Origin of the sequence: Peteryoungia aggregata LMG 23059 (assembly GCF_030814435.1) — a bacterium.
Taxonomy (GTDB): Bacteria; Pseudomonadota; Alphaproteobacteria; order Rhizobiales; family Rhizobiaceae; genus Allorhizobium; species Allorhizobium aggregatum.
Map to the genome: position 1 here is coordinate 56,091 of NZ_JAUSUW010000008.1, position 115,343 is coordinate 171,433.

Consider the following 115,343-nt stretch of genomic DNA (forward strand, 5'->3'; position numbering starts at 1 on the left):
TGCGCCATCCGGTTACGCATGCCACGGATCGTCACCCAATCGATTTCAGGATGCTCTGCAACGAAGTCCGGCGAAAACGCTTCGAGTTGGACAACGCTCTCGCTTGCCATCAAAAGGCTCATGCCGACGCCGCGCTGAACGAGAAGATTTGCGCGGAAATCTTTCAGATCTAATGGACCCAACAGGTCGTGGGCATCCAGGGATGCGCTTCGGATCCGTTCAAGAAGCGAGCGGATACGATGTTCGCGTTTCATATTGGCAGCGCTTCCGCGAGGATACGTCCGCGATGCTTCTGCGGTATCTCGCTCGTCGTCACGAGATGCACCGGCACTCCCTCTGCAAGATCTTCGAGGGCCGACTGCAGACCGCCAAGCGTCATGAGGGAAGAACCGGGAAGGGCATCCACCAGAATATCGAGATCACTGTTTGAGCGGTCCTCTCCACGAGCGACGGAACCGAAGACGCGAGGATTAGTCGCGTTGTGACGTGCTGTCACCTCGCGGATTTCAGCTCTCTTTCGCTCCAGCACATCTGACGGTCGCATTACCAGTCTCCTTGACAGCAATATATGTCAGAGCCCGCGCAAACGAAAGATACTCAACCACATCGAGAAGCGCCCTAAAACGAAAACAGCGCCGGTGTTTCCACCGGCGCTGCAATCTTTGTCGCTCAACCTGAAATCAGGCAGCGGACTTGGCGTAGTCAGCCGTCGGCACTTCGGCGATCGTCTGCAGGACGATGGAAGCGATCTGGTAGGGGCAGCCCTGAGAGTTCGGGCGGCGATCTTCCAGGTAACCCTTGTAGCCGTTGTTGACGAAGGAGTGCGGAACGCGGATCGAGGCGCCACGGTCGGCAACGCCGTAGGAGAACTTGTTCCACGGAGCCGTCTCGTGCTTGCCGGTCAGGCGCAGATGGTTGTCCGGACCGTAAACGTTGATGTGCTCCTGCCAGTTCTTGGAAAAGGCCGCCATGAGGGCTTCGAAATATTCCTTGCCGCCCACTTCGCGCATGAAGGTGGTCGAGAAGTTGCAGTGCATGCCCGAGCCGTTCCAGTCGGTGTCGCCGAGCGGCTTGCAATGGAATTCGACGTCGATGCCGTAGGTTTCGCAAAGACGCAGCAGCAGGTAGCGGGCGATCCAGATCTGGTCGGCGGCCTTCTTGGAGCCCTTGCCGAATACCTGGAATTCCCACTGGCCCTTGGCCACTTCGGCATTGATGCCTTCGTGGTTGATGCCGGCTTCGAGGCAGAGGTCGAGATGCTCTTCGACGATTTCACGAGCGATCGAGCCTACGTTCTTGTAGCCGACGCCGGTGTAGTACGGGCCCTGCGGAGCCGGGTAGCCCTGCTCCGGGAAGCCGAGCGGACGGCCGTTCTCGTAGAAGAAGTATTCCTGTTCGAAACCGAACCAGGCGCCTTCGTCGTCAAGGATCGTGGCGCGGCTGTTGGACGGATGCGGAGTGACGCCATCGGGCATCATGACTTCGCACATGACGAGAGCGCCGTTGGTGCGAGCCGGGTCGGGATAGATGGCGACCGGCTTCAGCACGCAATCCGACGAGTGGCCTTCGGCCTGCATCGTGGAGGAGCCGTCAAAGCCCCAGAGCGGCAGCTGTTCCAGGGTCGGGAAGCTGTCGAATTCCTTGATCTGCGTCTTGCCACGCAGGTTCGCTACCGGCTTGTAGCCATCGAGCCAGATATACTCGAGCTTAAACTTGGTCATGGTGCTCTCTCTTCAGTCTCGCGCCATTCATGCGCAACAGAGGGGTGATTCTCCGGTTCGCCCGGGAGTCGTACAAAGAAAAGCAGGATCCGTGCCAATTCGCAGCCTCCGTCATCGGCCCGTCACGAAAGTCGGCGGAAAGCCGGTGAAAACCCCGTGACGAAAGCGAAATCTTAAACAGAAAGACCTTATTCTACCGGAACAGAATGCCGGCGAACGGCGTTTTCAGCCTGAACGGCACAAGAAAGCGCTGTGATGATTTTAAATTCATCACTTTTTCTGTCGCAATATTGCCCATAAAATAGTCAATTTGCACTTTTCATGTGCATTTCAGTTTTAGACGTGCTAAGCATGGACCATCGAGACAACACTCGGTGAAACGAGAGGTAGTAGCATGACAACGAACATGGTTCGGGAATCGGCGAAGATCTACGAATTCCCGGTGCGTGACCTGGCCCGGCTGAAAGCCATGCGTGAGCGCCAGACGCCGAAACCCGTGATTTATGAGAGCGGTTCGGCAAGCTGGTATCACGAGGAAGCGATCCGCGAAGCCGAACGGGCGCCGAAACAGTAAACGCCATCAAGGCGATAAAAAAGCCGCCCGCATTGCGGACGGCGAAAAGCATGCGACGAGCGGGCCTTTGCCCGCTCTTTTCGTATCTACCCTACATTCAGGCCTTGGTGCCGAACAGGCGCAGGCGCATGACGCCGCCGTCCGGATGCACGCCGATCCGCACATGCGTGACCGGACCGATCTTCTGGAGCTGGTCGCCTTCATAGAAATGCTCGGCATCCATCTGCATCTTCTGCCGCGTCAGAATCGGCTTCCACTGTTCGGATGCGGCAATCTCCGCGTCGCTGAAAGTGTCGCCTGCGTCAGGCAGATAGGCACCCAGCAGCTCGCAGGTATCCGGATAATTGCCCTTGTAGAAATGCGTGTCGATCAGCACCCGGTTGATCACACCAGCATGGCCGAGCCGAATGATCGCCCAGTCATGGCCGGGACCACGGCGGCGCTTGGTTTCCCAGCCATCCCCCATATTGGTGCCACGGCCGGGCGACAGAATCTTGTCGGGATGGCCGTAATGGGCATCCGACCAGGCGAGCGATTTTGCACCATGGAAGATGTAGGCGAGATCGATCTCTTCCGTCGCGTCGACCTTCGACCAGTCAAAATGGGCAGCGCCATAAACGCGCAGACGCGCCACGCCACCATCGGGATAAATGTGCAGGCGCAGATGCGTCCAGACTTTCGACGTATCGGAATTGGCAAAGAAATGCTGGGCAGACGCCCCGAGCGGCGACTTGGCCACGAGTTCGGTCCAGACCGTCGCATCGGTCGGATCGCCGCTTTCAACGAAAGCCGCCTCAATCGAGCCATGCGGCGGGTAGTTGCCGGTAAAGAAGCGCGTATCGACATCAAAGCCGAAGATGCGCCCCGGCATGGCAAGCCGGATGACGGCATAGTCATGGCCCGGCACACGTTTGCGACGGCTTTCCCAGCCATCCATGTATTTGCCGTTGTCGTCGTAAAGGTCCGGATCGAAGGTTGCGGGATCATCGTTCAGCATGCGCGAGAGCGGCGCGAAGAACTCGTCGGTCGAGAAGATGCCTACGGCACCAAGGCGGGCCGAGGCGAGATTGACGGCACCGGCAGCGAAATCCGGCAGAACGACGGTCGAGGTCTCAAGCATATCAGTGTGTCTCCGGAAGCAGGCTTTCGAGTCGAAGCCTGGCGATTTTTTCCACCTGCTGGCAGGCGGTGTCGAATTCCTCATCGCGGCTATTGGCGATGCGCGTCTCGAAGGCGGCGAGAATGTCGTCCTTCGTCAATCCCTTGACCGCGATGATGAAGGGAAAGCCGAATTTTTCGACATAGGCCGTGTTCAGCGCCGTAAAGCGGGCGTGCTCTTCGGCACTCAGCCGATCAAGCCCGGCGCCAGCCTGTTCGCGCTTGCTGTCTTCGGTCAGTTCGCCCGCAATTGCGAGCTTTCCCGCGAGATCCGGGTGTGCGCGCAAGACGCCCAGCCGCTCATCCTGGCTTGCCGTGCGAAACATCGCGGCCATGGCATCATGCACGTCGAGCGCCGTCAGCGGCTCTTCGATCATGCCGGCATCGAAGGCCCGTTCCGCAATGAAGGGCGAATGTTCGAACACCCCGCCGAAACGCTGAACGAAGTCCGCTCTGTCCATGCCGTCAATCCAGTATCGTATGAGGCCGCAGCGGTCAGAGCGGCGGCAAGGAGGGCCCGCCTGCGCATGTCGCGAAGCAGTTGATGACAAGGATTAGCCGAGCCCCCTGGTCTTGTCGAGTTTCCGAAGACGACAGGCACTTTCAACACAAACGCCATGGTCCTTCGCTTGCAGCAGACCCGGATCGACCTATCTACAGCTCGCTTCTCCCATGACTTTTGAAAGGATACCCCATGCCGATTGCCAAAGGCTATGCCGCAACGGACGCCTCCAAGCCATTGGTTCCCTTCACCTTCGAGCGTCGCGAACCGAACGCGGACGACGTGGTGATCGAGATCAAGTTCTCCGGCATCTGCCATTCCGACATCCACCAGGCCCGCAACGAATGGGGCAACTCGACATTCCCCATGGTCCCCGGCCACGAGATCGCCGGCGTGGTCACCGCAGTCGGCTCCAAGGTCTCGAAGTACAAGCTCGGCGACCGCGTCGGCGTTGGCTGCTTCGTCAATTCCTGCCTGCATTGCGAACGCGACCTTTACCGCGAACAGTATATGCCGGGTCTCGTCGGCACCTATAACTCGGTGGAAGTCGACGGCGTGACCCCGACGCAAGGTGGCTATGCCGATTCCATCGTCGTGCAGGAAGACTATGTTCTCTCCATCCCGGACAACATCCCGCTCGACAAGGCAGCCCCGCTGCTTTGCGCCGGCATCACGCTCTATTCGCCGCTCAGCCACTGGAAGGCCGGTCCCGGCAAGAAAGTCGCCGTCATCGGCATGGGCGGCCTTGGCCATATGGGTGTCAAGATCGGCGCGGCCATGGGCGCTGACGTCACCGTGCTCAGCCAGAGCCTGTCGAAGAAGGACGACGGCATCGCCTTCGGCGCCAAGGATTACTACGCCACCTCGGACGCCGAGACGTTCAAAAAGCTCGCCGGCTCCTTCGACCTGATCCTCTGCACCGTCAGCGCCGAGATCGACTGGAACGCCTACCTGAACCTTCTCAAGGTCGACGGCACCATGGTCCTGCTCGGCGTGCCGGAAAACCCGGTCCCCGTGCATGCCTTCGCGCTGATCGGCGGCCGTCGTTCGCTCGCCGGCTCGATGATCGGCTCGATCAAGGAAACCCAGGAAATGCTGGACTTCTGCGGCAAGCACAACATCACGCCTGAGATCGAGATCATCGACATCCAGGATGTCAACGAAGCCTATGAGCGCGTCATCAAGAGCGACGTCCGCTACCGCTTCGTCATCGACATCGCGAGCCTCGCCAAGGACTGAGGCTGGTCAAACCGACGAGAGGGAGAGGGCTCGGCTCCGTTGGGTCCTCGGCTTTTTGAAGGGCTTAAGACACCCGCCACGTCATCCTCGGCCTTGTGCCGAGGATCTACCAATGTCGAATACAATCAAAGCCTTGCAGATGCTCGGGACAAGCCCGAGCATGACGACCAAAGGGCCAACGACGCTCAATCCTGCAACTGATACCCGTTCCGCTCCGGAAACGGCCAATCCGCAAGCAAGGCCATATCCGGCCGGTAGATTTCCACCTTCAACGGATAACACTTCGCCACATCGCTCGAATGGCTGGCGCTGCAATCCCCGCCCGGGCAGGCCGAAAGCGCGCCCAAGAGATCGATCTCCGCGAACATCTCCAGGAAATCACCGGGGCGAACCGGGCTAGCCTTCATGAAATACTGCTGCGTATCGCGGGTGAAACCGGTGCACATGAAGACGTTCAAGACGTCATGCACATGCGGCTCGGCCACCTTGATGTCGGATCCGGTATGATGCGCCAGCGCCCGGCAGAGGTTGGAATGGCAGCAGTGATGATAGTCGCCGCCTGATAGCAGCCGGTTGGTATAGGGATCGCAGCGGGTGCCGATGACATCATGCACGCCGCCACCGAATTCGTCGAAGCCGTACCAGCCGAGTGTATCATGGCTGATGGTCGCCATGGGTCTGAGCGACGGCAAGTTGCTCCAGAGGCGGTTGCCGGTGGTGACATGGGTGGCATGCAGCGCTCGCGTCTTACCAGAAAAGAAGCGCTCGGAAAGATCGTTGGCATTCCAGAGGTTGAGGTCCCCGACCTGCGGCCCCTCGATGCTGACAATGCGGAAGAAATGTCCCTTGGGAACCTCGAAGGTATTGCCCTCGCGCGGCGGCACGATCACCTCGCCGACCTTCTCCATCACCGCCCGTGCCCGCTCCAGGATGCCCATGTCGGGTGCTTTCAACGACTCGACCGGATAGCAGACGACGGGTTTTACAGCCCGGCGGGCAGCCGCATCGGCGGGAACGGGGATGTTTGCGTTGAAGGGGGACATGGGAGGCTCCGGAACGGCATCAGGATGAAGCCCACAACGTGCCCCAGGGCCAGTCTTATGACAACAGCCTCCCTTCTTGCCCCATGAGCAAGTCTGGCTTAGTCATGAATGGATGAAACTGCCACCGCTCCCGACACTCCGCGCCTTCGAGGCCGCCGCCCGCCGCGAAAGCTTCCTGCAGGCCGCAACCGAACTCGGCATGACGGCAGCGGCCGTCAGCCAGCATGTGAAGGCGCTGGAGGAGTGGCTGGGCCTTGCCCTCTTCGAACGTCGGCCGCGTGGCGTGCGCCTCACCGCCGACGGACGCGAACTCGGCGCCGCTTGCTCGGAAGGCCTCGGCCACATCGCCCGCGCCGTCGAGCGGCTGTCTTCGAGAAAGACGGTCGTCCGGGCGAGCCTTGCCTGCATGCCCTCGGTCGTCACCCACTGGCTCGGCCCCCGCCTGCCCCGTTTCCGCGCAGCACATCCCGATATCCAGGTGTCGATCGTCTATCCGCTCGGCGCACTGACCCCGGATGAAGCCGGCGCAGACCTGCTGATCGGACACGGCACCCGCCCGCCGGGTCGGGCGGACCGCATCCTGGATGCCGCCACCCGGCCCACCTGTGCGCCCGCCTATCTGGAGCGGCACGGGCCGATCACCACGCCCGCCGACCTCCTGAAACAGGACCTGTTGCACGACGCAACCGAGGCCGCCTGGCAATCCTGGCTGGCGGCACGCGGGATCGAGGGCCCGACACCGGCAGGACCGCTCTATGCCGATTTCAACCTGCTCGTCAGTTCGGTCCTCTCGGGCCTCGGCATCGGCCTCTGCCCCACAGCCCTGATCACCGACCACCTGGAAACAGGCACGCTGACCGTGCTGTTCGATGAAGCTGCGGACGAGGACAAGGCCTATTGGCTGCTGTCAGGCACGAACCTGTCCGACCCAGCCGCGATCTTGCGGGACTGGTTGCTGCAAGAGGCCGCAAGCTCGGCTTCCAGCGCCTGATACTCGACGCAGGCTTTCTCATACTCGGCTCGGAATGCCGGGTTTTTCATGAGCTTCTTTTTCAAGGCCACAAGCTTTGCCATTCTGCACCTCAGTTGATCTCGCCCACGCAAACTCCAGCGCCCCAACGGGGTTTTCTGCATTTGTTGACCAAAACAAAAAGCACACCTAAGCGATGTCAAACGGAGTGCGCACCAGGCTATGGACAGTCTCACCCTTAAGCAGAAAGAGCTTCAAGCGCTCTGTCAAGGATACCCGTGTTAACCGCAGAGTTGGGGCGATTGTAATCAATAAACGCCTTGAGATCACCGACAGTAATGTCGCCTATGATCAATCTTGGCTGACCATCCGAAAATGTCCCATAATTCCGCATGTCAAAAAGAGAATTGACGAGATCGGCATCCGCCTGGTCGGAGTTGACGTTGCCGTCCTTGTCGTAAATGACGCCATCCTTGATCGTGCCGCCGGTCGCCTGCTCATACAGACTGATATCTGACGGCAAAAGCCAGTCAGCGGGATTAACGACACCGCTCGAAAGAGCCGCCGCTAGAGCCGGGCTTGCCATTCCTGCCGTTGTCAGAATGCGGCTCAGCGGGGCACCATGCGTGTTCAAGGCATTGGCGGAGAGCGTCATGTTGAGATTCTGATGTGCAGTGCTTCCGGAGACCCCTGGAACAGCGGCATTCGGCGCATCCGTGCCTGTGATATCTTGCCAAGCCTCGCCAGCCTCTTTGGACAAGGCTGAATACTGCGACGGGATTGGCATGTTGTATCGGTTGGAAATTTCCATGACTGACCTCGACCTCCAAGTGGCTTCAACCAGCAGCGCTATCGCTCAACACTTGCGCGAGACTGTCAAATCAAACAACCTATCGGATGGATTTAGAGCTCACCACGTCGGCTTGTGATACTTGTGCCAGTGCTCGGCAATCTCGATCCGCTTGGGCACCCAGACCTTCTCATGAGCAGTCACATAATCGATAAACCGCGCCAGCGCCGCAGCCCTTCCCGGTCGCCCGACGAGGCGGCAGTGCAAACCGACGGACATCATCTTCGGGCTGCCGTTTTTCCCCTCCTCATAGAGCACATCGAAGGCGTCCTTGAGATAGGTGAAGAACTGGTCGCCGGAGTTGAAGCCCTGCGGCGTGGCAAAGCGCATGTCGTTGGTCTCGAGCGTATAGGGGATGATCAGGAAAGGTTTGCCGTGGAGATCCGGCACCCAGAACGGCAGGTCGTCGGAATAATTGTCGGAGGAATATAGGAAACCGCCCTCCTCCATCACGAGGCGCAGCGTGTTCATGGATGGCTTGCCCTGATACATGCCGAGTGGGTGCGAGCCGGTCAGTTCCTTGTGCAGCCGCACGGCCTCTTGAATGTGCTGACGCTCGACCTCTTCGGGAAAATCCTTGTATTCGAGCCAGCGATAGCCATGGCTGGCGATTTCCCAGTCCGCTTCCTTCATCGCGGCAACGGCCTCGGGATTGCGCGCCATGGCAAGCGTCACGCCATAGACGGTGACCGGCACCTTGCGCTCGGTGAACATCCGCCAGAGCCGCCAAAAGCCGGCGCGCGAGCCGTATTCGTAGATCGATTCCATGTTGAGGTTGCGCTGGCCGGGCCAAGGCTGGGCACCGACGATTTCCGACAGCAGGTTCTCCGAGGCCGGGTCGCCATCGAGAATGTTGCTCTCGCCGCCCTCCTCGTAGTTCACCACGAACTGCACCGCGATCCGCGCATCCCCGGGCCATTTCGGATCGGGAATGTCACGGCCATAGCCTATGAGGTCGCGGGGATAGGGGGCAGTCGTCATAGGTTCACCTCTCGTGTTTTGACGCGAGGCTATTGTCGGCGACCGCACCTGTCGAGATGGAAAAAGCGGAATTTGCTGCAGCGCAAACAGGTCAGGCAATCTTCCGGCTGGAAACCCGCCCCAGCGGATGCAGCGAATGCACGGTAAACGGTGCACCCCGCTCAGCTTCGACAAACAGCGCGAGATTGGTCACCACGACAGGCTCGGCGAGAGCAGGATCAAAATGGGCTTTCAACCCCTGCTCAATCCGCGGAAAATCCCGCGCCAGAAGCGGCCCGGTCAGCGTCATGTGAAAGCGAAACTCGTCCATCACATAAGGATGTCCCCAGCGGCTGAGATTGCTGAACTGCGGCGCCGAAAGCCGCTCGGGATTGCGCCGCTCGATCTCGGTTTCGGACAGCGGCGCCCGAAAGCCGTCAAAAGCCTGAACGACCGAGGCCGCGAGGTAGTCCACAGAGGGACACGGGCGTTCGAGAATCAGACCGTAGACATCCCCGATGCGGCCGACGGTCAGGCCGTCGAGCGCCACCGGCTCCATGCGCCCGGAGAAATGCATGAGTTCGCGCAGCAGCGACGCTTCCGTCGATCCGTCGCTCAAGCGAAAGGGCGCCTTGAACGTCGCGTGAAAACCGAACCGTCGCGGCAGAGCCGTATGGAAGGCAATCTCATGCACGCCGAGCCCCTTGAGGCCCGGATGTTCAGCCGCTTCGCCGGAAAAGACGTTTCGCCCCAGCCAGCTCGCAGCAGCAAGTGCCAGCGGATCGCCGGAGGGTGGTGTAAAACAGATGGCATAGCGCATGTCGAGCACCTCGCACTGGCTCGCTCCGGCACTTTAGCGGATGCCGTTTCAACCCTGTGGATAGGTGATTTGCATGACAGTATCACGAAACGGGCGGCGTCATTTGCCGCGAGCCCACAATATAAAACCCCGCAAATTCAGGGTATTTCGGTAAATTCCTCATCATCTGCACGACGAGCAGCCACCGAAATGTGATGGGCGAGCGAGAAGCTGTGAGGCAGCGGCAATGCTGCGCCTCCAACCGAATCGAGGACAGCATCGGCGAGCAGATGGGCAATGCCGAAACTGACCTTGAAGCCCCCTGTCAGCGCGTGGATATGCGAATGCCCCGGATGCGGACCAACCATCGGGTCGCGATCGACCGCCTTGGGTCGCAGACCCGCCCAGCGCTCGACAACCTCGGCCTCTTGCAGCATCGGCGCCAGCCGCCGCGCCCCGGAGATCAAGGTGTCGAGTTGGGCATCCGTCGAGAAGGCTTGGTCGAAACTGTTCTCGCTCGTGCTGCCGATCGCGACATGACCGCCGTCATGCGGCACGACATAGAGACCGTCGAGGTAGAGGAGCGGCAACTCGGCGACAAGATCGACCCTCAGCAGCGCCGCCTGCCCTTTCACGCCTCGGCCCAATGGCTTGGCAAGTGCAGGCCCGAGCGTTTCGAGGAGAGGGAACGACGAGACACCCGCCGCAACAAGCAGATCGCCGAAACCGAGCGTTACACCATCCGCCAGCCGGATCTGCCTTGCATCGGCATCGATGGCGGTCACGGTGGTCCCCTCGAACATTCGCACCCGCCCGGCACGCTCCAGCCTCGCCCGGATCGCAGCCGTAAATCCGCGCGGTGAGACACGTCCCGCAAAGCCGTCATGGACGAGCCCTGCCTCGCAGAATTCCTTCGCCGGCCAGTCGGCAAACGGGCTTTCGTCGATCACCGACCAATCGAAGATACGCCCTTGCTGGCACCAGTTGGTTTCGGCCTCAAGTGAATGACGCTCGGCGATCGCCCGCAGATGCGCCTTGGGCAGCGGGATGAGCCGCCCGCAACGCCGATAGCCGGCGGACAGACCTGTCTCGGCCTCCAGCGTGGTGATCTCGGCCTCCAGCGACAGAAGCCCATCGAACTGCAGCTGCTTCTTCTCGTTCCATCGATCCGGCATATGCGCCATCAGCGCGCCGAGCAGGCCACCGCTCGCGCCGCTCCCGGTTCTCTCTGCCTCGATCAGGATGGTATCGATACCCCGGCGCTCGGCTTTCAGCGCCGCCCAGAGGCCCATGATGCCACCACCGACGATGACGAGGTCTGCCCGCAATTGACCTGACATCACTGTCGATTTATCGGACATGGCCATGACCCATTCAAACTATCCACCGGGGACCGGCGACACCCAGGCACCGCTTACCTGGCATGACGGCGATATGCCCTTTTCCACCGCCTTTGGCGATCATTTTTATTGCCAGACCGACGGCCGGCTGGAATGCGGCCATGTCTTCCTCGCCGGCAATGGCCTGCCGGATCGCTGGCGGCAGGCAGAGACCTTCACCATCGGCGAACTCGGCTTCGGCACCGGCCTCAATGCCTGTGAGACGTGGCGGCAGTGGAAGGAACACCGCCGCCCCGGCACCCGTCTCGACTTCGTCTCCTTTGAACTTTTCCCGATGCAGGCCGAGGAGATCGACCGCGCGCTGTCCCGCTGGCCGGAGATTGAAGCCGAACGCCGGTCACTGGTTGCCCGCTGGCCGGCGGCACCAAACGGCATCGTCGATATCGACCTCGACGACCAGACCCGTTTACGCGTGGTCTGCGGCGATGCGCTCGAAAGCCTGGAAGCGATCGACCTGACATTCGACGCCTGGTTCCTCGACGGTTTCGCCCCCTCGCGCAACAGTGCCATGTGGTCGGCAGAACTGATGCAGCGGGTCTACGACAAGACACGCGAAGGCGGCAGCTTCGCCACCTATGCCGCAGCCGGCTTCGTGCGCCGCAATCTCATTGCCTCGGGCTTTGACGTGGAGCGACGTCCGGGCTTTGCCGGAAAGCGGGAAATGCTCTGCGGTGTCAGGCGCCGCGCCTGATCAACGCTCCACACGGGCCGTGGCCGCGACGCGCTTGCCGCCCCATTGCTCGATCTTGCGCAGGAGCAGCTCCGGCGAGATCGGCTTCGACAGGTAATCGTCCATCCCGGCAGCAAGGCAGGCTTCCCGGTCGCTGTCGAGTGCGTGCGCCGTGACGCCGATGATGGGTATATGTCGCCCCGTCCCCTGCTCGCCCTTGCGGATCGCGCCGGTCGCCTGGTGCCCGTTCATCACCGGCATGGAAACATCCATCAGGATCAGGTCAGGCGGCTCACTCTGCCAGGCTGCGACCGCCTCTTCGCCATTGTCGACGATTCGGTAGGCGATGCCGCTGCCGGTGAGGATCTGCCGGAAAACGATCTGGTTGACCGGATTGTCTTCCGCAATCAGCACCTTGAGACCACCTTCGTCAGTGAAGCTGGAAGGCGTGTCCGGAACGGCTGCCGCGACCTGCGTCGCCATGGCCGGAAGCGGAGCCGGCGAAGCCAAAGGCCATGAGCGGGCCGAATTGACGCCCTGCACCCGCGCCGTGCGCACCACGTCGATGATTGCGCCGCGCAGAACGTTCGCACGCGCCGGCTTCATCAGGTGCGCCTGCACCCTGAGGGTCTCGAACAGTCTGTCGTCGCCGACCATGTCCATGGAGGTGAGGAAGACGAGCGCGATGTCATCGAAACGCCTGTCAGCCCGGATGGCCCGTGCCACGTCGACACCATTCATGTCGGGCATCTGGTAGTCGATGACCACGACATCGATCGCCAGCTGCTCCCGATGTGCTTCGGCGAGAATTTCAAGGCCGGTGTCCCCATCCGCGACCGCCAGTCCGTCAAAGCCCCACATCGCCAACTGCTCGGTAATGATCCGGCGATTGACCGCATTGTCGTCGATGACGAGGACCCGGGCATCCTTGACCGTCGCCGGCAAGTCCTTCTGGCGGCGGCGTTCAGCAACGATCGTGAGCGGCAGCTCGACGGTGAAGATCGACCCTTGTCCAACCTCCGACGAGACGTGCAGCTTGCCACCGAAGAGCCTGACAAGGCCCGCAGTGATGGCGAGCCCGAGGCCGGTACCCTCGTGCCGCCGCGTCGACGACGTGTCGACCTGCGAGAACTTCTCGAAGATCTTTGCCTGCATGTCGGGCGCAATGCCGATGCCCGTGTCCTCGATACGAAGCTTCAGGACGGCCTGCCCTGCTGTCTCGTTTTCGGTCGACACCGCGACATGAACATGCCCCTTCTCGGTGAACTTGATCGCATTGCCGAGCAGGTTGGTGACGATCTGCCGGAAGCGCCCGGGATCGCCCAGGAAGGTGTGTTCCACGGATTGATCACCGGAGACCAAAAGTTCGATATCCTTCTCTGCGGCGGCGGCCGAGAGAAGGGTCGCGACGTCCTCGATCGCCTCAACCGGATCGAACGGAGATTTCCGCAACCGCAACTGCCCGGCATCGATCTTCGAGAAATCGAGGACATCGTTGATGATCGTCAGAAGCGCGTTGCCCGACTTGACCATGATGTCGACGAAAGTCTTCTGGCGGCTGTCCAGTTCCGATTTCGACAACAGTTCCGCCATGCCGAGAACACCATTCATCGGCGTGCGGATCTCGTGGCTCATATTGGCGAGGAAGTCGGACTTCGCCTTGTCGGCCGCTTCGGCACGGGCAAGCAGGACTTCCAGTTCCGCCTCGCGCGCCTTGAGTTCCGTGACATCCGTGAGCACGACGACGCAACTGCCGTCGCCGCCGAATGTGGCTTCAAGCTTGACCCAGGTCCTTCCGCCCGCGAGGAAGGTGGTCGAGACGCCGGTCGACCGCTGAAGCGCGCCTTCCCACTGGTCGAGAAGCGTGGTGGCTTCGTCGCCGAAATCGCCGCGCTCGGCACAGAAATTGAACAGCGACCGCCAGCTCTCGCCGGGAAGCACCAGCCCTTCCGGCACATCGAGTATCCGGCCGAAGGACGGATTGACTTCAGCGATGCGTCCCTGCTCGATCATCAGCAGGCCCTGCGACATCATCCGCATGGACTCCTGCAGAAAACGGCCCAGCCGTTCCAGCTGCTGCTGTGCCTCGCCGATTTCCCGCTCCCGCTTCCGCATTTCGGTGAGATCGGAATAGGTCAGCAGGATCTTGCGATCCTGCAGTCGCGTGATCGTGGCGAGCACCAACTTGCCGTCAGCATAGTCCAGTTCGGTGACACGCGAACCTTCGAGCGCGTCAAATTGGGCGATGCGCTGGCGATACCCCTCCTCGAAATCGACGCCGGGCCAGCTCCAGCCGCGCTTGTGATTTTCCAGGCAATAGTGCCGGAACTGCACGCCGGTAAGCGGAAGCTCGGCCGGCCACTCCCAGATCTCGCGGCACTTCTCGTTGGCGAATTCCACGGTGTAGGCACGGTCGAGGATCACAACGCCAACAGGCATGACCTGCAACATCGCCACCATGTCGCTATAGAGCGCTTCGCTGCGGGCCTGTGCGGCGAGCAAGGCCTCCTGCCCCCTCTTGATCACCGAAACGTCGTTGACGGAGCCGACGAGATAGTGCTTGCGCTCAGCGGTCGTGATCCGGTTGAGACGCGTGATGACCGGGATCACCTCCCCATGGCGCGTCACCGTGTCGACATCCCTGTCGATGCGCACACCCTGTTCGAGGATCCGGATGTTCTCCTCCTTCATCCGTCCGCCGGTGTCGGGCCACATTTCCTCTTCGGTCATCCCGTAAATGTCTTCGCGGCGCTGGCCGTGAAGCTCTTCATAGGCGGCATTGACGTAGATGAGCCGACGATTGATGTCGCGGATGAACACAGGCACCGGCATCTGTTCGAGCGTTGCTCGATAGAGCAGCGTCTCCTCCTCCCGGTGCACCATCTCAGTGACATCAGAGAAGGTCACGAGAATGCGCCCGCCGGCAAGCTTGCGGCTTCCAGCCGACAAGGCGCGACCGGACGGCGTCTTGGCATCGATCAGCGGGCCCTCGTCAAGTGTCACCATCTGCTCGATGCGAAAATCGACACGGGCCCGGATTTCCGCATCGGTGAGATGCGGCAGCATGCGGCGCGCAACACGGTCGAGGAATGTCGAATAGGGCATGCCGATAAGATCGACCGGTTCATTAAACTCGCACATGTCGAGAAAAGCGGCATTGGCATACTCGATATCAAGCCCGGGGCCGATGAGAAGAATGCCGACCGGCAAGGAAAGCAGCAGCGTCTCGAAATAGGCACGCTGGCTGTCGGCCTCGCGTCGAGCCGCTGCAAGTCTCTCTTCGCTCTGTCGCAACTGTGAAAGATCGGTAAGCGAGCCGACGATGTAGGCGGCCCCATCCGGGGCCTTGATGCTTGCAGTCCGCGATAGGATATGGATGCGTCCACCATCCGGGCGGACGAGAATTTCATGGTCTTCATCCGTCACACCGGTGGCGAGGATCTTGGTGTTCTTCGCCAGATATTCCGCCCCTGCGACAGGAAAAATCTCGGTTTCCGTCTTGCCGATCAGTTCCGCCATGGGTTGGCCAACGATGGTGGCATAGGCGGCATTGGCGAAGACGAGCCGATGATCGGAATCACGCACATAGGTGGCAATCGGATACTGCTCCAGAACTGCCTGGAACACGTCCATCGACGGCATGACGGGTACCGGCGCAACATCCACAGCCGTCGCGCCGGCGACATGATGCTCTATGAAACCGAACAGGTAGATCCGGTCGTCATCGTCGAAGAAGCGCTCGATCCGCAGGATATGCACCGGCCCGCCCGGTTCCGGCCTCAGGCGCACCTCTTCTTCTTCGCCGAAGACGAGCACACGACGCTCACGGTCATCGCGATAGCCGTCCATGTCGTCGCCGAGGATGTCGCGATCGGCACGACCGATGAAACTCTCGACACTCAGATTGTGCAGCCGGGCGAAGGCATCGTTGACCACGACATAGCGCAGCTCGCTGTCCTTGACATACGAGGGCAGGTCAAGCGCGGCGATCTTCTCGCGAACTAGGTCGAGCAAGTCGCTTCCCCGGATCAATTCGGTTTCTCCCAACTCATATAAATGGCTTGGAATGGTAAACAGCCGGTAACCATCGCGAATCCGTCGGTCATCGTGGGACTGAAATCGGCGCCGGTCTTGCGCTTCCCGGAACCGGCCAATGTTCCAGATGAGCCGGTTTTCCGTCGCAAACGGCAATGCCTTTTGCAGCGCGAACCTGCGAGACTTCATGTCGAGATTGACACAATGGATCGACCATGAGCGACATGACCAGTACCGCCTTGTCCGAGACTGAAACCCAATCCGCAGGAGGCGAGCGCCGCAGGCGCACGGGCGGGCGCGGTGGTGATCGCAGCCGCGCCACCGGCTCGACAAAGTATCGCAACCTCGTGAACCAGCTGGCCAGGACCGAGCTGCTCGACCCGCAGGCGCTCGACGATATTCACGACGCCTCGCTGACCGTGTTGGAAGAAATCGGCATCGACGTCATGCTGCCGGAGGCCCGCGCCATCATGAAGGCGCATGGCGCGGAGGTCACCGAAGGCGCCGATCGCGTGCGCTTCGACCGTGGCCTGATCCTCGACATGATCGCGTCCGCCCCGTCGGAATTCACCATGCATGCCCGCAATCCCGAGCGGCATGTGAAGATCGGCGGCAACAACCTCGTCTTTGCCCAGATCGCCTCCGCACCCTTCGTCGCCGATCGCGAAGGAGGCCGCCGCGCCGGCAATCAGGAAGACTTCCGCAAGCTGGTCAAGCTCGCCCAGTGTTACGACGTCATCCACACGACAGGCGGCTATCCGGTCGAGCCTGTCGACATCCATGCCTCTGTGCGGCATCTCGACTGCCTCTCCGACATGGTGAAGCTGACCGACAAGGTCTTCCACTGCTACTCGCTTGGCAAGCAGCGCAATCTCGACGGCATCGAGATCGCCCGGATCGGGCGCGGCATCTCCATGGAGCAGATGGAAAGCGAGCCCTCGCTCTTCACCATCATCAACTCATCCTCGCCGCTGCGCCTCGACGGCCCCATGCTGCAGGGCATCATCGAGATGTCCTCGCGCGGCCAGGTCGTCGTCATGACGCCCTTCACATTGGCCGGCGCCATGGCGCCCGTCACCGTTGCCGGCGCCCTTGTCCTGCAGAATGCCGAAGCGCTCTGCGGCATCGCCTTCACTCAGATGGTCAAGCGCGGCGCGCCTGTCGTCTATGGCGGCTTCACCTCGAATGTCGACATGAAGACCGGCGCGCCGGCCTTCGGCACGCCCGAATACATGAAGGCGGTCATATCAGGCGGCCAGCTCGCCCGCCGCTACAAGCTGCCCTATCGCACCTCCAATACCAATGCCGCCAATACGCTCGACGCGCAGGCGGCCTATGAGAGCGCCTTCTCGCTCTGGGCGCTGACGCAAGGCGGCGGCAATTTCATCATGCATTCGGCCGGCTGGACCGAAGGCGGCCTCACCGCCTCGTTCGAAAAGTTCATCCTCGACGTCGACATGCTGCAGATGGTCGCCGAATTCCTCACCCCCCTCGATGTCAGCCAGGATGCGCTGGCACTGGATGCCGTCCGCGACGTCGGCCCCGGCGGCCACTTCTTCGGCACCGCCCACACGCTCGCCCGCTACGAGACGGCCTTCTATTCGCCGATCCTGTCGGACTGGCGCAATTTCGAGACCTGGACAGACGCCGGCCGCCCGACCACCTACGACCACGCCAACCGCGTCTTCAAGGAAAAGCTGGCGAGTTACGAACGCCCGCCGATCGATCCGGCCGTCGAGGAAGAGCTCGATGCCTTCGTTGCGAAACGCAAGGAAGAAGGCGGGGTTGCGACGGACTTCTGATCCATCAGGAAAGCTGCTTGAGATACGCCTGATAAGTCTGGTGGGGTGCCGGCTCGAAACGGTCAGGCATCACCTTCCAGTCCTCCACCCTGTCGAGCCTGAAATCGCGAAACCCCTGGCGCATCTCGCACCAGGCGGTCATCACCCAGATCGCCCCGAAGGCGGCCAGGCCAAGCGGCCAGACGACACGCTGGCTACGCTCGCCCGGCAGCGAGTGATAGGCGATCCAGACCTTGCGCTTGTTCGCGAGCGCCGAGCGCACTTCGCCCAGACAATCCGGCACCTCCGGCTGGGCCGATGAACGAAAGGCATAGATCGGCGCCGAGACCAGCCGTTCGGCATGCTCCTTCGGCAACATGCCGAGCATCTTGTCCTTGGCCTCCCGCGCCGCCTGGCCGAGCCTGGGATCCCCCAGCATTTCAACGGCCCGTAGCCCGAAGGCAAGCGCCTCCAGCTGTTCGAAGGTAAAGGTCAGCGGCGGAGCGTCGAATGCCTCGCGCAGCATATAGCCGACGCCGCGCTCCCCCTCGATCGGCGCACCTGAGGCGATCAGGTGATCCATGTCGCGATAGATCGTGCGCGGCGCGACCTCCATCTTCTCCGCGATCTCGGCCGCCGTCATGGCGCGGCCCGTCGCGCGCATCAGCTGGATGATCCGGAACAGGCGGTCGGCGGGGCGCATGCGGGCCTCCATGAAAGCTATGGCCATAAGCCTGTCAGTTGCGTCGTGTTAGGTCAAGCCGTCATCATCAACGGGAGACACCCATGACACCAGGCACCATCCTCGAACTCGCCGTCTGCACCGTCACCGACAGACCGGCTGCCGAAACCGCGCGCCGCGCCGCCATGGCTGCGGTCAAGGCCTATCCCGGCTTCGTCAGCTGGCGCGCCCTGACCGCCCTGGAGCAGGGCGACATGATCGCCGATCTCGTCGAATGGATCGACAAGGCGAGCGCAGATGCAGCTGCTGCGAGGGTCCAGGCAGACCCCGCCTTCGCCCCTTACATGGCGGCGATTTCAGGTGTTACCTTGATGCAGCATTTCGACACGCAAGGGACGCTCTGATCCACCATGGCCGAGCCGCTGAAACATCTGATCGGCCACCAGACCGCCCGCGACACGGCTGATGCCGTTGCGCGGGCCTGGGCACCCTTTGCCCGGGCCGCCTTCCTCGCAGATATCCTGCCGGTCATCGACGGGCTGGACCTGATGCAGCGCGGTCAGTGCATTGCCGACGCACTGCGCCGTCATCTGCCTGACGATTTCGAGCAAGCAGCTGTAATCCTGCACGCCTGCCTGCCGGCAAAAGAGCGGCAAGGCCTTACCGGCTGGGCGCTGCTCTCAGTCAACCAGTATGTCGCCGCCCATGGCCGGGGCAACCTCGAAAGCGGCCTCGGTCTCCTGAAGGCGCTGACATCGCATTTCACCGGCGAATTCGGCATACGTCCCTTCATTGCCGACGAGCCGCAAAAGGCGTTGGCGATCATTTCCGGCTGGGTAACGGACCCCAATCATCATGTCCGCCGGCTCGCCAGCGAAGGCACCCGTCCCCGCCTGCCCTGGGCGATGCGCCTGCCGTCCCTGGTCCACGATCCCGCGCCGATCCTGCCGATCCTGGAAGCGCTTGTTGACGATGAGGAGGAATATGTCCGCCGCTCCGTCGCCAACAGCCTCAACGACATAGCCAAGGATCACCCGGATCTCGTCGCCGATTTCGTCGAGCGACACAGGAAGGGGGCCTCGAAGGAGAGGCTCTGGCTGCTCAGGCACGCCTCTCGGACATTGATCAAGAAGGGGCATGGCAAGGCGCTCGCCAATTTTGGCTTTGAACCGCTCCCTGATGTCCTGGCAACGCTGGACGTGGCGCAGCACCGGATTGCCTTCCCCGGTCAACTCGCCTTCGACATCCGCCTTGCCAATGCAGGCGGTGAAGCGCGCACGGTGCTCCTCGACTATTCCATCCACCACCAGAAGAAGGATGGTTCGCTCTCCCCCAAAGTCTTCAAGGGCAAAAGCCTCGTGTTGCAGGCGGGCGAGAACGTGACCATCCGGAAGCGCCATGCGCTGCGCCCGATCACCACCCGCGTCTATCATCCGGGCCTGCACCGATTGGAAATCCTGCTGAACGGAGTACCCGTCGCAACGGTTGATTTCGACCTCGATATGCCTCAGGCCCCGGGAGCATGAGCACGGGTCGGCGGGAGATCCGCTTCGAGGCCGAAGTGATACGGTTCGACGCCCCTGGCGGCTGGCATGGCGCTTTTCTGACTGAAGAGGCAACGGCCGAGGCACGCTTCTTCGGTCGCGCCAACGCGCTGGGCACAATTGCCGTTGAGGTTCAGATCGGCGCGTCAACGGCACGCACCTGCCTCTTCCCAGACAGCAGACGCAAGAGCTACCTGCTGCCGCTCAAGGCAGCGCTGCGCAAGCGGGAAGCCCTGGTCGCGGGCCGCTGGATTTCGGTGATCCTCACGCTCTGCGACTAGGCCTGGAGACCTCTGCTTTTACGTTGCACTGCAAACATTCCCTTGACTTCCGAAGCGAATTGGCCCATCTGCAGGTCAGCTTTTACCTTCCGGCCGCCGCGTGAGCGTGCCCAGCGACATCTGAGACGCGACGAAGGATAAAGCGCATGACATCCGGGCGGACATTCCGCCGATGCGCTTGGAAAGCTTTTTTCCAACTTACAAGTTCCCAAATCACGCGGGGTTCTTGACGCCAATGCCAACCGGCTCGCGAAGAACGCGTTCCGGTGTTTGTGCATTTGGCGCCCCGAAAGGTATGACTTTGACAACTTTCGATGATCTTGGCCTCTCCAAGAATATCGTCGCGACGCTGACGACGCTCGGCTTCACGACCCCGACCCCGATCCAGGAAAAGGGTATTCCCGTCGTCCTCGGTGGACGTGACCTGATCGGCCTCGCACAGACCGGCACCGGCAAGACCGCTGCCTTCGGCCTGCCGATGATCGAGATGCTTCTCAAGGATGAGAAGCGCCCCGACAACCGCACCACCCGCGCACTCATTCTCGCCCCGACCCGCGAACTGGTAAACCAGATCGGCGACAACCTGCGCAGCTACCTGCGCCGCCTGCCGCTGAAGATCAACCAGGTCGTCGGTGGCGCCTCCATCGGCAAGCAGCAGCTGCAGCTAGAAAAGGGCACCGACATTCTCGTCGCGACGCCTGGCCGCCTGCTCGACCTGATCGCCCGCAACGCGATCTCGCTCCGCGCCGTGCGTTACCTCGTTCTCGACGAAGCCGACCAGATGCTGGACCTCGGCTTCATCCATGACCTGCGCAAGATCTCGAAGATGGTCCCGCCGAAGCGCCAGACCCTGCTCTTCTCGGCAACCATGCCGCCGTCGATCGCCGATCTCGCCGCAAGCTTCCTGACCGACCCGCTCAAGGTCGCCGTGTCCCCTCCGGGCAAGGCCGCCGACAAGGTCGAGCAGCACGTGCATTTCGTCGCCGGCCAGAACGCCAAGACGGAAATGCTCAAGAAGATCCTCAACGACAATCCGGATGGCCGCTCCATCGTCTTCCTGCGCACCAAGCATGGCGCAGAAAAGCTGATGAAGCACCTCGACGCCACCGGTTACTCGGTCGCCTCGATCCACGGCAACAAGAGCCAGGGCCAGCGCGAGCGGGCACTGAAGGGCTTCCGTGACGGCGAGATCAAGACGCTGATCGCAACCGACGTCGCCGCCCGCGGCATTGACATCCCGGCCGTCTCCCACGTTTTCAACTACGACCTGCCGGAAGTTCCGGACGCCTATGTCCACCGCATCGGCCGTACGGCCCGCGCCGGTCGCGACGGCATCGCGATCGCATTCTGCGGTCCCGATGAAGGTCGCCTGCTGCGCGACGTTGAAAAGCTGATGGGCATCGACATCCCGGTCGCCTCTGGCGAACCGCCGGCAAACCTCGCACGTCCGGCCCGTCCGCAGCGTCGCGGCGGCGGCGGTGGTGGTGCAGGTGCTGGCGGTAACAACCGCAATCACCAGGGCCAGGGCCGTGGCAAGTCCGAAGGCGGCGCCAAGGCCGATGGTCGTCCGGCCAAGTCCGGTCACCGCAAGGGTGGCAATGGCGGCGGCAATGGCAATGGCGGCAACCGCTCGGCCAATGGCAATGGCCAGAGCCGTGGCGGCAATAGCCAGGCACGGCCTGCACGTTCCGGCACCGCCGGCGGACGTCGTCGCGAAGCCTGAGCCTCGGGCCAGACCAGCATCTGACAAACGAAATGGCGCGGCTCACACCGCGCCATTTTTCATGGGCTTCGATCAATGCTCTCGGGCTTCAGCCAACATCAGGTTTGGCGACAACCTTTCGATTGGTGAGATAGACCCCTGCCACCACAACGCAGGTGCCCACGATCATCGGTACGGTCAGCTCTTCACCGAAGGCAATCGCCGCCTCGATCGCCGCCAGTGGCGGCACCAGATAGATCAGCGACGCCGCCTTGGACACGTCGCCGCGACGGATTAGATAGAGCAGGAGTGCGATTGCGCCCATCGAGATGCCGACGACCGACCAGGCGAGGGTTACGAAGAAGCCAAGGCTCCAGTCGACATGCAGATCTTCAAGCATGAGCGCCGCCGGGACCGTGACGATGAGCGCCCCGACATATTGCAGCGTGGCAACGGCCCGGAGGTCACCCTCGCGAACGAAACGCTTCTGGTAGATTGTGCCGGCAGTCACGCAGGCCATGGCGAGCACGTTCACCGCCACGGCATAGGCAGGGATGCTTGAGGCATCGAGGATCAGAACCTTGGGCAGCACCGCGATCGCGATCCCGGCAAAGCCGATCAGCAGTCCGGCACGTTGGCTGAAGCTGAGATCCTCACCAATCAGATAGGCCGCGGCAATGCCCGTCATCAGGGGCTGTAGGCCAGCGATAATCCCCGACAGCGCTGCCGGCACACCGTGGCCGATCGCCCACCAGACCATGCCGAGATAGAGACCGTGCAGGAACATGCCAGAAACGATAGCATGCAGCCATCCGGCCCGATCCTTCGGCCAGGAAACACCCCCGATGCGACAGACGATATAGAATAGGACCACGGCGGTGCCATAACGCACGACGAGGAAGGTGAGCGGGTCAGCAAAGAAGGTGGCGAACTTGGCGGACACCCAGCCGGTCGACCAGAGGATGACGAAAAGGATCGGCGCGAGGCGGGCAAGGGTCATGAGTCGGGTTCTTTCCAGGTCCGGACCGCGAACTGCCGGCGCAGGTCTCGATACTGTGCGCCCCGCCTTCGGTCAAAAGAGTTTTCCTGTAGGCAAGGTTGAATTCCGTTCACATCGCCATGGACAAAAAATATTCCGCCAACACATGCACAATGTTTAATCAACGGACGCCGGGGCAGAGCAACTGCATTTCACCATTTGCCAAATCACGCAGGAGTAGAACGGCCCCCTCCCCCAATAGAATACGGGGATCTGCGCAAACTTTGCGCGAATGCCGCATTCGAGGGCAGAGCGAGCGACATCTAATTCTGCGCATGGAGCCTGCGAACCAGCTTGCATTGGCCAAATGGTTGTATTCAAATGACCAAAAAAGGGGATGGCGCCATTGGCATTTGATGAAATGATAGGTGCGGACGGTGCTCCGCGCGGACCTTACCAGAACTATTTCGATTGGTATTCCAGCCAGGACCCGGCAAGGCTGTTGGCCAAGTCGAGAGATGCGGAGAACATATTCCGCAAGACCGGCATCACCTTCGCGGTCTATGGCCATGCCGACAGCGCCGAAAAGCTGATCCCCTTTGACATCATCCCGCGCATCATCTCCGGCCGAGAATGGCGCAAGCTCGCCCAGGGCATCGAACAGCGCGTGCTGGCACTGAACGCTTTCCTCGATGACATCTACCACAAGCAGGAAATCATCAAGGCCGGTCGCATTCCCCGCGAACTGATCGAGAAGAACGTCGCCTTCCTGCCCGAGATGATCGGTTTCCGCCCACCCGGCGGCGTCTATACGCACATTGTCGGCACCGACATCGTACGCACAGGCGAAGACCAGTTCTACGTGCTGGAAGACAATGCCCGCACCCCCTCCGGCGTCTCCTACATGCTGGAGAACCGGGAAACCATGATGCAGATGTTCCCGGAGCTCTTCCAGCTCAACAAGGTACAGCGCGTCGAGGATTATCCCTATCTGCTGCGCCAGTCGCTGGCGTCACTTGCCCCTCCCGGCTGCAAGGGTAAACCGCGCGTGGCGGTCTTGACCCCAGGCATCTACAATTCTGCCTATTACGAACACTCCTTCCTTGCCGACATGATGGGCGTGGAGCTTGTCGAGGGCTCGGACCTGCGCGTCATCGACGGCAAGGTGAAGATGCGTACGACTCGCGGCTACGAGGCGATCGACGTGCTCTACCGCCGCGTCGATGACGACTTCCTCGATCCGCTCACCTTCCGGCCCGATTCGGCGCTGGGCATCCCCGGCATCATGGATGTTTACCGCGCCGGCAACATCACCATCGCCAATGCGCCCGGCACCGGCATTTCCGATGACAAGGCGATCTACAGCTACATGCCCGAGATCGTCGAATTCTATACCGGCCGCAAGGCGCTTCTGGAAAACGTGCCGACCTGGCGCTGTTCGGAAGCCGACAGCCTGAAATACGTGCTCGAACATCTGGAAGAGCTCGTGGTCAAGGAAGTCCACGGCTCCGGCGGCTACGGCATGCTGGTCGGCCCGACCGCCTCGAAAAAGGAGCGCGCCGACTTTGCCGAAAAGCTCAAAGCCCGGCCCTCGAACTACATCGCCCAGCCGACGCTGTCGCTCTCGACGGTGCCGATCCTCGTCAACAAGGGGATCGCACCGCGCCACGTCGACCTTCGTCCCTATGTCCTCGTCTCCGACAAGGTGCAGATCATTCCCGGCGGCCTGACCCGCGTGGCCCTCAAGCAGGGTTCGCTCGTGGTCAATTCCAGCCAGGGCGGCGGCACCAAGGACACCTGGGTACTGGAGGACTGACATGGTCATGCTCGGAAGAACTGCCAACGGCCTCTTTTGGATGTTCCGCTACATCGAGAGAGCCGAAAACATCGCCCGCCTCGTGGATGCTGGCCTTCGCATGTCGCTCACCCGCACAGGCGCCTCGGATGAGGACTGGGACGCGGTGCTGAAGAGCGCAGACGTCCGCCCGCTCTTCGCCCAGCGGCAGGACAAGGTGACCGCTGCGGACGCGATTGACTTCCTGCTGCGCGACACAGCCAACCCGTCAAGCGTGATGTCCTGCATCGAATCGGGCCGCAACAATGCCCGCATGGTGCGCACGGCACTCACCCGCGAAACCTGGGAAGCCACCAACGAATGCTGGATCGAGCTCAAGCAGATGCTTTCCCGCAAGCTGAAATCGGCTGATCTGCCAGAGGTCATCGACACGGTGAAGCGCCGGGCCGGCCTGATCCGCGGCGCTTTCCATGGCTCGATGCTCAGAAACGAGATCTACAATTTCGCCCGCATCGGCACCTTCATCGAGCGTGCCGACAACACCAGCCGCATCCTCGACGTCAAATACTACGTGCTTCTGCCGGCGATTACCCATGTCGGCTCCTCGCTCGACAACATGCAGTGGGAATCCATCCTGCGTTCGGTCTCGGCACATCGCTCCTACCGCTGGGTCTATGACGGCGAGTATCGGGCGAGCAACATTGCCGACTTCCTCATCCTCAACGGCCAGATGCCGCGCTCGCTTGCCTATTGCTACGAGAAGATCGTCTCCAATCTCGGCTATGTCGGGAAGGAATATGGCGAGCGCCTCGCCGCCCACCAGACCGCAGACACAGTGCTTGCCACGCTGAAATCGACCACGGTCGACCAGATCATGGATCAGGGGCTGCATGAGTTCCTCGACAATTTCATCGCCCTCAACAACAAGCTGGGCAATGAGATCACCGAGGGTTACAGGTTCTACAGCTGAGCAGGATTGAGCGCATGCGTCTGCGGATAAGCCATACCACCGAATATCGCTATGACGACCCTGTCCAGTACTCGCTGCAGAGATTGCGGCTTTGCCCGCTGGACGGGCCGGGCCAGAAGGTCGTGTCGTGGAACATCGCCGTCGACGGCGCCACCGTCGAGGCTGGCTTCAACGACCAGTTCGGCAATCACACCCATCTCGTGTCCACAGAAGGTGACAGCCATAGCGTCCACATCGTCGCCTCGGGAGAGATCGAGACAGAGGATCGCGCCGGCGTCTTCGGCCCCCACCAGGGCTATGTCCCACTCTGGCTCTATTTGCGCGAAACGCCCCGCACCAAACCGGGCAAGCTGACTCGCGAGCTCATGCGCAGCCTCTCCGGCGACAACGAGCTGGCGAAGATGCATGACCTGATGGGCAAGCTGCATGCGCAGATCGCCTACGAACCCGGCACGACAGGAACGGAAACCACAGCGGAACAGGCGCTCGAGGCCGGTCATGGCGTCTGCCAGGATCATGCCCATGCCCTCATCGCCACCGCCCGCCTCATGAATCTGCCCGCGCGCTATGTCTCCGGCTATCTGCTGATGGACGATCGTGCCGAGCAGACCGCAACCCATGCCTGGGCTGAGGTTCATCTCCCCGGCCTCGGCTGGGTCGGCTTCGATGCTGCCAACAACCACTGCCCGGATACCCGCTATGTCCGCATTGCCACCGGCCTCTGCTATGCGGATGCGGCTCCGGTTTCCGGCATGCGGATCGGTCTGGCCGGCGAGGATCTGACGGTCAAGCTGGTCGTCGAACCACAGCAAAGCCAGACCCAGTCACAGAGCTGACGCCTGCCAGTACCGTTCTGCCACGGAGATGCCGACTTGGCGCGCAAGCCCCGCGCCAAGTCGGCATGGTCCTCTACGCCGTGAAGCGGCTTGGCCGCAGCGGAGATCAGGGCAGGCATGCTGTTTGGAAAGTCCCTCTTCCAGTCGGTCGTCGACAGGCTCGGCGAAGAGGCAGAAGACGAAGTCCCGGCCAGCGAGCCGGCCTTCCGCATTGGCGGCCTGTCCACGTCCTTCGTGGCGCCGACGGCAGAGCCCTTGGGCAAAGACGCCGTGCTGCCGTCAGACCAGCGCATCGACGCCTATCTGTTCCTGATGCCGGAGGATGGCGATAACCCCGAACCGGAGCCGCCGGCCCCACCACCGCCACCCGCCTGGCTGGAGCGGCTCTCTGTGGAAGAGATCACCGAGGATCTCGGTCTCGATCCCGCAGACGACCGTGAGAAGCTGCAGGAGCGCCGCCGCGGCTTTGCGCGGGAAAACCACCCCGATCGGGTCGCAGTCGATCACCGCGAAGCCGCGACCACGAGGATGAAAATCGCCAATCGCCTGATCGACGAAGCGATCAGGCGTTACGATCTGGGCATCGGTCGATGAAGATCAGTCGTAGAGACGCCTGAGCAGGCGATTGACCGTGTCGCGTTCGGCGACACCCCCGAGCTGGTCGAGCACCCATTGCTCATGATCGGCCCAGATCGGCATCAGCTCCTCGAGATAAGTCTCCCCTGCCGGTGTCATGTAGAGCGACTGCACGCGACGATCCGTCTCCGACTTGCGGCGCTCGATGAAGCCCTTGTTCTCCAAGCCATCGACGATCGCGACAAAATTTGCCCGCTGAATGCCGAGCGCTTCGGCGACTTCGCTCTGCTTTGCCCCCTGATTGTCGGTCAGTAGCAGCAAGACGGCAAAATCCGTCGGGCGCAGACCCTTCGACGAAAAAGCTTCATTGAAATGCTGAAATACCGCGAGCTGCGCACGTCTCAGGCGGTATCCAACAGCGTCTTCCATCCCCGAGAAGTCGAGCTTCGACGTGTTGGGTACCATTTCTTCTAGAGTAAGTTCCGGCATTTCCCCGCCATAGTCATTATTGCCCCTCAGGCGAGCCGCAGTATCCGCCCGCGCCCCACCTGCAACGATACTAACCGTTTGGAGCAATGCCACAAGGGCGGAACCACGGATCGACTGGTACGAAATGACAATTTTGAACAAATGCCGCTCACTTGGCCCAAAATTGAGCTTTCCCCGCCGAGCACGCCCTTCCATTTGAGCAGGTTTCGATCACTGCTCCCAGGCCGAGACACCGCCTGCCGCAGAAACAACGGCCAGTGGTCGTATTTTCGCATTGAAGCCCGCCAGCGACTGCGCTATGACCGCATTCGGAACGGCGAGTCATATCGCTGTCGGAAGCACCCGTAGCTCAGCTGGATAGAGTGTTGGATTCCGATTCCAAAGGTCACAGGTTCGAATCCTGTCGGGTGCGCCATTTCGCTTTTTCTGCCTCGCCACATAAGTGCGGACTGATAACCGCAAAGGGCAGACTCTGACGGCGTAAATGCGGATTCAGCAAGACAGCGCCGCGACCGGCGAGTATTTGCCGCGAGCAGCGATCCCCAAGAACGAATTGTTGACAAAACAGCTTGTGGCTCTGGTCCAAACTGCGGCCATCTTTGTCGCAGAAATTTTTGGTTATTTATGGTTAACAAAATTCTCAAGCTTTGCGCTTGCTTAAAGTCGGCAAAATTGAAGTACCTCCTCGCGGACCAACCTCGCGAACAGATTTGGAAATCGTATACCACGAGAGAAGAGCGAGAATAGGCGCCACGAGTCAAAATATATAAATCAAAATTAGCAGAGGTAACCGATTAATACTTAGAATTGAGCGTACCTGCGCCGCTGATGCCAGGACACAGTCTAGACAAGAAATATCTGGCGCAGGACTGAGTCCCTGAAGGCAGCGCATCGATCATGCGAGGTATGCAGATGCGATGAAAGAAATCACGACATCGCATCGCCAGATTTCCCTAGGGATAAGATTGGAGTCGTGTGTGAATAAGCCATTGGATTGATTGGAGGAAGCTTGATGGCCACCGGAGCACTCCGGACCTTGAAAGACAACGCCACCAGGATATTGTCGGCGTTTGGGTCGCGGATGTCCGTTTCTCGTCTTTTACAAGGAGACTGCCAAATGGCCGGTGAATTATCCCGCCTCATGGATATCTTTCGACGCAGAAAGCCCTCGTTTGCCAAGGCTCTCGCAAAACACGGTTTCCGGCCAGCCGGGGTCAAGCGCATCAAGGTCGGTGAACGACGCACTCGTGAACGGTTACTCCGCCACAGAGGATGATCTTGAAAACGGGAGCTGGACTCGCTGCGGTCAGGAAAGATGCTGTGAACAACCAAGTCGAATGCGCGACCATAGTGTGAAAGGACTTGAGGGGTTGGCGGCAGGCATCAAAACAAAAGCTGGGGTCAGATGTCAGTAGGATTAAAGCGGATAAAAAGACGAGCCGCAGGAACTGAAGGATCAGCTATTCAACCATGCACTTGGAACAACCGATAACGCAAGTTCGTCGTCCGCGCCACCCCCCGAGGAGGCGGCGCGGGATACTAGGTTGGATCTTCGGACGCTGAAGCATTTCAGTCTGGCCATTCTCCCGCTAGCCAGATCTTAGTGACCTCCGCGCAGTTTCAGTCTTGCTGTTCAGTGCAGTCAAGACCTCTTCGCCTGACAGCTCAAACCCGGCAACCAGTCCATCAACAAGTCTCTCGCACGCTTGACGATGCCTTTCGAGGATTGTTGTTGCCCGCTCAAGCTGCTGCTTGAGGATCTTGTCCACCCTAGCGAGGACACTCGAATCCATCCGACTGAAGCTGGACCATTTATAATTCGGCGGGAGCGAATCCCAATCGACAGCCTTCTCCAGGTCCTGAAAGCGCGGGCTTTTTAGGCCCAGATTATGAGCGGCCCAGCCATACGACCCTGCAAAACTCTTACCGAACTCTGCAATTGCTTGCTGATAGCTATCTTCGGCTTCCTTTAGATATCCCTTAAGTTTATCAGGGTCGTATGTTTTTCCCTCGTGGCGATACTCATTCACGATTGAATCGCGCATGCTCACAACATCATGCGCCAAGTACCGAGCTGCAATTTCATCACCAAAACGATCAATCACGAAAGACACTACAGAAATTTCGTATAGCGTTCTCCAACGTGCGTACCGTTTCGATCCGGCCACTATCGATCCCGATGATTTTGACGTAGATATTTACGAAGAGGACTCGATGAAAGCGCTGGCCGAACGTTTCGTAGATGATGGCCTGTTCGGGGAAATCCCCGATCACCTCGCGCATTACATCGACTATGACGCCATCGCCCGCGATCTGTCTATGGACTACACCGAAACCGAAATTGCCGGAGAACGGCTGATTTATCGGTGCCATTGAGGCCGTGGGGATATGGATCAATATCCAGATTGACGCAAAAAGGACATCAATAGATGCCCTTTTGCCTTCCCGCCGCTATCGCTTTTCCGGAAAAAGTCCCGGCATCCAGCGCGAAGCCAGCTTGGCCGGAAACGCCAGCTTGAGCGGCGCGCGCGAGCTTTCCGAGACGATCACCTCATACTCGGCCAAGGCAGACACAATGCGCCGCGCTTGCCGATCCCCCGCGCCCACGATATCGGCAACATCACCGCGCGGAAGGCTGCCACGATAAAGCAGTGCCTCTAAGACATTCGTTGATTTGGCGGGTAGATTGCCGAGCCTGATTTCCTCTTCCGCCCAGAGCAGAATACGGCTGCGCAAGCGCTCCGGCTCGATAAGCTCTTCCATGAAACGCACCTGATCCAGGCACGTTTCCAGGAAGAAACGCGTGAAGTCAGCAAGCGCCGTTTCGCTCAGCGTTCCGCGCCCGTCGAGATCGCCGCGCCGTGGTTCATCACACGCCATCAAATGCGCCTTATAATCCGCTTCGCTGCGCGCCAGACCGCGCGCAACCGACCAGATACCGCCCGTATCCAATAATTCCCGAAGCATGGCGTAAGACATCAAGCGAATGACGCGGCCATTGCCATCCAAAAACGGGTGAATCCAGGCCAGCCGATGGTGAGCCGCCGCGACGGCAAGCAGCTTTTGTGAGCGCCCCAGCATCTTGTAGGCCCCATCAAAACGGCTTAGGAAACGGGGGATAGCGCCGGGGCTGATCGCGATATGACGCCCGACCTTCACATCGCGCGTGCGCAGCGCGCCCGGCACCATGCGAATTTGCTCGCCCGTGTCGGGATTGGTCACGATCAGAAGTTCGTCCGGCAACAATTCGCCAAAACGCCTATGGATTTCCAAAATGGTATCCTGCGCCGTGACGCGACCGGTTATGCCGCCATAATCAATCCAGCGCTGCACCTCGATATGCGCCTTGGCTTCAAGCTGAAGGTTTCTCTTCTGCGGATCGGTGCTATAATCATTCTTAAGCGCCCGCTCGATATCGACCGGGTGTGTATCGTGACCTTCGATCAGGTTGCTGTAATAGCAATTCATCGAACGCACGAGATCGGAAAGCGCCGTGGCGATTTCGGCAGGAAGGCTGCGCTTCAATCCAGCAGAGGCGGCCGTCAGCTCCATCGCCAGATCGAGAAGCGGCCCGGTGTGCTTGCTGCCCTCGGCAATCGTCATAGGCTCCATCAATCCGATAGATTCACCGCGATCTTCTGCCGCTTTTATGTCCGCTTCAATGTCCGGTTTATTGTCACTCATAAACACATGATACCAATATGTTAGATAAATTGACAGCTAAAAAATCCGCGTATGAATGTCCGGTTCATGTGCCGCTTAAAATCTTGTTTGCCAGGAGATCAGACTAACCTCGAAAAATCGAGCAATCGGCATGCGCACGTAATCTGCGAACAGGAGCCGAAGGCAAATTTGCACTCCCATCCCGAAATACGGTAAAATATTAAAAACAATAATGAAACGGGAATGGATGGTGTATTCTCTGGAGTTCAATGCGGTATCTGGCAGTGAGGCGCAAAAGCGCGCTCAGCAGGACTTCGACGATCTCCAGAACGAAACCGCAGGACGCGACGTTGGCCGGATTGAACGCTTCCTGAATGGTGAGAGCAATCACCCCAATTCCGAGAAAGCCCGCCGCAAGGAACGCGAAGCGGAGATGAGCCGCTTCATGGCCCTGATGAGCGATCCGGTTTACGCAAAACTGTACGAAGATTGGGGCAAGAAGCTGAATGAAACCCGCCAGTTTCTGGATGACGCCAGAGACCAGCTTGCCAAATTCCGCGCCAGCATCGAGGCCGAACGATTGGACATCGACGCCCGCGCCATGCGCCTGCCGGATGGCACGCTTGTTTACCGGGGCGATGACGACCGCGCCTATAACCGCGATGGAACATTGTCGGAAAATCCTGACGCGCAGGATATCATCTGGCGCGAGGACAGCGCGCGTCTATCGGAAAGCCAGCGCAACGATGATCGCGCAGGCCGTGCGGATCGTCTGGAACAAAAACTGGATCACGCCGACATCGCAGTCGGCGAGTCCGCCGAGCGCCACGATGATACCGCCAATCCGACTACAAGCGAAGGTATCGAAACTGAAATGCAGGGCCTAGATGACATAAAAGCTGGCATTGCTGACGATCTGGCAGCGCTTAAGTCCGATAGCCTCCCAACATACGAACCTACTTCCACGCAGAGTTTATCGATTACCTTGCCTCAAATTTAGCAATCATCCTCCTCGTGAAGGGAATTTTCCGCAAATTTTCTGAATATGGGCAAGTATTACTGACTCTGGCCAAAAATCTTGATGCTGGCGGATAAGATCAAGGACCACATTTTGCTGAGAGCGCTTTTTCTCTCCCGTTCCATACCAATCAACAATACAGCGCATCAGATTCTTGTCCGTCTCGGAGGCAATAGTCAGTGTCATGCCGACCGAATTGCTTACAAGCGCTCTCTGTGCGGTTTCATCCAGCTTCTGAAAGTAAGCGCCCTTATCTTCGGCAAAAGAAGTCGAGGATGAAATCAGCAAAGCGACATAAATAGTTGAAATAGACTTCGCGAACTCGGATAACAATAACGAAGGTTTTTGTTAAACCATAATTACGAAAAATAATAACGGAAAATATGCTTGTTTCAACCGGGAAGCCTGGCGCTTTCCCTCATCGGATTTTGAAGAAAGGCACGTCATGTGGAGTTCACAAAAACCTTCGTTTTTGTGAAGCAGGAAAATGCATGACAGCCTCAGAAACCGGGCGCTTGATCGGCTATGCCCGTGTATCCACCCGCGACCAGAACCCGAATATGCAGATCGATGCGCTGAAAAACCAGGGCTGCGACCCCATCTTTGTCGAAAGCGCGTCCGGGCGCAATCTGGAGCGGCCCAAGCTGGAGGCCGCGCTGCAAGCACTAAACCCCGGCGATACGTTGGTGGTGTGGCGGTTGTCGCGGCTAGCCCGTTCGGTCAGGCACATCATTGCCGTCAGCGACTTCCTACAGGCTCACCAGATCGGCCTGAAAATTCTTGACCAGGCTATCGACACGACGACCCCGGCGGGCCGCCTGTTCTTTCACATCATCGCCGCCTTCGATGAATTCCAGCGCGAGATCATCGCCGAGAACACCATTGCGGGCCTGAAGGCCGCACAGCAACGCGGCAAAACCCTTGGCCGCCCCCGCAAGCTGGACGAAGCCCAAACCCGCGAAGCCTTCGAAATGCTGCTGCTGGAGGAAATGAGCTTCGAGGAGGTGGCCGCGCATTTCGATGTTTCGCACATGACCCTGCGCCGGGCTTTCGTGGAATATGGCCTTGAATGGCCGGAGACAAACAAACCCGAATAGAGGAGGACATCTATGCACGAAATCGAAATCCCCATCATCAAACTATGGTCGCCCAAATGCTTGGCGCATTTTGGCGGCTATCCGTGCGATGTGTTCAACAGGGCGGCAAGGGGTTACCCACGATCCTTAAATCTTTGTCCGTTGGCAGGCCAATAGACTGAGCGAGGAAGTGGACACTGCCAGGGACGAATGACCGAAATGTCTCAAATTCGCCCAGAGCGTAAGGCTTTCAACCATTCCAGCGTCTTGAGAACGGGAGCGTTCGGCTGGTCCGCTGGAATAAACGGAAGCTCATCCAAATCCAAGACCGAGGCTGTCATATCGTTGGTGGTTATTTCCCAGGCGTTGACGACTGTCAGACTGTGCTTGCCGATAGGCAGGTCGAAAATAGGTTTGGGCTGCGCCAGCTTGTTTGGCAAGTGGGCAGGAAACAGCACATATCGACCGTGCCGCGCATAGTCTGCAAGGAACCGATCAAGGTTCTCCGTCGAACTCGGGTACATGCGATTAATGCGTGACACAAATCCTATAATGTTCCCCTCCGATATGGGAACATTGTCTGGATTTTGGCTCACCATCACGGCATAAGCAGCGGGATTATCACGTGATATGCCGCGAACGATCGTAATTTTGAGATCGTCTTTGACATCGTCATCGCCGTACCGCTTACGCCATGACTTGAAGATGTCTTTTGCAGCCGAAGGATTCTCGTACGCGAGTCCCAGCATGGGAGGCGGCATATCGGGGCCGGGCGGGGACCACATGAATAGTGTGCCGTTCCATCTCGCTTTGTCCCACTTCTGCGTATCGATGGGCGAGATCCAGCGCGTCTTCGAATGCTTGCCTTTGACTGCATCGCGCATTTCTTTGGGCGCAAGGCCTTCGCCGCGCTGTGTGTTGCCAAACGACTTGAACGCCTCCAAAGCTGGCGAGGGGGGCCATTCTTCCGTGCGTTTAACCTCATAGGCGGGGTCGGTAGGATCGATCCAATCAGCGAGCGAAAGCTGCGCGCGATCACCGTGCAGGTTACCGAGCATGGTAGGAACGTTCGAGAAAGTCAGCGCGCGCTCTAGGGCGCGTTCATCTTCGAACAGCGCTTTACCCCACGTCTCGGCATCCTGAGGCGCTGCGAAGCGAAGGAAAATTTCGAGAACGGCATCCCTCATCCAATGCGGAAACGATAGCGCATCCTCTTTAGTCTTGTATTCCATGACCATGCGATGCGTGATCGTGCCAATGGGCTCGCCTTCAATATCGGCAAACGTCAGAACGGGGCAGAGGCCTACGGCGTCGGACGGCGTAACCCGCAGTTGCAGGTGATCCACCTGAGGCAAGATGCGATGATCGAGACTGGTCGCAAGCAAGGCTTCCAGTGACCCGAGGACAGCCTCGCCAATGCCGATGGAGACAAGATTGTTGGCGCAAGCTAACTCGATCCGGCATCCGAGCACGTTGGACGAGAGCGTGACGGTTTCCCCAAGGGCGAAGTCTGGAGCCGGATAGTCCGATTTCATACCGTAATCGCGCAAGTCTCGCATAAAGGTCTCCGCGCCTTCGGGGGTTTCTTGTTCAGGTATTCACCGCACGCGCAAGCTGGTTCAGATTGGACGATAGTCGCGAGCGCCCGAGCGCAGAGAGAACGCGCGCCAACGCCTGATGGTCTTCAACGGGGTTCGTATTGCGGCGGCGGACCTTTGCCAGATCGCCGTCAAACAGCATGGCCTTGATATACGCGCCGAGCGGCACGCCGTTCGCGGCGGCTTCCAGCTTCGCTCGCTCTTCGAACGTCAGGCGCAGCGAGAACGGCGCAGGCGCTTGCCCCTTAGATACCTTATTGAAATCACGGTGCGAATTCGTCATCGTCGCACCTCAGACTTTTAAAGTCTAACTGTGCGAGATGGCGTTCCCATTCCTCAAGGGTATCGAAGAGAGAGTTCAAATTCTCTCCCTCCAGGTGCGCCATCCTCTGAAGTCTTCAATCCGATTGACTGTCTTGTGTGCGCAAGTCGCGATTCGGATATTGCCGGTAATCGGCGCGATATCTCAGTCTCTGACATCCCGGACCTCCGATAACGCGGACGTGATGGGATTTCGCATCGACGGACGGGGCCTCCCGGCGATGACGCCCCCGCAAGCCCCCGAAATCGCTGGACTTTGACCAAGGACAATTCCATCCTCCACACGTTCGGCGGGTCCTGGAATCGCAGTTGTGTCCGAGGCCCGGAACGGTGAAGCGCCGAAGAGCGCTCTTGGGGGGAGACGACATGGAACACATCTTCACGCCGCCACGACCGTGGCTGGCGTCTTACGGGACAACAATTCCGCAGGATCTGGGCAAGCTGCGCTACAGGAGCATTGCCGATCTCGTGGATCAATCCTGTTCCGCAAACAGTTCGCGCAAGGCCTTCACCTGCGTCGTGCCAAACGGAATGAACGGCAGCCTGACCTATGCCCAGATCGGCGAGATGTCGGATGCGTTTGCCGCCTTTCTGCACCATGATTGCGGCCTGCGCGCCGGCGACCGAGTCGCCGTACAGCTGCCCAACGGCCTGCCCTACCCTGTCGTCGCCTTTGGCGTGTTCAAGGCCGGCTGCATTCTCGTCAACACCAATCCGCTCTACACGCCGAGCGAGATGATCCACCAGTTCAACGATTCCGGAGCCAAGGCGCTCGTGATCGTTGACATGTTCGCCGACAAGCTGGCCGAAGTCGTGCCGAAGACCGGCATCCAGACCGTGGTGCTGGCAGGCGTGCCCGAATTCTTCCCCAAGCTGCCGGAAGTGATCATCCGGGGCGTTCAGAAGCTCTGGAACAAGGTTCTGCCGCCGATCCCGTCGCTGGGCGTTCCCGTGCTGAAAATCAAGGATGCGCTTGCCAAGGGACGCGCCCACGGGGCGGATGTGAAGGCGATGTGGGCAGCCTCTGGTCCGGATGATCTCGCACTCCTGCAATATACCGGCGGAACAACCGGCGTCGCCAAGGGCGCCATGCTGACCCATGGCAATATCCTGACCAATCTCGACCAGGTGCGCGCCGTCTCCGGCGGCGTCATGAGCAGCGAAGACCAGGTGCTGACCGCCCTGCCACTCTACCATATCTTCGCCTTCACCGCGAACCTGGTGACCTTTTTCGAGCTTGGCGCGCGCAACATCCTCATCCCCTCGCCACGCCCGGTGCAGAACCTCCAGCGCGCCATCGAAAACTATCCGATCACCTGGATCACCGGCGTCAACACGCTGTTCAACGGCCTGATGAACGAGGAATGGTTTGCGGCCTATCCGCCGAAGAAGCTGCGGGCCGCGATTGCCGGCGGCACGGCGCTGCACGAGGCGGTCGCCACGCGCTGGCGGGTGATGACCGGAACCCCTGTTGCAGAAGGCTACGGCCTGAGCGAGACCTCACCGCTCGTCAGCTTCAATCCGCTGGACGACCGCGCCAAGCCAGGCAGCATCGGCATCCCGGTACCGGGCTGTGACGTCATCCTGGTGGATGGCGACGGCAAGCAGGTCGCAGCAGGCGAACCGGGCGAGCTTCTGGTCCGAGGACGTCAAGTCATGCTCGGCTACTGGCAACGTCCGGAGGAGAGCGCAAGCGCCTTGCAGAACGGCTGGTTCGCCACTGGCGACATCGCCGTGATGGACGATCAGGGCTTCCTGAAGATCGTCGACCGCAAGAAAGACCTCGTCCTCGTCTCGGGCTTCAACGTCTATCCCAACGAGGTGGAAGACGCGCTGGCCAAGATGGACGCGGTGCTCGAAGCAGCCGTCATCGCCATCCCCGACGCCAAGACCGGCGAGGCCGTGCGTGCCTATGTCGTGAAGAACCCCGATCACGAAGGAGACCTGACCGAGGACGCAATCCGCGCCCACTGCCGGACTGTCCTCAGCGACTACAAGGTGCCGAAATCCATCGTCTTCCGAGACGCCCTCCCCAAGACGCCGATCGGCAAGATCCTGCGCAAGGATCTGAAGGCCGAAGTGCTGGTCGAATTCAAGAAGTGAGCGAGGGCAGACCCACATGTTGACGGAACTTGAAACCACCCTGCTCGGCATCATGATGATGGTGATCATGCTCGGCATGGGCGCCTCGATGACCTGGCGCGACTTCTTCATCGCCTTCCGCAAGCCGAAGGGTATTCTGGTCGGCCTTTTGAGCCAGTATATGATCATGCCATTTCTGGGCTACGCTCTGGCGGTCGTCCTCGGCCTTCCCGCTGGAATGGCGGCCGGCCTGATCCTGATCGCCTGCATGCCGGGTGGCACGACCAGCAACATCTTCACCTATTTCTCGAAGGGCGTGCTGGCGCTGTCAATCATGATGACAACGGTCTCGACGCTTGTCGCCGTCGTCATGGTCCCGTTCCTGCTCAGCTTCTACAGCGGACTGGCAGGACTTGGCGGCGACTATGTGATCCCGGCAGGCAATGTCGCCCAGGTGCTCGTGGTTCTGCTCGTCCCGACCGTGCTCGGCATGTTCCTGCGCAAGATGAATGCCAATGCCGGCGCGACGATCGAGATGATCGGCTCGATGCTCGGCGTTGTCGTCATCCTGTTCCTGATCGGCTCCTGGGTCCCGCGCAATTACCAGATGCTGCTCGACACGCCGTTCCCCGTCTATATCGCCGCAATCGGGATTGGCCTGACAGGCATGCTGCTTGGCTACTGGCTCGCCCGCGGCCTGCGCCAGGACAGCAACCGCGCCCGCACCATCAGCCTCGAAACCGGCATCCAGAACGGCCCGCTGGCCGCGCTGATCGTGACGCTCTCCTTCACCGGCACACAGCAGCAGGAAGTGCTGTTCATTCCCATCCTCTACAGCCTGTTCATCGTGATCACCTCGTCCTTCATCACCGTGTGGTATCGAAGCAGCGCCACGTCAGAGGCCCTCGCCCGCGACGCGGCAAAGGTCCGCACATGAGGACTAAGCGGCAGCACGCTTGAGGAACAGCAGCGCCAGAGCAGACAACACCACAACAACCCCGCCGGCCACACGACAAGGGCGGCGGGGTATTTTCTCGGCCCCAACCGTCCACCTTGCTCCCGGTCTGGAACTGTCAGCATCCTGTTCATTTGCCGGGCGAAACCGGCGTGGTCGAAAGCAGTCAAACGTGTGCGACAGTGCCTAGGCCAGATTCTTGAGATAGGTGGCCCGTGCAATTTCCAGATCTTGCACTGTGATGCTGCCTACGTCTGGAAGAAGCTCACGCAGCGTCTCAATGATCGTCCGGTTCAGCGTTGTACGCGTCGCTTCATCGCGACCTTCCATGAGTAGGAGGGTAGCATGTACAAAGGTCTGTGGGTTTGTGCCAATGTAAAAATAGGCCACTGGCTTGGCCCGAACTTTAATGTCGGCGGCTTCAAAAACTGTGCCGTCGGAAAGTTCCGTGAACAACGTCTCGCAGACCAATTGCATGTCGTAGTTCCGCTCGAGCCCCTCGGAGAACTCAATCGAGAGATGGGGCATATGGGATCCTTTCCTGACCAAGAAGCCGCCCAAGTCGATCAGACGGGGCGCATTGCGGTGCTCTCTGAACTGCACCTTGAGTTGCGGAAAGTCCAAACTCCCAGGTCCCTGTCAAGGTGCAGACGCTATCGTGCCGGTGGATACACATCCATCGATGGCAACGGCAGCAGTTGCCGCTCCCCGAATGCGGGCGCCGGATCGTAAACGCGGCTTGCTCAAGCTACGCCCTATGGCGATCAGAGAAAACAGAAAAGCCCCGCCTGCAAGGGCGGGGCTTTCCGGTTCGTGTCTGGATGAGGCGCGACCCGCGCCTCCCCTTATCAGAGCGACTGGTAGGCTGCGATGACCGCAGCAACCTGATCGTCGTCCAACGCCTGGATCTGCGTCGAGGTAAGCGCCTGCAGCTGGTCGCTGGTCAGGTCGTCGATGTCCTGGGTCGACAGGCCGGCAAGGGCAGCGGTGTTGATCGCTGCGATGTCCTCGGTCGAGAACTCCGCCAGGTCTTCGCTGGCCAGGGCATCGATTGCCGCCGAGGTCAGAGCCGCCACCTGGGTCGAAGACAGAGCTTCGATCTGGTCGGTGGTCATCGCCACCAGCTGGTCGGTCGAGAGGGCCGCAATCGCACGGCTGCTCAGGGCCGCCACCTGGTCGGTGGTGAACGAGGCGAGGTTGTCTGTCGAAAGCGAGCGGATCTGGCTCGATGACAGGGCTGCGATCTGGGTCGTCGAGAGACCGTCGATCTGGTCCGAAGTCAGCGCACCAACCTGGCCAGTCGTGATGGCGGCCACCTGGGTGGCGCTAAGCCCGGTCAACTGATCCGACGTCAGTTCCGCGAAGTTGTCGGTCGACAATGCCGCGATCGTCCGGGTGCTCAGAACACTGAGTTCGGTCGAGGAGAAGGTCGCCATATCCTCGGTTTCGAGGCCGCCGATGGCCGACGTGCTGAGCGCCGCAAGCTGGCCGCTCGACAATACACCGATCTGGTCGGTGCTCAGGGCCGTCACCTGCCCGGAACTCAGGCTGGCGAAGATCCGGGTGCCAAGCGCGGCAATCTGATCCGTAGAGAACGAAGCCAGGTTGTCGGTGGACATGGCACTGATCTGCGCCGTGGTCAGGGCACTCACCTGAAGTGTGGTCAGACCGTCGATGTCATCCGTGGTCAGAACCCCGATCTGGGCAGTCGTCAGGGCGGCCACCTGAGCGGTGGTCATCCCGGCGAGCTGGGTCGAGTCGAGGTAATCGAAGTTGTCCGTGGACAGGGCAGCCAGCGCTCGGGTGTTGACAGCCGCAAGATCGGTCGGTGCGAAGGTCGCGATATCTTCGGTCGTCAGGCCGGCGACACCAGCAGAGCTGATCGCCCCGATCTGAGCGGTCGTCAGATAGTCGAACTGATCAGATGTCATCGCTTCGATCTGGTCGGAGTTCAGGCTGGCGACACCAGAGGTCGACAGACCCGGAAGCTGCAGCGACGTCAGCGCGGCCAGCGCATCGGTCGACAGAGCCGCTACCTGCCTTGAGTTCATCGCGGCAATCTGGGTGGACGTGAGGCCGGCCACCGTGTCGCTGTCAAGCAGGGATACCTGGGCGGTGGTCAGTGCCGCAACCTGGCCGGTCGTCAGACCCGACAGCTGGGTCGAGTCGAGTGCAGCGAAGTTGTCGGTGCTGAGCGCAGCCAGGGTACGTGTCTGCAGGACGGCGAGCTCAGAGGAGTCGAGCGTGGCAATATCCTCAGTGGCGAGACCGGCAACCGCAGCAGAGCTGAGCTGCGAGAGTTGCGCCGTCGAGAGGGCCGCGATCTGGTCGGTATCGAGTGCTCCCACCTGGGCAGAGCTCAGGGCGCCAACCGCGCGGCTGGAGATGGCCGCAATCTGGTCGGTGTCGAGGCCGGCGACGGCATCCGTGGAGAGGCCGGAGATCGCAGCCGAGCCGATCACCGCAATTTCGGCGGTCGAGAAGGTCGCAATGTCGTCGGACGACAGTGCAGCCAGGTCAGCGGAGCTCAGTGCGGCGATCTGGCCCGAGGTGAGAGCCTCGACCTGATCGGTGCTCATTGCATCCAGCTGCGCCGAAGTCAGGGCACCGATGGCGCGGGAGTTGAGGGCTGCCACCTGATCCGTCGACAGCGAGGCGATGTTATCGCTGCTGATACCGAGGATCTGGCTGGAGCTCAGAACGGCCGCCTGTGCCGTCGTCAGACCATCGAGTTGGTCGGAGTCGAGGACCGACAGTTGGCTCGTGGTCAGCGATGCGACCTGCGCGGTGGTCAGGCCACCGAGCTGGACCGAGTCGAGGGCGGCAACATTGTCGGTCGACAGGGCCGCGATGGCCCGCGAGTTCATGGCGGCAAGGTCCGTGGATGCCAGAGCCGCGATGTCTTCGGTGGCAAGACCGGCAACTGCGGCGCTTGTCAGAGCCGCGAGCTGAGCGGTGCTGAGCACGCCGATCTGGTCGGACGAGAGCGCAGCGACCGCATCAGAGCCGAGGGCACCGACGGCGCGGGTGTTAAGCGAGGCAACCTGGTCGGTCGACAGCGAAGCCAGGGCGTCGGTTGTCAGAGCCCGCACCTGCGAACTGGAGAGCATGGCCACCAGGGCGGTGGTCAGGCCATCGAGCTGATCGCTGACCAGGCTCTGGACCTGCGCGGTGGTGAGCGCAGTGACCTGACCGGTCGTCAGACCACCGAGCTGGTCGGAGTCGAGCAGCGCGAAGTTGTCGGTGGTCAGCGCCGCCAGGGCTCTGGAGTTCAGTACGCCGAGCTCTGTAGAGGTCAGGGTGTCGATAGCGGAACTGTCAAGGCCGATGATCGCGGTGGAAGTGAGAGCCGCAAGCTGGCCGGTTCCAAGTGCCGCGAACTGATCGGAGTCGAGAACCGAGAGCTGTGCAGAGGACAGGCTGCCGATGGCCCGGGTGCTGAGAGCAGCCACCTGATCCGTCGAGAGCGAAGCGACCGAGTCCGTATCAAGTGAGCGGATCTGGGAGCTGCTTAGCGTAGCCACCTGAGACGTCGTCAGGCCATCGATCTGGTCAGTGCTGAGGGCACCGACCTGGGTTGACGTGAGGGAGGCCACCTGACCGGATGTCAGGCCGGCGATCTGGTCCGAGGTAATCAGCGCCAGATTGTCGGTTGAGATGGCGGCGATCGCACGGGAATTGATGACCGCGAGTTCCGTCGAGGTGAGGGTACCGATGGCGTCTGAATTCAGTCCGCGGATCGCCGACGACGTCAGGGCCGCGAGCTGGCCGGTGCTGAGCGCGGCAAACTGGTCGGAGGTCAGGACCGCGAGCTGATCGGACTTGATCGAGGCGATGGCACGGGTGCTGAGGGCCGCAACCTGATCGGTGGACATCGACGCGACGCCGGCCGTGTTGATGGAGGCAAGCTGCGAAGACGACAGCGTTGCGACCTGGGTCGTCGTCAGGCCGTCGATCTGGTCGCTGGTGAGCGAACCGACGAGCATGGTTGACAGGGCCGAGATCTGGGCCGTTGTCAGGCCAATGATCTGGTCGGAGGTGAGTGTCGCGAAGTTGGCGCTCGACAGGGCTGCCAGCGAGCGCGACTGCAGGGTAGCGAGTTCGGTGGAGGTGAAGGTTGCGACGTCCTCGCTTTCGAGGGCAGCGACCGAGCTCGATGTCAGGGCAGCCAGCTGGCCGGTGCTGAGAGCAGCGACCTGATCCGAGGTCATCGCGGCGACCTGGGCGGACGAAAGTGCTGCAACCGCACGGGTATTCATGGCTGCGATCAGATCGGTCGAGAGGTCGCCGATGACTGCGGTGGAAATACCGCGGATCGCTGCCGAACTGATGATCGAGAATTCGGCAGTGGTGAAGGTGCCGATATCTTCAGAGGAAAGTGCCAGCAGATCGGCAGAAGACAGTGCCGCGATCTGCGCAGATCCGAGGGCCTCGATCTGGTCGCTCGACATGGCATCGAGCTGGGCAGAGGTCAGGGCACCCACGGCGCGGCTGCTCAATGCGGCAACCTGATCGGTCGACAGCGAGGCCACATTGTCGGAACCGAGCGCAATGACCTGCGCCGATGTCAGTGCGGCGACCTGAGCGGTGCTGAGCCCATCGATCTGGTCACTGTCGAACACAGCCATCTGGGCTGTGGTCAGCGAAGCGATCTGGCCGGTCGAGAGCGCCGTCAGCTGGTCAGAGGTGAGGCTTGCAATGTTGTCTGTGGACAGCGCTGCGAGAGAACGGGAGTTGAGTGCAGCAAGTTCCGTCGAGGAGAAGGTCGCGAGGTCTTCCGTCTCCAGCCCCTTGACGGCGGCAGAGCTAAGCGCGGCGATCTGGGTCGTCGACAGCGCTGCGACCTGATCGCTGCTGAGCGCGGCGACCTTGTCGGAGTTAAGGACGCCGATGGCGCGGCTGCTGAGGGCACCAACCTGGTCGGTCGTCAGCGATGCCAGCGTATCCGAGGTCATCGCGCTCATCTGCGCGCTGGTAAGGCCCGCGATCTGTCCAGAAGTCAGGCCATCAGCCTGGTCAGAGCTCAGAACTCCGATTTGTGCGGCCGTGAGGCCTGCGATCTTCGCAGAAGTCAGACCAGCAAGCTGATCGCTGCCAAGGGCCGCAAAATTCGCGGTCGACAGGGCGGCAAGTGTCCGGGAGTTGAGAGCGGCGATGCCATCCGAGGAAATGACAGCCACGTCGTCTGTACCGAGACCAGCGACGGCAGTGGACGTCAGTGCGGCCAGCTGGCCGGTGGTAAGAACATCGATCTGATCGGTCGTCAGGGCGGCAACCTGGGCCGACTTGAGAGCGGCGACCGCCCGGCTGTCCAAAGCGACGACTTGGTCAGTTGAGAAGGAGGCGAGGCCATCGGTCGACAGCGCGGTAACCTGGCGCGAGGTCAGCGCCGAGATCTGCAGCGAGGTCAGACCGTCGATCTGGTCCGTGGTCAGGGTGGCGATCGCGGCGGTCGACAGCGATGCGATCTGACCGGTGGTCAGTCCGGAAAGCTGCGTGGAGTCGAGAGCAGCGAAGTTTGCCGTCGACAGGCCGGCGAGCGCGCGGGTGCTGATGATGGAGAGCTCTGCGGAAGTCAGCGTCGCGATGTCGTCGGTCTCAAGTCCGGCAAGGCCGAGGCTGCCGAGGGAGGCAAGCTGTGCAGTCGACAGTGCGTCAAACTGGTCGGAGGTCAGCGCGGTTACCTGTGCGGAGGTCAGCGCACCCAGCTGGCGGCTGCTGAGCGCCACCATCTTGGCGCTATCGATGACAGCCAGCTGGTCAACCGTGAGGCCGCGGATGGCAGCACTCGAAATCGCGCCGAGCTGGGTGGAGTCGAGCTGGTCGAAGTCGTCGGTCTGGAGGGCCGAGATCTGTGTTGACGAGAGCGCGGCAACCTGGGCAGAGCTCAGCGCAGCAACGTCGTCACTCGTGAAGGAAGCAATCGTCGCAGTATTCAGCGACTTGATCTGGGTGATGCTCAGAGATGAAATAATCGATGTCATTGACGCGCGCCTTCAACGTTAGCGGTTGGCCGTTGCATTCCTTTGCCACCGGTCGGGGGAAGCACGTCAGGTGCCTCACCGTCACGACCCCGGGCGCATCCTGCCCCCTGGGTGGCTTCTTTCCATGCATGTGCGCCGACACGGCGCCTTCCACATGGTGTCCTCACGGACGAAAAGTTTTGGAAACATGGCTCGACCGAGCCTGGCGTTGGAGAGGGCATCATGCAGCAGAGATGATCTCTGCTTCCCACACCTTAGAAAGGCAGGCGAACCGGCTTCGGTCACTTGCCCCGGACTCCAACCGTCATCGATTCGACGGGACGCGGTTAGAGTAGTCTCACTCGGATGATTAGGGTTCATCCTCTAATTTTTGATTAATCGATTCGAACATAAACAATAATGAATCCCTGAACAAACACGCAGGAGGAGAGACTGAATTCAACCTTAAGGCGGGGTAAACGACTGACGTGTCCCTCGCAGGAGGGTTTCACCCCCGCTTGCGCAAGCCCAAAGCAAGCTAGGGCGAATACCAGTTTGACGAAACGCCGCTGCGCGCGAACGAAACCCGGCCTTCAGGGCCACCGAGAGATGTGATGTCGATGGTGATACAGACCCCCTTCGCCCCGGAGCAGAACGCTCAGCTCGCAACCGCCATCGACAAGGCCCGGCGCCAGAAGATGTCGCTTCTCGAGGTCCTGCAAATGGCCGAGCAGCTCGGCGCCTCGGGACAGTTCGCCCATGCCGCGGAACTCTACAAGACCTGGACGGCCTTCAATGACCAGAGCCCGCTGCTCCATCTCGCCTTCTTCAACTACTCGGTCACGCTGAAGCAGCTCGGCGACACCGCCGGCGCCATCAACGCCCTAAAGGCAGCGCTCAAGGCGGCGCCGCTGATGGGTCAGGCCCACATCAATCTCGGACGCACCTATGAAGACTGCGGCCTGAATGCCCAGGCGATCCAGCAATGGCGCAGCTTTGTCGAGGCGACCGCCGAGATCACGCCCGACAAGTCCGTTCATCGCCTCATGGCGCTCCAGCATATCGGGCGCGTGATGGAAGGGGCCGGTCTCCTTGAGGATGCCGAGAGCGCGCTCTGGCAGGCAATCGAACTGCGCCCGGACAAGCCCGAGGCCGGTCAGCACTGGATCTCGGTGCGCCAGCATCAGTGCAAGTGGCCGGTGGTCCAGGGCTCGGAGCATGTCACCAAGCGCCAGATGCTCGATTCGATCTCACCGCTGCCGCTCGCCTGCTATGCCGATGATCCGCTGTTCCAGATGGCCAAGGCATACCGCTACTTCAAGATGCTGGCCGGCCGCCCGGATCCAGCGCATCTCAACAAGCCCGAGCCACGCCGCAAGGTCGGCACCGGCCAGCGCCTACGCATCGGCTACGTCTCCTCCGACCTGCGCGACCATGCCGTCGGCTTTGCGCTCAGCGAAGTCCTGGAACTTCACGACAAGTCGTCTGTCGAGGTCTATGCCTACTATTGTGGTGAACCGCGCACCAATGATGCGACGCAAACCCGCATGAAGGCGGTCATTGATGTCTGGCGCGATATCACTCCGATGTCGGACCTCGATGCGGCGCGCCAGATCATGGCAGACCAGATCGACATCCTGATCGACGTCAACGGCTACACCAAGCTTGCGCGGACCAAGATCTTCTCCTACCGCCCGGCCCCCGTCATCGTGAACTTCTGCGGCTATCCGGGCACCATCGCGAGCCCCGTTCACCAATACATCATCGCCGACGAGCAGATCATTCCGCCCGGCAGCGAGCTCTATTACACCGAGAAGGTGCTCCACATTCCCTGCAACCAGCCGGTCGATCGCAAGCGCGTGATCGGTCCGCGCCCGACGTGCACCGAGGTTGGCCTGCCGGAAGACGCCTTTGTCTTTGCCTGCTTCAACGGCATGCAGAAGATAACCGCGGCCGTGTTCGCCCGATGGATGGCGATCCTGACAGCCACTCCCGGCAGCATTCTGTGGCTGCTCGGCGCCTCCGACGCCGTCAACCAGCGCCTGCGCGACCTGGCCACCTCCGCCGGCGTCGATCCGGCACGCATCTACTTTGCCACCAAGGTGCCGAACCCGAACCATCTGGCCCGCATTGCGATCGCGGATCTGTTCCTCGACACCTTCCCCTATGGTGCTCACTCCACCGCGTCGGATGCCCTCACCATGGGCCTGCCGGTTCTGACCGTCCCGGGCAACAGTTTCGCCTCCCGCTTCTGCAGCAGCATCGTGAAGTCGGCTGGCGTTCCGGAGCTGATCTGCAGTTCGCCTGATGACTATGTGAAAAAGGCGGTCACGCTTGCCAAGGACAAGACGGCGCTGGCCGGGATCCGCGCCACATTGCAGGCAAAGCGCGAGACCTGTGCATTGCGCGACATTCCCGGGCTCGTCCGCCGTCTCGAAGAGCTCTACTGGCAGATGCAGGGCGAATGCGAGCAGGGGGAAACACCGGTTCCGGACCTCACCAACATGGACATGTATTACGAGGTCGGCGCGGAAGTGATGCTGGCCGAAGTCGAGTTCGAGGACGAGGCCGCCTATCGCAAGCGTTACAGGGACCGTATTGCCCAATGGCATGATTTCGCGCCTGTGCCGTATGACACCCGCCTCTGGCCTCAGCCGAAGGCCTGACGACAACTCAACAGGAACCGCATGGGCGGGGGGAACAGCGTGGCACCAGTAATACTCGTCACATTCGCAGGCCGGGAACACAGGATGAAGATCCTGGACAGCTATGTGCGTCAGGCCATGGCGCAGGGCCTGATCGACGAATGGCATATCTGGGATTTCACCCGCTCGCAGGCGGATCATGAATGGGTAACACGTGAGTTCGGTCCCGTCCGCTATATGGGCGATAATGTCGGCTACCAGCATCGCGGTCGCGTGACGAAGACGGCCGCAAGCCGGATGAGCGCACGGATCACCAACGACCTGCACATCGCCCTGGTTCCCAGGCACGATCCGGCAACGTTCTACGAGATCGTCATCGGCGGATGGGGAAATGCCCAATCCGTTCTGCGCAAGCTGCCGAGCGAGCAGCTGAAGGACTTCGACCGCTCGAAAGGCCAGCCGATCTGGGCCCGCTCGACCCCAGGCGTCCTGTCACCCGGCCGCAGCAATGAGGTGGTTGTCAATATCGACGGCGACGGCGTCCCCGACATGATGGTCAACGGCGTCACGGTCGGCCGCTGGCCGGACATTGTTCTGCCGGAAGGCGCCGAGGTCATGGTGCGCGGCGGCTGGGGCGGAGATCTCGAGCTCACCGATGCGCATGCCCCGGTGCGCCGCTACATCGGCAATCCCGGCGAGAACATGCCCTATTTCCAGGCCTATCAGTATTATGCCAGGCGGCTGCCCGATTTCGCCGAGGCTCTCTTCCTGAAATGTGACGACGACATCGTCTATGTCGATCTCGACGGCCTCAACGGCTTCATCGAATATCGCCGTAAGAACCCGCATTACTTCGTCATCTCCGCCAATGTCGTCAACAACGGCGTATGCGCCTATTTTCAGCAGGTCTCCGGCGCCCTGCCTGCCTCGCTCGGGCATTTCGAACGACCGCCGGGCGGTTTCGGTGGAACGCTGTGGACCGATCCTGACAAGGCCAACAATCTGCACGATTTCTTCCTCGCTTCGTCGACCAAGGAATTCCCCCTGCCCTCGAAGGTCGTGGATTGGCAGGAGCGCCAGTCGATCAACTTCATCGCGTGGCTGGGCCGCGACGTGCAGCACATGGCGCTGGCAAAGGGTGACGACGAGAAGATGCTGACGGTCGACCTGCCGGCATTCCTTGAGCGACCCACCGCCATTTATTCTGACTTCACCGTCAGTCACCTGAGTTTTGGGCCGCAGGAAAAAGGCGTCGACGTCAACCGTCTGATTGCAGCCTACGACGCCGTGATGCGCGAGAAACTGTCGCTCTGACGGCTCCATGATCCAACCGGCGGGTGACCGCCGGTCTTTCCGCAATTGGGCGAGACACGGCAGGCCTCGAGGCTGGAACCGTGCCCGCCCCTGAAATCGAGGAGCATCCGCCGATGGCACAGGGTCAGAAAATTGGAATTGTCGGCGCAGGTCTGTCCGGTGCCGTCATTGCACGTGAACTGGCGGAAGCAGGCTTCGAGGTCGAGGTCTTCGACACGCGCCCGCATATCGGCGGCAATTGCCACACCGAGCGTGATGCCGACACCGGCGTCATGGTCCACATCTACGGCCCGCACATCTTCCATACCGATGACGCGGAAGTCTGGGACTATGTGAACGGTTACCAGACCTTCCTGCCCTACAAGAACCGGGTGAAGACCACGAGCCAGGGTCAGGTCTATTCCCTGCCGGTCAACCTGCACACGATCAACCAGTTCTTCGGCAAGACCTTCCGCCCGGAAGAGGCGCGCGCCTTCATCGAGGAACAGGCCGACAAGACCATCACCGACCCGCAGACCTTCGAGGAGCAGGCGCTCCGCTTCGTCGGTCGCGATCTCTATGAAGCCTTCTTCAAGGGCTATACCGAAAAGCAGTGGGGCTGCTCGCCGACCGACCTGCCGGCATCGATCTTGAAGCGCCTGCCCGTGCGCTTCAACTACGACGACAACTACTTCTTCCACAAATTCCAGGGCATGCCGGAAAACGGCTATACCGACATGATCGAAAAGATCTTCGACCATCCGAAGATCAAGGTGACGCTCGGCCGGCATTTCGACCCGCGCGCGCCGCACGACTATGCCCATCTCTTCTATTCCGGCCCGCTCGACGGCTATTTCGGCTATGAATTCGGCCGCCTCGGCTATCGCACGCTGGATTTCGAGCGCTTCAGCTATCAGGGCGACTATCAGGGCTGCGCCGTGATGAACTACGGCGATGCCTCGGTGCCCTATACCCGCATCACCGAGCACAAGCATTTCTCGCCCTGGGAAAGCCACGAGGGCTCGGTCTGCTACCGCGAATTCTCCCGCGCCTGCGGCGAAAACGACATCCCCTATTATCCGATCCGCCTGGTCGAGGAGAAGGCACAGCTCGCCGACTACGTCGCTCGCGCCAACGAGGAAAAATCCGTCACATTCGTCGGGCGCTTAGCAACCTATCGGTACCTCGACATGGATGTGACGATCCGCGAAGCACTGGACACGGCCCGCCTCTTCCTTTCCAAGTCGAAGGATGAGGCCGCGATGCCCGCCTTCGTCCACGCGCCGCTCTGACCGGGAATACAGAATGACTGCCACCCCCATCCTCGTTGTCGGCGGCGCCGGCTATATCGGCTCCCACACCTGCCTCGCCCTCTCCGAGCGCGGCTATCTGCCTGTCGTCTACGACAACTTCACCTCGGGTCATCCGGAATTCGTTAAATGGGGTCCGGCCGAACAGGGCGACATCAGGGACAAGGCGCGGCTGAAGGAAGTCCTTGCCAAATACCAGCCGAAGGCGGCCATGCATTTCGCCGGCCTGATCGAGGTCGGCCAGTCCTTCAAGGAGCCGGAGCACTTCTACGACGTCAATGTCTCGGGCACGCTCAGCCTCCTCCAGGCCCTCAGCGAAGCAGACATCCGCAACTTCGTCTTCTCCTCCACCTGCGCCACCTATGGTGCGCCGGAATATCTGCCGCTCGACGAGAAGCACGGCCAGAAGCCGATCAATCCTTACGGCCGCACCAAGCACATCGTCGAACAGGCACTGGGTGATCTGAACCTCTGCGGTCGCATGCGCTCCGTCATGCTGCGCTATTTCAACGCTGCCGGCGCCGATTTCGAGGGCCGGATCGGCGAATGGCATTCGCCCGAGACCCATGCCATCCCGCTCGCGATCGAAACGGCGCTTGGACGCCGCGAATTTTTCTCGATCTTCGGCGAGGACTACGACACACGCGACGGCACCTGCATCCGCGACTATATCCACGTCAACGATCTCGCCGACGCCCATGTGCGCGCCGTTGACTATCTGCTGAACGGCGGCGAGACGATCGCCATCAACCTCGGCACCGGCAACGGCACGACCGTCAAGGAACTGATCACGGCCATCGAAACCGTGTCGGGCCGCCCGATGCCGATCAAGCGCACCGAACGCCGCCCCGGAGACCCACCGGGCCTCGTCGCCAGCAACACGCTCGCCCGCGAAGTCCTCGGCTGGGATCCTAAGCACGGTATCGACGACATTATCCGCTCCGCCTGGAAATGGCACTCGACCTTCAATGGTCACTCGACCTGAGCAAACTCCGTTTCCAAATATCAAAAAGCCCGGAGTTCGTTTCGAACCTCGGGCTTTTTTAGGTCGTCATAGACGTTGAAGCTCAGCTCCTGAGGCCCGGCGCCTCGTGGCCGGTGCGCTCGACATATTCCGTGTAACCTCCACCATACTGGAAGACTCCTTCCGGCGTGATCTCGAGAACGCGGTTCGACAGGGCTGCCAGGAAGTGGCGATCGTGGCTAACGAAGAGCATGGTGCCTTCGAACTGCGACAATGCCTTGATCAGCATTTCCTTGGTGTCGAGGTCGAGGTGGTTGGTCGGCTCGTCGAGGACGAGCAGGTTCGGCGGATCGAACAGCATGATCGCCATGACGAGGCGCGCCTTCTCGCCACCGGAGAGAACCCGCACCCGCTTGTCGATATCGTCGCCGGAAAAGCCGAAGCAGCCGGCAAGCGCGCGAAGAGGCGCCTGGCCTGCTCGCGGGAACGTCGTTTCCAGCATTTCGAAGATGGTCATCTCGCCATCGAGCACGTCCATCGCATGCTGGGCGAAATAGCCCATCTTGACGCTGGCGCCGATCGTGACAGTGCCTTCGTCCGGCTTCGAATCGCCGGCCACCAGCTTCAGAAGCGTCGACTTGCCGGCACCGTTGATGCCCATGATGCACCAGCGCTCGCGGCGACGGACCATGAAGTCGAAACCGTCATAGATGACCTTGTCGCCATAGCGCTTGGAGATGTTCTTGACGCTGACGACATCTTCGCCCGAACGCGGCGCCGGCTGGAATTCGAAGGCGACGACCTGGCGGCGCTTCGGCGGCTCGACGCGGTCAATCTTTTCGAGCTTCTTCACCCGGCTCTGCACCTGGGAGGCATGCGACGCTCGTGCCTTGAAGCGCTCGATGAACTTGATTTCCTTGGCGAGCATCGCCTGCTGACGCTCGAATTGCGATTGCTGATGCTTCTCGTTCAAGGCACGCTGCCCCTCATAGAAGACATAGTCGCCGGAATAGCTGTTGAGCTGACCGGCATCGATCTCGATGATCTTGTTGACGATGCGGTTCATGAACTCGCGGTCATGCGAGGTCATCAGCAGTGCGCCTTCGTAGCCATTGAGGAACTGCTCGAGCCATATCAAGCTTTCGAGATCCAGATGGTTCGACGGTTCGTCGAGCAGCATCACGTCGGGGCGCATGAGCAGGATGCGGGCGAGCGCCACGCGCATCTTCCAGCCGCCCGAGAGCGCGCCGACATCGCCGTCCATCATGGCTTCCGAGAAGGAGAGACCGGCCAGCACTTCGCGTGCGCGACCGTCCAGCGCATAGCCGTCGAGCTCCTCGTAGCGCGCCTGCACCTCGCCGTAGCGCTCGATGATCGCGTCCATCTCGTCCATGCGATCAGGGTCGACCATGGCGGCTTCGAGTTCGCGCAGTTCGGCGGCAACCTCGCTCACCGGCCCTGCCCCGTCCATCACCTCGGCGACGGCCGAGCGGCCGGACATTTCGCCGACATCCTGGCTGAAATAACCGATCGTCACACCCTTGTCGACGGAGACCTGCCCCTCGTCGGGCTGCTCGTGGCCGATGATCATCCGGAAGAGCGAGGTCTTGCCCGCACCGTTCGGGCCGACAAGGCCGATCTTCTCGCCACGATTGAGCGCCGCCGAGGCCTCGATGAACAGGATGCGATGGCTGAGCTGCTTGGAGATGTTTTCGATGCGGATCATGGATGAGGGCGCCTGCTTGAAATCGGCGCCCTTATGGCACGGCGAAGGCTATCTGTCCCCTGCTTTTGTTGCAGGGCGGCATCGCAACTGCGCCGGATTGCCACGCCAGCGGCACACTGGTTGCAACATTGAAGCGAAAGCGCGAAAAGACCTCATTCGAGGACGACAGCATGAGCGAAGACACGATTACCCTCTATGAAGCAATCGGTGGCGACGAGACCGTGAAGGCTCTGGCGCGCCGCTTCTACGATCTGATGGACACCCTGCCCGAAGCGGCGCGTTGCCGCGCCGTCCATCCACCGGACTTGTCGGGCAGCGAGGAGAAGTTTTACGACTACCTGACGGGTTACCTCGGCGGTCCACCCATCTACATGCAGAAGCGCGGGCACCCCATGCTGCGGCGCCGCCACTTCGTCGCCGAGATCGGGCCTGTCGAGCGAGACGAGTGGCTGCTCTGCTTCCGCCGCGCTTTGGACGAGACGGTCGAGCACCCGAAGCTGCGGGAGATCATCTGGCCGCCGATCGAAAAGCTGGCTTTTCATATGCAGAACAAGGAGTGAGGCTTATGGCGCAAGCAATGGTCCATCGCTGGACCGGCCTGGCTGCCGGCCTTTTCGGCGCCGCCGGGGTTGCCCTTGCGGCCGCCGCGAGTCATGCGGGTGGCGAGGCCCTGCTACGGCCCGCTTCGACGATCTGCCTGGCGCATGCGCCAGCGCTTCTCGCTCTGGCCCTTGCCGGTGAACGGATCAGGCTGTCGACGGTGGCGGCACTCGGCATGATCATAGGCACCCTGCTCTTTGCCGGCGATCTCGTCGCCCGCCATTTCCTCGGCAGTGGCCTGTTTCCAATGGCCGCCCCGACTGGCGGTATGACCCTGATTGCGTCCTGGCTGGTGCTTGCCATCGGATCGATGCTGACGTCCCGTCGCTAAACCTCTAGCGGAATGCAAGCGGCCGGCGCCAAGCCTTGAAAAAGGTTCAGTGGGCGCAACCGCCCGGCATCATGCCCGCGAACATCAGCAGGTTTCCGTGCGGATCGCGAACATGGAACCGCATCTCGCCGCCACGCGTGTCCGATGGGCGAACTGCTTCGATCCCGCGCTCGCAAAAATCCCTGTAGATCTCGACGGGGGTATCGGCACGGAAGAAAACCGAGCTGTTCTGGCACTGCATCGGATCATCGCTCAGCCAGAAGTGCAGTTCCATCCCGCCACGGCGAACGACGAGATAGTCGAGGCAATCGAGGCCGACATCCTCGAAGCCGAGGTTGTCGACGTAGAAGCTGCGCGTCTCGTTGAAGTCGAGTGAAGGCAGGATCGGCACTGCGTTGAGGATCGCTGTCGCAACGGTTGGATGGGCGTTCATGCGGAAACTTCCTCTAATCCCGCATGAAAACGACTGACGGAACGGCTACGATCTCGCGTTGGCGTTCCGCTGCCATCGCGGCGCGGGAAAGTCGATAACAAGGGCCGAGGCCCGGTTTGGCTGGTGGTACATGGTACCAGACTTGCGCTGATGCAAGCCCGGCAAAGTGACGATTTCGCAATTCGTCACTTCACTTTCTTGCGAGCGTTGCATGAAAGCCTCGGCGAGCTCCGGAAGAAGCCCCTCGCCACGCTGAAGTGCAAGCTCGTGAAAGGAGCTCATGCCACTCTTGTCGAAACCGTCCCTGCTCATCCGTCGGTATTCCTTTCATTCAATGTCTGCAGCGCGCGCTCTAGACTGGATTTCGAGCCGTTGCGCAGCGGAATGAAAGTCTTGCCGAACTTCTTGCAACCGCTCTTCACGCGCAGACACGCATCGTGACTGATACAGTCGATTGGGCAGAAGACGCAGTCGACGGAGGGCAGCACCGTGTCGATCCGCGAAACCGCTTCCCTTAAACCACCATCGTGGTGGATCAGTTCCGCGCCAAAATTGCTGGCGATCTGGCGGAGATGGGCGACCTGGCAGTCCCGGCCGCCGACATAGAGAAAGCTGCGCACTTCCGGCTGGATTCTGGAAGGGCTGGCCTTCGGCGAAACTTCCGCCGGCGCCTTCCTGTCAGCGTTCTTCTTCTTTTTCGCCATCTCGTCGCGTCTCCTCGAATCCGGTCTGCGGCGGCATCACGCCATTCGCGTCAGACAGCCATACAAAACATGATAAAAAGAGTAAAGTATATAGTTGAAGCTTTTACTCATGTTTCTGAATGCGTGGCCCCGAAGTGACGAAGCCTGGCTCAGGCGGGTTTTGACGAGGGTCAAATTTCCCGCATTCTCAGGGCCAAGAAGGGCCGAAATCCAATTTTTTACCGTTTGATAAAAGTTTCAAGCTGAGTTACCTTTCCCTGCATCGCTTCGAATATAAAAGAGGGAACTGCGATGCGAAGACTCGAACCGGGCCTCAAGGCCGGGCGGCTTGACGCTGCCGATTATGCGAAGAATTTCTCCGATCTCCATCCCCGCCTCGGCGATCACGAGGCGCTTGTAGCCTCAGACAGATGCTACTTCTGTCATGACGCGCCGTGCATGACAGCCTGTCCCACCGCCATCGATATCCCGATGTTCATCCGGCAGATATCGACTGGCAATCCGCTCGGCGCCGCCAAGACCATCTTCGACCAGAACATCCTCGGCGGCATGTGCGCCCGCGTCTGTCCCACCGAAACGCTCTGCGAGGAGGCCTGTGTGCGCAACACGGCCGAAGAGCGCCCCGTCGAAATCGGGCGACTGCAACGTTTTGCGACCGACATCGCAATCGAGGAAGGTCGCCAGTTCTATAGCCCTGCCGCATCCACCGGCAGGACGGTCGGCATCATTGGCGCAGGTCCAGCCGGCCTCGCGGCCGCCCATCGCCTTGCCCTACATGGCCACCAGGTGACCATCTACGAAGCCCGCGAAAAGGCCGGGGGCCTCAACGAATACGGCATCGCCGCCTACAAGACGCCCAACGACTTCGCCCAGAAGGAAGTCGATTACATCCTCTCGCTCGGCAATATCGACGTGCTCGACGGCCAGGAAATGGGCATCGACTTCACGTTGGCCGATCTCCAGGCCAAACACGACGCCGTCTTCATCGGCGCCGGCCTCGGCAACGTCAACGGCCTCAACATCCCCGGCGCCGGGATCAACGGCGTGCTCGATGCAGTCGAATTCATCGCCCATCTCCGCCAGGCAGACAGCAAGGCCGACGTGCCGGTGGGCCGTGACGTCGTCGTCATCGGCGGTGGCATGACGGCAGTGGATGCGGCGGTTCAAGCCAAGCTGCTCGGGGCTGAAAACGTCACGATGTGCTACCGCCGCGGCAAGGAACACATGAACGCTTCGGAGTTCGAGCAGGATCTCGCGGCCTCGAAGGGTGTTCATATCCGCCACTGGCTCCAGCCGAAGGAGGTCGCGCACCATGGCGGCCACTGTTCGTCGATCACGTTCGAATACACCCACCTGGAAAACGGGCTGATGAAGGGCACCGGTCACACGACCGAGATCAAGGCTGACCAGATCCTGGTCGCGATCGGCCAGAAGCTCGACGCCCAGGGTCTGGACGGCTTGAAGATCGAATGTGGCAAAATCGCCATCGACGAAGAAGGCCGCACCTCGATCCCCGGTGTCTGGGCCGGCGGTGACTGCGCCTTCGGAGGCCAGGACCTGACGGTCTCAGCCGTCGCCATGGGCCGCGATGCGGCCGAAAGCATCAACCGCTCTCTCGCCGTTGCCACGGCGGGCGTGACCGCAGTCGCATGACGCACCCGCTTCGAGAGGATTTGAACAATGGCTGATCTTCGCAATAACTTCGTCGGCATCAAGTCGCCCAACCCCTTCTGGCTGGCCTCGGCCCCGCCGACCGACAAGGCCTACAACGTCGAGCGCGCCTTCAAGGCGGGCTGGGGCGGCGTCGTGTGGAAAACGCTGGGCTCGGAAGGCCCGCCGGTCGTCAACGTCAACGGTCCGCGTTACGGCGCCATCTGGGGCGCAGACCGCCGGCTGCTCGGCTTGAACAACATCGAGCTGATCACCGACCGTCCGCTGCAGGTGAACCTGCAGGAGATGAAGCAGGTCAAGATGAACTGGCCAGACCGGGCCCTCGTCGCCTCGATCATGGTGCCTTGCGTCGAGGAAGAGTGGAAGGCGATCCTGCCGCTGGTCGAGGAGACCGGCGCTGACGGCATCGAGCTCAACTTCGGCTGTCCGCACGGCATGTCCGAGCGCGGCATGGGCGCTGCCGTCGGCCAGGTGCCAGAGTATATCGAGATGGTCGTGCGCTGGTGCAAGCAATACACCCGCATGCCCGTCATCACCAAGCTGACGCCGAATATCGCCGACATCCGCAAGCCCGCCCGCGCGGCCAAAGCCGGTGGCACCGATGCCGTCTCGCTGATCAACACGATCAACTCGATTGTCTCGGTCGATCTCGACAGCTTCGCCCCTTCGCCCACCGTCGGCGGCAAGGGTACGCATGGCGGCTATTGCGGCCCGGCGGTGAAGCCGATCGCGCTCAATATGGTGGCCGAGATCGCCCGCGATCCGGAAACATACGGCCTGCCGATTTCAGGTATCGGCGGTGTCACCACCTGGCGCGATGCTGCCGAGTTCCTGGCGCTCGGCGCCGGCAATGTGCAGGTTTGCACGGCGGCCATGACCTATGGCTTCAAGATCGTCCAGGAAATGATCTCGGGCCTCAACGACTGGATGGATGCCAAGGGTCACAGGAGCCTCGACGACATCTGTGGCCGCGCGGTGCCCAATGTCACCGACTGGCAGTATCTGAACCTCAACTACATCGCCAAGGCCCATATCGACCAGGATGCCTGCATCAAATGCGGTCGCTGCCACATCGCCTGCGAGGACACGTCCCACCAGGCGATCACCAGCATCGTTGACGGCGTGCGCAAGTTCGAGGTGATGGAAGACGAATGCGTCGGATGCAATCTCTGCGTCAACGTCTGTCCCGTCGAGAACTGCATCACGATGGTCGAACTGCCGACCGGTGCCCTCGACCAGCGCACGGGCCGCCCGGTTGACCCGAACTACGCGAACTGGACGACCCATCCGAACAATCCGATGGCCGTTCAGGCCGCTGAATAGTTGCGTTCGAAGCAAATCCGGCCCGATTGCGGGCCGGATAACATCAAGGCGAAGGAAAAGCTCAATATCTCGCCAAAGCATTCAGAAATTCTTCAAGGCTGTGCTCCACCATTGCGGGTAATTGTACTGGCCGCCCACTCGACGGGCGGGCACAGCCCGCAGGCAAGGGGATCATGGCGACGAACAGGAAGAACGCGGATGGTGCATCGCACCTCCGGCTGCGCCTGCAGATTCTGGTGCCGAGCGCGATCGTCCTGATCGGCGTCGCGTTCTCCGCTTTCTATGCCGATTACCAGCAGCAGCGATTGAGCCGTCAGGCAGCCCAGAACGCCGTCGAGGAGAGCCTCGGCATGATCCGTACCAAGCTCGAAGCCAACATAAACGCCAATATCCGCCTCCTTCAGGGCCTGGTGGCGGTAATCGGGACAGAACCCTATGTGACACAGGAGCGCTTCGCGGCCCTGTCGGAAAACCTGATGGCCAACCCCTCGCAGATCCGCGACATTGTTGCCGCACCGAACCTTATCACGACATTCGTCTACCCTTACGCCCGCAACAGGGAATTTATCGGTCAGTGGGTCCTGCCGCCTCCGGCTGGAGAGCAGACGGCACATCTGCTGCGTGAACAAGGCATGACGATCATCAGTGGTCCCCTTCCCTTGAAGAACGGCAGCATGGGGCTCATCATCACGCTGCCGGTGCAGATCCAGAATGATTTTGGAATACGGGCATTCTGGGGGGGCCTTGCAGGGATTGTCGATCTCCCTCGCCTCTATGACGACAGCGGGCTGCGCGCACCGGACCTCACGATCTCGGCCGCAATCACGGACGACAGCGTGACCACAGGACGTCCGATGGTCATCTACGGCGACGGCCACATACTGGCCAATGACCCGGTCACCATGACAATCGATCTCGGCAACAAGCGATGGACCGTCGCGGCCATCCCGAAAGGCGGCTGGGACGCGGCCAGCAGGCCGAACACGCTCGTCCGCCTACTGATCACGGCTCTCTCTGGGCTGATCGCTGGAACGGTGGTCTGGGTCGCCCTTTTGATGCGGGAGCGTCACAAGAATTACGCGGCACTGCGTCAGCGGGAAGAAGAACTGCGCGCCATGTCACACCGACTCGGCGCAGCACTCGAATCGTCAAAGATCGGCGTCTGGGAGATGGACGTCAAAAGCGGCGAACTGATTTGGGACGAGCGAATCTACCAGCTCTATGGCCTGTCACCGGACACCTGCATGACCCGGGGGCTGTGGCAATCCATGGTGCACCCGGAGGATGTCGACCTCATCGAAAATGGCATGACCCGGGCGATTGCCGAAGAAGGCACCTATAGCGGCCAGTTTCGCGTGACGCGGCCTGATGGGGCCGTTGTGCATTTCCGCACCGTTGGCAACGCTTTCCGCAACAGCCAAGGGGACGTGAAGCTCCTGGGGGTGAACTGGGATGTCAGCGCTGACACAAAGCTTCAGGAAGATCTGCGCGAGGCCCATCGCCAGACGGCCCAACGCAACGGCGAGCTCGAGGCCGCGCGCCGCCACATGGAGCACAACGCCCTGCACGATGCGCTGACAGGGCTTCCCAACCGTCGCTACCTCGATGAGCGGCTGGCCGAGCTCAACGACGACCATAAGACATGTCGCCAGCTGACAGTGCTGCACATCGACCTGGACCGGTTCAAGGAAATCAACGACACCATGGGCCACGGCGCGGGCGATGCCATCCTGCGCCACGTCGCCCAGGAATTGCGCGCCAAAGCCGCGCCCACCGATTTCGTTGCCCGCATCGGCGGTGACGAGTTCGTCATCGTCTGCACGGGCAAAGAAGCGGTAGAGGACCACGAACTGCTGGGCTCGACATTGATCGCGGCGATCAACCGGCCGATTGCCTATAGCGGCCATGAATGCCGTGTCGGAGCCTCGATTGGCATCGCGGACAATACCGAAGCAAGGCTCTCCTCCGAGCAGTTGCTGATCAACGCAGACATCGCTCTCTACGAGGCGAAACGCCGAGGCCGCAACAGGGTCGAGCGCTTCAACGACCACCTGCGCTCCCGCACGATCAACATCAAGAATACGGCCGACGCAATTCTGCGCTCCCTCGGCGACCAGGACTTCGTAGCCTGGTACCAGCCGCAATTCGACGCACGCACGCTGGAGATCAACGGCGTCGAAGCGCTGGCCCGCTGGCGCCACCCGCAAAAGGGTATGCTGGCGCCTGACGCATTCCTGGAGATCGCCGAAAACCTCAATGTGGTGGCCCAGATCGATGCAAGCATCCTGGACCAGGCCCTTCATCAACTGTCACGCTGGCAGGCCGAGGGACTCGGCATAGAGCATGTCTCCGTCAACATATCGGCCCAGCGCCTGTTCGAGGACAAGTTGCTGGATCATCTGGAACAGCTGTCCTTCCCCCCCGGAAGCCTCTCCTTCGAATTGCTGGAATCGATATCCTTCGACGACAAGGCTGACGCGGTTGCCGAGAGCCTGGAGCGCATCCGCGCCCACGGCATCGCCATCGAGATCGATGATTTCGGCACCGGTTATGCCTCCATCCTGTCGCTCATCAAGCTCTCTCCGAGCCGCCTGAAGATCGACCGGCAGCTGACCGCACCGATCGTGACCAACCCAACGCAGCGTCGCTTGATCGGTTCGATCGTCGACATCGGCCGGTCCTTTGGCATCGGCATCGTGGCCGAAGGTGTCGAGACCATGGAACATGCCGCAATCCTGCGCGATCTCGGTTGCCAGACCTTGCAGGGCTACGCACTCGCTCGCCCAATGAACCCAGATGCGTTCATCGACTTTGCCAGGGCCCATGCCCTCAGGCGTGAAGACCTGTGGCAGCGCAGCGCCTGAGGCAGGCTGGCCGGCTCAGCCGAGAAGGTTGAGGCTTTGGCCAGCGGCAAAGGCTCCGTAGGCGAGACCGGCGAAGTAGACCAGCGTCAGCAGCACCATGAGATGTCCCACAGCCACCACGACACCATCCCGTTGCGAAATGCCTGTCGACAGCAGAAGAATGGCAACGCCCGGCAAGGTGTTCGAGAACGGGATGAAGCTGAGCGGCATCATCAAGAGCACGCCGGCGGCCGTCAGCACCAGGCCGTTGAACCGATTGACCACCGCGCCGGCGGTGAGCCCCGGAAGGCGCGGACGCACGTAGCGGTCGAATTTACGCAGGATTTTCAGGCCGCGTTCCAGCACCGGCACGAGCCGCGCCCGCTCGAGCTTCCGGTCAGCCACCTTTTCCGGCAGCCAGGGGAGGCGATTGAAGGTGATGGCGATGCCGATCAGCACGATCCCCGCCCCGAAGACGGTCGACACACCGGGAATGGAAACGGGAACGAGAAATGGCAGAGAGAGGAGACCACACAGCAGCAACAGGCCGCTTTCGCCCATCCTTTCGAGAATCTGCCGCAAGGTGACATGTTCGTCGTACATCGAATCGATCACATCCTGCAGCACGGCACTCGTGCTCTTGTCGGTATCGCTGAAGCCGATCGTCGTTGTCATCAGGGCCGCTTTCGATTAACTGCCGGAAGGATGTCGCTGGGCGAAGCAATGTTACACATAGCCCCGAGTCGCAGATGAATGAGAAAGCCGGTCCGGTCAAGTCACGCCCGCACGGCGAGGCCAGCCTTGAGCCGCGAGACACGCCATGACAGATCGAGCCAAAGCCTCTCCCGCCCCCGCCAACCGGCATACCGTCCATGCCAAGGGCCGCGAAAAGCTTATGGCCCATGCCGCAATGCTGCTCTTCGCCGCCCTGATCGCCGGTTCCTTCTCCTTTGGCGGGATGGCGGCACGCCACCTGGACGCCGGGCCGCTAACGCTCTGGCGCTACCTGATGACCGTCGTCGTCATGGGCCTGCTCACCTTCGGCATCCTTAGGGTACCCTTCCGGGCGCCCCAGCGCATCTGGCGGTTCGCTCTGCTCGGCGGCCTGATCGCCGTCTACATGCTGACGATGTTTGCGGCCCTCGAATTCACCAGCCCGGTACAGACCGGTGCGGTCTTCACCCTGATGCCGCTGATCAGCGCTGGCTTTGCCCTGGTCTTCATCGGACAGAAGACCCGCCCCGACGTGTTGCTGGCACTGGTGATCGCCGCCCTGGGCGCGATCTGGGTTATCTTCAGGGCCGATATTGGCGCCATCCTCTCCTTCGACGTCGGTCGCGGAGAACTGATCTATTTCGTCGGCGTGATCTGCCACGGTGCCTATGTGCCGCTGATCCGCAAGTTCAACCAGGGCGAAAATCCGGTTGCCTTCGGCTTCTGGGTCGTCGTCTTCACGGTACCCTGGCTCTTGCCGACGGGCGCCGTACCGCTGGCAACCACGGATTTTGTCGCCCTGCCGGCGACTGTCTGGGCGACGATCGCCTATCTTTCGATCGTCACCACGGCGCTCACCTTCATGCTGCTGCAATATGCCTCGATGCGCCTGCCCGCACCCAAGGTGCTCGGCTACGGCTATCTGACGCCAACCTTCATCATTCTGCTGGAAGGCCTGCTTGGCCATGGCTGGGCGAGCCCAGCCGTTTTCGTCGGGGCGCTGGTAACCGCAGCCGGGCTGCTGGTCATGGGCCTGCTGCGAGACTGAGCGCTGGCTTCAGGATGAGGCCATTGACGAAGAGGCCTTCGAGAAAGGTTGCAGCCGCCTCGAACCGGTCTTCCTCTTCACGTTGAGACCCCAGAACCGAGCGAACCTGAACGTCGAAATCGGCATAGTGCTGCGTGGTAGACCAGATCGAGAAGATCATGTGGTGCGGATCGCAGGCGCGGATTTTGCCCGAGCTGATCCACGCCCGGATCACCTCTGCCTTCTCGTCCACGAGTTCCTTGAGCGGCCCTTCGAGCACCGTCGCGATATGCGGCGCCCCCTGCAGGATCTCGTTGGCGAAGAGCCGGCTTTCGCGAGGGAAATCCCGCGCCATCTCCAGTTTGCGCCTGATATAGGAGCGGATCTCTTCTTCCGGGTCGCCTTCCGCATCGAAGGCCTGCAATGGCTCGAGCCAGTTCTCCAGGACCCTGTCGATGAGCGCACGATGCATCGCTTCCTTGGTCCGGAAATAGTAGAGCAGATTGGGCTTGGACATGCCTGCGACCTCGGCGATCTGGTCGATCGTCGAGCCATGGAATCCCCGCTGCGAGAAGACCTCCAGCGCCGCCTCCAGGATGAGCTCCTCCTTCTCCCCCTGAATTCGCGTCCGCCTCTGGGTTTGCGCCGCTCTCGGTATCGCCATCTTAGAGTTGTTCCCCGCCTAAGATACTGAAGTCACTCAAGAATATCCGCGCTCAAATTCTGTGCATCTGCACGGTTTTTTGTCGCAGATTTTTGCTGATTCCGTCTTGAGTGCCGTGATGGAAGTTGTAATGTTTTACCAGTCGGTCAAATTATTGGACAGATGTCAAATAAAGGCAACTGCCGATACGACAGCGGAAAAAACAACACAAGCCGCTGCTGCTGACCCCGGGAACATGGGAATCGGGCGGAAGATCCGGTTCTTTAAAACAGGTGAGGATCTGCAATGACGGCGCAACCCGGCAAAAACCTTCGCGTGAACGGCGATCGGCTGTGGGACATGCTCATGGACATGGCGAAGATTGGCCCCGGCGTGGCTGGCGGCAACAATCGCCAGACCCTGACCGACGAGGATGCCGAAGGCCGCCGCCTCTTCCAGCGCTGGTGCGAGGATGCGGGCCTCACCATGGGCGTCGACACCATGGGCAACATGTTCATGACCCGCGCCGGCACCGACCCGGACGCCCTGCCCGTCTATATCGGCTCCCATCTCGACACCCAGCCGACCGGCGGCAAATATGACGGCGTGCTCGGCGTGCTCGCCGGCCTTGAGGTTGTCAGGTCGATGAACGATCTCAACATCAAGACCAGGCACCCAATCGTCGTCACCAACTGGACCAACGAGGAAGGCGCCCGCTTTGCGCCTGCCATGCTCGCCTCCGGCGTATTTGCCGGCATGCTGACCCAGGATTACGCCTATGCCCGCAAGGACATGGAGTGCAAGACATTCGGTGACGAGCTGAAGCGCATCGGCTGGGTCGGCGACGAAACGGTCGGCGCCCGAAAGATGCACGCCTATTTCGAATATCATATCGAACAGGGCCCGATCCTCGAAGCCGAGGACAAGCAGATCGGCGTCGTCACCCACTGTCAGGGCCTCTGGTGGCTTGAATTCACGCTGACCGGCCGCGAAGCCCATACCGGCTCCACCCCGATGAACCTGCGCGTCAATGCCGGCCTCGCCATGGCCCGGATCATGGAAATGGTGCAAGGAGTCGCGATGAGCGAACAGCCGGGTGCCGTGGGCGGCGTCGGCCAGGTGAAATTCTCGCCCAATTCCCGCAACGTACTGCCCGGCGCAGTCGTCTTCACCGTCGACATCCGCACGCCCGAACAGGCAAAGCTCGACCGCATGCGCGCAACGATCGAGGCCAAGGCCGCCGAAATCTGTGCAGCGCTCGGCGTCGGCTGCGCGGTGGAAGCCGTCGGCCATTTCGATCCGGTGACCTTCGACCCGACACTCGTCGCCTCCGTCCGCAAGGCCGCCGAAGACCTCGGTTATTCCCACATGAACATCATCTCCGGCGCCGGCCACGACGCCTGCTGGGCCGCCAAGGTCGCGCCCTCAACCATGATCATGTGCCCCTGCGTCGGCGGATTGAGCCATAACGAGGCGGAGGAGATTTCCAAGGAATGGGCGTCGGCCGGCTGCGACGTGCTGCTCAGGGCGGTGCTGGAGACGGCGGAGATTGTCGGGTAGGATTGAGACTTGCGAGCGGTCCTAAACGGGAGCGAACCATGGGACGACCGAGGGAATTGTCACCGGAAGAGCGCGCTGACCTGGTTAGGCGTGGTTATCGACCGATCGAGATATGGGTTCCTGATCTCGGCAACGAAACCATGCGGGCCCAACTCGACGAAGAGGCGCGGCGGATAGCAGAAGGTGACGAACTGGACGACGTGACGGATTGGATCCATGCCGTCGGTCCGACCGACTGGGACAAACCGTGACACTCGCGCGAGGAGATATCGTGATTGCAGTCTTTCCGGGCGAATTGGGTAAGCCAAGACCGGCCGTTGTGCTTCAACGGGATGAGCTTGTCGGATTGTTCAGCACGATCCTTGCCTGCCCGATGACAACGCATCTGATCGACGCTCCGACGCTTCGTCCGATCATCGTCCCCAATCCAGACAACGGCCTGCAGGAAGTCTCTCAAATCATGGTGGAGAAGCTTTCGCCCTTAAGAACGGATGTGATCCGGCAGCGGATTGGTCGACTGTCAAACGACGAGCTGAAGCGTCTCGAAACAGCTCTGATCCACATAACAGGCCTCGATCTGGCCAGCGGCCCAAGAAACGAAGTCGAACACGGAGGGAAACAGCAGTCATGACCACCACAGTCATCAAAGGCGGCACCATCGTCACCGCCGATCTGACCTACAAAGCCGACGTCAAGATCGAGGGCGGCGTGATCGTCGAGATCGGGCCAAACCTCTCCGGCGACACAGTGCTGGATGCAGCGGGCTGTTACGTCATGCCTGGTGGTATCGATCCGCATGTGCATCTCGAAATGCCCTTCATGGGCACCTACTCCGCCGACGACTTTGAAAGCGGCACCCGAGCAGGGCTATCAGGCGGCACGACCATGGTTGTCGATTTCTGCCTGCCCGGCCCCGATCAGTCGCTGCTCGAAGCCCTGCAAATGTGGGACAACAAGACTTCCCGCGCCACGGCGGACTATTCCTTCCACATGGCGATCACCGGCTGGAACGAACGCGTCTTCGACGAGATGAAGACCGTTGTGCAGGACAGGGGCATCAACACCTTCAAGCACTTCATGGCCTACAAGGGCGCGCTGATGGTGAACGACGATGAGATGTTCGCCTCCTTCCAGCGCTGCGCCGAACTCGGCGCGCTGCCGATGGTGCATGCCGAAAACGGCGACGTCGTCGCTTCGATGACGGCCAAGCTGCTCGCCGAAGGCAATAACGGCCCGGAAGCCCATGCCTATTCCCGTCCGCCGGAAGTCGAGGGCGAAGCGACCAACCGCGCGATCATGCTGGCCGATATGGCCGGTGTTCCGCTCTATGTCGTGCACACCTCCTGCGAACAGGCCCATGAAGCCATCCGCCGCGCCCGTCAGAAGGGCATGCGCGTCTATGGCGAACCGCTGATCCAGCACCTGACGCTCGACGAAACCGAATATTTCAACAAGGACTGGGACCATGCCGCCCGCCGCGTCATGTCGCCCCCGTTCCGCAACAAGCAGCACCAGGACAGTCTCTGGGCCGGCCTGCAGTCGGGCTCGCTCTCGGTCGTTGCCACCGACCACTGTGCCTTCACCAGCGAGCAGAAGCGCTTCGGCGTCGGCAACTTCGCCAAGATCCCGAACGGCACCGGCGGGCTTGAGGACCGTATGCCGATGCTCTGGACTTATGGTGTCGCGACAGGCCGCCTGACGATGAACGAGTTCGTCGCCGTCACCTCGACCAATATCGCCAAGATCCTCAACATCTACCCGAAGAAGGGTGCCGTCCTCGTCGGCGCCGATGCCGACCTCGTGGTCTGGGATCCCAAGCGCTCCAAGACCATCTCCGCCAAGACCCAGCAATCCTCGATCGACTACAATGTCTTCGAAGGCAAGGAAGTGACCGGCCTGCCGCGCTACACGCTGACCCGCGGATACGTGGCGATCGAAGAAAGCGCGGTGAAGACCCGCGAGGGCCACGGCAAGTTCGTCAAGCGCGAGCCCTACCCCGCCGTTTCCAAGGCGCTGTCGACCTGGAAAGACCTGGTCGCTCCGCGCAAGGTGGAACGATCAGGCATTCCGGCGACGGGGGTGTGAGCAGGTCGATGGCTTTGGCGCGCGGCGTTACCCCCCTCTGTCACTTCGTGACATCTCCCCCACAAGGGGGGAGATCAGTCGCCGTGTGCTGGGGCCACACCTCCCCCTTGAGGGGGGAGGTCGCCGCAAAGCGGCGGGTGGGGGTGAACCGGACGACGATTTCGACCTCAAGGGTTTACGCAGACGCTTTACACATCACCCCACCCCGGAGCTCCGCTCCGACCCTCCCCCTCAAGGGGAGGGTGAGGCTTCGGCGCCTGCCCCAACCGCTCTCCCCCCTTGTGGGGGAGATGCCCGGCAGGGCAGAGGGGGGTAACCCGTATGCCGACATTCGCGGCGAGGCATCAAACCTCGACCAGCCCATCCAGTTCCGGCAGCAGCACAACGCTCTCCTGCTCGTTCGGGTCGGTACGCGCGATGATCGCCGTGCAGGGCGTGTTCGACAGGTTCGCCGGCAGATGCGGCACGCCGGCCGGAATGTAGAACAGCTCGCCCGCGTGAACCACCACATGGTTCTCCAGCCGGTCGCCGTACCAGGTATGTGCCTGACCGGAGAGCATGTAGATCGCGGTTTCATGGCTCTCGTGCAGATGCGCCTTGGCCCGCGCGCCGGGCGGCATGGTCAGCACATGCATGCAGATGCCCTTGGCACCGACCGTTTCGGCGGCGATCCCTTCGAAATAGCTCAGCCCCTGCTTGCCCTCATAGGTGTGGCCGGGCTTCACGATCCGGCAGGTGGGCTTTGCTGATGCGTCCATTGTCCCGTCCTCTTCTTCCCGGCGGCAGGCCCGCCTCTCCCGGACCGCTGCTCCCGAGCGGCCGCATGTTCAAAGAATGCAAGAGGCAGGCTGCCTTTGCAACAAACCCGATTGGTCCCAGCGCATGAATGCACCCTACTCGGTCGTCTCGGCCAAAAACCTGAGCCTCACCTTCGAGACCAATGACGGGCCTGTCCACGCCCTGTCCAACGTCAATCTGGAGGTGAAGAAGGGCGACTTCGTTTCCTTCATCGGCCCCTCCGGCTGCGGCAAGACAACCTTCCTGCGCGTTATCGCAGACCTTGAGAAACACACGGGCGGCGAGATCACCGTCAACGGCATGACACCGGAGAATGCCCGCAAGGCACGCTCCTATGGCTATGTCTTCCAGGCGGCTGCCCTCTATCCCTGGCGCACGATCGAGAACAACATCGCGCTCCCGCTCGAGATCATGGGCTACAGTGCGGCGGAAAAGAAGAAGCGCATCGAACAGACGCTGGAACTGGTCAACCTCTCGGGCTTTGCCAAGAAATATCCCTGGCAGCTGTCAGGCGGCATGCAACAGCGCGCCTCGATTGCCCGCGCCCTCGCCTTCGACGCCGACCTTCTGCTGATGGACGAACCCTTCGGAGCCCTCGACGAAATCGTCCGCGACCACCTGAATTCCGAACTCCTGAAACTCTGGGACCGCACCAACAAGACGATCTGCTTCGTCACCCACTCGATCCCGGAAGCCGTCTACCTCTCCACCAAGATCGTCGTCATGAGCCCGCGTCCGGGCCGCGTGACCGACATCATCGAGTCGACGCTGCCGAAGGAACGCCCGCTCGACATCCGCGAGACGCCGGAGTTCCTGGAGATCGCGCACCGGGTGCGCGAGGGTCTGAAGGCGGGGCATTCTTATGAGGAATAGTGTGGTGCTTGTGGGAAAGATGCCCCTCACCCTGACCCTCACCCCGCAGGCGGGGAGAGGGGACGGCAAGCGCGATGCCGCACGTCCCTTCTCCCCGTTGCAACGGGGAGAAGGTGCCGGTAGGCGGATGAGGGGCAAGGTGATCAGCGTCATGGACAGCGGCCACGCGCTCCCCACCTCCCCCTTGAGGGGGGAGCTCGACGCGAAGCGGCGGGTGGGGGTGATCCGGGCGACGAGTTCAATGTTATTGGGACACGCAGGCGTCCAGCACATCACCCCACCCCGGAGCTTCGCTCCGACCCTCCCCCTCAAGGGGAGGGTGTCGACCGCTGCGGAAGGACGGATCACCCCATGAATCCCACCTTCCTCCTCTGGCTCGGTGCCGCAATGGCGACCTTCCTCGGTGCCGCAACCGTCTCCAGGGCCTATGTCGACAACGGCAAGCTCTGGGTGCTCTTGGCCTCGCTCGCCCTCTACTGTGTCGGCAATCTGATGATGGTGAAGCTGATGCGTGAGGGGGGCTTGGGTCTGGCCATCTCCGCCTCGGCAATCGCCCAGCTGGTCCTCGTCAATGTCATTGCCTTCTTCCTCTTCGGCGAACGCCTGAGCGCCGTTCAAACGGCGGGCGTGGCACTCGGCGTCGTGTCCATGGCCCTCATGCTCTATCCCGCGAAAGGAGGTGCCTGATGATATCAGCCCCTTCCCCCTTCCGTGACCGCATCCTGCCGGTCCTGACCGTCATCCTGGCGATCCTCGTGATCTGGCATATCTTCGTCGTCTATCTGAACGCGCCCTTCGTCCGCGATCAGGCCGCGCGCGCCAATGAAGAGATCACCTTCGCCCAGGTCGTCGAGCGGACCTTCGCGCAGGAACGCCCGATCCTGCCGGCGCCGCACCAGATCGTCGCAGAACTTTGGGACACGACGATCAACAAGGCCGTCACCTCCAAGCGCAGCCTTGTCTACCATGCCTGGATCACGCTTTCGGCGACGCTCGCCGGCTTTGCCATGGGCACCGTGCTCGGCATCGCGCTCGCCATCGCCATCGTCCATAACCGGGCCATGGACAAGTCGCTGATGCCCTGGGTCATCGCCTCCCAGACGATCCCGATCCTTGCCATCGCGCCGATGATCATCGTCGTGCTGAATTCGATCGGCGTCTCAGGTCTGATGCCCAAGGCGCTGATTTCCACCTATCTTTCCTTCTTCCCCATCGTCGTCGGCATGGTGAAGGGGCTTCGCAGCCCTGACATGCTGCTGCTCGACCTGATGCACACCTATAATGCCAGCCCCTCCCAGACCTTCTGGAAACTGCGCTGGCCGGCGTCCATGCCCTATCTCTTCACCTCGCTGAAGGTTGCCATCGCCATCTCGCTGGTCGGCGCCATCGTCGGTGAGCTGCCGACAGGGGCCGTCGCCGGTCTCGGCGCCCGTCTGTTGTCCGGCTCCTACTATGGCCAGACCATCCAGATCTGGGCCGCCCTCTTCATGGCGGCGGGCTTGGCAGCCCTCCTCGTTTCAATCGTCGGCATGGCCCATACAAGAGTTCTCGCACGCATGGGGGTCAAGCCATGAACGGTTACCTCGTCTTCGCCTTTGTCTTCTGGCTCGGTGCCTGGGGTCTGAACCAGTGGCTGGTGGCTCAGCGTCCGAAGGATCCATCCACCCGCCGTGCGATCGGCCTCGCCGTCCCCCTGATCTTCGGGATCACACTGCTCGTGATCTGGGAATGCATGGTGCGCGGCTTCGAGATCCCCTCGATCCTGCTGCCGGCCCCTTCAATGATCTGGGCCCGCATCCTCACCTCCACCCATATCCTCTGGGCGGATTTCCAGCAGACCTTCCTGAAATCGGTGATCACCGGTTACATCGCCGGCTGCGGCCTCGGCTTCATCGTCGCGATCCTGATCGACCGCTCGCCCTTCCTGCAAAAGGGACTGCTGCCGATCGGTAACTTCGTCTCGGCCCTTCCCGTGGTCGGCATCGCCCCGATCATGGTCATGTGGTTCGGCTTCGACTGGCAGTCCAAGGTCGCGGTCGTCGTCATCATGACCTTCTTCCCGATGCTGGTGAACACCGTGCAGGGCCTGGCCGCCGCCAGCCACATGGAACGCGACCTGATGCACACCTATGCCGCCTCCTGGTGGCAGACGCTGGTGCGCTTGCGGCTTCCCGCCGCCTGGCCTTTCATCTTCAATGCGCTGAAGATCAATTCCACCCTCGCGCTGATCGGTGCGATCGTGGCAGAGTTCTTCGGCACCCCGATTGTCGGCATGGGCTTCCGTATCTCGACTGAGGTCGGACGCTCGAATGTCGACATGGTCTGGGCCGAGATTGCGGTTGCCGCACTCGCCGGCTCGGTCTTCTACGGCTTGGTGGCACTGGCAGAACGCCGGGTCACCTTCTGGCATCCGTCCGTCCGTGGTGGACGGGCGTGAACTGAACCAAAAACAAAAGAGGGAACTGAAATGACAATCAAACTCGCATCCCTGCTGCTGGCTGCCGCGGTCTCGCTGACCGCCATGCAGGCTGCTGCCGCCGACAAGGTCACCCTCCAGCTGAAATGGGTAACCCAGGCCCAGTTCGCCGGCTACTACGTCGCGAAAGACAAGGGCTTCTACGAAGAAGAAGGCCTCGACGTCGAAATCAAGCCAGGCGGCCCTGACATTGCTCCCCCGCAGGTTCTGGCCGGTGGCGGCGCTGATGTCATCGTCGACTGGATGCCGTCGGCACTGGCAACCCGCGAAAAGGGCGTTCCGCTTGTCAACATCGCCCAGCCCTTCAAGTCTTCGGGCATGATGCTGACCTGCCTCAAGGAAACCGGCATCACCAAGCCTGAGGACTTCAAGGGCAAGACCCTCGGCGTCTGGTTCTTCGGCAATGAATATCCCTTCCTGTCCTGGATGAGCACGCTCGGCATCAAGACCGACGGTTCGGAAGGCGGCGTCACCGTCCTGAAGCAGGGCTTCAACGTCGACCCGCTGCTCCAGAAGCAGGCCGCCTGCATCTCAACCATGACCTATAACGAATACTGGCAGGTCATCGATGCCGGCATCAAGGCGGAAGACCTGGTGACCTTCAAGTATGAAGACGAAGGTGTGGCCACCCTCGAAGACGGTCTCTACGTGCTCGAAGACAAGCTCGCCGATCCGGCCTTCAAGGAAAAGATGGTCAAGTTCGTCCGCGCTTCGATGAAGGGCTGGAAATATGCCGAAGCCAATGCGGATGAAGCAGCCGGCATCGTCCTTGAAAACGACGCCTCCGGTGCGCAGACCGAAGCCCATCAGAAGCGCATGATGAGCGAAGTCGCCAAGCTGACCGCCGGTTCCAACGGCGCCCTCGACAAGGCCGACTACGACCGTACCGTGAAGACCCTGATGGGCGGCGGTTCGGACCCTGTGATCACCAAGGAACCGACCGGCGCCTTCACCACCGAGATCACCGACGCGGCCCTCAAGTAGAACCAGGCGGACCATGAAGCAAGACAGGCACGGAGAGAAATCTCCGTGCTTTTTTGTAGGTTTTACATACATCTAGATGGATCAGCTCTGGCAATTCGGCAACACCAAAGTTCTATGTTGAACTATTCCTGATCTGGGCCACGATTCACGGTGCTGCCCTCTTGCAAGGCCAATTTCGATCCCCCACCTGTTCCCTAGATCTTTGGGATGCCCGCATCACGCGCTTGTGATAGCATAACGAAGTGAGCGTCTGCGGTGACCCGAAACCGTACTGACCACGTATTCTGCATTGATTGCGACAGAGATTTTGGGGAAGGGACTCATGCTTCGACACGCGAGCGCCAAAGCCGTGCTATTGGCCGTCACTCTTTCGCTGGCGACTTCGGTCGCCTTGGCGCAGGAACAACCGGCAGCACCGGCGCAGAACCTGCCCTCGATCATCGTCACACCGGCCAAGAGCCGCAGTCTTGTCGACATGATCGTCGCGACCGGCACTGTTCGTCCGGTCGAGGAAGTCTATGTCCAGCCACTCGTGGAGGGATTGGCCATCAAGTCGCTGGATGCCGATGTCGGTGACCGGGTCGAAGCCGATCAGGTCGTGGCTCGCCTCAATGACGACACTCTGCTTCTGCAGCGCAGCCAGCTTATTGCCAACCAGGCCAAGGCAGAGGCGGCGCTGGCGCAGTATCTCGCCCAGTTGGTCGAGGCGGAAGCCAGCCTTCGCGAAGCTCAGCGCCAGTTCGACCGCGCCAGCCGTCTGGTCGAAAGCGGTTCCGTTTCCACCTCCCAGCGCGAGCAGGCCGAGACAACGCTGGCCAGCGGCAACGCCCGCCTCGAAACAGCCAGGCAAGCGATTGCCGTGGCTGAAGCAGACGTGAAGGTCGTCGAAAGCCAGATCGCCGACATCGACCTCCGACTGACCCGCACGGAGATCAAGGCTCCCGTTGCCGGAACCGTCTCCGTCCGCAATGCCCGCATCGGCGCCATCGCATCCGGCGGGGGCCAACCGCTGTTCACCATTATCCGGGACGGCCAGATCGAGCTCGTGGCCGAAGTCACCGAAAGTGACATCCTCCGCCTTGAACAGGGCCAGAAGGTGGCGATCTCGGTCGCTGGCAGCAATGCCACGCTCGCCGGCTCCGTCCGGCTCGTCTCCCCTGTGGTCGATCCCCTCACCCGTCTCGGCGCGGTCCACGTTGCCATCGACGAAGACGAGGCAGCACGCTCGGGCATGTATGGCAGCGCAGCCGTCACCGTCGCGCAGGCAGATGCGATCGCACTGCCCCTCTCAGCGATCAACACGGAAGACGGCGTGACGACTGTTCGCAAGGTCACGGACGGCACCGTCGAGATGGTCGAGATCAAGACCGGCATCCAGGACGGCGCCTTTATCCAGGTCACCGAAGGACTGGACGAGGGAGACCTCGTGGTGGCCAAGGCAGGTGTGTTCGTCCGCGACGGCGACCGCATCAATCCCGTCGAAGACAGCAGCACCGTTTCCAACTGAGGGGCGACGAAGTCATGAACTTCTCCGCATGGTCCATACGCAATCCGATCGCGCCGATTCTGGCGTTTTTCCTGCTGATGGTCGTCGGCATCCAGTCCTTCATTGCCCTGCCGATCACCCGCTTCCCGAATATCGACGTTCCGCTGGTGGCAATCACCGTCGGCCAGAGCGGCGCCTCCCCGGCTGAACTCGAAAGCCAGGTAACGAAAGAAGTCGAAGACGCGGTGGCCTCGATCACCGGCGTCGACGAAATCAATTCCACCGTAACAGATGGCCAGTCCCAGACAGTCGTCATGTTCCGGATGGAAGTACCGACCGAACAGGCGGTGCAGGACGTCAAGGATGCAATCGACCAGATCCGCGGCGATCTGCCTGCCTCCGTCGACGAGCCGATCGTTACCAAGATCGACGTCGAAGGCCAGGCGATCCAGAGCTTCGCGGTCTCCTCGCCCAACATGAACCTCGCCGAACTGTCCTGGTTCGTCGACGACACCGTCAAGCGCGCCCTGCAGGGCCAGCCCGGCATCGGTCGCGTCGACCGTTACGGCGGTGCGGATCGTGAAGTGCGCATTGAACTCGACCCCAATCGACTGGATGCCTTGGGCGTGACTGCGTCGGATATTTCGAGCCAGCTCAAGGGCACCAATGTCGACCTCGGCTCGGGCCGCGGCCAGGTGGCCGGCGCCGAACAGTCGATCCGCACGCTCGGCGACAACCGGGACGTTGAAAGCCTGGCGAACACATCGATCGCCCTTCCCGGCGGCCGCTTCGTCAAGGTGTCCGACCTTGGCCGGGTCGTTGACAGTTACGAAGAGCCACGGTCTTTCGCGCGCCATGACGGCAAGCCGGTCGTCTCCTTCGCCGTCTTCCGCGCCAAGGGCGCGAGCGAGGTCACCGTCGCAGAGACCGTGGCCGAAAGTCTTGCCGAAGTCAGGGCCGAGAACCCCACCGTCCAGATCGAGATGATCGACGACTCGGTCTATTTCACCTACGGCAACTACGAAGCCGCCATGCACACGCTGATCGAAGGCGCGATCCTGGCGGTTATCGTGGTTCTTCTGTTCCTGCGCAACTGGCGGGCCACGCTGATCTCCGCCGTCGCCCTGCCCCTGTCTGCCATCCCCACCTTTTGGGTGATGGACATGATGGGCTTCTCGCTCAATCTCGTGAGCTTCTTGGCGCTCACGCTCGCGACCGGTATTCTCGTCGACGACGCGATCGTCGAGGTGGAAAACATTGCCCGCCATATCAAGATGGGCAAAACGCCTTACCGGGCGGCGATCGAGGCAGCCGACGAAATCGGGCTGGCCGTCATTGCGACGACCTTCACCATCATCGCGGTCTTCGTACCCGTCTCCTTCATGCCCGGCATTCCGGGTCAGTATTTCATCCAGTTCGGCCTGACGGTCGCCTTCTCCGTCTTCTTCTCGCTGCTTGTGGCCCGCCTCATCACCCCGATGATGGCCGCCTACCTGATGCGGGCGGAAGACGCGATGGACGACCATCACGACAACGACAGCCTGCCGCTGAAATTCTACACCCGCATCGTCCGCGGGACCACGCGGCGCTGGTATTCGCGGCTCGGCACCCTCGTCGGTGCGATTGCGTTTCTGGTCGGCTCGATCATCCTGCTCGCCGGCGTTCCCGGCAGCTTCATCCCGCCGGAAGATGCAGGCCGCATCGTGCTCTCGGTCGAATTGCCGCCGAACGCGACACTCGCCGAGACGGAGCGCAAGACAGACGAGATCTACGCTGCGATCCAGGATACTCCTGACGTCGCCAGCATCTTCATTCTCGGCGGCTCCTCGCCGCGCGGCGACCTGGAACTGCGCCGTGCCAGCGTCACGATGAACCTCGATCGCATCGAGCATTCGCTTGCCAAGACCCTCGTCAACAAGGGTCTCGGCGGCCTGCCCCTGATCGGCCAATACCTGCCGAAGCTTCCGGAAAACGGCCGTACCCGACCACAATGGGATGTCGAGGAAGAGGTATTCGCCAAGCTCGCATCAATCCCGGACATCCGTGTCACCAAGCTCAACGACCGCGGTGAACGCGACATCACCTTCAACTTCCTCTCCAAGAACGAGGAGGACCTGAACAAGGCTGTCGGCATTCTCGAAGCCGAACTGCGTCAGGTGCCGGAACTCGCCAATGTCAGCGCCGATGGCGCCCTGCCCCGTCCTGAACTTCAGATCCGCCCGCGGGCGGACGAAGCGGCACGCCTTGGCATCACGGCGCAGCAGATCGCTCAGACGGTTCGTGTTGCCACCATCGGCGACGTCGATGCCGCCCTGCCGAAGATCTCGCTCGACAACCGGCAGATCCCAATCCGGGTCCAGGCCTCGCTCGACTTCCGTACCGATCTGGCGGCCATCCGGGCGCTCAAGATCCGCACGGCAAGTGGGGCGACTGTGCCGCTCTCCAGCGTGGCCGATATCGACTATGCCGAGGGGGTTTCCTCCATCAAGCGCAACGATCGCAACCGGGTGGTTTCGATCGGCGCAGGCCTTCCGCAGGGGGTAGCCCTCGACACCGCGACCAACGCCTTCCGCGACACCGTGACGAATGCCGATATACCGGCCAGCGTCCGCCTCGCCGAAAGTGGCGACGCCAAGATCCAGGCAGAGATGCAGCAGAGCTTCGTCAATGCGATGATCCTAGGCCTGCTCCTGGTGCTGACGGTGCTGATCCTGCTCTTCAAGGACGTGATCCAGCCCTTCACCATTCTCTTCTCTCTGCCGCTCGCGATCGGCGGCGTCGCGCTCGCGTTGATCCTGACGAACAACGCGCTGTCCATGCCGGTTCTGATCGGCATCCTGATGCTGATGGGCATCGTGACGAAGAACGCCATCCTACTGGTCGACTTCGCCATCGAGATGCGCCGCCAGGGCATGGATCGCCTCGAAGCCATGGTCGAAGCCGGTCGCAAGCGCGCCCGTCCGATCATCATGACGTCGATCGCCATGTCGGCCGGCATGCTGCCGTCGGCACTCGGTGTCGGCGAAGGCGGCTCCTTCCGCGCACCGATGGCAATTGCCGTGATCGGTGGCATCATCGTCTCGACGGTGCTGAGCCTTGTGGTCGTTCCGGCCTTCTTCCTGATCCTCGACGACCTCTCACGCCTGCTCGGCTGGGTCTTCAGTCGCTTCGTCGGCAAGAAGGAAGAAGAGGAAGAGCCTCTGACTCCGGAAGTCCTGTCCTTCCTCGCCCGCCAGAACGTTCAGGCGCTCGAAGCGATCGACAAGCGTGTCGCCGCCGTCGAACGGACGCAGCCGGTTATGCGCAAGAGCGAAGGCAACAGCAATGTCGTGAATCTGCCGCCACTGGCGGCGGAGTAAGACACGAAACGCAACGACAAGAGGCCGGGCGCACTGCCCGGCCTCTTGTCGTTTGGCCCGCCCCATCGATATCAGTTTAGGAAAGTCTGATTTGCCGTTGGGTCGGTTGATCGAAATCAATCCGAACTTCCTCACCTCGCGATATTGTGAGCGAACTGGAAAGGGCACAATTACCTGGACCTGCAGGAAACGCGCTGATCCGACGCAGCCAGGGCTTGGCAGGACGGACGGTCAACTGGTGCGACGATCGCAGCGAAGCATGCCCGATCGCCAGATGATGGATGGGGAGCCGTGAAGACCGTGAACAAGATCCTGAGACTGAACATCCGCGACAAGAACACGCTTTTGCGAACGTCTTTCTTGTCCCAGCTCGGTCCGACAGCCATGGCCTCGATGATGGAGATCGCCAACATCTCCAACTACGAGGCGCGCGACGTACTGTTTCGCGAAGGTGAGCCGGCGGACTGCTTCTACAGCGTCCTGAGCGGCTATGTCCGCCTCTACCGCCTGAACAAGGATGGTCGCGAAGCCGACATTCGCATCTGCGGCCCGGGCGACACATTCTCGGAATGCCTTCTCGCGGCAGGCGACAAGTATCTGTACAACGCGCAGGCGGCAGAGAGCGTGACGCTTGCCCGTTTCGACCTGCAGCGCGTGCGTACCCTGGCGGAACAGGAAAAGGACATCGCCAAGGCGATCATCCGCTGCCTGTCGGATCACCTGCGCACCACCATGGACTGCATCGCCAACGATCGCCTGCAAACGGCACCGCAGCGGGTCGCGCATTATCTGCTGACCCATTGCCAGACGGAAGGCGGCCCGGCTTCTATCCGCCTGCCCTTCCAGAAGAGCCTGCTCGCAGGCAAGCTGGGGCTGGCGCCCGAAGCCCTGTCGCGCGCCTTCTCATCATTGCGCCGCGCTGGCGTCACCGTACGTGGCCGCACGATCCAGATCACCGACGTCAACGCCCTCAGGCAGATCTGAGCGCGGCTGACATCTAGTCCGGCGCTCCTGCTCAGAGGCCCCCGCTCTGTTGCAGGAAGCTGACGATCCGGTCGACGCCCGCCCCGCGCTTGAGGTCTGTGAAGACGAAGGGCCGCTCGGACCGCATCCGACCGGCATCCCGCTCCATCACGTCGAGATCCACGCCGACATGCGGTGCGAGATCCGTCTTGTTGATGATCAGGAGATCGGATCGCGTGATGCCCGGCCCGCCCTTGCGCGGAATTTCCTCGCCCTGGCAGACCGAGATCACATAGAGCGTGATATCGGCGAGATCCGGCGAGAAGGTCGCGGCAAGATTGTCGCCACCCGATTCGATGAAGACGACATCGAGATCCGGGATCCGGGCATTGAGATCGGCGATCGCCTTGAGGTTGATCGAGGCATCTTCCCGGATCGCGGTGTGCGGACAGCCGCCGGTTTCCACGCCCACGACGCGGTCAGAGCTCAGGGCCTGCATGCGGATCAACGCATCGGCATCCTCGCGCGTATAAATATCGTTGGTGACAACGGCGACGGAATATTCGTCGCGCATGGCCTTGCAGAGTTTCTCCGTGAGCGCCGTCTTGCCGGAGCCGACCGGTCCACCGATACCGACGCGAAGGGGACCATTCTTCGATTTCATCATGTTCGTCCTGTTGGCCGCCCGGCGATCCGGGACGGGATGAGCTAGGATTGGAATAGGCGTGAATACTGAATCTCGTGACGCAGGCTGAGCGTATCCGCGATAATGGTTGCCGAGCCGAGATCGTCGAGACTGAGGCGACACAACTCTGCAGCGGCAGCTAGGATGGGCGTCTCTGCCGCCGCTACGATCGCCAGCCCCCGCGTCTGGCCGATCACGCCGAGACGGATCGCCACCGAGACATAGTGTGAGACCTGCGCATGCAGGAAGGCCGCGACTGCATCTGCTCTCTTCACGCCGTGCGCAGCAGCCACGGCGCCAACGGCGACGCTGTAGGTCACGGTTCCCGTCAGGTGCCGGATTACAGGATGCGGCCAGGCAGCGGCGGCCTTGACGAAAGCCTCGCCCAGCCGGGTAATTTCTCCGTACCTTTCGGCAGAACCTGCAAGCGCCGCAGCAAGGGAAAGCAGGTCCTCGAGCGGTTGCCCATCCTGCTGCAGGCGGTGTGCCTCGCACAGCAGGATCGCGTCATTGCGCAGACCGCCATCGCTCAGCACAACACCGAGCCACGCCTCGAGAGCGTCGCCATCCCTGAGATGCCCCTCCGTTACAGCGCTTTCCAGGCCTGCCGAATAGGAGAACCCGCCGACCGGGAAGGCCGGCGACAGCCAGGCCATCAACCGGAGCAGTGCCTGCCGCTCCTGAAATCCCTCGGCAGCGGTATCAGTCATGGCCATGACCATGTTCGGTTCCGTGGCTGCCGTGGCCATGATAGGCGCCGCGCACCGGCTGGAACGGCTCGATCACCTCGGTCACCGTAGCTCCCAGGCCGGACAGCATGTCGCGAATGACGTGATCGCGCTGGATCAGGATGCGATCAGTCTCGATCTGAGCCGCCAGGTGGCGGTTGCCGAGGTGCCAGGCGAGTTCGATGAGATGCAGGGTATCACGCGGGCGAATCTCGAACAGTCGCTCCTCCGCTGCCTGGATCTCGATCGTCGTGCCGTCGTCGAGCACCAACCTGTCCCCATGGTGAAAGAGCACGGGCTCCTTGAGGTCGAGCATGACCATTTCGCCATTGTCGAGATGCAGCAGCTTGCGTCTCAGGTGACGACCATCATGGGGAAGAACAACGGTCCCTTCCGGCGCATCCGCAATGGAACCGGCAGGTTTGAAAGACGTCGCACGCTGCATGAAAACTCCGACATGGCTGTTTTTTGAACCATGCACAGGAATAAGGCAGGCGGCAAGATCGTTCTTCAGCCACGCAGGCTGGACACACCAAAAAGCCGGGCATCGTCCCCCACCTCATGTTCGTAATCCGGCTTGGGCTGGCAGAGGGTCCGCTCGTGGATCACCCGGTCGCGACCGTTGCCCTTTGCAACATAAAGGGCCTGGTCGGCAGCGGCATAGACGCTTTCGGCGCGAAAGCCGCGCTGGAACTCAGCCACTCCCACGGAGATCGTCACCGAGAGTTCGACATCGTCGAACGTGATCGCTTCCGCAGCCACGCAGCGCCGTGCCAGTTCGACCTGCACCAGCCGCTGTTCCCAGCTGCCACCCTTCAGGATGACGCCGAATTCCTCCCCGCCAAGCCTCGCCACGAGATGCGCCTCACCGAACACGCGACGCAACACGGCGGCAATCGCCTGAAGAACCTGATCGCCGGCCTGGTGGCCCAAACGATCGTTGATCAGCTTGAAGCGGTCGATATCGATGATCGCCAGCGAGGCCTCGCCGTCGATCCGGGTGAAGGCGTCGTTGAAGGCACGTCGATTGGCGAGCCCGGACAGGCTGTCAGTTCGGCTCAGCCGCTCGAACTCGGCCCGGGAGCGCGACAGATCCCGGATGACATGACCAACAATGAAGGCGAGTACACCGGAAAGGACCCCACCGAACATCCAGGAGAACACGACCGTGAGCCTGATCATCTGATCGACCGGCAATGCGAGGATGCGCAGTCCGTAGAGCACCGGCAACGAGCCGAGACCGGCGACACTGGTAAGGATGATCGATCGAAAGCTCACCGCAAGCGCGAAGCTAAGGATCCCACCTGGGTTTTCCAGCCCGCCGAGATCGATAGGCTGCCAAAGCCACTTTCCGATGCGAATCACCGCCTGCTCCTTCATGAACATGCTTCATGGATTAGGCAGCACGGCTTCCCTAATCCCTAATGGAATCATTCAAATGCGATGCATCATGCAGATGCAGGAAGAACAACCTAAAAAGGCCGAAATCACAACCCTGAAATGAAACGGGATCGCAGGCACACCCGACTAAAGTCTGGCATTGCACCGCAGCCTGGCGGATGACAATCGCAATGCAGTGGAGGCCTTTTCAGCGTCCTCGACCGCTGTTGTGCAGATCCACGGAAAGGTCGAGGAGTTGCGGCAGCGGCGTCCACCATCCGGTGCGCACGCCCCCGGCCCGCAGCACGGCCGCAGTCCAGGTATTGCAGCCGACAAAGGCGTTGAAGGCGCCGTTCGCCTCAAAGAAGGCATCGTCCGCCCCATAGGCGGCGCCGGGAATGGGCACTGGCAGACCACCATCGCGGACAAAGCTCTCGCGGATCGCCGCGATCATCCGGCTGCGCCCCTCCTGCGAGATCATGAGAGGCCGTACAGAAGGGTGACTCTCGTCGATCGCTCCGGCAATCGAGACATGCAGCACGGATCGATCGATGGTCAGCGCCTTCAACACCGGCAGCGGCCGGATGTCACTCCAGGTCGGCGTCTCGATATAAAAGGACCGCCCGCCCCAGCCGATGATCAGATACTCGACGCCGGGCATATCGACCGGCAGGCCCGATGGAATGAGGTCGGCAAAGGCCGCCCGCACGTGGTCATCAACCGGCAGCGCGATATCGGTATGGATCGGATTGGCGAGCAGCAGGATTTCGCGGGTTGGCGGCTTGCCATCGCCACCAAATGAAGAGGAGAACGGGCGTGGCAAGAGCGTGCAGAGGATGAGCATGAAGATAGCGAGAAGGCCTAAAAATGCCGTTCGGTGAACAACACCTCTCAAAACATCTCCAACTGAGCTAAGGCGGCTTCTACGCACCGACCAAGGATTAAAATTTAGAGGTTCAGATCTTTTTGTTTAATAGTCTGCCGCGACCCAAATGCGATAAACACCTACCCAGAACAAGACCAGTGATATTGCTGCTATGGCACCACCGCCAACGTTGAGCAGTGCTCCTCTTTTCCAACCTACTTTTTCCGGAGCCATCAAAGAAGCAGCATAACTCTGATTGGAGTAGTAAGCGAAAAACATCGCGAGAACTGCCACTCCAGCACCAGCGGCGAACAGTGCAAGAGAGCGCACCATCTCTTGCACGAGAAGAGAATACTCTGATGCGACCCCATCTTTTCCGAGTGCTTGAGCCAAAAACGCGAGTATGGCTATGCTGGCACCTCCATTGAGTAGAAGAAGTGCCTTTAGTCCATTAGTAGCAGCCTCCAGCGAGGCAGCTTCTAAGCGCGCTATCCTGTCATCTTGGCTCAAACCAACCCCTCATCTTCCATAAAAGTGAACAAGATCACACTCAGAACAGGAAATACCGCTGCGCCATCGGCAGCTTGGTCGCCGGCTCGCAGGTCAGAAGCTCACCATCTGCGCGCACTTCGTAGGTTTCCGGATCCACTTCCACATGCGGCGTCAAGTCGTTGTGGATCATCGACTTTTTCGAAATGCCGCCACGGGTGTTCTTGACCGCCACCAGCTGCTTGGCAATGCCGAGGCGATTGGCGAGACCGGCATCGAGCGCCGCCTGGCTGACGAAGGTGACGGAGGTATTGGTGCGCGCCTTGCCATAGGCACCGAACATCGGACGATAATGCACCGGCTGCGGCGTCGGGATCGAGGCGTTCGGATCGCCCATCGGCGCGGCGGCAATCATGCCCCCCATCAGGATCATGTCAGGCTTGACGCCGAAGAAAGCCGGGTTCCAGATGACAAGATCGGCGCGCTTGCCGACTTCGACCGATCCGATCTCATGGGACACCCCATGGGCGATCGCCGGGTTGATCGTGTATTTCGCGATATAACGCTTGGCGCGCATATTGTCGTTATCGCCCGTCTCGGACGGCAGCGCACCGCGCTGGCGCTTCATCTTGTCCGCCGTCTGCCAGGTGCGGATGATGACTTCGCCGACGCGGCCCATGGCCTGGCTGTCCGACGAGATGATCGAGAAGGCACCGATATCGTGCAGGATGTCTTCCGCCGCGATGGTTTCCTTGCGGATGCGGCTCTCGGCAAAGGCGATGTCTTCCGGGATCGACGAGGACAGGTGATGGCAGACCATCAGCATGTCCAGGTGCTCGGCAACCGTGTTGACGGTGTAGGGCCGGGTCGGATTGGTCGACGACGGGATGACATTCATCTGGCCGCAGATCTTGATGATATCAGGTGCGTGGCCACCGCCCGCGCCCTCGGTGTGGAAAGCATGGATCGTGCGGCCACGGATGGCGTTGACGGTATCCTCGACGAAGCCGCTTTCGTTCAGCGTGTCGGTATGGATCATCACCTGCACGTCATACTGATCGGCGACCGAAAGGCAGCAGTCGATGGCGCCGGGCGTCGTGCCCCAGTCCTCATGCAGCTTGAGCGAGGTCGCACCGCCCAGGACCATTTCCTCGAGCGCGCCGGGCAGAGAGGCATTGCCCTTGCCGGCAAAAGCAAGGTTCATCGGAAAGGCATCCGCCGCCTCGATCATCCGCGCGATATGCCAGGGGCCGGGCGTGCAGGTCGTAGCGAGCGTGCCATGCGCCGGCCCCGTGCCACCGCCCAGCATGCAGGTGAGGCCGGACATCAGCGCTTCCTCGATCTGCTGCGGGCAGATGAAGTGGATATGCGCATCCATGCCACCGGCGGTGACGATCTTACCCTCGCCGGCAACCGCCTCCGTGCCCGGACCGACGATGATGTTGACGTTGGGTTGCGTATCCGGATTACCGGCCTTGCCGATCGCAACGATGCGACCGTCCTTGAGGCCGATATCGGCTTTAACGATGCCCCAGTGGTCAAGGATCAGCGCATTGGTGATGACGGTGTCCACAGCGCCGTTTGCGCGCGTCACCTGGCTCTGGCCCATGCCGTCGCGGATGACCTTGCCGCCGCCGAACTTCACCTCTTCGCCATAGGTGGTGAAATCCTTCTCCACCTCGATGAACAGCTCCGTATCTGCAAGACGCACCTTGTCGCCCGTGGTCGGACCGAACATCGAAGCATAGGCGGCGCGGGACATCTTGTAGGACATGGGCGTCAGGTTCCTTGGGCGAGGGAGGAAGCAAAGAGGGGTTGTAGCCGCATCACGCGGCCGCTGGTTATGTAACGGTCGACCAGCCGGCGCTCGGCGTCAAAGGGATGTCCGTCCCAGCCGCTGTGGCCGAAGCCGGCGAGGATGAGGGTATCCTCGGCATGGTGAGGGTCAGAAAGCAGCGCCTGGATGACCACCATGCCACTGGAGGGCACGACATACGGTTCTGCATCTAGGGCCACCAATGCCGCGTCGAGTGCTTCGTGGATGTCTCGATTGATGATCCGGTGCTGCTTGCCTTTGGCCGTCGCGAAGGCCTCAAAACCGTCGGTATAGTCGTCGCAGAAATCGTCGAGCTCGGGATGCGTGATCGCCAGCTGCGGCTTCAATTCAGCGAATTTGTCAGGGTCGCGCACCGACCAGATTTCTGCGGTGCGGTTCACCGCCTCGCTGTCGCGCCAGGCCGGATCGGCCAGCATCGTGGCACCCGGGCGCCCGGTATTGCAGACGGCGATGATATCGGTCTTGCGGCCGGCCCCACCGAAGTTGCGGCTGCCGTTGAAGCGGATGACGAGGTCGGCGGAGTCGATAAGGGGCGCGGCCCCCTCATCGACAGGTCCATTGCCCACAATCATGATCTGTCCAGCCCGAGCCATCGCGTCACACCCTCAGTAGAGCCCGACCAGCGATTTCAGATCCTCGGTGCGGCGCTTCGTCAGCTCCGCCAGGCAGGATGAAACCATCAACGGCTGCATGGAACCACCTTCAACCGAGTAACCTTCGACATCGCAGGCCGCGTCGCGATAGGCGAGCCAGGCACGTTGCGAAGCCAGAAGCCGCTTGGCTGCCCCATTATCGCCTGAGGGTGGCGACGCCTTGTCCCATTCAAGCATGGCGGCGCGCGTCTCGGCCCATTGGGCATTCATCGCGGCATCGGCTTTTCGATAGTCCTCGGCCGCACACTGGTTCATGTCGGCCTGGGTCTGGGCATTGTTGCAATCGACGTCCCGCACGTCCTCACCCGAGGCCGGCGCGTCTTGCAGCAATACGCAACCGCAAACCATCAGGATCACGCTCCAGTTCATCGCTCGCCCCATGACCAAGCCCCCGCCTCGCCCATATCAGAGACTGCCCATCACCTGCTGGCGGAAACCATAGACCTCGCGCTTGCCCGACAGCGGGATCAGCGTCACCTGCCGAGTCTGGCCAGGTTCAAAACGCACGGCCGTGCCCGCCGGAATATCGAGCCGCATGCCGCGCGTCTTTTCACGCTCGAAAATCAGCCCGGCATTGGTCTCGAAGAAATGGTAGTGGCTGCCGACCTGCACCGGGCGGTCGCCGCTGTTCGACACCTCGATCGTGACGGTCGGATGGCCGGCATTCAGCTCTATTTCGCCTGGAGCGGCAATGATTTGACCGGGGATCATCGATCTCTCCTTCAACAGGTTCAGGCAGCGCGCGAAGGCTGGCAGCCCTCGGCTTTCAGGATACGTTTGGTGGACGCCGGATTGTTGACCAGCTTGGCGGCAGGCCGCACCGGCCGGCGCACAAGTTCACCGCCGCAATTCGGGCACAGGCCGGCAAGCGTGGTCTCAGCACAATCGGCGCAATAGGTGCATTCGAAGCTGCAGATCATCGCCAGGCTCTCCGGCGGCAGGTCCTTGTCGCAGCACTCGCAGTTCGGTCGAAGCTCCAGCGCCATGATCTCAGTCCTCAGCGAATGGGTTCGTGCACGGTGACAAGCTTCGTGCCATCGGGGAAGGTCGCCTCGATCTGCACGTCGTGGATCATCTCGGCAATGCCTTCCATCACCTGGTCGCGGGTAATCACATGCGCACCCGCCTCCATGAGATCGGCCACGGCCCGCCCGTCGCGCGCACCTTCGACGACGAAGTCGGTGATCAGTGCAATCGCTTCCGGATAGTTGAGCTTCACGCCCCGTTCGAGCCGCCGCCGGGCGACCATGGCCGCCATCGCGATCAGCAGTTTGTCCTTTTCCCGCGGCGTCAGATTCATGCGTGCTCCAATGGCGTGTTCGTCAGAGATTCCAGACTTTTGGCACAGACGCGCCCCCGCGCAAGGCCGAAATGACGGGCAACAGGATTTTTCTCAAGGCAAAGCCGTCAGGGGCGGCCACACGGGCAACAAGCTTGCCTTGCCAATGACTTACGCCGCCCATTTCTTCACCGATCTGCTCACGAATTGGGCGAACGAGCGCTTCGGCGCGGGGACTGACGAGGATCAGTGTGGCGAAGGCCACGCGACCTGCAAGCACCGCCCGGGAGGCGACGAGACCGGCCACGTCACCCTCAAGCCTCAGCTCTTCGGCATGCAACAATTGCCCGCCGCACCGAATCCGCCAGCGGTCGCGCACGAGACCGGTGTTCATCGCCTCGCCCATCGCCTTGCGTCCGAGCAGGATCGCCTCGACCGCGAGAAACTCGGCACCCTCGGCAAGATCGACCTCCAGCCGGCGAGTGAGCGACGCATTGTCGAAGAGAATGCTTTCCTGCGGCAGCCAGTGCATCCGGGCGCCCTCGCCCACCTCGATCCGGGTGGTGATCGCACCGGTGCCTGATGACGCCTTGTAGATCTTCTCGCAGGCCTGGGTCGTGGCGGTCAAAAAGCTGCCGGGGCCGGCGCGGAAATTCCAGTCGAACTGGTCGCCACCCGTCAAGCCGCCCGACGTATTGATCGTCACGGCTTCAAGCTCGTCGGTAAAGCTCTCCGGCAGGCGGATCTTGGCCGCGCCCTCCTGATAGAGTTCGGCAATCCGTGTGCGTCCGCCGAGGAATTTGGTCACAAGCCGACCAACCCCGCGCGACCGCTGCGCACGCCCAGCCTTGACCGGAACAGTCATCAGATCCACCGCTCAACCGCCTCCATGAAACTCGTCAGACGACTGGCGTCGCATGATTTTCGCGTCGAGACAAGCAGAGCTCACACGGTCAGATGGCGCCGTGCCTCCGGCGTATCCAGCGTTTCGGCTGCGCCTTCATGCACGATCTCGCCGCGATCCATGATGTAGACATGGTCGGCAAGCTCACGGCAGAAATCGAGATACTGTTCGACCAAGAGGATCGCCATGCCTGTCGTGTCGCGCAGATAACGGATCGCCCGGCCGATATCCTTGATGATCGACGGCTGGATGCCTTCGGTCGGCTCGTCGAGCACCAGGATCTTCGGCCGTGTCACCATGGCGCGCCCGATCGCAAGCTGCTGTTGCTGGCCACCGGAGAGGTCCCCCCCGCGCCGCGACAACATCGAATCAAGCACCGGAAACAGGCTGAAGATGTCGTCGGGGATATAGCGATCCTTGCGGTCGAGAGGCGCGTAACCTGTTTCCAGGTTCTCCTTGACGGTCAACAGCGGAAAGATCTCGCGCCCCTGCGGCACATAACCCACCCCGTTGCGCGCCCGGTTGAACGGCGCCATGCCGTTGAGCTTTTGACCGTTGAAGGTGATCGTGCCGGCAGACACCGCATGCTGGCCGGTAATGGCGCGCAAGAGCGACGACTTGCCGACCCCGTTGCGGCCAAGCACGCAGGTGATCTTGCCCATCTCGGCGTTGATGGAGACCCCACGCAGGGCTTGCGCTGCGCCGTAGTGCAGATTGACGTTTTCGACTGTCAGCATGATGCGGGTTCCTCGCTCGGTTGGTGCGAGGGGTTACCCCCCTCTGTCACTGCGTGACATCTCCCCCACAAGGGGGGAGAGTGGAGCCAGCCAGCCAGCCCCGCGATAATCTGAACGCTTGCAGGGAGGCGAGCGGCCAGCCCCGCGCCGCTCTCCCCCCCTGTGGGGGAGATGCCCGGCAGGGCAGAGGGGGGTATCCCGAGAACTGCGCTCATCCCATCACCGCCCCAGATAGTTCTCGATGACCTTCTGGTCATTCGAGACGAAATCGATCGAGCCTTCCGCAAGCACGGACCCTTCCGCCAGACACGTCACCTTGACCCCGAGATCGCGGATGAAGCCCATGTCGTGTTCGACGACAACAACCGAGCGGGTCTTGGCGATTTCCTTGAGGAGAATGGCCGTCTCCGCCGTCTCGGCATCGGTCATGCCGGCAACCGGCTCGTCGACCAGCAAGAGCTTCGGTTCCTGCGCCAAAAGCATGCCGATCTCCAGCCACTGCTTCTGACCGTGGGAGAGATTGGCGGCCAGCTCGTCCTTGCGATGCGTAAGCCGCACCGTCTCCAGGATCTCCTCGATGCGCGCCTTGTCCTCGGACGACAGGCTGTAGAACAGCGTCGCGAAGACGCCGCGCTTGCGGTTCAGCGCCAGTTCCAGATTGTCCCAGACGGTATGGCTTTCGAACACCGTCGGCTTCTGGAACTTGCGGCCGATCCCGAGCTGGGCAATTTCCGCCTCATCCTTCTTGGTCAGATCGATCTTCCCGCCATCGAAGAAGACCTCGCCGCTGTCAGGCCGAGTCTTGCCGGTGATGATGTCCATCATCGTCGTCTTGCCGGCGCCGTTCGGGCCAATGATGGCGCGCAACTCGCCGGGTTCGACGATGAAGGAGAGCGAATTCAGCGCCTTGAAGCCGTCGAAGGAGACGGAGACACCGTTGAGATAGAGCAGGCTGGACGTGGTCTTGTCGCTCATGGTCTCACTCCGCAGCCACGGGGGCCGATTGGGGTTTCACGTCGGTGTTCGCCGCATCCTTGTCGGCTGCATCCCGATATTCCTTCCGGCGTGCGAGAACCTGCTGCACCGTGCCGACGATGCCCTTGGGCAGGAAGAGCGTGACGAAGATGAAGAGACCGCCGAGCGCAAACAGCCAGAGATCGGGGAAGGCACCGGTGAAGTAGCTCTTGCCGACATTGACGAGGATCGCCCCGATGATCGGCCCGATCAGCGTGCCGCGCCCGCCGACAGCCGCCCAGACAACGACTTCGATCGAGTTGGCCGGATCGAATTCGCCGGGGTTGATGATGCCGACCTGCGGCACGAAGAGCGCACCGGCAATGCCCGCCATCATCGCCGAGACGACGAAGGTGAAGAGCTTGATGTTCTCGACCCGGTAGCCCAGGAAACGCACCCGGCTTTCCGCATCGCGCACGCCGACCAGCACCTTGCCGAACTTCGACCGGGTGATACCCGAGGCAATGACGAGGCAAAGCGCCAGGAAGATCGCCGAGAGCGCAAAGAGCACCGCACGCGTTCCGTCCGCCTGGACGGAGAAGCCGAGGATTTCCTTGTAGTCGGTCAGACCATTATTGCCGCCAAAGCCCATGTCGTTGCGGAAGAAGGCGAGCATCAGGGCATAGGTCATCGCCTGGGTGATGATCGAGAGATAGACGCCGTTGACGCGGGAGCGGAAGGCAAACCAGCCGAAGACGAAGGCGAGCAGGCCGGGCACGATGAGAACCATCGCCATGGCGACGGGGAACATGTCCATGCCATGCCAGAACCACGGCAGTTCCTTCCAGTTCAGGAAGACCATGAAGTCGGGCAGGATGGGATCGCCATAGACGCCGCGGGACCCGATCTGGCGCATCAGATACATGCCCATGGCGTAACCGCCGAGCGCGAAGAAGGCGCCGTGGCCAAGCGAGAGGATGCCGCAATAGCCCCAGACGAGATCAAGCGCGAGCGCGAGCAGCGCATAGCAGAGATACTTGCCGAGCAGCGACATGATGTAGGTCGGCACATGCAACGGGCTGTCTGGCGGCATCAGCAAGTTGAGCGCTGGAATAAGCAATGCAAAGGCGACGAGGATGCCGGCGGCAATGAGGATCTTGCCTTCGAGTGCGCGCAGAATGAAGCCGGTAATCATGCTTCCACCGCCCTTCCCTTGAGCGCGAACAGGCCGCGCGGTCGTTTCTGGATGAAGAGGATGATCAGCACGAGCACGAGGATCTTGCCGAGCACGGCGCCGACCGAAGGTTCGAGGAACTTGTTGAGGATGCCGAGCGACAAGGCGCCAACCAGCGTGCCCCAGAGATTACCGACCCCGCCGAAGACCACGACCATGAAACTGTCGATGATATAGGCCTGGCCGAGGTTCGGAGAGACGTTGTCGATCTGGCTGAGCGCAACGCCAGCGATACCGGCAATGCCTGAACCCAGCGCAAAGGTGAAGGCATCGACCCAGGGGGTGCGAATACCCATGGAAGACGCCATGCGGCGGTTCTGGGTCACGGCACGCATCTGCAGACCAAAGGCGGACTTCTTCATCAGCGCCAGCAGCGCAAAGAAGATGGTGAGCGAGAAGAGCACGATCCACATGCGGTTCCAGGTGATCGTCATGCCGCCGAGCGCAAAGGAGCCGGACATCCAGGACGGGTTACCAACTTCCTGGTTGGTGGGTCCGAAGATCGTGCGGATCGTCTGCTGAAGGATGAGCGAAATGCCCCAGGTGGCGAGCAGCGTCTCCAGCGGCCGGCCATAGAGGAAGCGGATCACGCCGCGCTCGATCACGAGGCCGATCGCTGCCGTCACCAGGAAGGCGACCGGCAAGGCAATCGCCAGCGACCAGTCGAAGAGATCAGGATAGCTGGTGCGGATGACCTGCTGCACCACGAAGGTGGAATAGGCACCGATCATCACCATCTCGCCATGCGCCATGTTGATGATGCCCATGACGCCAAAGGTGATGGCAAGGCCGATGGCCGCCAGCAGCAGCACGGAACCGAGCGAGATGCCATACCAGACACTCTCGGCGGTATCCCAGAGCACCAGCTGGCTTTCAATCGTCGCGACGGCGGCATCGAGATCTGGCCGCAGCGCTTCGTCAATGGCTCCGGAGACCGAGAGCAGAATGCTCTTGGCCGGTCTGCCGCCAATCGAAGCGACGGCCTCGATCGCGCCACGCTTTTCCTCAATCGAGCGATCCGAGGCAAGGATGGATACCGCCCGGGCCTGCTCCATGCGCGACTTGACCTCTGGATCGGTCTCCCTGGCCAGAGCGGCCTCGACGAGCTCCAGATTTTCGGCACTCGGAGACTGCAGCACCGCCTGGGCGGCGGAAAGACGCACATCCTTGTCGGGGCTGAGCAGCGTCAGGCCACCGAGGGCAGAGCGGATCGCACGACGGAGATTGTTGTTCACCTTGACCTTGGTGAAGGCGCCCTTCGGCTCCTCGCCGATTGTCTCGCCGGTGAGTGGATCGATCGCGGCGAGATTGCTGCCAGCAGCCTTGGTGATGACGACGGCGCCGTCCGACTTGCGGACGAAGAGATCGCCTTCGGCAAAGGCTTCGAGCGCGGGAACGACGCGCGGATCGCCTGTGGCGGCAATCTGCCCGAGCAGCTCCTCGGCCTGCTTGAAATTGGCCTTGCCCAGCGCGTTGATGAGATCCTTCGGATCGCTCTGCGCAAAGGAAGGCGCGGCGAAAGAAAGGAATAGAAAAGCAAGTGTGATGAAACGGATAAGCATTCTGTTGTCCCCCGGTTGGCGGGGCGGTGGAGCCTGAAAGGCCCCTCATCCGCCTGCCGGCACCTTCTCCCCGTGAACGGGGAGAAGGGGTAGCCCGCATAGAGCCGGTTCGAAAACACCCTCCCCTTGAGGGGGAGGGTCGAACCGAAGGTTCGGGGTGGGGTGACACCCTTGAAGAGATCACCCCCACCCATCGCTGCGCGATGACCTCCCCCCTCAAGGGGGAGGTGGGAGAAGGAGGAAATCAGCTACCCTTGCCGCCGCACTTGCCGGTGGCAACGTTGAAGTTGCCGCACTCCATCGGCTTGCGCCAATCGGAGATCAGGTCCTTCGAGTCCGGCAGGTAATCCGACCATTCGTCACCGACGACAGACGGGGTCTGCTGCACGATTTCGAACTGACCGTCGGCCTGGATTTCGCCGATCAGGACCGGCTTGGTGATGTGGTGGTTCGGCATGACGGTCGAAGTGCCGCCCGAGAGGTTCGGAACGGCAACGCCGATGATGCTATCGAGAACGGCGTCGGTTTCGGTCGTGCCGGCAGCTTCGACGGCTGCAACCCAGGCCTGGAAGCCGATATAGGCTGCTTCCATCGGGTCGTTGGTCACGCGCTTGTCGTTCTTGGTGAAGGCATGCCAGGTCTTGATGAACTCGGCATTGACGGGCGCATCGACGGACTGGAAGTAGTTCCAGGCAGCGAGATGGCCGACCAGCGGAGCCGTGTCGAGGCCGGCGAGCTCTTCTTCACCGACGGAGAAGGCGACGACCGGAATGTCTTCGGCCTTGATGCCCTGGTTGCCCAATTCCTTGTAGAACGGAACGTTCGCGTCACCGTTGATGGTCGAGACGACGGCGGTCTTCTTGCCGGCCGAGCCGAACTTTTTGATGTCGGAGACAATGGTCTGCCAGTCGGAATGACCGAACGGCGTGTAGTTGATCATGATGTCTTCTTCGGCAACGCCCTTCGACATCAGATAGGCTTTGAGGATCTTGTTGGTCGTCTGCGGATAGACGTAGTCGGTGCCAGCGAGAACCCAACGCTCGACGCCTTCGTTTTCGGCGAGGTAATCGACGGCCGGGATAGCCTGCTGGTTCGGAGCGGCACCCGTGTAGAAGATGTTGCGCGAGGATTCTTCACCCTCGTACTGGACCGGGTAGAAGAGGATGGAGTTCAACTCTTCGAAGACCGGCAGGACGGACTTGCGCGACGACGAGGTCCAGCAACCGAAGACGGCCGCAACCTTGTCCTTTTCGATCAACTCCCGGGCCTTTTCGGCAAACAGCGGCCAGTCGGAAGCCGGGTCGACAACGACGGCTTCAAGCTTCTTGCCGAGAACGCCCCCCTTCTTGTTCTGCTCTTCGACGAGCATCAGCATGGCGTCCTTCAGCGTCGTTTCCGAGATCGCCATCGTGCCCGACAGCGAATGCAGAACGCCGATCTTGATCGTGTCTTCCTGGGCGAATGCACCGTGGAAGGCCGTCGTCGACAGCATGGCGCCGAGCAGCGCGCCGGTGAGTTTCATCTTCATGGTCATTGTCGTGAACCCCTCTTCTTGTCCGCAACCGGTCGGTTAATGAGTGTTAACCGTTGCTGAGGGGGACTATCCGATGCTGCGCCGCAAAACCGTATACGTCGTTTAACGTAGATCGGGGGGTAAAGGGAGCAGGACGGGGCTTTCCGTCGCCCGGCGCCAGAAGAATGCCAGCCAGGGCGGAGATGGCATGAGCGATCGGAAGATCAACATGCAGCGATCCGCGCCGCTCCGGCGTTGGCGAAAGAGACCTCCTTCAAATCCCCTACAAGCCTAGGGTTGCGCAACGCAGCATTTCCGCCGTATGTTCACTTTATGTTCCTGCCATTGGGGAGAAAGTCGTGGACGCTCTGGAAGATTTCATCATTGAAGCCAAGGCGGTTACCTATATGGGTGGCAAACATCCGCTGGCGGCTCCGACGCGGCCGGCTGCAAAGGATATTGCCTATGATAAAGGCCGTTTTCGCTATCTCGACAGCCATTTCGGTGGCACCGATTTTCTCGGCCAGGAAGTCGTCTGGGACGGTGAAGCGCCGGTCTGGGCGATGAACTATTACGGCCGCATCCTCGACCCCGGGAGTTTCGATGGCGAGCGCGCGGGCATCGTGATCAAGCAGGCCCTCACCGCGCTTTATCAGGAGAAGCGCTTCCTCGGCGGCTTTGCCTATCAGCATGCGCTCGGCGAATACGTCGATCATTCGGTGGGCGACTACCGCAGCTTCCAGGGTGTCGAGCGGATTCTCGTTGCCGACCGCGCTGTCTATCAACTGGACTATCAGGGAGGCCTGATCAAGCCCTGACGGGCCTTGCTATTCTGGACAATCCCGTGAAAATGCCTAAAGCAAAGCCACCCTTGAAAAGGCGCTAGATTTTAGGCATGTCCGCACGCCAACGCATCATTCCCGTTCGCCGCGAATACAATCGCTGGGTCGCGAACCAGACGCTCGAGGACTACGCACTCCGCTTCACGGCGAAGAGCGCGCGCAAGTTTTCCTCCAGCCGGATTTCGCAGACGGCCATCGGCGCCATCTCCTTTCTGGCGCTGGAGGCGATCGGTGGCACAATCACCATTGCCTATGGGACGACCAACGCCTTCTTCGCCATCATCGTCGCCGCGATCCTGATGCTGCTCGTCGGCATTCCGATCAGCCGCTATGCCATCCGCCATGGCGTCGACATCGACCTTCTGACCCGCGGTGCGGGCTTCGGCTATATCGGGTCGACGATCACTTCGCTGATCTATGCCGGCTTCACCTTCATGCTCTTTGCCATCGAAGCGTCGATCATGACCAAGGCGCTGGAACTCGCCTTCGGCATACCGCTCTGGCTCGGTTACATCATTTCCTCGATCGCCGTCCTGCCACTGGTCACCTACGGCATCCGCATGATCTCGAAGTTCCAGCTGATCACCCAGCCCTTCTGGATCGTGCTCAACATCCTGCCCTTCGTCTTCATCGCCTTCCTCGATTGGGAAAAGATCGACCTCTGGCTGGCTTTCGCCGGCGTCGGCCACTCGAACGCCCATCTGGGCGAAACCGCCCCCTTCAACCTCCTGGAGTTCGGCGCGGCCTCCGCCGTCATTCTTGCCCTGATGCCGCAGATCGGCGAACAGGTCGACTTCCTCCGCTTCCTGCCGCCGGAGGGCGCCCGCAAGCTGCACCATCGCATTGCGATCTTCCTTGCCGGCTCCGGTTGGGTCGTGCTCGGCGTTCCCAAGCTGCTGGCCGGCTCCTTCCTCGCCGTGCTGACGCTCTCGACGGGCGTGCCGATCAGTGAGGCAGCAGACCCCGCCCACATGTATGTCGCAGCCTTCGGCTATATGATCCCGAACGAGACGGCAGCCCTTCTGCTGATGGCCGGCTTCGTGGTCATCTCGCAGCTGAAGATCAATGTGATGAATGCCTATGCAGGCTCGCTCGCCTGGTCGAATTTCTTCTCACGCCTCACCCACAGCCATCCGGGTCGCGTCGTCTGGCTCGTTTTCAACGTCGCCATCGCGCTGCTGTTGATGGAACTCGGCATCTACGGCCTGCTCGAGGAAACCCTCGGAATTTTCTCCATCATCGCCATGAGCTGGCTTTGCGCCATCTCCGCCGACCTCTTCGTCAACAAGAAGCTCGGCCTGTCGCCACCCGGCATCGAGTTCAAGCGCGCCCATCTCTATGACATTAACCCGGTCGGTTGCGGCACCATGCTGCTCTCGGCCACACTGTCGCTCGCGGCCCATTTCGGTGCCTTCGGCTCGACCATGGCGTCGCTCTCGACCTATGTCACGCTTGTCGCCTTCCTGATCTCGCCGCTCATCGCCTGGTGGACGGATGGCAAATTCTACCTCGCCCGCAAGCCGCGCCAGAGCTGGAAGAACCAGACCGGCATCACCTGTTCGATCTGCGAACACCCGTTCGAGCCGGAGGACATGGCCTGGTGCCCGGCCTATGCCGCGCCTATCTGTTCGCTCTGCTGCACGCTCGACAGCCGTTGCCACGACATGTGCAAGCCACACGCCAAGATCAACGCCCAGGCCGCGAGCGTCGCGCGCTCCTTCCTGCCCGAGACGGTGCTTGACACCTTCTCCACCCGACTTGGTCGCTACGCCTTGACTGCGATGATCTCGATCTCGGTGATGGGCACCATCCTGGCGCTGATTGCCCACCAGGTGAATGCGGCGACACCTGACATGACCGACGTGGTCAATCGCACGGTGACAGTCGTCTTCTTCATCTTCGCCATCATCGCCGGCATCGTCTCATGGTTCTACGTGCTCGCCCATGACAGCCGAGTCGTGGCGGAAGAGGAATCCTCGCGCCAGAACACGCTGCTGCTCAAGGAAATCGCCGCCCACCGCAAGACGGACGCTGCCCTTCAGAATGCCAAGGAAACGGCCGAGGCCGCCAACCGCGCCAAAAGCCGCTATGTCGTCGGCCTCTCCCATGAGCTTCGCACGCCGCTCAATGCCGTGCTCGGTTATGCGCAGATCCTCGAACGCGACGAGACGATCCCGGTGCCACGCCAGTCGGCAATCAAGGTGATCCGCCGCTCCGCCGACCATTTGTCGGGCCTGATCGACGGTCTGCTCGATATCTCCAAGATCGAGGCCGGCAGGCTGCAGGTCTTCTCCAACGAGGTCAACATCCAGGACTTCCTCGACCAGCTGACCGACATGTTCGCGCCCCAGGCGGCTGCCAAGGGCATCGTCTTCGAACACCAGCGGTCCCGCAACCTGCCGCTCTATGTCCGGACCGACGAGCGCCGGCTGCGCCAGATCCTCGTCAATCTACTGTCAAACGCCATCAAGTTCACCGACGAGGGAATGATCCGTTTTGGCGTCGACTACCGGAGCCAGGTCGCCACCTTCACGATCAGCGATACTGGCCGCGGGATCGCGGAAAAGGATCTCAACCGGATCTACGAGCCTTTCCAGCGCGGCGAGGCCGACAACATCCGCCCCATGCCTGGCCTCGGCCTGGGCCTGACCATCACCAAGCTCCTGACAAACACGCTGGGCGGCGAGATCTCGGTGGTCAGCGAGCGCGACAAGGGCTCGACCTTCAAGATCCGGCTGATGCTGTCCGCGATCGACCGCCCCAATACGGCACCAGCCCCCGAACGCAAGATCGTCTCCTACACGGGACCGCGCCGAACCATTGTGGTGGTTGATGACAACGAGGACCATCGCGAGCTGATGCGGGAAGTCCTCGCTCCGCTCGACTTCGTCGTGCTGACGGCCGCCGGTGGGCCGGAATGCCTCACCCTGATCGAGGGCGTGAAGGCCGATCTCTTCCTCGTCGACATCTCCATGCCCGGCATGAACGGCTGGCAGCTCGTCGAAAAGCTGCGGGACGCCGGCCAGAAGGCACCGATCCTGATGCTGTCCGCCAATGTCGGCGACGCCCCTGCCCCCGGCGGCGAAGGGCACGATGATGCGATGACCAAGCCGGTCGACATCACCCGCCTGCGCGACAAGCTCGCCCGTTTCCTTGGCCTCGACTGGATCTATGCGGATGACCCGCGCCTGATGCAGCCAGCGACCGCACCCAACAAACCTGTATCGCCGGGCCCCGGCCATATCGAGGAGTTGCTCAGCCTCTGCGATATCGGCTATGTCCGCGGCATCGAGGCAAAGCTCGCAGAACTCGGCGGATTGGGAAACAATGCCGCCTTCATCGAGGTGGCCCGTGCGCATGTACAGGCCTTCGATCTCGCAGGCCTGCGCAGCTTCCTGACCTCCTTCGAAAACGGCAGGGAACCGATCCATGGCTGAGGCGAACCGCCGCGACATCGTGCTACTGGTGGATGACAGTCCCGATGCGCTCGGCTTCCTGACCGAGGCTCTGGAGGCCTCCGGCTATTCGGTGCTGATCGCCACCTCCGGCCATGCGGCCCTTTCTATCGTCGCCCGCATCAGTCCGGACCTGATCCTGCTCGACGCCGTCATGCCGGGGATGGACGGCTTTGAGACCTGCCGCAGCCTGAAGGCCGATCCGGTCGTGGCCCAGGTCCCGGTCATCTTCATGACCGGCCTCACCGAGACCGAACATGTGGTCAAGGCCCTGGAATCGGGCGGTGTGGATTATCTGACCAAACCGATCAACATCGATGAATTGCGCGCCCGCATCCGCGTCCACCTGTCGAATGCGCGCTCGGCCCAGAGTGCCCGCGTTGCACTGGACGCAGCCGGCCGTCACCTGCTGGCCATCAGGGGCGACGGCCAGGTGCACTGGACAACGCCGCAGGCCAACCGCCTGATCGAGACGGCGACGGGTCACCAGGACCGGATCGGCGACGTTGCAAAGGCCGCCGCCGCCTGGCTCTCCGCCCGCAAAGCAGGAGCCTCGGCGCAGACCGAGACGAGCTTCCCCTTTGCCGGCGCGACCGGCCTGCCCCTCACCCTTTCCCTGCTCGGCACCATCGGCGCCGACGAATATCTCTTCCGCCTCACCTCCGCCAACCGCCAGAGCGAGGACGAGATGCTGCGCGAACGCTTCGGCCTCACCCATAGGGAGAGCGAGGTCCTCCTATGGATCGCCAAGGGCAAGGCCAATCGCGACATTGGCGAGATCCTGGGCCTCTCGTCACGCACGGTGAACAAGCACCTCGAACAGATCTATTCCAAGCTCGGTGTCGAGAACCGCGCCTCCGCAGCCGTGAAAGCGGCGCATGTGCTGCGGGAGACGTGAGCAGTAGGCAGTAAGATTGGATTGATGAGCAGCGTGGCAAGCCTGTGCATTCACCGCTCTCTGCTGCGGACCAAACCCTACCCCCTATTGGCTAATGCCTAACCTCCACAACGCAAAAAGCCCGGCTTTCGCCGGGCTTTCCGTCGGTCCGATGAAGGATCGAATTAGTTCTGGAAGTACGAGTACTTGCCGTCCTCGCCCTTCTTCCAGGTGTACATGACGTAGTCCGGACGGGTGATGTCACCCTTGGCGTCGAAGCCGAGTTCGCCGATGACGGTCGTGTACGGGCCCTTTTCCTTCAGAGCGGTCGCAACGGTTTCCGGATCGTTGGAAGCGGCAGCCTTGGCAGCTTCTGCGATGACCTGCAGGGCAGCGTAGGAGTACAGCGTGTAGGCTTCCGGCTCGAAGCCCGCGTCGCGGAACTTCTTCACAGCGTCAGCTGCGTTCGGGTTCATGCGCGGATCCGGCGGGAAGGTCATGAGCGTGCCGTTGACTGCGTCGCCAGCGATCGAAGCGAGTTCGTTCGAGGTGATGCCGTCGCCGGACATCATGGTCGCGGTCAGACCCTGGGTTGCCATCTGGCGCAGGATGAGGCCGGCTTCGGTGTGCAGACCGCCGAAGTAGACGACGGAAACGCCGGCTTCCTTCATCTTGGCGATCAGGGCCGAGTAATCCTTTTCACCGGGCGTGATGCCTTCGTAGATCACTTCGGTAACGCCGAGCTCGTTCATCGCCTTCTTGGTTTCGTCGGCGAGACCCTGGCCGTAAGGCGTCTTGTCGTGAACGACAGCAACCTTGGCGTCCTTGAAGTTGTCGGCGATGTACTTGCCGGCAACAGCGCCCTGCTGGTCGTCACGGCCGCAGGTACGGAAGGTGTTCCACAGGCCGCGCTCGGTGAAGTTCGGGTTGGTGGAAGCCGGCGTGATCTGCAGGATGCCGTTTTCGGCATAGACTTCAGAAGCCGGGATCGAAACGCCCGAGTTGAAGTGACCGACGACGAACTTCACGCCGTCAGCAACGAACTTGTTGGCAACCGAAACGCCCTGCTTGGCGTCCGAGACGTCGTCGCCGAGAACGACCTTGATCATTTCGCCGTTGATGCCACCGGCGGCATTGATGTCGGCAGCAGCCTGCTCGGCACCCTTCTGGAGCTGTGCGCCGAAAGCAGCGTTCGGACCGGTCAGCGGGCCGGCGACGCCGACCAGGATTTCGGCATAGGCGCTGCCGCTGAAGGCAACCATGGCCGTCAGCGCAACCGCCGAAAGGAGAGACTTCTTCATATTTTGACTCCCAAGTTTTTTGTGCGGGTTAGGTTTAAAAACCCTGCGCAATACCCGCTGTCACTGCGCCGGAAAACTGTTCCACTCTTTGTTTCTGGCCGAAGCCTTGTTCTTTGCCAAGTCGACGCCTTCTGTCGCCAATCTGCGACAGAAAACAACGGCTTGTCAATCTTTGTTCTTCCACGAGAAGTATGAGGTTCTCTCATAGAGCCAGTAGTAGTTATCCACCATCTGCGTGGTCCGGCGCGACTGGAAACCGGCGATTGCCCAGGCCAGCAGCAAGACCACGTCGATGACGTAGTAGAAGGGGCTGACGAACGGTCCCTGGAACAGCGAGTAATGCAGGAAGCGCATCACAAATCCAAGTCCGAGAATATAGACGAAGACGGTACCGTAGCTCTGCCAGCTCTCGGCGACAGCCCGACCGGTGCGCCAGGCGGTCCAGAAACCGAGCATCATCACCAGAACCCTGAGAACGATCCGAACGGTCGTGTCGGTCTCGAAAAACAAACCTTGCATGTCAAATCCTCCGCGCGCTCAGTGATGGCCGCCTTCGAGATAGGCCGCCCGGACGGACGGATCGGCGAGCAGTTGCTTGCCCGTGCCACTCATCGTCACCTTGCCGTTGACCATGACATAGGCCCGGTCGGACAGCTTCAGCGCGGCGAAGGCATTCTGCTCCACCAGGAACACGGTGAGGCCCTCTTCCTTGTTCAGTCGCTTGATCTGCTCGAAGATGCCCTTGACGATCAGCGGTGCCAGACCGAGTGAGGGCTCATCCAGGAGAAGCAGTTTCGGGCGCGACATCAGCGCACGGCCAATGGACAGCATCTGCTGCTCACCGCCCGAAAGCGTACCACCACGCTGCGACTGGCGTTCCTTCAGCCTAGGGAACATGGTGAAGATCTTCTCCACGTCCTCCTTGAAGTACTTCAGGTCGTCGAGACCGGCACCCATCTGCAGATTTTCCATGACGGTCATCCGCGGGAAGATGCGGCGGCCTTCCGGCGACTGCGCGATACGACGACGCGCGATCAGATGCGTCGGCAGCTGGGTGATGTCCTCACCGTCGAAGACAACCTTGCCGGCCCGCGCCTGCGGGCTGCCGCAGATGGTCATCATCAGCGTCGACTTGCCGGCGCCATTGGCCCCGATCAGCGACACGATTTCACCCTTGTGGACCTCGACGTCGACGCCGGCGAGTGCCCGGATATTGCCGTAATAGGTCTCGACCCCGGCGACTTTGAGAAGCGGTTCAGAGGACATCAGTTGTTCCCCCCTGCAACGGCTTCGACTTCGTGGATCGCTTCATCCAATTCTTCATCCTCGACACCCAGATAGGCCGCAATGACCTTCGGGTCGTTCTTGACGTGGTCCGGCGTGCCGTCGGAGATCTTCTGGCCATATTCCAGGACGACAACATGATCGGAGATTTCCATGACGACCGACATGTCATGCTCGATCAGGAGCAGGGAGGTGCCTTCGTCACGGATGCTGCGCAGCAGCGTGTTGAGCGCAAGCGATTCCTTTGGGTTGAGACCTGCAGCAGGCTCGTCCAGGCAAAGCAGTTCCGGCCCGGTACACATGGCCCGGCAGATTTCCAGACGCCGCTGGGCACCGTAGGGCAGATCGCCGGCCGGATCGTCGGCGCGTTCGGTGAGATCCGCCTTGTCGAGCCAGTACTTGGCCTTCTCGATCGAGGCGGCCGCAGCCTTCTTGTAGGTCGGCATGCCGATCAGGCCGAGCACGGTGTAACCCGAGGCCTTCATCAGTGCATTGTGCTGCGCCACCAGCAGGTTCTCGAGAACCGTCAGGCCGGAGAACAGGCGGATGTTCTGGAACGTCCGCGCCACCTTGGCCTTCTTCGGGATCTCGAAATCCGGCAGGCGTTCCAGCAGATACTGGTCGCCCGACTTCTGGGTCAGCGTGATCATGCCCATGGTCGGCCGGTAGAAGCCGGTGATGCAGTTGAAGACCGTGGTCTTGCCGGCACCATTTGGTCCGATCAGCGCGGTAATCTCGCCGCGCTTGGCTTCGAAGGACAGGTCGTTGATCGCCATGAGGCCACCAAAGCGCATCGACAGATGCTCGACTTTCAGGATCGTGTCATTGCTCATTGTCGTGTTCCCGGAGGTCATCAGCCGTGACCCTCCTTGGTGAAGCTGCCCGAGACGGCCTTGCGTTCCTTGAGGAAGGCCGTCGGCTCTCTGCTGCCGACGAAACCGCGCGGCTTGAACAGCATGACCACGACCATGGCGAGGCCGAAGAGGATCATGCGGTACAGTTCCGGCGTGAAATCGGGGCCGAAGACGTGCTTGAGGAACTCCATTTCGCGCAGGGCTTCCGTGCCGCCGATCATGACGATGGCAGCGATCGCGATCCCCGTCAGCGAGCCCATGCCGCCAAGAACGACGATGGCGAGAATGACGGCAGATTCGAGGAAGACGAAGCTTTCCGGCGAGACGAAGCCTTGGCGGGCGGCAAAGAAGGAACCCGCGAAACCGCCGAACATCGCACCGATCGCAAACGCAGTCAGCTTGGTCGTGACGGTGTTGATGCCGAGCGAGCGGCAGGCGATCTCGTCCTCACGCAGCGCTTCCCACGCACGCCCGATCGGCATGCGACGAAGCTTGATCGTGACATAGGCCGTCAGGCAGCACAGCGCCAGAATCACGTAGAAGAGGTAGATCTTGTAATAGGCAGACGACATCGGCAGGTCGAACGTCTTCGCGAAACCATCCGGCGACGCGTTGAACTCGATGCCGAAGAAGGTCGCCTTCGGAATGCTCGAGATGCCGAAAGTGCCGCGGGTAACGTCCTGCCAGTTGATCAGCACCAGTCGGATGATTTCCCCGAAGGCAAGCGTCACGATGGCAAGATAGTCGCCCCTGAGCCGCAGAACTGGGAAGCCGAGGATGATGCCCCAGAAGGCAGCCAGGATGCCGGCGAGCGGCAGCAGGATCCAGAACGACAGCCCGAAATTCTGCGCGAGGAGCGCGTAGGAATAGGCACCGACCGCATAGAAGGCGACGTAACCCAAATCCAGCAGGCCGGCGAGACCGACGACGATGTTCAAACCCCAGGCCAGCATGACATAGATCAGGATCTGGATGCCGAAGTTGTCGACATATTTCAGCGAGCCCTGCACCCCGGTCAGCCAGACGATCACAGGCGGATAGAGGATGAGCGCACCGAGTGCGATCTTGAGGAAATGCGTCTTGAAGAACGAGGGCTTCGCGTCGATGTCATGCACCGGAACCGAAGCCGCCTTCTTCTCCTTGCGGTCCGCGAACCAGGGCGAAATGAACGCGACCATGGCGAAGCGACCGACGGCAGCGATGATGACGAAGATCGCCAGCAGGCCGGGACGCGTGTACCAGATCAGTTCGTTGGCCATGTTCTGATCGGTCTTGATGCCGATATAGAGGCTGAACAGGCCAAGCGCGAGAAGACCGGCGAACAGGCCTTCCTTGATGGCGCGCGCCATGGTGCCGGACGAAGCGGCACCGTTTACGTTTGCAGGAACAGTCATGGGATCAAACCTTCTCGACTTCCGGACGTCCAAGGATGCCGGTGGGCTTGAAGATCAGCACGAAGGCCAGGATGCCGAAGGTCGCAACATCCTTGTAGGCGATGCTGAAATAGGCGGACCAGAGCGACTCGATCAGACCGATGAGCAGACCACCGAGAACGGCGCCCGGCAGGGATCCGATCCCGCCGAGAACGGCGGCGGTGAAGGCCTTGACGCCCGGAATGAAGCCGTCGTGGAACGAGGCGACACCGTAATACATCAGGTACATCGTGCCGGCGACGGCAGCGAGCGCGGCACCCATCACAAAGGTGATGGAGATCGTCTTGTCGACGTCGACGCCGAGCAGCGCCGCCATCTTGCGATCCTGTTCGGTCGCACGCTGGGCGCGACCCAGCGGGGTCTTGTTGACGATATACCAGAAAGCGGCGAGCAGCACGGCCGTGACGACGACGATGATCACCTGCTTGAGCGCGATGGTGACATTGCCGATATGCAGGACGTCGCTGACCAGCGGCGGGATCGGCTTGTTGCGCGGTCCCTGCGAGATCTGGATGAAGTTCGACAGCACGATCGACATGCCGATCGCAGTGATCAGCGGCGCGAGGCGGAACGAGCCGCGCAGCGGTCGATAGGCCACCCGCTCGATCGTCCAGTTCCACAGACCCGTCATCAGCATGGCAACGACCAGCATGATCAGCAGCGCAAGCGCCACCGGGATACCGGCGAAGAAGGATGTGAGAATGAGGAAGACGATGAGAGCGGCAAAGCCGCCGAGCATGAAGATGTCACCATGGGCAAAGTTGATCATGCCGATGATGCCGTAAACCATCGTATAGCCGATAGCCACGAGGCCATAGATGGATCCAAGAGTCAGCCCGTTGATGAGCTGCTGGATGAAGTACTCCATATATTATCCCCCGGACGCGCCTGATTGATGCGTCTCATTTTGTTGTCCCTTGCGGGCATAGGCGTCGGAGGATTCCATATCGCTTTGTCCGAAAATGTGAAGCCTAAAAGGCAGGCAGAGCACAAAATGTTACTGTTAACAGGTGGTTTGACCCCGGAAATGACAGGTCACACAAAAAAACAGCAGAAAAAGCTTACGAAATCAGCAGGTCGCGCGAGCGACCTGCTGTTCATCGGAGGGAGCTAAAGCAAGCCCATATTTGTGGAAAACGGTTCAGTTTCTCATCCGCGACCCGTTCGCGTCAAAAAGCGACTGCGGCTGCAAACGGGCGGGCAGGATTTCCCCAAGAATTTCCACGCTCCAGCCCTCGATTTCGTCGGCAATCTCCTTGGGAACATAGCCGATCGCGACGGATACGCCGCTCGGATGGGCAAAGCCGCCCGAGGTCACCCAGCCGCGGACTTCCCCCTTGTAGGAGATCGGCTCGTCGCCGATGACGTCGGCATCCTTCGCATCGATGACGAAGGTGCGCAGCCGAAGCGTGCCGCCAGACAGCTTCTCCTCCATCGCCGCCTGCTTGCCGATGAAGCTTGCTTCCTTTTTCAGTGCGACGAAACGCGACAGGCCTGCTTCCAGCGGCCCATAGAGCGGGCGATACTCGCGCGACCAGCTGCCGAAGCTCTTTTCGAGCCGGAGCGCATTGAGGGCGCGCAACCCGAAGAGCGAGATGTTGAACTCCGCCCCCGCCTCCATCAGCGCCTCAAAGACGTAACGCTGATATTCCGGCCGCATCCAGATCTCGTAGCCGAGGTCGCCGGTGTAGCTGACACGGCCGAGAATGACGGGCGCCATGCCAAGATCCATTTCACGGATCGCCATGAAGGGCAGCGCGGCATCGGAGACATCCAGATGGGTGAGCTTGGCCAGCACATCGCGCGACTTCGGTCCGGCAATCGACAGACCGACAAGGCTGAGGTTCAGCGCCTCGACATCGACCGAGCCATCCTCGGGCAGATGGCTCTCGAACCAGCGCATATGATAGTCCTCGGCAATGCCGGAACCAATGACGAGAAAATCCTCGTCGTCGAGATTGGCGACGGTGAAGTCGCCGATCAGCTTGCCGGCCTCGTTCAGCATCGGGGCGAGCGCCATGCGGCCCACTTCCGGCAGTTTGCAGGCGAGCATGCGATCGAGCCAATCGCGGGCCCCCTCCCCGCTCACCATGTATTTGGCAAAGCCGGAGGTCTCCATCAGGCCGACGCTGTCCCGCACGGCCTTGGCTTCGCGGCCGACGGCCTCGAAATCGGTCGAGCGGCGCCAGGAAAAGGCATCCTCGACGCCTTCGGGCGCAAACCACAGCGGCGTTTCCAGACCATAGGAGGCGCCAAACACGGCACCGGCCGCCTTCAGTTTGTCATAGACAGGCGTGGTCAGCAGCGGACGCGCACCCGGCAGTTCTTCGTTCGGATAGCGGATCGAGAAGCGGCGGGAATAGTTCTCGCGCACCTTCGCATTGGTATAGGCAAGCGTCGCATAATCGCCGTAGCGGCAGACATCCATGGCGAAGACATCAAAGCCCGGATCGCCCTCGATGATCCAGTTGGCAAGTGCCAGACCGACGCCGCCGCCCTGGGAGAAGCCGGCCATGACCGCGCAGGCCGACCAGAAGTTCGTCATGCCGCGCACGGGGCCGACCAGCGGGTTACCATCCGGCGAGAAAGTGAAGGGGCCGTTGATGATCTTCTTGATGCCGGCATTGTTGAAGGCCGGGAAATGCCGGAAGCCGATTTCGAGCTCGTTGGTGATGCGCTCCAGATCTTCGGCCAGCAGTTCATGGCCAAAGGTCCAAGGCGTCTCGATCGGCGACCAGGGACGGCAATCCTTTTCATAGGTGCCCATCAACATGCCGTTGCGCTCCTGGCGCACATAGATTTCGCCATCGAAGTCGACGCAATGCATCAGCTCCTTGCCGGTCGTCTTGTTGAACTCGACGACCTCGGGCATGTCCTCGGTGATCAGATACATGTGCTCCATGGCGAGCACCGGCAGTTCCAGCCCGACCATGCGGCCGACTTCGCGCGCCCAGAGACCGGCGGCATTGACGACATGCTCGCAGCGGATTTCGCCCTTGTTGGTGATCACCCGCCAGGTGCCGTCTTCCAACTGCACCAGATCCTCGACCTTGGTGTGCAGATAGATTTCCGCCCCGTTCTTCTTCGCCGACTTCGCATAGGCATGGGTGGTGCCGTAGGGGTCGAGATGGCCTTCATGCGGATCGAAAACCGCGCCGACGAACTGCTTCGGATCGATCAGCGGCATCATCTCATAGGCTTCCTGCGCCGAAATGAGGGTCGCCTCACCGCCGGCATATTTGCCCTTGGCAAGCAACGACTTCATCCAGTCGAAGCGCTCCTTCGTGGCCGCCAGCATCAGGCCCGATGTCATGTGCAGGCCGATATCCTGACCGGAATATTCCTCGATCTCCTTGTAGAGCTCGACCGTGTATTTCTGCAGCTTGGCAACGTTCGGATCGCCATTGATCGTGTGCATGCCGCCCGCCGCATGCCAGGTGGAGCCAGAGGTCAGCTCGGAGCGCTCCAGCAGGACGACATCGGTCCAGCCGAACTTGGTCAGGTGATACAGCACCGAACACCCGACGACACCCCCGCCGATGACAACGACACGCGCATGGCTCTTCATGGAAAAACGCTCCCCTTGGCGGCAAAGATTGATCTAGCAAAGCTAGTTTGCGCGCGTGAAAGCCAGAAGACCATGCTGCGACGAAAGATGTCGCATGGATGATAGAGATTGTTCAGGGCGCGGCGTGATCTGTGGAACCTCAGAGTTCAAGCTGCTGGCCGTGCGATATAATCCGCAAAATGATGACTTCGTCCGTTTCGACGAGGAAGGCGATACTGACGCTTCGCTCGAAGCCCACAATGCGCAATCCCTGACGGAATTCGCTTCGCAAGCTTCCACGCATGGGAAAGGACTGAAAACCTTCCAGGAACCGACGGATACGGGCCACATATGCGCGAGCGACAGGCGGGGAACTGCTTGCTATCAGGACATAACGATAGATGACGCGAAGATCGTTCTCAGCCGCAGGCATCAGCCGAACGGCATAGCGCTTCACCGAGCCAGACCTTCGGTCTTGGCCATAAACGCGTCGAGGTCAGCGAAAGCATCGTCGAGCGAACGCGCGACTGCTGGATCAGCCTTGTAGGCATCATAGACTGGCGCAACATCGTCTCGAAGCCAGCGTTCGGTCTCGAGGTCCTTTTCAACAAGGGTCCTCAACCCTTCCGCCACGACGTCGACCTCGTTGCCAAATTCGCCCGACGCGACCTTGGCACGGACGAGGTCGGCCATGTCATCAGGCAATGTGATGGTCAGCGAACGGGTTCTGGGCATGCGACACACCTTTTCTTCGATCATCCATACCACATCGGCAAATTCAGAGAAACAGCAGACAACGGATACTTTACAAGCCCCCCACAAACCGCAAAGATTGTACCATGAAAACAGGACAACAAAGTGGAGCGTCTACCTTCCTCGCACTGGTTGCCGCCATCCGCCAATAGGCGGCATCGCTGACTGCGAGCCATAGCTTCATTCATGTGACGACAGACTCGAATATCGAGGCGACGGACAGGCTGATGAAGGCTGCAGGAGCGAAGTTTGTGGGGGCGTGAGAGATCGGTGGAGGCCCCTGGCGACTCGAGCACGGCATGACCCTGCGGGCGGAGACCAGTCTTTTCTGACTGACTAAAGCAGAGATAAAAAATTACCATTGGCAGGAAATTGATGTTAAGAATTTCCGCACTCAATATATCTATTTCTGCGATAAAATTTGGATGATACGGATTTTCTAATGAGCGGAACATTGATAAAGAAGGCTGCGGGTAGGACAGTAATTTTAGGGATAGTCGGATCACTTTTCTTCATGTTTGGATGGGATGCCATTGGGTTTTTACTGGCATATGCGTTTCTTTATCTCGCGATCTACGCCTTTGAGCGTTTTCACCGCTTAATGGACATCCCTGGGCCCTTTGCATCGTCTCGATACCCAAAGGCAGTTTTTGATTGGCTTTGGAGCGGTTTTAAGTGGGAAGCATTGGATAACGATCATGAACAGAAATGAATTCGAGCAAAAGGTAAGTGGGGCTTGGGGATCGTGTCCCAGGGAGTGGTGGAGCTGATCAAAACCCGCTTGAAACGCTTGAAGGAAATGATGTCATGAGTGAAGACGATTTCGAAGTCGTGCGCGGCAGCGGCAACATCTTTGCAGACTTTGGCGATCCCGAAGCCGAAACCAAACTCCTGAAAGCAAGGCTTGCAGCCGAAATCATTGGCGTGCTCGACGAGCGCAAGATCAGCGTCCGGGAAGCAGAGCGCATGACGGGCGTGGCCGCAGCCGACATATCCCGCGTGCGCAATGCCGATCTGGCCAAGTTCACCCTTGACCGACTGCTGCGCATCCACCATCGGCTGGCACCCGGGGTCAAGGTGGGGCTTACGTTTTCAGCTCGAGACGCCTCGGACCAGCCGGCTTTGGCCTCCTGAACGGAGCAGGCGATCACCGACCAGCCTCACCGCCCGCCCCTCATCCCGCCGACGACCGCAGCGTAAACTCCGTCAGCTCCGCCGGCACGCCGATCCTGAGCGCAAAGCCCGGCCACAGACCCGTGCCGTTGTTGACATAGAGCTGCATCTCCCCGACCCGATAGAAGCCGGAGACATAGCCATTGTTCGCCCGGGCGACGATCCGGTCGAGGCCGCGCACCATGCCGCCATGGGTATGGCCCGAGAGTTGCAGGGCAATGCCGTGCTTTGCGGCCCGCTGTGCCATGCGCGGCTGGTGGTCGAGAAGGATGACGGGGGCATCGGCAGGCGCGCCATGCAGCGCCCGCCCCAGGTCCGGCTCAACCGCCCCGGTAAACCGCGCCGAAAGATCCGTCACACCGGCGATCACCAGCCGGCCCTCCCCTCTTTCGATGACAGCGTGCTCATTGGCAAGAATGCGCATGTTGAGTTCGGGAAAATGCTTGAGCCAGCGATCGACATCGAAGAAATATTCGTGATTGCCCGGCACCGTCAGCACGCCGTGCCGGGCTTTGAGACCCGAAAGCGGCGCAATGTCCTCGCGGCGGATGTCGAGACTGCCGTCGATCAGATCGCCTGTGATCACGATCAGATCGGCATCGAGCGCATTGGTCTTCTCGACGACGGCCCGTGCCCAGGCGACCGTGAACAGCCGGCTGATATGCAGGTCGGTCAGCTGCACCATGCGGTAACCGTCAAGATCAGGCGCAAGACCGGGGATCTGAACCTCGATACGCTTCACCCGGGGCACGCGGATCGCCTGGCTGATACCGAAGCTTGCCAGCAACAGCGCGGCAATGCCCATCGCATAGCGCACCTCCGGCGGCACCACTGGAAACGACCAGGTGACGGCAAAGATCACGATACTGAAGAGATCGAGGACCACCTGCATCACGGCCAGCAGCACAATCGCCCCGAAGAACAGGTTGAAGGCAATCACCAGCACCCGTGGAAACTCCGGCGCGAAGACCGATCCGGACGTAAAGCGGCTGAACAGGTGGTATTGCGAGGCCAAGAGCAGGAAGACGGCGAGCGAAAGCTTCACCCACCACGGCCACGGCAAAGGGGCGATGAAGCGGGAGGCGACGATCAGCCATGGCAGGGAAAACATCAGGTGAAACATGTGGGGCGCGGGATCCTTAGCTTCGATAACGCCGACATAGCCCCGGCAGTTCAACTGAGGAATGGCATGGTCAGTCGATCAAGCAAACCCCGCCGTCAGCGCGAACTCGCGACCCATCTCCCGAACCTCGTCGAACACAAATCCCGCAAAGCTGCGCATGACCACGATCTCGAAGCCATCCTGACCTGTCCGGGCTAGGTTGGCGGCGACATGGCAGATCTGGCAATTGCTCGACTGGCCGATATCGAAGAGATCGGCATGCAGGTCGAGCGCCGTGCATTTGGCGAGGATCGCGCGCACCTTCGGCCCCTGGATGCGCAGCACGACGCGCCCGTCGCTCTGGTCGACGAAAGAGGCGCGGCTCGCCCCGAGTTCGGCGAGCTGGCGGGCAATGGTATCGGCGGCAACAGTCTCGCTGACAACAAGCCATTCGCCCGGTGCGCAGACGCGAACTGCCACGTCTTCGAGATTGGTCAGCGCCTCGTCGATGTCGGCCTCATGCCCCGGATGGGCGAGCACCGAAAACACGGAGACGGCCCGCAGGATAGCGAGATGATGGGGGTTCGGCGTCGCTTCGAAACCGGAAATGTGGTCCTCGAGCACGTGACGGGCGGCATAGGTCACCGGCATGGCAGGATCCTCACAGGTTCAGTTTCTTGTTGTCGGGGTCGTAGAAGACGGGGCTGACGACCTCGGCCAGCACTTCCGAGCCGCGCAAGCCGTCCCAGACGACGATTTTCTCGCCCAGCCGCTCGCGGCCGGATTTGAGGAAGGCAAGCCCGATCGTGTGGCCGAGCGTCGGCGAATGGCAGACGGAGGAGACCCAGCCCTGATCGTTGAGCGTCGACGGCTTGACGTTTTCCTTCAAGAGATGTGCGCCGGCAGCGAAACTCTTGTCATGCTCGACGGGCTTCAGGCCGACGAGCTGCGGACGATCGGCAGCGGTCAGGCCGAAACGGCTCGACAGACGCTTGCCGATGAAGTCGGGCTTCTGGGTCGAGAACAACTTGCCGAGGCCGACATCGTCTGGCGTCGTGCGCCCATCGATTTCGCTGTGTGTGATGAAGCCCTTCTCGATGCGCAGCACGTTGAGTGCCTCGACGCCGTAAGCGCAAATGCCATGCGGCTTGCCGGCCGCCATGATCGCATCGGCGACCGCCTCGCCGTAGTTGGCGGGGACTGCCACTTCGAAGGCGAGTTCGCCGGAGAAGGAGATGCGGAAGAGCCGCGCCTTCAAGCCCCCCTTGAGCAGCACCTCGCGGGCCGAGAGGAAGGGGAAGGCCTCGTCGGAGATATCGTCCTCGACGATCTGTTCGAGGATGAGCCGCGCCTTGGGACCCGCGACCGACATCTGCGCCCACTGATCTGAGGAGGAGACGAAGCGCACGTCGAGATCCGGCCACAGAACCTGGGAGCAGAATTCCAGATGCGTCATCACCTCGCCGGCATAAGCCGTGGTCGTGGTCATGAAGAAATGCTCGTCCGACAACCGGCTTGTCGTGCCATCGTCATAGATCATCCCGTCTTCGCGCAGCATCAGCCCGTAGCGCGCCTTGCCGACCGGCAGCTTGAGGAAGGCGTTGGAATAGACGCGATTCAAAAATTCCGCGGCATCCTTGCCAAAGATCTCGATCTTGCCGAGCGTGGAGACATCGCAGATGCCGGCATTGGCGCGGATGTTCAACACTTCACGGTCCACGGCCTCACGCCAGGTCTTCTCGCCATCGCGCGGGAACCAGGAGGAGCGATACCAGAGGCCGGATTCAACGAAGACAGCGCCGTTTTTCTTCGCCCAGCCATGCAGCGGCGAGGTGCGCACGGGCCGCGAATGTTCACCCCGCGAGGTGCCCGCCATCGCCCCGAAGGAAACGGGTGTGTAGAAGGGCCGGAAGGTGGTGGTGCCGATTTCGGCAGGCGACACGCCGCGCATGCCGGCCATGATGCCGATCGTAGCTATATTGCCGAGCTTGCCCTGGTCGGTCGCCATGCCGCCGGTCGTGTAGCGCTTGGTGTGCTCGACATGCCCCATGGCCTCGCGCTGCGCAAGGCTCAGGTCCTTCACATGCACATCGTTCTGGAAGTCGACGAAGGCCTTGGATTTGGCGCCCGGCACATACCAGAGCGGCGCAAAGCTCGCGTCGAATTCACCCTCGACTTGCGGAATGTCGACCGTGCCGACGAGACGACCGAGATCGCCGATCGCCTCATGCGCCTTGTCTGCACCATCGCGCAGAACGGCGGCAAGCGAGGCATGACCGGCAGCGGAGCCAGCGATCCGCAACCCCTGCCCCACATCGGGTGCAAGGAAGGCCTGATGCTCTTCCGACCAGGTGGGCTTGGCGCCGCGCTGGCAGGCGAGATGCACGATCGGGCTATAGCCGCCGCTCATCGCCAGCGCATCGCAGGCGATCTCTTCCTGGTGGCCAACGCGTTCGGCAATCAGTCCCTTGATCCGGTAATAGCCCTTGGTGTCGACGACGGAGCCGCCACGGATGAGCCGCACGCCTGATGGAGCAACATCAGAGGAGTGTGTCCGCCCGTCGATGATAGCCGCAACGCCAACCCCGGCAGCGACCAGATCGGCCGCCGTGCGATAACCCGCACCGCCATTGGTGAAGATGGCGACGTTCTGGCCGGCACCCACGCCGTAGCGATTGAGATAGGTGCGCACGGCACCAGAGGTCATCACGCCCGGCTTGTCGTTTCCGCCGAAGACAAGCGGCCGCTCTTCCGCACCGGAAGCCAGGATCGCCCGCTTGGCGACGATGCGCCAGACCCGCTCGACCGGTAGCTCACCGGACGGCTGGGCGACATGCTTCTGCACCTTTTCGACGGCACCGAAGACATTGTCGTCATACCAGCCGAACACCGTGGTGCGCGGCATCAGCGTGACGTTGGAAAGGCTCTTCAGCTCCTCAACGACGGAGGCAGCATAGTCGGCTGCCGGCACGCCGCCGATGATGATGCGCTCGGAAAGCAGAGAACCACCAAGCCTGAACCCTTCATCCGCCAGGATCACGCGCAGCCCCGCCCGCGCCGCAGCCCGCGCTGCCATCAGGCCGGCCGGACCAGCGCCGATCACCAGCAGGTCGCAATGCGCCCAGGCCTTTTCGTAGCGATCGGGATCGGCCAGGAACGGCGTCTTGCCGAGGCCGGCGGCTTTCCGGATGATCGGCTCATAGAGCTTTTCCCAGAAGGCCTTCGGCCACATGAAGGTCTTGTAGTAGAAGCCAGCCGACAGGAACGGCGACAACAGGCTGTTGACCGCGCCGATATCGTATTTCAGCGACGGCCAGCGGTTCTGGCTGTTTGCTTCGAGCCCCTGATAGAGCTCGGCAACGGTGGCGCGCGTGTTCGGCTCGGCCCGACCGTCCTTGCCGATTGTCACTAGCGCATTCGGCTCTGCCGAGCCCGCCGTCACGATGCCGCGCGGACGGTGATACTTGAAAGAGCGCCCGACGAGCAGCTGGTCATTGGCGATCAGCGCAGAGGCCAGCGTATCACCCTCGAAGCCCGTATAGGTCTGACCATCGAACGAGAAGGAAAGCGTGCGGGCGCGGTTGACGAGCCCGCCGGAGGACAGCCTGAAACCACTCATCGTGCGGCCTCCTTCGCGTAATCGCTTGCATCGGTCACGCTGTAGACCTCGTGACTCCCAGCATTGTCGCGCTCGACGACCAGCCAGCGGCGGCAGCCGGCCGAATGGTGCCAATGTTCGATGATCCGACCCTTCGGATTGTCCCGGATGAAGACATAACGATACCAGGCATCGTCGGGCGCGCCGGGCGCCGGACGGACCGGGCTCGCGTCACCGCGAATGCTGAACTCTTCCTTGGGACGGACGCCGCAATGCGGACAGGTAATCAGGCTGGCCATGGCGATGTCTCAATGCAGGTTCGGTTGTGGACCCTTGCCGCCTTCGTCGACGGCAAAACCGCGCTCGAAGCGGTCGAGGCGCAGAAGGCGGGCCACGGGATGGGGTTCGTTCTTGGCGATCAGATGGGCAAAGCAGAAGCCGGACGCCGGCGTCGCCTTGAAGCCGCCGTAACACCAGCCGCAATTCAGGTAGAGATTGTCGATCGGCGTGCGGTCGATGATCGGCGAACCGTCCATCGACATGTCCATGGCGCCACCCCAGGACCGCAGCACGCGAACCCGAGACAGACCGGGGATCAGCGACACGCCCTCCTCGATCGTATGCTCGACGGTCGCGAGATTGCCGCGCTGGGCGTAGGAAGAATAGTAGTCGATGTCGGCGCCGAAGACCAAGCCGCCCTTGTCGGACTGCGAGATATAGAAGTGTCCGGCACCATAGGTGATGACGTTGTCGATCACGGGCTTGATGCCTTCGGAAACGAAAGCCTGCAGCACATGCGTCTCGATCGGAAGGTCCAGCCCCGCCATCTTGCCGGTGACCGAGGTGTGGCCGGCGGTCGCCAGCGCCAGCTTGTTGCAGCCGATGAAGCCCTTGGTCGTTTCGACGCCGGTAACCTGGCCGACCTCGTCGCGGCGGATACCGGTCACTTCGCAATGCTGGATGAGATCCACGCCACGCTCGTCCGCACCGCGCCCGTAACCCCAGGCAACCGCATCATGACGGGCAGTGCCGCCGCGCTTTTGCAGCAATCCGCCCAGGATCGGGAAGCGCGCATGGTCGAAATTGAGATAGGGCATCATCTGGCGTACCTGCTCGCGGTCGAGCAGTTCGGCCTTCACACCATGCATCATCATGGCATTGCCGCGCCGCGCATAGGCGTCGCGCTGGCCGTCGGTATGGAAGAGATTGACGATGCCGCGCTGCGAGACCATGGCATTGTAGTTGAAGTCCTGTTCCAGGCCTTCCCACAGCTTCATCGACAGTTCGTAGAAGGGCTCGTTGCCTTCCAGCATGTAGTTCGAGCGGATGATCGTGGTGTTTCGCCCGACATTGCCGCCGCCGAGATAGCCCTTCTCGATCACGGCGACATTGGTGATGCCGAATTCCTTGGCGAGATAATAGGCCGTCGAAAGGCCATGCCCGCCGCCACCGACGATGATGACGTCGTAATGCGGTTTCGGCTGCGGCTCGCGCCACATCGGCGCCCAGTTCCGGTTGCCGGAAAGCGCCTGGCGGAAGATCGAAAGGGCGGAATAACGCATCGAACAACCTCTGCAAATGTCGCGTCACATTCGCATAGGCGTCACAAAGAGCAAGCGCGATCAGGACAAAAACTGTGCTGTTTGAGACATGCGATCCCGGTTTGGACGCAGTGCAGCACGAAAGTCGCAGATACGCGCATCACGCCGTGGCATGCCGCACTTCCCATTCGCCGTCACCACCGTTAAACCGGATGAAGAAACGCTTCGCGGAGCCATGGCCAGGTGCATCAGACCGCCGATATGCTGGAACTGTTCGAGCAGGCCGCTCTCGCTGCGGGCCGCGTGATACTCGACATCTACCGCGCAGGCCATGACGTGCGCCTGAAGAGCGACGCATCACCGGTCACTCAGGCTGACGAGGCAGCCGAACGGCTGATTCTCGAGGCCCTGGCCCGCGCCCTACCGGATATCCCTGTTGTCGCCGAAGAGGAAGTGGCCGCCGGACGCATCCCCGACATCACCGGCGGACGCTTCATTCTTGTGGATCCACTCGACGGCACCCGCGAATTCATCGGCGGCTATGACGATTTCACCGTCAACATCGCCCTGATCGAGAAGGGCGCTCCCGTGCTTGGGGTGGTCCATGCCCCGGCTCTGGGAACGATGTATGTCGGCGGCAGCGACAGGGCGGAAAGGCTTGAAGTCGACGCTGCGGACCGCGTCGCCGCGCGCCAGCCGATCGCTGTGCGCTCGAAGCACGCCACACCCTCGGCGCTTGTCTCACGTTCGCACAACTGCGACGCCACAGATGCCTATATGCGCAAAGCCGAAATCATGGAGCGCAAAGCTGTCGGCTCCTCGCTGAAATTCTGCCTGATTGCAGAAGGCGAAGCCGACATCTATCCCCGGTTCGGCCCCACCATGGAATGGGACACAGCTGCCGGCGATGCCGTCCTGCGCGCTGCAGGCGGCATGGTGACCACCGAAGACGGCGCCCCCCTCACCTATGGCAAGCGCCTGCCAGGCCTGCGCGCGTTCGAAAACCCGCCCTTTCTCGCCTCGGGTGGCCCGCCCGAGCGGGGATGACAGCAGGAAAAAAACAAGCCCATTCAACGGGGTCATGTGTTTTTCATCCCCCACCTCCGGCACGGCCTCACACTTGTTCCTTCAACCCGCAGGGCTGCATCCGGCAGCCCGCAGCCAGAAGGAACGGACCATGCCCGACACGACCCAAAATCTCGCCCTCCCCTTTATCCTCCCGGCTCAGGCGCAGAAACACGTAACCCACAACGAGGCGCTCCAGCGGCTCGATTCCCTGGTGCAGATGGTCGTTGCGACGAGTGCCACGAGCCCGCCGGCGAACCCCGTAGCGGGCGAGATCCACTGGATCACCCCGCCCGCAACAGCGCTCTGGGCAGACCATGCCGATACGCTCGCCCTCTTTCAGGACGGCGTCTGGGTGTTCATCACGCCGCGCGAAGGCTGGACTGCCGTCTTTCTCGATGAGGGAAGGCTGAAGCTCTTCGATGGCACCGACTGGATCGTCCCGCCCTTGCCCGCAGACGCCCGGTTCGACCGGCTCGGCATCGCCGCCACCGCCGACGGCGACAACCGGCTCTCGCTTGCGTCACCCGCAAGCCTCTTCAACCATGCGGGCGGCGGCCACCGGCTGACTGTGAACAAGGCTGCAACGTCAGAGACGGCGAGCCTGATCTTCCAGTCCAACTGGCAGGGCCGTGCGGAAATGGGGCTCGCCGGG

Annotated in this window: 106 protein-coding genes and 1 tRNA gene (2 of these 107 cut by a window edge); 48 read left to right on the forward strand and 59 right to left on the reverse strand. The window is 61.1% G+C overall.

What is annotated here, in order from left to right; genetic code table 11:
* The 3 genes from J2045_RS14670 to J2045_RS14680 all read right to left on the reverse strand — a co-directional run.
* A protein-coding gene (locus J2045_RS14670) for a HepT-like ribonuclease domain-containing protein (RefSeq protein WP_307374022.1) crosses the window boundary here: on the reverse strand, positions 1-254 show its 5' portion. The gene continues 112 nt to the left of window position 1, outside the view; only the first 254 of its 366 coding nucleotides appear in the window; it begins with the start codon at positions 252-254; its stop codon lies off the left edge, out of view.
* Positions 251-544, reverse strand: coding sequence for a nucleotidyltransferase family protein (locus J2045_RS14675; protein ID WP_307374024.1), 294 nt, complete (start codon positions 542-544; stop codon positions 251-253). The genes J2045_RS14670 and J2045_RS14675 overlap by 4 nt, the downstream gene beginning before the upstream one ends.
* Before the next feature lie 136 nt (positions 545-680).
* Complete coding sequence (locus J2045_RS14680; RefSeq protein ID WP_307374026.1) at positions 681-1,721, reverse strand: glutamine synthetase beta-grasp domain-containing protein; 1,041 nt, start codon at positions 1,719-1,721, stop codon at positions 681-683.
* Positions 1,722-2,115: 394 nt separating this feature from the next.
* On the opposite strand from J2045_RS14680, the gene J2045_RS14685 reads away from it, so the two are divergent.
* A complete protein-coding gene (locus tag J2045_RS14685) occupies positions 2,116-2,295 on the forward strand; it encodes a DUF2735 domain-containing protein (protein WP_298467171.1) in 180 nt (59 codons plus the stop codon).
* Positions 2,296-2,392: 97 nt separating this feature from the next.
* Here the strand turns inward: J2045_RS14685 and alc are convergent, their stop codons facing one another.
* Complete coding sequence (gene alc, locus J2045_RS14690; RefSeq protein ID WP_307374028.1) at positions 2,393-3,415, reverse strand: allantoicase; 1,023 nt, start codon at positions 3,413-3,415, stop codon at positions 2,393-2,395.
* A 1-nt stretch (position 3,416) separates the two neighbouring features.
* Positions 3,417-3,914, reverse strand: a complete 498-nt coding sequence (uraD, locus tag J2045_RS14695) for a 2-oxo-4-hydroxy-4-carboxy-5-ureidoimidazoline decarboxylase (RefSeq protein ID WP_307374031.1) — start codon at positions 3,912-3,914, stop codon at positions 3,417-3,419.
* A gap of 233 nt (positions 3,915-4,147) precedes the next feature.
* Here uraD and J2045_RS14700 point away from each other — a divergent pair, with 233 nt between their 5' ends.
* Complete coding sequence (locus J2045_RS14700) at positions 4,148-5,194, forward strand: NAD(P)-dependent alcohol dehydrogenase (RefSeq protein WP_307374034.1); 1,047 nt, start codon at positions 4,148-4,150, stop codon at positions 5,192-5,194.
* Positions 5,195-5,379: 185 nt separating this feature from the next.
* On the opposite strand, the gene J2045_RS14705 is transcribed toward J2045_RS14700, so the two are convergent.
* On the reverse strand, positions 5,380-6,237 hold the full coding sequence (locus J2045_RS14705; protein ID WP_307374037.1) for an urea carboxylase-associated family protein: 858 nt from the start codon (positions 6,235-6,237) through the stop codon (positions 5,380-5,382).
* A 112-nt stretch (positions 6,238-6,349) separates the two neighbouring features.
* On the opposite strand from J2045_RS14705, the gene J2045_RS14710 reads away from it, so the two are divergent.
* Positions 6,350-7,228, forward strand: coding sequence for a LysR substrate-binding domain-containing protein (locus J2045_RS14710; RefSeq protein WP_307374039.1), 879 nt, complete (start codon positions 6,350-6,352; stop codon positions 7,226-7,228).
* A gap of 217 nt (positions 7,229-7,445) precedes the next feature.
* Here the strand turns inward: J2045_RS14710 and J2045_RS14715 are convergent, their stop codons facing one another.
* The 4 genes from J2045_RS14715 to J2045_RS14730 form a co-directional block, all read right to left on the reverse strand.
* Positions 7,446-8,018 carry a hypothetical protein gene (locus J2045_RS14715; RefSeq protein WP_307374043.1) on the reverse strand — a complete coding sequence of 191 codons (573 nt, stop codon included), beginning with the start codon at positions 8,016-8,018 and terminating at the stop codon, positions 7,446-7,448.
* Positions 8,019-8,117: 99 nt separating this feature from the next.
* Positions 8,118-9,038 (reverse strand): allantoinase PuuE, encoded by a 921-nt coding sequence (puuE, locus tag J2045_RS14720; protein WP_307374045.1) that lies wholly within the window; start codon positions 9,036-9,038, stop codon positions 8,118-8,120.
* A 91-nt stretch (positions 9,039-9,129) separates the two neighbouring features.
* The gene (locus J2045_RS14725; protein ID WP_166602186.1) at positions 9,130-9,837 is read right to left on the reverse strand and encodes a DUF1045 domain-containing protein; all 708 of its coding nucleotides are present in this window, start codon (positions 9,835-9,837) and stop codon (positions 9,130-9,132) included.
* Between the two features lie 137 nt (positions 9,838-9,974).
* Positions 9,975-11,183 carry an NAD(P)/FAD-dependent oxidoreductase gene (locus J2045_RS14730; RefSeq protein ID WP_307374048.1) on the reverse strand — a complete coding sequence of 403 codons (1,209 nt, stop codon included), beginning with the start codon at positions 11,181-11,183 and terminating at the stop codon, positions 9,975-9,977.
* Here J2045_RS14730 and mnmC2 point away from each other — a divergent pair.
* A complete protein-coding gene (gene mnmC2 / locus J2045_RS14735; RefSeq protein WP_307374050.1) occupies positions 11,182-11,907 on the forward strand; it encodes a tRNA (5-methylaminomethyl-2-thiouridine)(34)-methyltransferase MnmC2 in 726 nt (241 codons plus the stop codon). The two genes, J2045_RS14730 and mnmC2, sit on opposite strands and share 2 nt — an antisense overlap.
* Here mnmC2 and J2045_RS14740 read toward each other — a convergent pair whose 3' ends face one another.
* Positions 11,908-15,900, reverse strand: a complete 3,993-nt coding sequence (locus J2045_RS14740) for a response regulator (RefSeq protein WP_307374052.1) — start codon at positions 15,898-15,900, stop codon at positions 11,908-11,910.
* A gap of 236 nt (positions 15,901-16,136) precedes the next feature.
* Between J2045_RS14740 and J2045_RS14745 the strand changes: the two genes are divergently transcribed.
* The gene (locus J2045_RS14745) at positions 16,137-17,723 is read left to right on the forward strand and encodes a trimethylamine methyltransferase family protein (protein WP_307374056.1); all 1,587 of its coding nucleotides are present in this window, start codon (positions 16,137-16,139) and stop codon (positions 17,721-17,723) included.
* 4 nt (positions 17,724-17,727) lie between these two features.
* Here J2045_RS14745 and J2045_RS14750 read toward each other — a convergent pair whose 3' ends face one another.
* The gene (locus J2045_RS14750) at positions 17,728-18,405 is read right to left on the reverse strand and encodes a helix-turn-helix transcriptional regulator (RefSeq protein WP_307374059.1); all 678 of its coding nucleotides are present in this window, start codon (positions 18,403-18,405) and stop codon (positions 17,728-17,730) included.
* Positions 18,406-18,488: 83 nt separating this feature from the next.
* On the opposite strand from J2045_RS14750, the gene J2045_RS14755 reads away from it, so the two are divergent.
* From J2045_RS14755 to J2045_RS14770, 4 genes are all read left to right on the forward strand, one after another.
* Complete coding sequence (locus J2045_RS14755) at positions 18,489-18,788, forward strand: hypothetical protein (protein ID WP_307374060.1); 300 nt, start codon at positions 18,489-18,491, stop codon at positions 18,786-18,788.
* Between the two features lie 6 nt (positions 18,789-18,794).
* Positions 18,795-19,910 (forward strand): DNA alkylation repair protein, encoded by a 1,116-nt coding sequence (locus tag J2045_RS14760; RefSeq protein ID WP_307374063.1) that lies wholly within the window; start codon positions 18,795-18,797, stop codon positions 19,908-19,910.
* Positions 19,907-20,209, forward strand: coding sequence for a DUF1905 domain-containing protein (locus tag J2045_RS14765; protein WP_307374065.1), 303 nt, complete (start codon positions 19,907-19,909; stop codon positions 20,207-20,209). Before J2045_RS14760 ends, J2045_RS14765 begins: the two co-directional genes overlap by 4 nt.
* 295 nt (positions 20,210-20,504) lie before the next feature.
* Positions 20,505-21,932, forward strand: a complete 1,428-nt coding sequence (locus J2045_RS14770) for a DEAD/DEAH box helicase (protein ID WP_307374067.1) — start codon at positions 20,505-20,507, stop codon at positions 21,930-21,932.
* An 88-nt stretch (positions 21,933-22,020) separates the two neighbouring features.
* On the opposite strand, the gene J2045_RS14775 is transcribed toward J2045_RS14770, so the two are convergent.
* The gene (locus J2045_RS14775) at positions 22,021-22,911 is read right to left on the reverse strand and encodes a DMT family transporter (RefSeq protein WP_166603385.1); all 891 of its coding nucleotides are present in this window, start codon (positions 22,909-22,911) and stop codon (positions 22,021-22,023) included.
* 385 nt (positions 22,912-23,296) lie between these two features.
* Here J2045_RS14775 and J2045_RS14780 point away from each other — a divergent pair, with 385 nt between their 5' ends.
* The 4 genes from J2045_RS14780 to J2045_RS14795 all read left to right on the forward strand — a co-directional run bounded on the left by J2045_RS14780 (position 23,297) and on the right by J2045_RS14795 (position 27,085).
* On the forward strand, positions 23,297-24,706 hold the full coding sequence (locus J2045_RS14780; protein WP_166603384.1) for a circularly permuted type 2 ATP-grasp protein: 1,410 nt from the start codon (positions 23,297-23,299) through the stop codon (positions 24,704-24,706).
* 7 nt (positions 24,707-24,713) lie between these two features.
* Complete coding sequence (locus tag J2045_RS14785) at positions 24,714-25,655, forward strand: alpha-E domain-containing protein (RefSeq protein ID WP_307374306.1); 942 nt, start codon at positions 24,714-24,716, stop codon at positions 25,653-25,655.
* 14 nt (positions 25,656-25,669) lie between these two features.
* Positions 25,670-26,491, forward strand: a complete 822-nt coding sequence (locus J2045_RS14790; RefSeq protein WP_307374071.1) for a transglutaminase family protein — start codon at positions 25,670-25,672, stop codon at positions 26,489-26,491.
* 117 nt (positions 26,492-26,608) lie between these two features.
* Entirely contained in the window at positions 26,609-27,085 is a 477-nt protein-coding gene (locus tag J2045_RS14795; RefSeq protein WP_307374073.1) for a hypothetical protein, read from the forward strand.
* A 3-nt stretch (positions 27,086-27,088) separates the two neighbouring features.
* Here the strand turns inward: J2045_RS14795 and J2045_RS14800 are convergent, their stop codons facing one another.
* On the reverse strand, positions 27,089-27,556 hold the full coding sequence (locus J2045_RS14800) for a MarR family winged helix-turn-helix transcriptional regulator (RefSeq protein ID WP_307374075.1): 468 nt from the start codon (positions 27,554-27,556) through the stop codon (positions 27,089-27,091).
* 338 nt (positions 27,557-27,894) lie between these two features.
* Here J2045_RS14800 and J2045_RS14805 point away from each other — a divergent pair.
* A tRNA-Arg gene (locus J2045_RS14805) sits at positions 27,895-27,971 on the forward strand.
* Between the two features lie 1,174 nt (positions 27,972-29,145).
* On the opposite strand, the gene J2045_RS14810 is transcribed toward J2045_RS14805, so the two are convergent.
* The gene (locus J2045_RS14810; RefSeq protein ID WP_307374077.1) at positions 29,146-29,724 is read right to left on the reverse strand and encodes a DUF5677 domain-containing protein; all 579 of its coding nucleotides are present in this window, start codon (positions 29,722-29,724) and stop codon (positions 29,146-29,148) included.
* Between the two features lie 28 nt (positions 29,725-29,752).
* Here J2045_RS14810 and J2045_RS14815 point away from each other — a divergent pair, with 28 nt between their 5' ends.
* A complete protein-coding gene (locus J2045_RS14815; protein ID WP_503128840.1) occupies positions 29,753-29,932 on the forward strand; it encodes an antirestriction protein ArdA in 180 nt (59 codons plus the stop codon).
* 75 nt (positions 29,933-30,007) lie between these two features.
* Here J2045_RS14815 and J2045_RS14820 read toward each other — a convergent pair whose 3' ends face one another.
* Complete coding sequence (locus J2045_RS14820) at positions 30,008-31,240, reverse strand: Fic family protein (RefSeq protein ID WP_307374079.1); 1,233 nt, start codon at positions 31,238-31,240, stop codon at positions 30,008-30,010.
* A 226-nt stretch (positions 31,241-31,466) separates the two neighbouring features.
* Between J2045_RS14820 and J2045_RS14825 the strand changes: the two genes are divergently transcribed.
* Complete coding sequence (locus J2045_RS14825) at positions 31,467-32,219, forward strand: hypothetical protein (protein WP_307374081.1); 753 nt, start codon at positions 31,467-31,469, stop codon at positions 32,217-32,219.
* A 3-nt stretch (positions 32,220-32,222) separates the two neighbouring features.
* On the opposite strand, the gene J2045_RS14830 is transcribed toward J2045_RS14825, so the two are convergent.
* Entirely contained in the window at positions 32,223-32,570 is a 348-nt protein-coding gene (locus tag J2045_RS14830) for a hypothetical protein (protein WP_307374083.1), read from the reverse strand.
* Positions 32,571-32,728: 158 nt separating this feature from the next.
* On the opposite strand from J2045_RS14830, the gene J2045_RS14835 reads away from it, so the two are divergent.
* Positions 32,729-33,334 carry a recombinase family protein gene (locus tag J2045_RS14835; RefSeq protein ID WP_307374084.1) on the forward strand — a complete coding sequence of 202 codons (606 nt, stop codon included), beginning with the start codon at positions 32,729-32,731 and terminating at the stop codon, positions 33,332-33,334.
* Positions 33,335-33,537: 203 nt separating this feature from the next.
* Here J2045_RS14835 and J2045_RS14840 read toward each other — a convergent pair whose 3' ends face one another.
* Both J2045_RS14840 and J2045_RS14845 read right to left on the reverse strand, forming a co-directional pair.
* On the reverse strand, positions 33,538-34,872 hold the full coding sequence (locus tag J2045_RS14840) for a hypothetical protein (protein WP_307374086.1): 1,335 nt from the start codon (positions 34,870-34,872) through the stop codon (positions 33,538-33,540).
* Between the two features lie 31 nt (positions 34,873-34,903).
* Positions 34,904-35,194: a hypothetical protein gene (locus J2045_RS14845; RefSeq protein WP_307374088.1), complete on the reverse strand. Its 291-nt coding sequence runs from the start codon at positions 35,192-35,194 to the stop codon at positions 34,904-34,906.
* A 404-nt stretch (positions 35,195-35,598) separates the two neighbouring features.
* Between J2045_RS14845 and J2045_RS14850 the strand changes: the two genes are divergently transcribed.
* Both J2045_RS14850 and J2045_RS14855 read left to right on the forward strand, forming a co-directional pair.
* Positions 35,599-37,335 carry an AMP-binding protein gene (locus J2045_RS14850; protein ID WP_307374090.1) on the forward strand — a complete coding sequence of 579 codons (1,737 nt, stop codon included), beginning with the start codon at positions 35,599-35,601 and terminating at the stop codon, positions 37,333-37,335.
* Between the two features lie 16 nt (positions 37,336-37,351).
* A complete protein-coding gene (locus J2045_RS14855) occupies positions 37,352-38,251 on the forward strand; it encodes a bile acid:sodium symporter (protein ID WP_307374092.1) in 900 nt (299 codons plus the stop codon).
* Positions 38,252-38,455: 204 nt separating this feature from the next.
* On the opposite strand, the gene J2045_RS14860 is transcribed toward J2045_RS14855, so the two are convergent.
* Complete coding sequence (locus J2045_RS14860) at positions 38,456-38,893, reverse strand: 5-carboxymethyl-2-hydroxymuconate Delta-isomerase (RefSeq protein WP_307374094.1); 438 nt, start codon at positions 38,891-38,893, stop codon at positions 38,456-38,458.
* 224 nt (positions 38,894-39,117) lie between these two features.
* Positions 39,118-44,253 carry a beta strand repeat-containing protein gene (locus J2045_RS14865; RefSeq protein ID WP_307374097.1) on the reverse strand — a complete coding sequence of 1,712 codons (5,136 nt, stop codon included), beginning with the start codon at positions 44,251-44,253 and terminating at the stop codon, positions 39,118-39,120.
* Between the two features lie 599 nt (positions 44,254-44,852).
* On the opposite strand from J2045_RS14865, the gene J2045_RS14870 reads away from it, so the two are divergent.
* The 4 genes from J2045_RS14870 (at position 44,853) to galE (ending at position 50,465) form a co-directional block, all read left to right on the forward strand.
* Positions 44,853-46,898, forward strand: a complete 2,046-nt coding sequence (locus J2045_RS14870; RefSeq protein WP_307374100.1) for an O-linked N-acetylglucosamine transferase, SPINDLY family protein — start codon at positions 44,853-44,855, stop codon at positions 46,896-46,898.
* Between the two features lie 84 nt (positions 46,899-46,982).
* The gene (locus tag J2045_RS14875) at positions 46,983-48,191 is read left to right on the forward strand and encodes a DUF6250 domain-containing protein (RefSeq protein ID WP_307374102.1); all 1,209 of its coding nucleotides are present in this window, start codon (positions 46,983-46,985) and stop codon (positions 48,189-48,191) included.
* A 113-nt stretch (positions 48,192-48,304) separates the two neighbouring features.
* Complete coding sequence (gene glf, locus J2045_RS14880) at positions 48,305-49,462, forward strand: UDP-galactopyranose mutase (protein WP_307374105.1); 1,158 nt, start codon at positions 48,305-48,307, stop codon at positions 49,460-49,462.
* Between the two features lie 13 nt (positions 49,463-49,475).
* A complete protein-coding gene (galE, locus tag J2045_RS14885; RefSeq protein ID WP_307374107.1) occupies positions 49,476-50,465 on the forward strand; it encodes a UDP-glucose 4-epimerase GalE in 990 nt (329 codons plus the stop codon).
* Positions 50,466-50,547: 82 nt separating this feature from the next.
* Here galE and J2045_RS14890 read toward each other — a convergent pair whose 3' ends face one another.
* The gene (locus tag J2045_RS14890; protein ID WP_307374109.1) at positions 50,548-52,170 is read right to left on the reverse strand and encodes an ABC-F family ATP-binding cassette domain-containing protein; all 1,623 of its coding nucleotides are present in this window, start codon (positions 52,168-52,170) and stop codon (positions 50,548-50,550) included.
* A gap of 170 nt (positions 52,171-52,340) precedes the next feature.
* Here J2045_RS14890 and J2045_RS14895 point away from each other — a divergent pair, with 170 nt between their 5' ends.
* Positions 52,341-52,730: a globin domain-containing protein gene (locus tag J2045_RS14895; RefSeq protein ID WP_307374111.1), complete on the forward strand. Its 390-nt coding sequence runs from the start codon at positions 52,341-52,343 to the stop codon at positions 52,728-52,730.
* Between the two features lie 5 nt (positions 52,731-52,735).
* Entirely contained in the window at positions 52,736-53,101 is a 366-nt protein-coding gene (locus J2045_RS14900; protein ID WP_307374112.1) for a DUF423 domain-containing protein, read from the forward strand.
* 46 nt (positions 53,102-53,147) lie between these two features.
* Here the strand turns inward: J2045_RS14900 and J2045_RS14905 are convergent, their stop codons facing one another.
* Together J2045_RS14905 and J2045_RS14910 are read right to left on the reverse strand one after the other, a co-directional pair.
* Positions 53,148-53,534: a glyoxalase superfamily protein gene (locus J2045_RS14905; protein ID WP_307374114.1), complete on the reverse strand. Its 387-nt coding sequence runs from the start codon at positions 53,532-53,534 to the stop codon at positions 53,148-53,150.
* Between the two features lie 308 nt (positions 53,535-53,842).
* A complete protein-coding gene (locus J2045_RS14910) occupies positions 53,843-54,238 on the reverse strand; it encodes a DUF2325 domain-containing protein (protein WP_307374116.1) in 396 nt (131 codons plus the stop codon).
* A 291-nt stretch (positions 54,239-54,529) separates the two neighbouring features.
* On the opposite strand from J2045_RS14910, the gene J2045_RS14915 reads away from it, so the two are divergent.
* The 3 genes from J2045_RS14915 (at position 54,530) to J2045_RS14925 (ending at position 60,096) form a co-directional block, all read left to right on the forward strand.
* Positions 54,530-55,891 carry an NAD(P)-dependent oxidoreductase gene (locus tag J2045_RS14915; RefSeq protein ID WP_307374118.1) on the forward strand — a complete coding sequence of 454 codons (1,362 nt, stop codon included), beginning with the start codon at positions 54,530-54,532 and terminating at the stop codon, positions 55,889-55,891.
* A gap of 27 nt (positions 55,892-55,918) precedes the next feature.
* A complete protein-coding gene (gene preA, locus J2045_RS14920; protein ID WP_307374122.1) occupies positions 55,919-57,232 on the forward strand; it encodes an NAD-dependent dihydropyrimidine dehydrogenase subunit PreA in 1,314 nt (437 codons plus the stop codon).
* Positions 57,233-57,405: 173 nt separating this feature from the next.
* Positions 57,406-60,096 (forward strand): bifunctional diguanylate cyclase/phosphodiesterase, encoded by a 2,691-nt coding sequence (locus J2045_RS14925; RefSeq protein WP_307374123.1) that lies wholly within the window; start codon positions 57,406-57,408, stop codon positions 60,094-60,096.
* 15 nt (positions 60,097-60,111) lie between these two features.
* Here J2045_RS14925 and J2045_RS14930 read toward each other — a convergent pair whose 3' ends face one another.
* Positions 60,112-60,750 carry an exopolysaccharide biosynthesis protein gene (locus J2045_RS14930; protein WP_307374125.1) on the reverse strand — a complete coding sequence of 213 codons (639 nt, stop codon included), beginning with the start codon at positions 60,748-60,750 and terminating at the stop codon, positions 60,112-60,114.
* Positions 60,751-60,895: 145 nt separating this feature from the next.
* On the opposite strand from J2045_RS14930, the gene J2045_RS14935 reads away from it, so the two are divergent.
* Positions 60,896-61,837, forward strand: coding sequence for a DMT family transporter (locus J2045_RS14935; RefSeq protein ID WP_307374127.1), 942 nt, complete (start codon positions 60,896-60,898; stop codon positions 61,835-61,837).
* On the opposite strand, the gene J2045_RS14940 is transcribed toward J2045_RS14935, so the two are convergent.
* Positions 61,815-62,480: a TetR family transcriptional regulator C-terminal domain-containing protein gene (locus J2045_RS14940; RefSeq protein ID WP_307374129.1), complete on the reverse strand. Its 666-nt coding sequence runs from the start codon at positions 62,478-62,480 to the stop codon at positions 61,815-61,817. The two genes, J2045_RS14935 and J2045_RS14940, sit on opposite strands and share 23 nt — an antisense overlap.
* 285 nt (positions 62,481-62,765) lie before the next feature.
* On the opposite strand from J2045_RS14940, the gene J2045_RS14945 reads away from it, so the two are divergent.
* The 4 genes from J2045_RS14945 to hydA are packed head-to-tail and all read left to right on the forward strand — an operon-like array spanning position 62,766 to position 66,104.
* Positions 62,766-64,019, forward strand: a complete 1,254-nt coding sequence (locus tag J2045_RS14945; RefSeq protein ID WP_307374132.1) for a Zn-dependent hydrolase — start codon at positions 62,766-62,768, stop codon at positions 64,017-64,019.
* 38 nt (positions 64,020-64,057) lie between these two features.
* Positions 64,058-64,270, forward strand: coding sequence for an antitoxin MazE-like protein (locus J2045_RS14950; RefSeq protein ID WP_166603362.1), 213 nt, complete (start codon positions 64,058-64,060; stop codon positions 64,268-64,270).
* A 20-nt stretch (positions 64,271-64,290) separates the two neighbouring features.
* Entirely contained in the window at positions 64,291-64,650 is a 360-nt protein-coding gene (locus J2045_RS14955) for a type II toxin-antitoxin system PemK/MazF family toxin (RefSeq protein WP_166603361.1), read from the forward strand.
* Positions 64,647-66,104 (forward strand): dihydropyrimidinase, encoded by a 1,458-nt coding sequence (gene hydA, locus J2045_RS14960; protein WP_307374138.1) that lies wholly within the window; start codon positions 64,647-64,649, stop codon positions 66,102-66,104. The genes J2045_RS14955 and hydA overlap by 4 nt, the downstream gene beginning before the upstream one ends.
* A 344-nt stretch (positions 66,105-66,448) precedes the next feature.
* Here hydA and J2045_RS14965 read toward each other — a convergent pair whose 3' ends face one another.
* A complete protein-coding gene (locus J2045_RS14965; RefSeq protein ID WP_307374140.1) occupies positions 66,449-66,862 on the reverse strand; it encodes a cupin domain-containing protein in 414 nt (137 codons plus the stop codon).
* Positions 66,863-66,986: 124 nt separating this feature from the next.
* On the opposite strand from J2045_RS14965, the gene J2045_RS14970 reads away from it, so the two are divergent.
* From J2045_RS14970 to J2045_RS15005, 8 genes are all read left to right on the forward strand, one after another.
* Positions 66,987-67,775 carry an ABC transporter ATP-binding protein gene (locus J2045_RS14970; protein WP_307374143.1) on the forward strand — a complete coding sequence of 263 codons (789 nt, stop codon included), beginning with the start codon at positions 66,987-66,989 and terminating at the stop codon, positions 67,773-67,775.
* 351 nt (positions 67,776-68,126) lie between these two features.
* Positions 68,127-68,462 carry a hypothetical protein gene (locus J2045_RS14975; RefSeq protein WP_307374145.1) on the forward strand — a complete coding sequence of 112 codons (336 nt, stop codon included), beginning with the start codon at positions 68,127-68,129 and terminating at the stop codon, positions 68,460-68,462.
* A complete protein-coding gene (locus J2045_RS14980; RefSeq protein WP_307374148.1) occupies positions 68,462-69,349 on the forward strand; it encodes an ABC transporter permease in 888 nt (295 codons plus the stop codon). Before J2045_RS14975 ends, J2045_RS14980 begins: the two co-directional genes overlap by 1 nt.
* Positions 69,346-70,212 carry an ABC transporter permease gene (locus J2045_RS14985; protein WP_307374150.1) on the forward strand — a complete coding sequence of 289 codons (867 nt, stop codon included), beginning with the start codon at positions 69,346-69,348 and terminating at the stop codon, positions 70,210-70,212. The genes J2045_RS14980 and J2045_RS14985 overlap by 4 nt, the downstream gene beginning before the upstream one ends.
* Positions 70,213-70,242: 30 nt before the next feature.
* Positions 70,243-71,235 (forward strand): ABC transporter substrate-binding protein, encoded by a 993-nt coding sequence (locus J2045_RS14990; protein WP_307374153.1) that lies wholly within the window; start codon positions 70,243-70,245, stop codon positions 71,233-71,235.
* Positions 71,236-71,557: 322 nt separating this feature from the next.
* A complete protein-coding gene (locus tag J2045_RS14995; protein WP_307374155.1) occupies positions 71,558-72,742 on the forward strand; it encodes an efflux RND transporter periplasmic adaptor subunit in 1,185 nt (394 codons plus the stop codon).
* A 14-nt stretch (positions 72,743-72,756) separates the two neighbouring features.
* A complete protein-coding gene (locus J2045_RS15000) occupies positions 72,757-76,080 on the forward strand; it encodes an efflux RND transporter permease subunit (RefSeq protein ID WP_307374158.1) in 3,324 nt (1,107 codons plus the stop codon).
* Between the two features lie 300 nt (positions 76,081-76,380).
* Positions 76,381-77,064: a Crp/Fnr family transcriptional regulator gene (locus J2045_RS15005; protein ID WP_307374311.1), complete on the forward strand. Its 684-nt coding sequence runs from the start codon at positions 76,381-76,383 to the stop codon at positions 77,062-77,064.
* 31 nt (positions 77,065-77,095) lie between these two features.
* Here the strand turns inward: J2045_RS15005 and ureG are convergent, their stop codons facing one another.
* The 18 genes from ureG to urtA form a co-directional block, all read right to left on the reverse strand.
* Positions 77,096-77,707 carry an urease accessory protein UreG gene (gene ureG / locus J2045_RS15010; protein WP_166600983.1) on the reverse strand — a complete coding sequence of 204 codons (612 nt, stop codon included), beginning with the start codon at positions 77,705-77,707 and terminating at the stop codon, positions 77,096-77,098.
* A 44-nt stretch (positions 77,708-77,751) separates the two neighbouring features.
* Positions 77,752-78,438 (reverse strand): urease accessory protein UreF, encoded by a 687-nt coding sequence (locus J2045_RS15015; RefSeq protein ID WP_307374312.1) that lies wholly within the window; start codon positions 78,436-78,438, stop codon positions 77,752-77,754.
* The gene (gene ureE / locus J2045_RS15020) at positions 78,431-78,901 is read right to left on the reverse strand and encodes an urease accessory protein UreE (protein WP_307374161.1); all 471 of its coding nucleotides are present in this window, start codon (positions 78,899-78,901) and stop codon (positions 78,431-78,433) included. Before ureE ends, J2045_RS15015 begins: the two co-directional genes overlap by 8 nt.
* 65 nt (positions 78,902-78,966) lie before the next feature.
* Positions 78,967-79,821, reverse strand: coding sequence for a GGDEF domain-containing protein (locus J2045_RS15025; RefSeq protein WP_307374164.1), 855 nt, complete (start codon positions 79,819-79,821; stop codon positions 78,967-78,969).
* A 223-nt stretch (positions 79,822-80,044) separates the two neighbouring features.
* On the reverse strand, positions 80,045-80,680 hold the full coding sequence (locus J2045_RS15030) for a TIGR02117 family protein (RefSeq protein ID WP_307374166.1): 636 nt from the start codon (positions 80,678-80,680) through the stop codon (positions 80,045-80,047).
* 126 nt (positions 80,681-80,806) lie between these two features.
* A complete protein-coding gene (locus tag J2045_RS15035; RefSeq protein WP_307374169.1) occupies positions 80,807-81,211 on the reverse strand; it encodes a hypothetical protein in 405 nt (134 codons plus the stop codon).
* 40 nt (positions 81,212-81,251) lie between these two features.
* Complete coding sequence (gene ureC / locus J2045_RS15040) at positions 81,252-82,964, reverse strand: urease subunit alpha (RefSeq protein ID WP_307374172.1); 1,713 nt, start codon at positions 82,962-82,964, stop codon at positions 81,252-81,254.
* Positions 82,965-82,969: 5 nt separating this feature from the next.
* Positions 82,970-83,599: a glycosyltransferase family 29 protein gene (locus J2045_RS15045; protein WP_307374173.1), complete on the reverse strand. Its 630-nt coding sequence runs from the start codon at positions 83,597-83,599 to the stop codon at positions 82,970-82,972.
* Between the two features lie 33 nt (positions 83,600-83,632).
* The gene (locus tag J2045_RS15050; protein ID WP_307374175.1) at positions 83,633-84,061 is read right to left on the reverse strand and encodes a lysozyme inhibitor LprI family protein; all 429 of its coding nucleotides are present in this window, start codon (positions 84,059-84,061) and stop codon (positions 83,633-83,635) included.
* Positions 84,062-84,085: 24 nt separating this feature from the next.
* The gene (locus tag J2045_RS15055) at positions 84,086-84,391 is read right to left on the reverse strand and encodes an urease subunit beta (protein ID WP_307374177.1); all 306 of its coding nucleotides are present in this window, start codon (positions 84,389-84,391) and stop codon (positions 84,086-84,088) included.
* A gap of 20 nt (positions 84,392-84,411) precedes the next feature.
* Positions 84,412-84,666, reverse strand: coding sequence for a DUF1272 domain-containing protein (locus J2045_RS15060; protein WP_166600832.1), 255 nt, complete (start codon positions 84,664-84,666; stop codon positions 84,412-84,414).
* Between the two features lie 11 nt (positions 84,667-84,677).
* A complete protein-coding gene (locus tag J2045_RS15065) occupies positions 84,678-84,980 on the reverse strand; it encodes an urease subunit gamma (protein ID WP_006725821.1) in 303 nt (100 codons plus the stop codon).
* 22 nt (positions 84,981-85,002) lie between these two features.
* A complete protein-coding gene (locus J2045_RS15070; protein ID WP_307374181.1) occupies positions 85,003-85,824 on the reverse strand; it encodes an urease accessory protein UreD in 822 nt (273 codons plus the stop codon).
* Positions 85,825-85,904: 80 nt separating this feature from the next.
* Complete coding sequence (gene urtE, locus J2045_RS15075) at positions 85,905-86,600, reverse strand: urea ABC transporter ATP-binding subunit UrtE (protein WP_307374183.1); 696 nt, start codon at positions 86,598-86,600, stop codon at positions 85,905-85,907.
* Positions 86,601-86,819: 219 nt separating this feature from the next.
* Positions 86,820-87,575: an urea ABC transporter ATP-binding protein UrtD gene (urtD, locus tag J2045_RS15080; RefSeq protein WP_185810524.1), complete on the reverse strand. Its 756-nt coding sequence runs from the start codon at positions 87,573-87,575 to the stop codon at positions 86,820-86,822.
* 4 nt (positions 87,576-87,579) lie between these two features.
* Positions 87,580-88,749 carry an urea ABC transporter permease subunit UrtC gene (gene urtC, locus J2045_RS15085; RefSeq protein WP_307374186.1) on the reverse strand — a complete coding sequence of 390 codons (1,170 nt, stop codon included), beginning with the start codon at positions 88,747-88,749 and terminating at the stop codon, positions 87,580-87,582.
* On the reverse strand, positions 88,746-90,350 hold the full coding sequence (gene urtB / locus J2045_RS15090; protein WP_307374188.1) for an urea ABC transporter permease subunit UrtB: 1,605 nt from the start codon (positions 90,348-90,350) through the stop codon (positions 88,746-88,748). Before urtB ends, urtC begins: the two co-directional genes overlap by 4 nt.
* A gap of 244 nt (positions 90,351-90,594) precedes the next feature.
* The gene (urtA, locus tag J2045_RS15095; RefSeq protein WP_307374189.1) at positions 90,595-91,884 is read right to left on the reverse strand and encodes an urea ABC transporter substrate-binding protein; all 1,290 of its coding nucleotides are present in this window, start codon (positions 91,882-91,884) and stop codon (positions 90,595-90,597) included.
* 347 nt (positions 91,885-92,231) lie between these two features.
* On the opposite strand from urtA, the gene J2045_RS15100 reads away from it, so the two are divergent.
* From J2045_RS15100 to J2045_RS15110, 3 genes are all read left to right on the forward strand, one after another.
* Positions 92,232-92,681, forward strand: a complete 450-nt coding sequence (locus J2045_RS15100) for a DUF5680 domain-containing protein (protein WP_246699843.1) — start codon at positions 92,232-92,234, stop codon at positions 92,679-92,681.
* A gap of 77 nt (positions 92,682-92,758) precedes the next feature.
* On the forward strand, positions 92,759-96,142 hold the full coding sequence (locus J2045_RS15105; RefSeq protein ID WP_307374191.1) for a hybrid sensor histidine kinase/response regulator: 3,384 nt from the start codon (positions 92,759-92,761) through the stop codon (positions 96,140-96,142).
* Entirely contained in the window at positions 96,135-97,058 is a 924-nt protein-coding gene (locus J2045_RS15110) for a response regulator transcription factor (RefSeq protein ID WP_307374193.1), read from the forward strand. The genes J2045_RS15105 and J2045_RS15110 overlap by 8 nt, the downstream gene beginning before the upstream one ends.
* 164 nt (positions 97,059-97,222) lie before the next feature.
* Here the strand turns inward: J2045_RS15110 and J2045_RS15115 are convergent, their stop codons facing one another.
* From J2045_RS15115 to J2045_RS15155, 9 genes are all read right to left on the reverse strand, one after another.
* On the reverse strand, positions 97,223-98,338 hold the full coding sequence (locus J2045_RS15115; protein WP_307374195.1) for a branched-chain amino acid ABC transporter substrate-binding protein: 1,116 nt from the start codon (positions 98,336-98,338) through the stop codon (positions 97,223-97,225).
* 165 nt (positions 98,339-98,503) lie between these two features.
* On the reverse strand, positions 98,504-98,857 hold the full coding sequence (locus J2045_RS15120; RefSeq protein WP_166600843.1) for a DUF6867 family protein: 354 nt from the start codon (positions 98,855-98,857) through the stop codon (positions 98,504-98,506).
* Between the two features lie 18 nt (positions 98,858-98,875).
* A complete protein-coding gene (locus J2045_RS15125) occupies positions 98,876-99,604 on the reverse strand; it encodes an ABC transporter ATP-binding protein (RefSeq protein WP_166600844.1) in 729 nt (242 codons plus the stop codon).
* Positions 99,604-100,476 carry an ABC transporter ATP-binding protein gene (locus tag J2045_RS15130; RefSeq protein ID WP_307374200.1) on the reverse strand — a complete coding sequence of 291 codons (873 nt, stop codon included), beginning with the start codon at positions 100,474-100,476 and terminating at the stop codon, positions 99,604-99,606. The genes J2045_RS15125 and J2045_RS15130 overlap by 1 nt, the downstream gene beginning before the upstream one ends.
* The gene (livM, locus tag J2045_RS15135; RefSeq protein WP_370873143.1) at positions 100,476-101,825 is read right to left on the reverse strand and encodes a high-affinity branched-chain amino acid ABC transporter permease LivM; all 1,350 of its coding nucleotides are present in this window, start codon (positions 101,823-101,825) and stop codon (positions 100,476-100,478) included. The genes J2045_RS15130 and livM overlap by 1 nt, the downstream gene beginning before the upstream one ends.
* Before the next feature lie 49 nt (positions 101,826-101,874).
* A complete protein-coding gene (locus J2045_RS15140) occupies positions 101,875-102,777 on the reverse strand; it encodes a branched-chain amino acid ABC transporter permease (protein WP_307374205.1) in 903 nt (300 codons plus the stop codon).
* Between the two features lie 273 nt (positions 102,778-103,050).
* Positions 103,051-105,477, reverse strand: a complete 2,427-nt coding sequence (locus J2045_RS15145) for a GcvT family protein (RefSeq protein WP_307374207.1) — start codon at positions 105,475-105,477, stop codon at positions 103,051-103,053.
* Positions 105,478-105,616: 139 nt separating this feature from the next.
* Positions 105,617-105,913 carry a type II toxin-antitoxin system RelE/ParE family toxin gene (locus tag J2045_RS15150; RefSeq protein ID WP_307374209.1) on the reverse strand — a complete coding sequence of 99 codons (297 nt, stop codon included), beginning with the start codon at positions 105,911-105,913 and terminating at the stop codon, positions 105,617-105,619.
* Positions 105,910-106,191, reverse strand: a complete 282-nt coding sequence (locus J2045_RS15155) for a ribbon-helix-helix domain-containing protein (protein WP_307374211.1) — start codon at positions 106,189-106,191, stop codon at positions 105,910-105,912. The genes J2045_RS15150 and J2045_RS15155 overlap by 4 nt, the downstream gene beginning before the upstream one ends.
* Before the next feature lie 460 nt (positions 106,192-106,651).
* Here J2045_RS15155 and J2045_RS15160 point away from each other — a divergent pair, with 460 nt between their 5' ends.
* Together J2045_RS15160 and J2045_RS15165 are read left to right on the forward strand one after the other, a co-directional pair.
* The gene (locus J2045_RS15160; RefSeq protein ID WP_307374213.1) at positions 106,652-106,921 is read left to right on the forward strand and encodes a hypothetical protein; all 270 of its coding nucleotides are present in this window, start codon (positions 106,652-106,654) and stop codon (positions 106,919-106,921) included.
* A 95-nt stretch (positions 106,922-107,016) separates the two neighbouring features.
* Positions 107,017-107,343 carry a helix-turn-helix domain-containing protein gene (locus tag J2045_RS15165; protein WP_307374215.1) on the forward strand — a complete coding sequence of 109 codons (327 nt, stop codon included), beginning with the start codon at positions 107,017-107,019 and terminating at the stop codon, positions 107,341-107,343.
* Between the two features lie 40 nt (positions 107,344-107,383).
* Here J2045_RS15165 and J2045_RS15170 read toward each other — a convergent pair whose 3' ends face one another.
* The 5 genes from J2045_RS15170 to J2045_RS15190 form a co-directional block, all read right to left on the reverse strand.
* Entirely contained in the window at positions 107,384-108,505 is a 1,122-nt protein-coding gene (locus J2045_RS15170; protein WP_307374218.1) for a metallophosphoesterase, read from the reverse strand.
* A 78-nt stretch (positions 108,506-108,583) separates the two neighbouring features.
* Positions 108,584-109,135 (reverse strand): sarcosine oxidase subunit gamma, encoded by a 552-nt coding sequence (locus J2045_RS15175; protein ID WP_307374220.1) that lies wholly within the window; start codon positions 109,133-109,135, stop codon positions 108,584-108,586.
* A 10-nt stretch (positions 109,136-109,145) separates the two neighbouring features.
* Positions 109,146-112,103, reverse strand: a complete 2,958-nt coding sequence (locus tag J2045_RS15180; protein ID WP_307374222.1) for a sarcosine oxidase subunit alpha family protein — start codon at positions 112,101-112,103, stop codon at positions 109,146-109,148.
* Complete coding sequence (locus J2045_RS15185; protein ID WP_307374224.1) at positions 112,100-112,381, reverse strand: sarcosine oxidase subunit delta; 282 nt, start codon at positions 112,379-112,381, stop codon at positions 112,100-112,102. Before J2045_RS15185 ends, J2045_RS15180 begins: the two co-directional genes overlap by 4 nt.
* Before the next feature lie 9 nt (positions 112,382-112,390).
* Positions 112,391-113,644 (reverse strand): sarcosine oxidase subunit beta family protein, encoded by a 1,254-nt coding sequence (locus J2045_RS15190; protein ID WP_307374225.1) that lies wholly within the window; start codon positions 113,642-113,644, stop codon positions 112,391-112,393.
* Between the two features lie 222 nt (positions 113,645-113,866).
* Here J2045_RS15190 and cysQ point away from each other — a divergent pair, with 222 nt between their 5' ends.
* The gene (cysQ, locus tag J2045_RS15195; RefSeq protein WP_370873140.1) at positions 113,867-114,670 is read left to right on the forward strand and encodes a 3'(2'),5'-bisphosphate nucleotidase CysQ; all 804 of its coding nucleotides are present in this window, start codon (positions 113,867-113,869) and stop codon (positions 114,668-114,670) included.
* Positions 114,671-114,800: 130 nt separating this feature from the next.
* On the forward strand, positions 114,801-115,343 hold the 5' portion of the coding sequence (locus tag J2045_RS15200; RefSeq protein ID WP_307374227.1) for a DUF2793 domain-containing protein. 483 nt of this gene lie beyond the right edge of the window; only the first 543 of its 1,026 coding nucleotides appear in the window; the start codon lies at positions 114,801-114,803; its stop codon lies beyond the right edge, outside the window.

Bases quoted from the DNA above. Each gene is read 5' to 3' on its own strand.
- J2045_RS14675 (WP_307374024.1), bottom strand. From the start codon at position 544: ATGCGACCGTCAGATGTGCTGGAGCGAAAGAGAGCTGAAATCCGCGAG.
- J2045_RS14680 (WP_307374026.1), bottom strand. From the start codon at position 1,721: ATGACCAAGTTTAAGCTCGAGTATATCTGGCTCGATGGCTACAAGCCG.
- J2045_RS14685 (WP_298467171.1), top strand. From the start codon at position 2,116: ATGACAACGAACATGGTTCGGGAATCGGCGAAGATCTACGAATTCCCG.
- alc (WP_307374028.1), bottom strand. From the start codon at position 3,415: ATGCTTGAGACCTCGACCGTCGTTCTGCCGGATTTCGCTGCCGGTGCC.
- uraD (WP_307374031.1), bottom strand. From the start codon at position 3,914: ATGGACAGAGCGGACTTCGTTCAGCGTTTCGGCGGGGTGTTCGAACAT.
- J2045_RS14700 (WP_307374034.1), top strand. From the start codon at position 4,148: ATGCCGATTGCCAAAGGCTATGCCGCAACGGACGCCTCCAAGCCATTG.
- J2045_RS14705 (WP_307374037.1), bottom strand. From the start codon at position 6,237: ATGTCCCCCTTCAACGCAAACATCCCCGTTCCCGCCGATGCGGCTGCC.
- J2045_RS14710 (WP_307374039.1), top strand. From the start codon at position 6,350: ATGAAACTGCCACCGCTCCCGACACTCCGCGCCTTCGAGGCCGCCGCC.
- J2045_RS14715 (WP_307374043.1), bottom strand. From the start codon at position 8,018: ATGGAAATTTCCAACCGATACAACATGCCAATCCCGTCGCAGTATTCA.
- puuE (WP_307374045.1), bottom strand. From the start codon at position 9,038: ATGACGACTGCCCCCTATCCCCGCGACCTCATAGGCTATGGCCGTGAC.
- J2045_RS14725 (WP_166602186.1), bottom strand. From the start codon at position 9,837: ATGCGCTATGCCATCTGTTTTACACCACCCTCCGGCGATCCGCTGGCA.
- mnmC2 (WP_307374050.1), top strand. From the start codon at position 11,182: ATGACCCATTCAAACTATCCACCGGGGACCGGCGACACCCAGGCACCG.
- J2045_RS14730 (WP_307374048.1), bottom strand. From the start codon at position 11,183: ATGGCCATGTCCGATAAATCGACAGTGATGTCAGGTCAATTGCGGGCA.
- J2045_RS14745 (WP_307374056.1), top strand. From the start codon at position 16,137: ATGAGCGACATGACCAGTACCGCCTTGTCCGAGACTGAAACCCAATCC.
- J2045_RS14750 (WP_307374059.1), bottom strand. From the start codon at position 18,405: ATGCGCCCCGCCGACCGCCTGTTCCGGATCATCCAGCTGATGCGCGCG.
- J2045_RS14755 (WP_307374060.1), top strand. From the start codon at position 18,489: ATGACACCAGGCACCATCCTCGAACTCGCCGTCTGCACCGTCACCGAC.
- J2045_RS14760 (WP_307374063.1), top strand. From the start codon at position 18,795: ATGGCCGAGCCGCTGAAACATCTGATCGGCCACCAGACCGCCCGCGAC.
- J2045_RS14765 (WP_307374065.1), top strand. From the start codon at position 19,907: ATGAGCACGGGTCGGCGGGAGATCCGCTTCGAGGCCGAAGTGATACGG.
- J2045_RS14770 (WP_307374067.1), top strand. From the start codon at position 20,505: ATGACTTTGACAACTTTCGATGATCTTGGCCTCTCCAAGAATATCGTC.
- J2045_RS14775 (WP_166603385.1), bottom strand. From the start codon at position 22,911: ATGACCCTTGCCCGCCTCGCGCCGATCCTTTTCGTCATCCTCTGGTCG.
- J2045_RS14785 (WP_307374306.1), top strand. From the start codon at position 24,714: ATGCTCGGAAGAACTGCCAACGGCCTCTTTTGGATGTTCCGCTACATC.
- J2045_RS14790 (WP_307374071.1), top strand. From the start codon at position 25,670: ATGCGTCTGCGGATAAGCCATACCACCGAATATCGCTATGACGACCCT.
- J2045_RS14795 (WP_307374073.1), top strand. From the start codon at position 26,609: ATGCTGTTTGGAAAGTCCCTCTTCCAGTCGGTCGTCGACAGGCTCGGC.
- J2045_RS14800 (WP_307374075.1), bottom strand. From the start codon at position 27,556: ATGCCGGAACTTACTCTAGAAGAAATGGTACCCAACACGTCGAAGCTC.
- J2045_RS14820 (WP_307374079.1), bottom strand. From the start codon at position 31,240: ATGAGTGACAATAAACCGGACATTGAAGCGGACATAAAAGCGGCAGAA.
- J2045_RS14825 (WP_307374081.1), top strand. From the start codon at position 31,467: ATGGTGTATTCTCTGGAGTTCAATGCGGTATCTGGCAGTGAGGCGCAA.
- J2045_RS14835 (WP_307374084.1), top strand. From the start codon at position 32,729: ATGACAGCCTCAGAAACCGGGCGCTTGATCGGCTATGCCCGTGTATCC.
- J2045_RS14840 (WP_307374086.1), bottom strand. From the start codon at position 34,872: ATGCGAGACTTGCGCGATTACGGTATGAAATCGGACTATCCGGCTCCA.
- J2045_RS14845 (WP_307374088.1), bottom strand. From the start codon at position 35,194: ATGACGAATTCGCACCGTGATTTCAATAAGGTATCTAAGGGGCAAGCG.
- J2045_RS14850 (WP_307374090.1), top strand. From the start codon at position 35,599: ATGGAACACATCTTCACGCCGCCACGACCGTGGCTGGCGTCTTACGGG.
- J2045_RS14855 (WP_307374092.1), top strand. From the start codon at position 37,352: ATGTTGACGGAACTTGAAACCACCCTGCTCGGCATCATGATGATGGTG.
- J2045_RS14865 (WP_307374097.1), bottom strand. From the start codon at position 44,253: ATGACATCGATTATTTCATCTCTGAGCATCACCCAGATCAAGTCGCTG.
- J2045_RS14870 (WP_307374100.1), top strand. From the start codon at position 44,853: ATGGTGATACAGACCCCCTTCGCCCCGGAGCAGAACGCTCAGCTCGCA.
- J2045_RS14875 (WP_307374102.1), top strand. From the start codon at position 46,983: ATGAAGATCCTGGACAGCTATGTGCGTCAGGCCATGGCGCAGGGCCTG.
- glf (WP_307374105.1), top strand. From the start codon at position 48,305: ATGGCACAGGGTCAGAAAATTGGAATTGTCGGCGCAGGTCTGTCCGGT.
- galE (WP_307374107.1), top strand. From the start codon at position 49,476: ATGACTGCCACCCCCATCCTCGTTGTCGGCGGCGCCGGCTATATCGGC.
- J2045_RS14890 (WP_307374109.1), bottom strand. From the start codon at position 52,170: ATGATCCGCATCGAAAACATCTCCAAGCAGCTCAGCCATCGCATCCTG.
- J2045_RS14895 (WP_307374111.1), top strand. From the start codon at position 52,341: ATGAGCGAAGACACGATTACCCTCTATGAAGCAATCGGTGGCGACGAG.
- J2045_RS14900 (WP_307374112.1), top strand. From the start codon at position 52,736: ATGGCGCAAGCAATGGTCCATCGCTGGACCGGCCTGGCTGCCGGCCTT.
- J2045_RS14905 (WP_307374114.1), bottom strand. From the start codon at position 53,534: ATGAACGCCCATCCAACCGTTGCGACAGCGATCCTCAACGCAGTGCCG.
- J2045_RS14910 (WP_307374116.1), bottom strand. From the start codon at position 54,238: ATGGCGAAAAAGAAGAAGAACGCTGACAGGAAGGCGCCGGCGGAAGTT.
- J2045_RS14915 (WP_307374118.1), top strand. From the start codon at position 54,530: ATGCGAAGACTCGAACCGGGCCTCAAGGCCGGGCGGCTTGACGCTGCC.
- preA (WP_307374122.1), top strand. From the start codon at position 55,919: ATGGCTGATCTTCGCAATAACTTCGTCGGCATCAAGTCGCCCAACCCC.
- J2045_RS14925 (WP_307374123.1), top strand. From the start codon at position 57,406: ATGGCGACGAACAGGAAGAACGCGGATGGTGCATCGCACCTCCGGCTG.
- J2045_RS14930 (WP_307374125.1), bottom strand. From the start codon at position 60,750: ATGACAACGACGATCGGCTTCAGCGATACCGACAAGAGCACGAGTGCC.
- J2045_RS14935 (WP_307374127.1), top strand. From the start codon at position 60,896: ATGACAGATCGAGCCAAAGCCTCTCCCGCCCCCGCCAACCGGCATACC.
- J2045_RS14940 (WP_307374129.1), bottom strand. From the start codon at position 62,480: ATGGCGATACCGAGAGCGGCGCAAACCCAGAGGCGGACGCGAATTCAG.
- J2045_RS14945 (WP_307374132.1), top strand. From the start codon at position 62,766: ATGACGGCGCAACCCGGCAAAAACCTTCGCGTGAACGGCGATCGGCTG.
- J2045_RS14950 (WP_166603362.1), top strand. From the start codon at position 64,058: ATGGGACGACCGAGGGAATTGTCACCGGAAGAGCGCGCTGACCTGGTT.
- hydA (WP_307374138.1), top strand. From the start codon at position 64,647: ATGACCACCACAGTCATCAAAGGCGGCACCATCGTCACCGCCGATCTG.
- J2045_RS14965 (WP_307374140.1), bottom strand. From the start codon at position 66,862: ATGGACGCATCAGCAAAGCCCACCTGCCGGATCGTGAAGCCCGGCCAC.
- J2045_RS14970 (WP_307374143.1), top strand. From the start codon at position 66,987: ATGAATGCACCCTACTCGGTCGTCTCGGCCAAAAACCTGAGCCTCACC.
- J2045_RS14975 (WP_307374145.1), top strand. From the start codon at position 68,127: ATGAATCCCACCTTCCTCCTCTGGCTCGGTGCCGCAATGGCGACCTTC.
- J2045_RS14980 (WP_307374148.1), top strand. From the start codon at position 68,462: ATGATATCAGCCCCTTCCCCCTTCCGTGACCGCATCCTGCCGGTCCTG.
- J2045_RS14985 (WP_307374150.1), top strand. From the start codon at position 69,346: ATGAACGGTTACCTCGTCTTCGCCTTTGTCTTCTGGCTCGGTGCCTGG.
- J2045_RS14990 (WP_307374153.1), top strand. From the start codon at position 70,243: ATGACAATCAAACTCGCATCCCTGCTGCTGGCTGCCGCGGTCTCGCTG.
- J2045_RS14995 (WP_307374155.1), top strand. From the start codon at position 71,558: ATGCTTCGACACGCGAGCGCCAAAGCCGTGCTATTGGCCGTCACTCTT.
- J2045_RS15000 (WP_307374158.1), top strand. From the start codon at position 72,757: ATGAACTTCTCCGCATGGTCCATACGCAATCCGATCGCGCCGATTCTG.
- ureG (WP_166600983.1), bottom strand. From the start codon at position 77,707: ATGAAATCGAAGAATGGTCCCCTTCGCGTCGGTATCGGTGGACCGGTC.
- J2045_RS15015 (WP_307374312.1), bottom strand. From the start codon at position 78,438: ATGACTGATACCGCTGCCGAGGGATTTCAGGAGCGGCAGGCACTGCTC.
- ureE (WP_307374161.1), bottom strand. From the start codon at position 78,901: ATGCAGCGTGCGACGTCTTTCAAACCTGCCGGTTCCATTGCGGATGCG.
- J2045_RS15030 (WP_307374166.1), bottom strand. From the start codon at position 80,680: ATGCTCATCCTCTGCACGCTCTTGCCACGCCCGTTCTCCTCTTCATTT.
- ureC (WP_307374172.1), bottom strand. From the start codon at position 82,964: ATGTCCTACAAGATGTCCCGCGCCGCCTATGCTTCGATGTTCGGTCCG.
- J2045_RS15045 (WP_307374173.1), bottom strand. From the start codon at position 83,599: ATGATTGTGGGCAATGGACCTGTCGATGAGGGGGCCGCGCCCCTTATC.
- J2045_RS15050 (WP_307374175.1), bottom strand. From the start codon at position 84,061: ATGGGGCGAGCGATGAACTGGAGCGTGATCCTGATGGTTTGCGGTTGC.
- J2045_RS15055 (WP_307374177.1), bottom strand. From the start codon at position 84,391: ATGATCCCCGGTCAAATCATTGCCGCTCCAGGCGAAATAGAGCTGAAT.
- J2045_RS15060 (WP_166600832.1), bottom strand. From the start codon at position 84,666: ATGGCGCTGGAGCTTCGACCGAACTGCGAGTGCTGCGACAAGGACCTG.
- J2045_RS15065 (WP_006725821.1), bottom strand. From the start codon at position 84,980: ATGAATCTGACGCCGCGGGAAAAGGACAAACTGCTGATCGCGATGGCG.
- J2045_RS15070 (WP_307374181.1), bottom strand. From the start codon at position 85,824: ATGACTGTTCCGGTCAAGGCTGGGCGTGCGCAGCGGTCGCGCGGGGTT.
- urtE (WP_307374183.1), bottom strand. From the start codon at position 86,600: ATGCTGACAGTCGAAAACGTCAATCTGCACTACGGCGCAGCGCAAGCC.
- urtD (WP_185810524.1), bottom strand. From the start codon at position 87,575: ATGAGCGACAAGACCACGTCCAGCCTGCTCTATCTCAACGGTGTCTCC.
- urtC (WP_307374186.1), bottom strand. From the start codon at position 88,749: ATGATTACCGGCTTCATTCTGCGCGCACTCGAAGGCAAGATCCTCATT.
- urtB (WP_307374188.1), bottom strand. From the start codon at position 90,350: ATGCTTATCCGTTTCATCACACTTGCTTTTCTATTCCTTTCTTTCGCC.
- urtA (WP_307374189.1), bottom strand. From the start codon at position 91,884: ATGACCATGAAGATGAAACTCACCGGCGCGCTGCTCGGCGCCATGCTG.
- J2045_RS15105 (WP_307374191.1), top strand. From the start codon at position 92,759: ATGTCCGCACGCCAACGCATCATTCCCGTTCGCCGCGAATACAATCGC.
- J2045_RS15110 (WP_307374193.1), top strand. From the start codon at position 96,135: ATGGCTGAGGCGAACCGCCGCGACATCGTGCTACTGGTGGATGACAGT.
- J2045_RS15115 (WP_307374195.1), bottom strand. From the start codon at position 98,338: ATGAAGAAGTCTCTCCTTTCGGCGGTTGCGCTGACGGCCATGGTTGCC.
- J2045_RS15120 (WP_166600843.1), bottom strand. From the start codon at position 98,857: ATGCAAGGTTTGTTTTTCGAGACCGACACGACCGTTCGGATCGTTCTC.
- J2045_RS15125 (WP_166600844.1), bottom strand. From the start codon at position 99,604: ATGTCCTCTGAACCGCTTCTCAAAGTCGCCGGGGTCGAGACCTATTAC.
- J2045_RS15130 (WP_307374200.1), bottom strand. From the start codon at position 100,476: ATGACCTCCGGGAACACGACAATGAGCAATGACACGATCCTGAAAGTC.
- livM (WP_370873143.1), bottom strand. From the start codon at position 101,825: ATGGCGCGCGCCATCAAGGAAGGCCTGTTCGCCGGTCTTCTCGCGCTT.
- J2045_RS15140 (WP_307374205.1), bottom strand. From the start codon at position 102,777: ATGGAGTACTTCATCCAGCAGCTCATCAACGGGCTGACTCTTGGATCC.
- J2045_RS15145 (WP_307374207.1), bottom strand. From the start codon at position 105,477: ATGAAGAGCCATGCGCGTGTCGTTGTCATCGGCGGGGGTGTCGTCGGG.
- J2045_RS15155 (WP_307374211.1), bottom strand. From the start codon at position 106,191: ATGCCCAGAACCCGTTCGCTGACCATCACATTGCCTGATGACATGGCC.
- J2045_RS15160 (WP_307374213.1), top strand. From the start codon at position 106,652: ATGAGCGGAACATTGATAAAGAAGGCTGCGGGTAGGACAGTAATTTTA.
- J2045_RS15165 (WP_307374215.1), top strand. From the start codon at position 107,017: ATGAGTGAAGACGATTTCGAAGTCGTGCGCGGCAGCGGCAACATCTTT.
- J2045_RS15170 (WP_307374218.1), bottom strand. From the start codon at position 108,505: ATGTTTCACCTGATGTTTTCCCTGCCATGGCTGATCGTCGCCTCCCGC.
- J2045_RS15175 (WP_307374220.1), bottom strand. From the start codon at position 109,135: ATGCCGGTGACCTATGCCGCCCGTCACGTGCTCGAGGACCACATTTCC.
- J2045_RS15180 (WP_307374222.1), bottom strand. From the start codon at position 112,103: ATGAGTGGTTTCAGGCTGTCCTCCGGCGGGCTCGTCAACCGCGCCCGC.
- J2045_RS15185 (WP_307374224.1), bottom strand. From the start codon at position 112,381: ATGGCCAGCCTGATTACCTGTCCGCATTGCGGCGTCCGTCCCAAGGAA.
- J2045_RS15190 (WP_307374225.1), bottom strand. From the start codon at position 113,644: ATGCGTTATTCCGCCCTTTCGATCTTCCGCCAGGCGCTTTCCGGCAAC.